The organism is Desulfovibrio piger (assembly GCF_951793255.1).
Taxonomy (GTDB): Bacteria; Desulfobacterota; Desulfovibrionia; order Desulfovibrionales; family Desulfovibrionaceae; genus Desulfovibrio.
The window spans coordinates 575214-690556 of sequence record NZ_OX636706.1; the positions used below are offsets into that span (position 1 = coordinate 575214).

At 64.5% G+C, this 115343-nt stretch carries 89 protein-coding genes and 2 tRNA genes (2 of these 91 cut by a window edge); 59 read left to right on the forward strand and 32 right to left on the reverse strand.

All coding sequences use genetic code 11. From position 1 onward, the window contains the following. Positions 1-15 carry the beginning of a phosphatidylglycerophosphatase A family protein gene (locus Q4I12_RS02905; RefSeq protein ID WP_168935851.1) on the reverse strand. It extends 462 nt beyond the left edge of the window, so only the first 15 of its 477 coding nucleotides appear in the window; the start codon lies at positions 13-15; the stop codon falls past the left edge of the window. Positions 16-527: 512 nt separating this feature from the next. On the opposite strand from Q4I12_RS02905, the gene Q4I12_RS02910 reads away from it, so the two are divergent. Continuing rightward, positions 528-613 (forward strand) — tRNA-Leu (locus tag Q4I12_RS02910). A 155-nt stretch (positions 614-768) separates the two neighbouring features. Here Q4I12_RS02910 and Q4I12_RS02915 read toward each other — a convergent pair. Next, positions 769-1242: a hypothetical protein gene (locus Q4I12_RS02915; protein ID WP_297137457.1), complete on the reverse strand. Its 474-nt coding sequence runs from the start codon at positions 1240-1242 to the stop codon at positions 769-771. Between the two features lie 602 nt (positions 1243-1844). Here Q4I12_RS02915 and Q4I12_RS02920 point away from each other — a divergent pair. After that, a complete protein-coding gene (locus Q4I12_RS02920; RefSeq protein WP_302260492.1) occupies positions 1845-2402 on the forward strand; it encodes a nitroreductase family protein in 558 nt (185 codons plus the stop codon). A gap of 248 nt (positions 2403-2650) precedes the next feature. Here the strand turns inward: Q4I12_RS02920 and Q4I12_RS02925 are convergent, their stop codons facing one another. From Q4I12_RS02925 to Q4I12_RS02945, 5 genes are all read right to left on the reverse strand, one after another. Next, positions 2651-4360 carry a carbon starvation CstA family protein gene (locus Q4I12_RS02925; protein ID WP_297137451.1) on the reverse strand — a complete coding sequence of 570 codons (1710 nt, stop codon included), beginning with the start codon at positions 4358-4360 and terminating at the stop codon, positions 2651-2653. Further along, positions 4357-4980 (reverse strand): DUF8052 family protein, encoded by a 624-nt coding sequence (locus Q4I12_RS02930; RefSeq protein ID WP_297160179.1) that lies wholly within the window; start codon positions 4978-4980, stop codon positions 4357-4359. Before Q4I12_RS02930 ends, Q4I12_RS02925 begins: the two co-directional genes overlap by 4 nt. Before the next feature lie 105 nt (positions 4981-5085). Further along, positions 5086-5421: a DUF4911 domain-containing protein gene (locus Q4I12_RS02935; RefSeq protein WP_300645316.1), complete on the reverse strand. Its 336-nt coding sequence runs from the start codon at positions 5419-5421 to the stop codon at positions 5086-5088. Then, the gene (locus Q4I12_RS02940; protein ID WP_006008850.1) at positions 5421-5762 is read right to left on the reverse strand and encodes an AzlD domain-containing protein; all 342 of its coding nucleotides are present in this window, start codon (positions 5760-5762) and stop codon (positions 5421-5423) included. The genes Q4I12_RS02935 and Q4I12_RS02940 overlap by 1 nt, the downstream gene beginning before the upstream one ends. Then, complete coding sequence (locus Q4I12_RS02945; protein WP_302260497.1) at positions 5759-6475, reverse strand: AzlC family ABC transporter permease; 717 nt, start codon at positions 6473-6475, stop codon at positions 5759-5761. The genes Q4I12_RS02940 and Q4I12_RS02945 overlap by 4 nt, the downstream gene beginning before the upstream one ends. A gap of 20 nt (positions 6476-6495) precedes the next feature. Here Q4I12_RS02945 and Q4I12_RS02950 point away from each other — a divergent pair, with 20 nt between their 5' ends. From Q4I12_RS02950 to Q4I12_RS02965, 4 genes are all read left to right on the forward strand, one after another. Further along, complete coding sequence (locus Q4I12_RS02950) at positions 6496-6816, forward strand: hypothetical protein (RefSeq protein WP_302260498.1); 321 nt, start codon at positions 6496-6498, stop codon at positions 6814-6816. A gap of 355 nt (positions 6817-7171) precedes the next feature. Next, positions 7172-8449, forward strand: coding sequence for an MFS transporter (locus Q4I12_RS02955; RefSeq protein ID WP_302260500.1), 1278 nt, complete (start codon positions 7172-7174; stop codon positions 8447-8449). Between the two features lie 165 nt (positions 8450-8614). Continuing rightward, complete coding sequence (locus Q4I12_RS02960; RefSeq protein ID WP_302260502.1) at positions 8615-9187, forward strand: flavin reductase family protein; 573 nt, start codon at positions 8615-8617, stop codon at positions 9185-9187. A 66-nt stretch (positions 9188-9253) separates the two neighbouring features. Next, entirely contained in the window at positions 9254-10366 is a 1113-nt protein-coding gene (locus tag Q4I12_RS02965) for a DUF362 domain-containing protein (protein WP_302260503.1), read from the forward strand. Between the two features lie 120 nt (positions 10367-10486). Here Q4I12_RS02965 and Q4I12_RS02970 read toward each other — a convergent pair whose 3' ends face one another. Then, positions 10487-11299 carry a MinD/ParA family protein gene (locus Q4I12_RS02970; protein WP_302260505.1) on the reverse strand — a complete coding sequence of 271 codons (813 nt, stop codon included), beginning with the start codon at positions 11297-11299 and terminating at the stop codon, positions 10487-10489. Positions 11300-11865: 566 nt separating this feature from the next. Between Q4I12_RS02970 and Q4I12_RS02975 the strand changes: the two genes are divergently transcribed. From Q4I12_RS02975 to Q4I12_RS02990, 4 genes are all read left to right on the forward strand, one after another. Continuing rightward, positions 11866-18078: an autotransporter outer membrane beta-barrel domain-containing protein gene (locus tag Q4I12_RS02975; RefSeq protein WP_302260506.1), complete on the forward strand. Its 6213-nt coding sequence runs from the start codon at positions 11866-11868 to the stop codon at positions 18076-18078. A 267-nt stretch (positions 18079-18345) separates the two neighbouring features. Beyond that, positions 18346-18918 carry an OmpH family outer membrane protein gene (locus Q4I12_RS02980; RefSeq protein WP_302260508.1) on the forward strand — a complete coding sequence of 191 codons (573 nt, stop codon included), beginning with the start codon at positions 18346-18348 and terminating at the stop codon, positions 18916-18918. A gap of 64 nt (positions 18919-18982) precedes the next feature. Then, complete coding sequence (locus Q4I12_RS02985) at positions 18983-19324, forward strand: DUF3467 domain-containing protein (RefSeq protein ID WP_302260509.1); 342 nt, start codon at positions 18983-18985, stop codon at positions 19322-19324. 275 nt (positions 19325-19599) lie between these two features. Further along, complete coding sequence (locus Q4I12_RS02990; RefSeq protein WP_302260511.1) at positions 19600-21138, forward strand: Na+/H+ antiporter NhaC family protein; 1539 nt, start codon at positions 19600-19602, stop codon at positions 21136-21138. 95 nt (positions 21139-21233) lie between these two features. On the opposite strand, the gene Q4I12_RS02995 is transcribed toward Q4I12_RS02990, so the two are convergent. The 3 genes from Q4I12_RS02995 to hpsG form a co-directional block, all read right to left on the reverse strand. Then, entirely contained in the window at positions 21234-22646 is a 1413-nt protein-coding gene (locus tag Q4I12_RS02995) for a sigma-54 interaction domain-containing protein (RefSeq protein WP_297137409.1), read from the reverse strand. 83 nt (positions 22647-22729) lie between these two features. After that, positions 22730-23671, reverse strand: coding sequence for a (2S)-3-sulfopropanediol dehydratase activating enzyme (gene hpsH / locus Q4I12_RS03000; protein ID WP_204626005.1), 942 nt, complete (start codon positions 23669-23671; stop codon positions 22730-22732). 136 nt (positions 23672-23807) lie between these two features. Further along, the gene (hpsG, locus tag Q4I12_RS03005) at positions 23808-26303 is read right to left on the reverse strand and encodes a (2S)-3-sulfopropanediol dehydratase (protein WP_302260514.1); all 2496 of its coding nucleotides are present in this window, start codon (positions 26301-26303) and stop codon (positions 23808-23810) included. Between the two features lie 501 nt (positions 26304-26804). Here hpsG and Q4I12_RS03010 point away from each other — a divergent pair. From Q4I12_RS03010 to Q4I12_RS03030, 5 genes are all read left to right on the forward strand, one after another. Next, positions 26805-27803, forward strand: coding sequence for a TRAP transporter substrate-binding protein (locus tag Q4I12_RS03010; RefSeq protein WP_302260516.1), 999 nt, complete (start codon positions 26805-26807; stop codon positions 27801-27803). Positions 27804-27879: 76 nt separating this feature from the next. Next, positions 27880-29736: a TRAP transporter large permease gene (locus Q4I12_RS03015; protein ID WP_302260518.1), complete on the forward strand. Its 1857-nt coding sequence runs from the start codon at positions 27880-27882 to the stop codon at positions 29734-29736. Between the two features lie 66 nt (positions 29737-29802). Then, positions 29803-30636, forward strand: a complete 834-nt coding sequence (locus Q4I12_RS03020; protein ID WP_279135918.1) for an amidohydrolase family protein — start codon at positions 29803-29805, stop codon at positions 30634-30636. Between the two features lie 536 nt (positions 30637-31172). After that, entirely contained in the window at positions 31173-32006 is an 834-nt protein-coding gene (locus Q4I12_RS03025) for an amidohydrolase family protein (RefSeq protein WP_279135918.1), read from the forward strand. A gap of 24 nt (positions 32007-32030) precedes the next feature. Beyond that, positions 32031-33365 (forward strand): MFS transporter, encoded by a 1335-nt coding sequence (locus tag Q4I12_RS03030; RefSeq protein WP_204626392.1) that lies wholly within the window; start codon positions 32031-32033, stop codon positions 33363-33365. A 226-nt stretch (positions 33366-33591) separates the two neighbouring features. On the opposite strand, the gene Q4I12_RS03035 is transcribed toward Q4I12_RS03030, so the two are convergent. From Q4I12_RS03035 to topA, 7 genes are all read right to left on the reverse strand, one after another. After that, the gene (locus tag Q4I12_RS03035) at positions 33592-34197 is read right to left on the reverse strand and encodes a hypothetical protein (RefSeq protein ID WP_302260520.1); all 606 of its coding nucleotides are present in this window, start codon (positions 34195-34197) and stop codon (positions 33592-33594) included. Between the two features lie 265 nt (positions 34198-34462). Continuing rightward, positions 34463-34918: an IS200/IS605 family transposase gene (tnpA, locus tag Q4I12_RS03040; RefSeq protein ID WP_072333439.1), complete on the reverse strand. Its 456-nt coding sequence runs from the start codon at positions 34916-34918 to the stop codon at positions 34463-34465. Positions 34919-35130: 212 nt separating this feature from the next. Beyond that, positions 35131-36666, reverse strand: coding sequence for an efflux transporter outer membrane subunit (locus Q4I12_RS03045; RefSeq protein ID WP_204626394.1), 1536 nt, complete (start codon positions 36664-36666; stop codon positions 35131-35133). After that, positions 36663-39863: an efflux RND transporter permease subunit gene (locus Q4I12_RS03050; RefSeq protein ID WP_302260522.1), complete on the reverse strand. Its 3201-nt coding sequence runs from the start codon at positions 39861-39863 to the stop codon at positions 36663-36665. The genes Q4I12_RS03045 and Q4I12_RS03050 overlap by 4 nt, the downstream gene beginning before the upstream one ends. Positions 39864-39873: 10 nt before the next feature. Further along, entirely contained in the window at positions 39874-40998 is a 1125-nt protein-coding gene (locus tag Q4I12_RS03055; RefSeq protein ID WP_204626396.1) for an efflux RND transporter periplasmic adaptor subunit, read from the reverse strand. A 252-nt stretch (positions 40999-41250) separates the two neighbouring features. After that, positions 41251-42369, reverse strand: a complete 1119-nt coding sequence (locus Q4I12_RS03060) for an XdhC family protein (RefSeq protein ID WP_302260524.1) — start codon at positions 42367-42369, stop codon at positions 41251-41253. Then, the gene (gene topA / locus Q4I12_RS03065) at positions 42353-44605 is read right to left on the reverse strand and encodes a type I DNA topoisomerase (protein WP_302260525.1); all 2253 of its coding nucleotides are present in this window, start codon (positions 44603-44605) and stop codon (positions 42353-42355) included. The genes Q4I12_RS03060 and topA overlap by 17 nt, the downstream gene beginning before the upstream one ends. Before the next feature lie 318 nt (positions 44606-44923). Between topA and Q4I12_RS03070 the strand changes: the two genes are divergently transcribed. From Q4I12_RS03070 to Q4I12_RS03110, 9 genes are all read left to right on the forward strand, one after another. Then, complete coding sequence (locus tag Q4I12_RS03070) at positions 44924-45568, forward strand: hypothetical protein (RefSeq protein ID WP_302260526.1); 645 nt, start codon at positions 44924-44926, stop codon at positions 45566-45568. Between the two features lie 199 nt (positions 45569-45767). Beyond that, positions 45768-46529, forward strand: a complete 762-nt coding sequence (locus Q4I12_RS03075) for a GntR family transcriptional regulator (RefSeq protein ID WP_302260527.1) — start codon at positions 45768-45770, stop codon at positions 46527-46529. 60 nt (positions 46530-46589) lie between these two features. Then, positions 46590-47546, forward strand: coding sequence for a tripartite tricarboxylate transporter substrate binding protein (locus Q4I12_RS03080; protein ID WP_302260528.1), 957 nt, complete (start codon positions 46590-46592; stop codon positions 47544-47546). A gap of 81 nt (positions 47547-47627) precedes the next feature. Beyond that, positions 47628-48077 (forward strand): tripartite tricarboxylate transporter TctB family protein, encoded by a 450-nt coding sequence (locus Q4I12_RS03085; protein WP_302260529.1) that lies wholly within the window; start codon positions 47628-47630, stop codon positions 48075-48077. Positions 48078-48097: 20 nt separating this feature from the next. Beyond that, positions 48098-49612 carry a tripartite tricarboxylate transporter permease gene (locus Q4I12_RS03090; protein ID WP_302260531.1) on the forward strand — a complete coding sequence of 505 codons (1515 nt, stop codon included), beginning with the start codon at positions 48098-48100 and terminating at the stop codon, positions 49610-49612. Positions 49613-49699: 87 nt separating this feature from the next. Beyond that, positions 49700-51364 (forward strand): FAD-binding protein, encoded by a 1665-nt coding sequence (locus Q4I12_RS03095; protein WP_302260532.1) that lies wholly within the window; start codon positions 49700-49702, stop codon positions 51362-51364. Then, entirely contained in the window at positions 51364-52953 is a 1590-nt protein-coding gene (locus Q4I12_RS03100; RefSeq protein ID WP_302260534.1) for an FAD-dependent oxidoreductase, read from the forward strand. The genes Q4I12_RS03095 and Q4I12_RS03100 overlap by 1 nt, the downstream gene beginning before the upstream one ends. 263 nt (positions 52954-53216) lie before the next feature. Continuing rightward, entirely contained in the window at positions 53217-53852 is a 636-nt protein-coding gene (traT, locus tag Q4I12_RS03105) for a complement resistance protein TraT (protein ID WP_297158422.1), read from the forward strand. A 315-nt stretch (positions 53853-54167) separates the two neighbouring features. After that, positions 54168-55778, forward strand: coding sequence for a glycosyltransferase family 9 protein (locus Q4I12_RS03110; RefSeq protein WP_204675020.1), 1611 nt, complete (start codon positions 54168-54170; stop codon positions 55776-55778). Positions 55779-56081: 303 nt separating this feature from the next. On the opposite strand, the gene thiE is transcribed toward Q4I12_RS03110, so the two are convergent. After that, a complete protein-coding gene (thiE, locus tag Q4I12_RS03115; RefSeq protein ID WP_297137354.1) occupies positions 56082-56723 on the reverse strand; it encodes a thiamine phosphate synthase in 642 nt (213 codons plus the stop codon). 37 nt (positions 56724-56760) lie between these two features. After that, positions 56761-57756 carry a DUF362 domain-containing protein gene (locus tag Q4I12_RS03120; protein WP_302260536.1) on the reverse strand — a complete coding sequence of 332 codons (996 nt, stop codon included), beginning with the start codon at positions 57754-57756 and terminating at the stop codon, positions 56761-56763. Positions 57757-57936: 180 nt separating this feature from the next. Between Q4I12_RS03120 and Q4I12_RS03125 the strand changes: the two genes are divergently transcribed. The 3 genes from Q4I12_RS03125 (at position 57937) to Q4I12_RS03135 (ending at position 61758) form a co-directional block, all read left to right on the forward strand. After that, a complete protein-coding gene (locus Q4I12_RS03125) occupies positions 57937-60606 on the forward strand; it encodes a mechanosensitive ion channel family protein (RefSeq protein ID WP_302260538.1) in 2670 nt (889 codons plus the stop codon). A gap of 51 nt (positions 60607-60657) precedes the next feature. Beyond that, positions 60658-61002 carry a cupin domain-containing protein gene (locus Q4I12_RS03130; RefSeq protein WP_168934656.1) on the forward strand — a complete coding sequence of 115 codons (345 nt, stop codon included), beginning with the start codon at positions 60658-60660 and terminating at the stop codon, positions 61000-61002. Positions 61003-61386: 384 nt separating this feature from the next. After that, positions 61387-61758: a WG repeat-containing protein gene (locus Q4I12_RS03135; RefSeq protein WP_297158416.1), complete on the forward strand. Its 372-nt coding sequence runs from the start codon at positions 61387-61389 to the stop codon at positions 61756-61758. 245 nt (positions 61759-62003) lie between these two features. Here Q4I12_RS03135 and Q4I12_RS03140 read toward each other — a convergent pair whose 3' ends face one another. The 3 genes from Q4I12_RS03140 to Q4I12_RS03150 all read right to left on the reverse strand — a co-directional run bounded on the left by Q4I12_RS03140 (position 62004) and on the right by Q4I12_RS03150 (position 65563). Further along, positions 62004-63818, reverse strand: coding sequence for an NFACT RNA binding domain-containing protein (locus tag Q4I12_RS03140; RefSeq protein WP_302260540.1), 1815 nt, complete (start codon positions 63816-63818; stop codon positions 62004-62006). A gap of 127 nt (positions 63819-63945) precedes the next feature. Beyond that, positions 63946-64308: an RNA polymerase-binding protein DksA gene (gene dksA / locus Q4I12_RS03145; protein ID WP_168934659.1), complete on the reverse strand. Its 363-nt coding sequence runs from the start codon at positions 64306-64308 to the stop codon at positions 63946-63948. A gap of 109 nt (positions 64309-64417) precedes the next feature. After that, entirely contained in the window at positions 64418-65563 is a 1146-nt protein-coding gene (locus Q4I12_RS03150) for a tRNA(5-methylaminomethyl-2-thiouridylate) methyltransferase (RefSeq protein WP_239465019.1), read from the reverse strand. Between the two features lie 561 nt (positions 65564-66124). Between Q4I12_RS03150 and recA the strand changes: the two genes are divergently transcribed. From recA to ahbC, 3 genes are all read left to right on the forward strand, one after another. After that, positions 66125-67207 carry a recombinase RecA gene (gene recA / locus Q4I12_RS03155; RefSeq protein WP_006008777.1) on the forward strand — a complete coding sequence of 361 codons (1083 nt, stop codon included), beginning with the start codon at positions 66125-66127 and terminating at the stop codon, positions 67205-67207. 75 nt (positions 67208-67282) lie between these two features. Then, positions 67283-69952 carry an alanine--tRNA ligase gene (gene alaS / locus Q4I12_RS03160; RefSeq protein ID WP_297137332.1) on the forward strand — a complete coding sequence of 890 codons (2670 nt, stop codon included), beginning with the start codon at positions 67283-67285 and terminating at the stop codon, positions 69950-69952. Between the two features lie 255 nt (positions 69953-70207). Beyond that, the gene (ahbC, locus tag Q4I12_RS03165; RefSeq protein ID WP_168934661.1) at positions 70208-71389 is read left to right on the forward strand and encodes a 12,18-didecarboxysiroheme deacetylase; all 1182 of its coding nucleotides are present in this window, start codon (positions 70208-70210) and stop codon (positions 71387-71389) included. A gap of 102 nt (positions 71390-71491) precedes the next feature. Here ahbC and Q4I12_RS03170 read toward each other — a convergent pair whose 3' ends face one another. Further along, a complete protein-coding gene (locus Q4I12_RS03170; protein WP_297158410.1) occupies positions 71492-71878 on the reverse strand; it encodes a diacylglycerol kinase in 387 nt (128 codons plus the stop codon). Between the two features lie 254 nt (positions 71879-72132). On the opposite strand from Q4I12_RS03170, the gene hemB reads away from it, so the two are divergent. From hemB to Q4I12_RS03205, 7 genes are all read left to right on the forward strand, one after another. Further along, a complete protein-coding gene (gene hemB, locus Q4I12_RS03175; RefSeq protein WP_289616388.1) occupies positions 72133-73122 on the forward strand; it encodes a porphobilinogen synthase in 990 nt (329 codons plus the stop codon). Continuing rightward, the gene (gene ahbD / locus Q4I12_RS03180) at positions 73122-74321 is read left to right on the forward strand and encodes a heme b synthase (RefSeq protein ID WP_204625706.1); all 1200 of its coding nucleotides are present in this window, start codon (positions 73122-73124) and stop codon (positions 74319-74321) included. Before hemB ends, ahbD begins: the two co-directional genes overlap by 1 nt. 6 nt (positions 74322-74327) lie before the next feature. Beyond that, positions 74328-74825 carry a siroheme decarboxylase subunit alpha gene (ahbA, locus tag Q4I12_RS03185; protein WP_302260542.1) on the forward strand — a complete coding sequence of 166 codons (498 nt, stop codon included), beginning with the start codon at positions 74328-74330 and terminating at the stop codon, positions 74823-74825. Positions 74826-75160: 335 nt separating this feature from the next. Then, complete coding sequence (ppk1, locus tag Q4I12_RS03190) at positions 75161-77314, forward strand: polyphosphate kinase 1 (protein WP_302260544.1); 2154 nt, start codon at positions 75161-75163, stop codon at positions 77312-77314. A gap of 18 nt (positions 77315-77332) precedes the next feature. Beyond that, positions 77333-78433, forward strand: coding sequence for an HD domain-containing protein (locus Q4I12_RS03195; protein ID WP_297137310.1), 1101 nt, complete (start codon positions 77333-77335; stop codon positions 78431-78433). Then, entirely contained in the window at positions 78418-80031 is a 1614-nt protein-coding gene (locus Q4I12_RS03200) for a Ppx/GppA phosphatase family protein (RefSeq protein ID WP_297158404.1), read from the forward strand. Before Q4I12_RS03195 ends, Q4I12_RS03200 begins: the two co-directional genes overlap by 16 nt. Before the next feature lie 152 nt (positions 80032-80183). Beyond that, positions 80184-80540, forward strand: a complete 357-nt coding sequence (locus Q4I12_RS03205) for a TraR/DksA C4-type zinc finger protein (RefSeq protein WP_302260546.1) — start codon at positions 80184-80186, stop codon at positions 80538-80540. Between the two features lie 316 nt (positions 80541-80856). On the opposite strand, the gene Q4I12_RS03210 is transcribed toward Q4I12_RS03205, so the two are convergent. After that, positions 80857-80932, reverse strand: a tRNA-Phe gene (locus Q4I12_RS03210). 216 nt (positions 80933-81148) lie between these two features. On the opposite strand from Q4I12_RS03210, the gene Q4I12_RS03215 reads away from it, so the two are divergent. From Q4I12_RS03215 to Q4I12_RS03245, 7 genes are all read left to right on the forward strand, one after another. After that, the gene (locus tag Q4I12_RS03215) at positions 81149-82516 is read left to right on the forward strand and encodes a chloride channel protein (protein ID WP_204625700.1); all 1368 of its coding nucleotides are present in this window, start codon (positions 81149-81151) and stop codon (positions 82514-82516) included. Beyond that, on the forward strand, positions 82513-83154 hold the full coding sequence (locus Q4I12_RS03220) for a hypothetical protein (protein ID WP_297160309.1): 642 nt from the start codon (positions 82513-82515) through the stop codon (positions 83152-83154). The genes Q4I12_RS03215 and Q4I12_RS03220 overlap by 4 nt, the downstream gene beginning before the upstream one ends. A gap of 97 nt (positions 83155-83251) precedes the next feature. Further along, complete coding sequence (locus Q4I12_RS03225) at positions 83252-84517, forward strand: phenylacetate--CoA ligase family protein (protein WP_072335280.1); 1266 nt, start codon at positions 83252-83254, stop codon at positions 84515-84517. Positions 84518-84601: 84 nt separating this feature from the next. Continuing rightward, positions 84602-84997: a hypothetical protein gene (locus Q4I12_RS03230; protein WP_302260550.1), complete on the forward strand. Its 396-nt coding sequence runs from the start codon at positions 84602-84604 to the stop codon at positions 84995-84997. A gap of 274 nt (positions 84998-85271) precedes the next feature. Further along, positions 85272-85628: an EF-hand domain-containing protein gene (locus Q4I12_RS03235; protein ID WP_302260551.1), complete on the forward strand. Its 357-nt coding sequence runs from the start codon at positions 85272-85274 to the stop codon at positions 85626-85628. A 452-nt stretch (positions 85629-86080) separates the two neighbouring features. Then, positions 86081-89323 carry a YgiQ family radical SAM protein gene (locus Q4I12_RS13930; protein WP_367891478.1) on the forward strand — a complete coding sequence of 1081 codons (3243 nt, stop codon included), beginning with the start codon at positions 86081-86083 and terminating at the stop codon, positions 89321-89323. 143 nt (positions 89324-89466) lie between these two features. Further along, positions 89467-89700, forward strand: coding sequence for a SlyX family protein (locus tag Q4I12_RS03245; RefSeq protein ID WP_006008730.1), 234 nt, complete (start codon positions 89467-89469; stop codon positions 89698-89700). A gap of 445 nt (positions 89701-90145) precedes the next feature. Here Q4I12_RS03245 and Q4I12_RS03250 read toward each other — a convergent pair whose 3' ends face one another. The 3 genes from Q4I12_RS03250 to Q4I12_RS03260 form a co-directional block, all read right to left on the reverse strand. Then, a complete protein-coding gene (locus Q4I12_RS03250) occupies positions 90146-91363 on the reverse strand; it encodes a hypothetical protein (RefSeq protein ID WP_302260552.1) in 1218 nt (405 codons plus the stop codon). An 11-nt stretch (positions 91364-91374) separates the two neighbouring features. Then, positions 91375-92865 (reverse strand): MBOAT family O-acyltransferase, encoded by a 1491-nt coding sequence (locus Q4I12_RS03255; RefSeq protein WP_297158836.1) that lies wholly within the window; start codon positions 92863-92865, stop codon positions 91375-91377. A 95-nt stretch (positions 92866-92960) separates the two neighbouring features. Beyond that, positions 92961-93248, reverse strand: coding sequence for an integration host factor subunit alpha (locus Q4I12_RS03260; RefSeq protein WP_297158835.1), 288 nt, complete (start codon positions 93246-93248; stop codon positions 92961-92963). Positions 93249-93381: 133 nt separating this feature from the next. On the opposite strand from Q4I12_RS03260, the gene Q4I12_RS03265 reads away from it, so the two are divergent. From Q4I12_RS03265 to Q4I12_RS03280, 4 genes are all read left to right on the forward strand, one after another. Next, positions 93382-94503, forward strand: a complete 1122-nt coding sequence (locus Q4I12_RS03265) for a radical SAM protein (protein WP_297137944.1) — start codon at positions 93382-93384, stop codon at positions 94501-94503. Positions 94504-94556: 53 nt separating this feature from the next. Then, the gene (locus Q4I12_RS03270) at positions 94557-95231 is read left to right on the forward strand and encodes a helix-turn-helix transcriptional regulator (RefSeq protein ID WP_302260556.1); all 675 of its coding nucleotides are present in this window, start codon (positions 94557-94559) and stop codon (positions 95229-95231) included. Positions 95232-95426: 195 nt separating this feature from the next. Beyond that, complete coding sequence (locus Q4I12_RS03275) at positions 95427-96833, forward strand: L-serine ammonia-lyase (protein WP_204625693.1); 1407 nt, start codon at positions 95427-95429, stop codon at positions 96831-96833. Positions 96834-96971: 138 nt separating this feature from the next. Beyond that, a complete protein-coding gene (locus tag Q4I12_RS03280) occupies positions 96972-98231 on the forward strand; it encodes an aromatic amino acid transport family protein (RefSeq protein ID WP_300645231.1) in 1260 nt (419 codons plus the stop codon). Positions 98232-99191: 960 nt separating this feature from the next. On the opposite strand, the gene Q4I12_RS03285 is transcribed toward Q4I12_RS03280, so the two are convergent. Both Q4I12_RS03285 and Q4I12_RS03290 read right to left on the reverse strand, forming a co-directional pair. Beyond that, entirely contained in the window at positions 99192-99767 is a 576-nt protein-coding gene (locus Q4I12_RS03285; RefSeq protein ID WP_302260558.1) for a Spy/CpxP family protein refolding chaperone, read from the reverse strand. A 332-nt stretch (positions 99768-100099) separates the two neighbouring features. Continuing rightward, positions 100100-100576: a periplasmic heavy metal sensor gene (locus Q4I12_RS03290; RefSeq protein ID WP_168934681.1), complete on the reverse strand. Its 477-nt coding sequence runs from the start codon at positions 100574-100576 to the stop codon at positions 100100-100102. A 180-nt stretch (positions 100577-100756) separates the two neighbouring features. On the opposite strand from Q4I12_RS03290, the gene zraS reads away from it, so the two are divergent. The 4 genes from zraS (at position 100757) to Q4I12_RS03310 (ending at position 105487) form a co-directional block, all read left to right on the forward strand. After that, a complete protein-coding gene (gene zraS, locus Q4I12_RS03295; protein WP_297158827.1) occupies positions 100757-102397 on the forward strand; it encodes a two-component system sensor histidine kinase ZraS in 1641 nt (546 codons plus the stop codon). After that, entirely contained in the window at positions 102398-103762 is a 1365-nt protein-coding gene (locus Q4I12_RS03300) for a sigma-54-dependent transcriptional regulator (protein ID WP_204625690.1), read from the forward strand. A gap of 282 nt (positions 103763-104044) precedes the next feature. Further along, positions 104045-104674: an HD domain-containing protein gene (locus Q4I12_RS03305; protein WP_302260560.1), complete on the forward strand. Its 630-nt coding sequence runs from the start codon at positions 104045-104047 to the stop codon at positions 104672-104674. Between the two features lie 216 nt (positions 104675-104890). Next, positions 104891-105487, forward strand: coding sequence for a hypothetical protein (locus Q4I12_RS03310; protein WP_302260562.1), 597 nt, complete (start codon positions 104891-104893; stop codon positions 105485-105487). Between the two features lie 258 nt (positions 105488-105745). On the opposite strand, the gene nth is transcribed toward Q4I12_RS03310, so the two are convergent. Beyond that, positions 105746-106414 (reverse strand): endonuclease III, encoded by a 669-nt coding sequence (gene nth / locus Q4I12_RS03315; RefSeq protein WP_302260564.1) that lies wholly within the window; start codon positions 106412-106414, stop codon positions 105746-105748. Between the two features lie 113 nt (positions 106415-106527). On the opposite strand from nth, the gene cutA reads away from it, so the two are divergent. The 3 genes from cutA (at position 106528) to Q4I12_RS03330 (ending at position 108422) form a co-directional block, all read left to right on the forward strand. Further along, positions 106528-106860, forward strand: coding sequence for a divalent-cation tolerance protein CutA (gene cutA / locus Q4I12_RS03320; RefSeq protein WP_302260566.1), 333 nt, complete (start codon positions 106528-106530; stop codon positions 106858-106860). An 11-nt stretch (positions 106861-106871) separates the two neighbouring features. Beyond that, positions 106872-107819, forward strand: a complete 948-nt coding sequence (locus Q4I12_RS03325; protein ID WP_302260567.1) for a carbohydrate kinase family protein — start codon at positions 106872-106874, stop codon at positions 107817-107819. A 126-nt stretch (positions 107820-107945) separates the two neighbouring features. Then, on the forward strand, positions 107946-108422 hold the full coding sequence (locus Q4I12_RS03330) for a YbaK/EbsC family protein (protein ID WP_302260568.1): 477 nt from the start codon (positions 107946-107948) through the stop codon (positions 108420-108422). A gap of 168 nt (positions 108423-108590) precedes the next feature. Here Q4I12_RS03330 and Q4I12_RS03335 read toward each other — a convergent pair whose 3' ends face one another. After that, a complete protein-coding gene (locus tag Q4I12_RS03335) occupies positions 108591-110399 on the reverse strand; it encodes a carboxyvinyltransferase (RefSeq protein ID WP_168934689.1) in 1809 nt (602 codons plus the stop codon). A gap of 751 nt (positions 110400-111150) precedes the next feature. Between Q4I12_RS03335 and aprB the strand changes: the two genes are divergently transcribed. The 4 genes from aprB to Q4I12_RS03355 all read left to right on the forward strand — a co-directional run. After that, entirely contained in the window at positions 111151-111639 is a 489-nt protein-coding gene (gene aprB / locus Q4I12_RS03340) for an adenylyl-sulfate reductase subunit beta (protein ID WP_006008678.1), read from the forward strand. Between the two features lie 37 nt (positions 111640-111676). Then, positions 111677-113665: an adenylyl-sulfate reductase subunit alpha gene (gene aprA / locus Q4I12_RS03345; RefSeq protein WP_297137962.1), complete on the forward strand. Its 1989-nt coding sequence runs from the start codon at positions 111677-111679 to the stop codon at positions 113663-113665. Positions 113666-113885: 220 nt separating this feature from the next. Then, positions 113886-115121, forward strand: coding sequence for a CoB--CoM heterodisulfide reductase iron-sulfur subunit A family protein (locus Q4I12_RS03350; protein ID WP_006008672.1), 1236 nt, complete (start codon positions 113886-113888; stop codon positions 115119-115121). Between the two features lie 5 nt (positions 115122-115126). Further along, positions 115127-115343, forward strand: partial view of an FAD-dependent oxidoreductase gene (locus Q4I12_RS03355; RefSeq protein WP_302260569.1) — the start only. 2045 nt of this gene lie beyond the right edge of the window; 217 of the gene's 2262 nt are visible here — the first part of the coding sequence; the start codon lies at positions 115127-115129; its stop codon lies off the right edge, out of view.

The window sequence follows — 115343 nt, forward strand, 5'->3', positions numbered from 1 at the left end:
ATTCCAGAATGACATATCTTTCCTCCACGGCTCCGCGATACAGGAGACACAGGGGCACAAAGGCATCCATCCTCAAAGCCGTCCACGGCACGGCGAATGCCTCACAGATGCCGACGTCCACGGCCACGCCCCCGAACACGGGCGGCCACGGCCATGGACGATAGCGGACTGAGCCCAAGCGAACTCCCGAGCGGATGCCTTGCCTCGGCACCGGCACGGCGGTCTGTCGCGAACGGGATACCGCGCGGGCGACGCGCCCCAAGGCATCCTTGCGCGGCTGTTCCTTCGCAGCTGCCTGACAGTCCGTGACGGCCCCGGCACGTGTCCCGATGAGCTTTCCCTGCCTTCCGCCCCGACAGGAGCGGGCGTGCGGCACGACCCGGACAAAGCACTGTCGTACGAAAACGTGCCCCCCTGCCGGGCCTCCCCTGTGACGGCGGAGCCTCGGGCAGTGTAGCGGCTCGGCCCCCGTCTGGCAACGCCCGCCCCTTGACGCCGCGGGAGCTGCCAGCTAAAAAGGAGCCTACGCCCGGATGGTGGAATTGGTAGACACAAGGGACTTAAAATCCCTCGGCCACCGGCTGTGCCGGTTCAAGCCCGGCTCCGGGTACCAGAACAAAAAAAGCCGTCGCAGACCTGTCTGCGGCGGCTTTTCCTTTTTCTCAAGCCCCCATCCACCGGCGGGACAAGCCCGCAGCCGGGAGGGGAAGCCGGGCAGGCCCGGTCGTCTCTTCCGGGAGATCGTCCAGGCCGGAGCGGGGCCCGGCATCAATACGAGATGGCCTCGAAAACGCCCTCCACCCGGCAGGTGCCGCCATGCAGATGCAAGATGCCGGAAAGGCTGTCCTGCATCTCCAGTACGGCCTCGTCCCGCAGGGCCAGCGTGGAGCAACGTGACGCGAAGAGCAGCGTCTCGGAGCCCGCCAAGCTGTAGATGCCCTCCCCTTCACGGGTGACGGTGACCTTATGGGTCCCCCACCGCAGACGCTTGCGGACATAGACCGTGTCCACGCTGCAACGCGTGCCGTCCATGAACACCAGTTCGCCAAAGAGGTCCGAGCGCAGCAGGGCTTTTTCCTGAAACGCCCGGACGGAACAGAACTTCGTCTTGATGAGGATGTCCCGGTCGAACGCGGCGTAGAAATCGTCGGCAGTCCGGGTCACGGTGAGGGGATGCTGCCCGGCCGGGCAGGCAACAGCGGTCAGAAGCAGGAAGATCAGGGCCAAAAAGGTCCGTGTCATATCGTCTCCAGTAAGATGTTCCGGCGCCGCGGCATCTTCCCGCCCTCTTCCGGGACCTTCCCCACGCCGCCGGGGAACGGGGCAACGCCCGCTGTCCACCGGAAAAACGGACACGAAGGAAAAATGCATCAGAAGCATGGCGGGGCCGCCCCACAGGCAGCGCCTTTCCTGCGCTGAGTACGGGAAGCGCGGCGCAATGTCCAGCGCCCGGCGCAGGCCCTGTCCACTGCCTGCCGGAGAGCCCGCCCCATATCCGACCAGGCATCCCGCGCCCCATCCGCATCACTGTCGGACACAGGAAGGGCGGCCGTCGCCATCCGGCTTTCCGCAAGCCCGTCCTCTTGCCGCAGCCTCCTCGCATCCCGGGACGGGGACGCCGCCCCCAGATGCAAAAGCCTGCCGCCCTTCTCTTCCGGCTTTGCTGAAAACATCCTCCTGCGCCGCGCCTCCCGCACCAGAGCGGCCTGCCTCCGGGGATGACCGCCACACACCGCCTGCGGACGCTCCTCCGGCTCGACCTTTGCGAGCCCCCGCGCTATACTGGCAGGGTGTCCGCGCAGTCTGCGGACGTTCCCTTCCTTTTCCGACCCGGGAGGTCTTTCATGGACGCCCTGCAATGCATCCTCACCCGCCGTTCCTGCCGCTCCTATGAGGACCGGCCCATCCCCAAAAAAGAGATCCTGGAGCTGCTGACCGTCGGCACCAAGGCCGCCACCGGCTCCAGCATGCAGCCCTGGGGTTTCGTGACCCTGGAGGGACGGGAAAAGATCGCCGCCCTTTCCGACGAGATCAAAGCCTGGCTCAAAGAGAACTTTGCGGACTTTCCCTGGCTGGCCCAGTACAGGGAATGGCTGGACAACCCCAATTACAACATCTTCTATGACGCCAACAACGTCATCTGCGTCTACGGGGACACGACCTCACACTGGTACATGTATGACGGCACCCTGTGCACGGCCAACATCATGCTGGCCGCCCACGCCAAGGGCATCGGCTCCTGCTGGATCGGCTTTGCCCAGGACTTCATGGACCGTCCGGAGATCAAGGCCCGCTACAAGGTGCCGGAGCAGTGCCGCTTCGTCAGCGCCCTGAGCCTGGGGTACGCCAAGGGGCACCTGCCCGAAGCCCAGCGCAAGGAGCCGGTCATCTTCAACGGCTAGATCCCCGGGACGGGCAGCCGCCGGAGCAGACCGTCCGCAGGATGGCCTCCGCGCCGTGACGGCGGCAACGCCGAAGCATCACCATGCCACGAGTCACCATCCTGCCGGGCGGCCCCGGCACGACCGGCAGACATCAGAACGTGAAAAGGCGGATCCACGGATCCGCCTTTTTTATCGTGTACCGGGGCAGGAGCGCAGCTCTTCAAAGGCAGCTCCGCCCCCGCCAGCCTATTGAGAGAAAGACCGGTCTAGACCTTTTCCGTCGCAGGGCGCCCCTTGCGGCGCAGGGCCTGCCAGCCTTCGTGCACCAGCACCAGCGACAACGCCAGCAGCAGCACGGCGATGACCAGTTGCAGGGCCGCCACGGCCCCGCCCGTCCCGGCCAGCAGGGCACGGCCCTGGGCCACGATGCCCAGCACCAGGGCGGAGAGCGTCACCAGCAGCATGAAGAGCATGGGCAGCAGGAACATGCCGTTGCGGCGGGCAAGGTTCTGGAGCCAGCAGGCCACGGCCAGCAGGGCCAGCGCGGCCAGCAGCTGGTTGGCCGCACCGAACAGGGGCCAGATCTTGGCATAACCGCCAAAGCCCAGGCTCATGCCCAGGCCCACGGTCACCAGCGTGGCCACATATTTGTTGACCAGCACGGCCCGCCAGCCGCGCACGTCCTTCACGCTCTGGCCCGGGGCCAGCCACAGCTCCTGGAACATGTAGCGCCCCAGACGGGTGGCCGTATCCAGCGAGGTGAGGCAGAAGGTGGACACGGCCAGGATGATGAGGCCGTAGGTGACGCCGCGGGCGCTCTCGCTGCCCAGGCCCACACAGGCCAGCATCTGCGACAGGCCGTCGGCCAGCACCTGGGTGGGCGTCTGGCTGGTGAAGGCATGGCCGTTCTGGGTGAAGATATAGCCCACGGCGATGAGCGAGGCGATGCCCAGCGCGCTTTCGATGAGCATGGAGCCAAAGCCCACCAGGCGGGCGTCACGCTCGCTGCTCAGCTGTTTGGACGTGGTGCCCGAGGCCACCAGCGAATGGAAGCCCGAGATGGCCCCGCAGGCCACGGTCACGAACAGGGCCGGGAAGAGATACTGGCCGTTGACCTCGAAGGAGGTGAAGGCGGGCAGCTCGATGACCGGATGCGCGGCCACGATGCCCACCACGGCGGCCAGCATCATGGCGTAGAGCAGGAAGGAGCTGAGGTAGTCGCGGGGCTGGAGCAGGATCCAGACGGGCGTCACCGAGGCCACGAGGATGTACAGGCCCAGCAGCCACATCCAGGTATCGTAGCCCGCGTAGAGGGGGAAGCGCAGGCCCAGGGCGATGACGCCCACGATTCCCGCCACGCCCAGCAGGGTGGCCCTGCCCAGGGGCATCTCGAAACGGTAGACCAGCAGGCCGAAGATCACGGCCAGCACGATGAACAGCAGGGAGATGGTGGCCGTGGAGCCGTTGACGTGGTTGTGGACCAGCGCGCCCGAGGCATCGGTCATGAAGCCGTTGAAGGTGCCCGCCACGATGGAGGCGAAGGCCCCCACCACCAGCACCAGGGTCAGGAAGGAAAAGATGACGAACAGGCGCTTGGCCCGCAGGCCGATGCTGCCGGCGATGACCTCGCCGATGGAGCGGCCCTTGTTGCGCAGGGAGGCGAACAGGGAGCCGAAGTCATGCACGCCGCCGAAGAAGATGCCGCCGACGACCACCCAGATGAAACAGGGCAGCCAGCCGAAGACGGCGGCCTGGATGGGGCCGTTGATGGGCCCGGCCCCGGCGATGGACGAAAAATGATGGCCCAGCACCACCGGAGCCTTGGACGGCATGTAGTCCACGCCGTCGCGGAACTGATGGGCCGGTGTGGGCCGGGAGGGATCGACGCCCCAGACCTTTTCCAGCCAGGCGCCGTAAACGAAATAGCCAAGCCCCAGCAGGGCCAGGCCGCCAAGGAGCAGATACAGGGAATTCATGATGCACGCTCTTGAGGAAAATGGGACGGGAACGCCCTGCGCGCCAGCGGCAGCAGGGTGGCCCGGGCTGCCTTGTTGCAGACGCAGGCGGCATCGGGGGGGACGGTGTCGCGCCACGGCGCGGAAGGCAGGATGAGGGCCAGCGCGCGCAGACGCATCCAGCCGCGCAGGCCCAGCCAGAAACTCTTGCAGACACGGCAGCGCTCCACGGCGGCCGCCGCATCCTGATGCCATGACCGGCAAAGGATGATGACGCTCACATACGAGGCCATATGCTCGTCGTGGGGCCGGATGCGCTCCTGCCCCCAGGCCAGGGCCCCGTCACGGATGCGCTCCCAGGCGGCCATGTCCAGCCGGGGCAGACAGTGGACCTGCACGTATTCGTGCGTCTCCGCCGCCCAGAGCGTGGCCTTGCGGTGCAGCACATAGGCCTCGTCACGACGGTGGAAGGCGCAGGTGGCGCGCAGGCTGCCGGGCCCGTCCTGCCGCTCCGCATCGAAGCTCGCGGCGGCCAGGGTCGCCAGCAGGGCGTCCAGCTGTCCGTCCGGGGCGCTCTCCTCCCCGGCGGGGCGGGACTGGTCCGCGCGGGTCCCCGCATCTGAAGGGGCATCCTTCTCCATGGCAAAAACTCCCGTCTCCCGGCCGTCCGCTGCCTGTGCCGGGCAGACGACGTGCCGGGGACGCCGGGGACGGCCGCCCTGCCGGGCACCTCCCCGTCAACGGTATCAGGCCCTGTCCAGGGGCCAGGGTTCCACTGAAAAATCCAGGCTCTCGGCCATCTCGGCCAGGGCCCGGCGCAGGGCCTCTTCCCGGTGCGGCGAAAAGACCAGCTTGAGCAGGGCCGTGCGCGGCTCCAGCACGGTGAAATAGGCCGTGTTGTCATAGCCTTCCAGCAAAAAGCGGAACAGGGCCGTATCCTCCGCGGCCAGACGCACCAGCAGCCGGGCGCTGCGGGCCGGGGGCGGCAGGGGCGGCGCGGGCTTGCGCGGTTTGCGCAGGGCCGGGGGCAGATGGGCCTCCCGCAGGTGGAAGGGACAGTGCGGCCGGGGCTCGTGTGCCATCAGTACCACCCCAGGTAGCGCATCAGGGCCACGAAGCCCATGGAAAAGGCGATGGTGCCGAAAAAGCTCTTGCTCCACCAGGCCACCAGCAGGGCCGGGATGGCCGTCATCAGGAAGAGGTTGTGATGCGTGGGCATGAACTCCCCCTGATAGATGAAGACGTCCGGGCCCAGCAGGGCCGCCATGACCGCCACGGGCACGAAGGAGAGCCAGTGGCGCAGCAGGTCGGGCAGGCTCTCGGCATGCAGATACATGACCGGCCCCACACGGGGGATGACCGTCACCAGCATGCAACCCACCAGGCAAAAAAGCAGTTCCGCGTGCTGCTGTATCCAGATCATGCCGCGTCCTCCTCTTTCTTTTCCGGCAGGGCGCTCTTGTTGCGGTGCAACAGGATCACGCCCAGCGTGGCGCCCAGCACCGTGGCCACCACCACGTTCCACTGGCCCATGCCGGCCAGCTTCAGGCTCAGGGAAAGGATGGCCGTCACGATGGCCACCAGCACATGCAGGCGGCTGACGCACTGCGGCACCAGCAGGGCCAGGAACATGGCCGTGAGGGCATAGTCCAGGCCCAGGGGCTTCACGTCATGGACGAGGCCGCCGCAGAACACGCCGATGACCGTCCCCAGCACCCACGAGGCGTGGGCTGTGAGGTTGCAGGTGAAGAGCGTGGCCGTGCACAGCTTCCAGCCGCGCTGGAAGGCCGTGATATGCACGCCGAAGGTCTCGTCCGTCATCTCGCAGCCGAACAGAAAGCGCTGCCAGCGCTTGAGCGGCGCCAGCGGCTCGGCCATGGCGGCGGACATGAGCAGATGGCGCAGGTTGACCACGAAGACCGCCAAGATGACGGACATGGCCCCCACACCGGCCCCCCACAACCCCGCGCAGACGAACTGCCCGGAACCGGCGAAATGGAACACCGACATGGCCACCACCAGAGCGGGCGGGATGTTGCTCTTGACGGCCAGCACACCAAAGGCGAACGCCACCGGCACATAGCCCAGCACGATGGGCAGGGCCCGGCGCACGCCATCCATATAGGGAGATGCCACAGCAGCCTCCTCTCCTGAAAATGTTTCAATCCACAGTCGCCCCGTCCGCCGACTGGGCTTTAGCCGTTGCGACGCAGGAAGCTACGGATAAAGACAGCGATGTGGTACACGGCAAGACAGCCCATGAAAGCACTGTCGCTGCTTCAGCCGTTGCGACGAAGGAAGCTACGGATGAAGACAGCGATGTGGTACACGGCAAAACAGCCTGCGAAAACGCTGTCGCCATTCGTAAGGCTCACATGTTCGCCAACGACTGGCGCATCCGTAAGCCCGCTGGTGCGGGCAACGGCTACCGCCTCCGCGACCGACGGATGGGGGTCGCGCGGATCGCCCCTTCCTGAAGGAAGGAATTGCGGAAAAGGCTTCCATCGGCTTCGCCGTCTTGTCAAGCCGCTCTGTTCTCCCTGAAGGAGAAGGTCTCAAACCACAAAGAGATTTTTGATGAAAAGCGTTCTGTTATCCCTTTTCCTCCCCCTTTGGCAAGGGTCCCCGGCATGAAAGAATGCCCCCTCCGGCCGGCGCGCCGGCACACGGACCGGCCGGAGACCCGGACAACGCGTCCCCCGGCCCGTCACCGCCGCTCTCCTTTTTGCGGACGGATCCCGTCATGCCGCCCTGCGTCCCCTGCTCTTGCCAAAGCGGGACTTTTTCGGAACAATTTTTGTTTTCCAACCTTCAGTCTTTTCCCGAGGCCGCATGTCCGCCCTGTCGTTCTTCGCTCCTCGCTCCCTGCCGCCGGATCTGGCGGCCAAGACACGTTCCCTGACCTGTCTTTCCCTGCTCTGCTTCGCCCTGGCCGACGTCCGCGACGGTCTGGGGCCCTTTCTGGGCATCTTCCTGCAAAGCCACGGCTGGACGCCGGACAGCATCGGCTACGTCATGACCATCGGCGGTCTGGCGGGCATGGCCGTCACCGCGCCCCTGGGCGCCCTGGCCGACGCCACCCGCCGCAAGCGCCTGCTGCTGGCCCTGGCCTCGCTGGGCATCGTGGCCGCCCTGGCCCTGATCTTCCTTTGCCAGCATCCCCTGCTGGTGGGCGGTGCCCAGATCGTCCAGGCCGTCTGCGCGGCCGCCATGGCCCCCACCATCAGCGCCCTGACCCTGGGGCTGGCGGGCCAGTCCCACCTGCCCGCCCAGCTGGGACGCAACGAGGCCTGGAACCACGCGGGCAACGGCCTTTCCGCCATGCTGGGCGGGGCCATCGGCTACTGGTACGGAGTGCCCGGCGTCTTCGTGGTCATGAGCGGCATGCTGCTCCTCAGCCTCCATGCCCTGCACGGCATCGCGCCCCGCGACATCGACCATGCCCAGGCGCGGGGGCTCGCCCCTGAAGCGGAACACGCCACGCCCGCACAGCGCGCGGCCCTCCGGCACGGCCCCGCGGCCCTGCCCGTGCTCTGCGTGGGGCTGGTCATGCTCTTTTTCCATCTGGGCAACGCCCACATGCTGCCCCTGCTGGGCCAGTCCGCCGTGGCCCGCTTCGCCATCAACGGCGCGGCCTATACCGCCGCCACCGTGGTCATCGCCCAGGGCACCATGATCCTCGTGGCCCTCTGGGCCGCCCGTCTGGCCCGCAGGCGCGGCTACGGCATCCTGCTCTGGTGCGCGCTGCTGGCCCTGCCCCTGCGCGGCTGCATCGCGGGCTTCTGGAACAGCCCGTGGAGCATCATCCCCGTCCAGATGCTGGACGGCGTGGGCGCGGGCATCCTGGGCGTGGTCACGCCCGGCCTTGCCGCCCGGCTGCTCAACGGCACCGGCCACGTCAACCTGGGCCTGGGCGTCATCATGACCCTGCAGGGCATCGGCGCTTCGTGCAGCGCCTCCTACGGCGGGCTGGTGGCCCATCTACTGGGCTACGGCCCCGCCTTCCTGGCCCTGGCGGCCGCCCCCTGCGTGGCCCTGGGCATCCTGCTGGCGGGCGTGCGCCGGCTGCCGCGCCTGCACCACGCCCTGCAACCCCTGGAGGACAGCTAGCCCCGCGGCCCTCCCGGCGATGCATGTCGAGAGGAAAAGACAATGACACCTTTGCAGCAAACATGTTACTCCCCACATGTTGCTACAGGCCGCAGGCGATGCTATACAGCCATCCTTCACAAGCGGTTGCGCGGAACACATCATGCATGACAAGGAGGTCACACCATGAAAAAAGCTCTTGGTCCCGTCACCCTGGCCTACCCCATGCCGGCCTTTCTGGTGGCCGCCTATGATGAAGAAGGCAAAGCCAATATCATGACCGCGGCCTGGGGCGGCATCTGCTGCTCCAACCCGCCCTGCGTCGCCGTCTCCGTGCGGCCCGAACGCTGGACGCACAAGGCCATCGTGGCGCGCAAGGCGTTCACGGTCTGCGTGCCCTCGGCGGCCCAGGCCGCCATGGTGGACTTTGCGGGCATGGTCTCCGGTGCCGGGGAGGACAAATTCTCCGCCACCGGCCTGACCGCCGTGCGCAGCAAGGTGGTGGATGCCCCCTATGTGGACGAGTGCCCGCTGGTGCTGGAATGCGAACTGCAGGCCACGCTGGAACTGGGCAGCCATACCCAGTTCGTGGGCCGCATCCTCAACGTGGGCATCGAGACCGACTGCCTCAACGAAAGCGGCCAGCCCAACATGTACCGCATCGATCCCCTGCTCTACGACGGCGGTCAGAAACAGTACTGCCGCGTGGGCGAGCCGCTGGGCAAAGCCTTTTCCCTGGGCCGCCGGTACGGCCTGTAACATCCGAACGTCCGCGCCGTCCTCCGGGGCGGCGCTCAACACCTCTACGCTGGAGAACAGACGACAATGAGCGCTTCCAAAGTCTATTTCTCCGACATGCGCTGCCCCGTGGGCACCGGCCTGCTGGACAAGCTGAAAAAACTGATCGAAAAGGCCGGCATCGACAGCATCGACATGGACAGCAAGTTCGTGGCCATCAAGATCCATTTCGGTGAGCCGGGCAACCTGTCCTTCCTGCGTCCCAACTTTGCCAAGATGGTGGCCGACAAGGTGACCTCCCTGGGCGGGCGCCCCTTCCTGACCGACTGCAACACCCTGTATGTGGGCCGCCGCAAGCACGCCCTGGAACACCTGGCCGCCGCGCAGGAAAACGGCTTTTCGCCCCTGAGCACCGGCTGCCAGATGATCATCGCCGACGGCCTCAAGGGCACCGACGAGATGGAAGTGCCCCTGGAAGGCTGTGACCACTTCCAGAGCGCCTTCATCGGCCGCGCCATCATGGACGCCGACATCTTCATCAGCCTGACCCACTTCAAGGGCCACGAGCTGACCGGCTTCGGCGGCGCCATCAAGAACATCGGCATGGGCTGCGGCAGCCGTGCGGGCAAGATGGCCATGCACAGCATCGGCAAGCCCGGCATCGACGCCGAAAAGTGCCGCGGCTGCAAGACCTGTACGCACTACTGCGCCCAGTCGGCCATCAGCATCGGCGAGGACCACAAGGCCCGCATCGACCATGACCTGTGCGCCGGCTGCGGCCGCTGCATCGGCGTGTGCAACTTCGACGCCATCAGCAATGCCTTCGACGCCGAGAGCACCATCCTCAACGAACGCATGGCCGAATACACCAAGGCCGTCATCCAGAACCGCCCGCACTTCCATGTGAGCATCGTCAACCAGGTCTCGCCCTACTGCGACTGCCACGCCGAGAACGACGCCGCCGTGGTGCCCGACATCGGCATGTTCGCCGGCTTCGACCCCGTGGCCCTGGACCACGCCTGTATCGACGCGGTCAACGCCGCGCCCGCCATCAGCACCAGCGTGCTGGGTCAGTGCGCCCACGAGCACAACGACCACTTCACCGACATCCATCCCAAGACCAACTGGCGCAGCCAGATCGAGCATGCCCGGAAGATCGGCATCGGCAACGTGGATTACGAGCTGGTGACCGTGAAGTAAGGACGGCCCCCTGCCCCCGCAGCCCGGGGACAGTTCATGCACGACAAAAAACGGCGTCTTTCGACGCCGTTTTTTTTATGGCCTTCCGTCCGGCCGCCGTCCGTCCCCGCAAGGGACGTCTCAGCGGTAGAGCAGTTTTTTCCAGAAGAATTTGATGTTGCCGTCGGCACTGGGAGCGGGCTCCCAGCGCAGGATGGTGTCCGCCATCTTTTCCAGCCCCCGGCAGACCGGGCTTTCCGGCAGGCAGCGGCAGAAGGGCTGCTGGCGCACCACGGCCTCGTGCACGCCGGGGTCGCGGGGCAGCACACCGGCCAGATCCAGCGAGACCCCGCCCAGGAAGTGGTCGCAGACGTCCGTGAGCCGCACGAACATCTCGCGGGCGCTCTTCATGTCCTGCGCCATGTTCACGCAGACCTGGAAGCGGTCCACGCCGTGCTGCGTCTTCAGCACCTTGATCAGGGCATAGGCGTCCGTCAGGGAGGTGGGTTCCGGGGTCAGGACGAGGAGACGTTCCTGCGCCGCCACATTGAAATAGAGCACGCTGTCGTTGATGCCCGCGCCCGTGTCCACGATGAGGAAATCCAGATCGTCCTCTAGCTCGTCCATGGCATCCAGCAGCTCCAGCTTCTGCCCCGGATTGAGCGCCAGCATCTCGCTGACACCCGACGAGGCGGGCAGGATGGAGAAGCCGTATTCCGTGGGCAGCAGGATGTCCCGCAGGGACGCCCCCTCATGGAACAGGTGGAAGATGTTCTTTTCGGGATGCAGGCCCAGCAGCACGTCCACATTGGCCAGCCCCAGGTCCGCGTCCAGAAGCAGCACGCGCTTGCCGCGCGCCGCCAGGGTCAGGGCCAGATTGACCGAGATATTGGTCTTGCCCACGCCCCCCTTGCCCGAGGTGACGGAAAATACCAGAGGATAACTGCTGTTCATGCGCGCTCCAGATGTCAGGTCTTGCCCTGACAGAGTACGATATCTGCCTGTCCCGTCAAGAGCATGGGGCGGGACCGGTCCGGGAACGGGGAGACCGGCAAAAAACGGGCGTGCCCCCGGCCCGATCGGCATCGGGACGGTTTTTCCCGTCCCTCCCCTCTGCGGGCACACGGGACAAAAGCCCGGCACATAAAATATGTGCCGGGCTTTCTTGAAAAAAATGCAATGTTGAGTGATCCAAAACGGTATGGCGGAAAAGTAGACTTTTTCGCCACGGTTACAGTAACAATAGTTCCACTCAGGTTATAAAGCAAGCTATAATCGTTTCATTTTTGTTTCGTAGAGCAATACCTTAAAATCAAAGACGATATTCTTACTATCGGTTTTTTATTCCATTCCACGGAATTTACCCTGCGGCATGCGCGTTCCCTGTCCTGACGGTATGGCGAAAAAGTCTACTTTATTGGCTGTCTGTCCTTAAGGATGCTATGGCGAAAAAGTCTACTTTTTCGCCACCGTCCCATGCGGACATGCGAACAATAAAACCAAGGATGGAGGATAGTTGCATGCAACTTACCAAGGGAGCCATCGGCAATCTGATCAACCGGTACAAGGCGGTGCTCAAAAAGTGCCACCTGATGAACACTTTCGGCAGCCTGGCTGTGGCCGGCATGCTGGTCATGGGCGGCGCCGGTGTGGCTGTGGCCGCGGATCCTGACAAGGCTCTGGAAGGGAAGAATAACTACGACCAGACCACCGTCAACAACCTCATGGGGGGCTGGCTGGTCAAGAGTGCTGAGACCACAGCTGCCGATGACATCACGCTGGAAGTCAAAGGCGGTACCATCAGCGAGATCATCGGCGGCAGCTACGTGCAGGCCAACTCCGCTTTCGATAACACGCTGACCCACGGCAACATCAGCACCACCATCAGTGGTTCGACCACTTCCTCCCAGTTCGTGGTGGGCGGCAGCAAGATCGCCAACAGCGAGAAGGCCAATCTGAAGACCGGCGATATTTCCCTGACCATCACCGGCGGTACGTTCGGCCAGAAAGATAGCGGTAAGAATACTGACTATGAACTGGTCATGGGCGGCAACTACCTCAAGGCCGACCTGAATGCCGATGATACCAGCAAGGCCGAAGCCGGCAACATCACCGTGAACATCAGCGGCGGCGAGTTCAAGACCTCCGTGACGGGCGGCAGTGTGGCCCATGTGTACGGCACTGGGGCTAACGCTCCCGCCCTCTCCGTCACCGACGCTTCCACTTCTGTGACCATCACCGGCGGCACCTTCGGGCAGTCCTATTCCACCGGCCTGGGGGCCATCAATCTCGATCCCTCCATCATCGGCGGCGGCCTGGCTCTCGTGAAAGGCGAGAAGGGCACGGCCACCAGCACCATCACCGGCAATACGCTGGTGACCATCAACGGCGAAAAAGTTGACATCAACGACAAAGTCCTCGGCGGCAGCCTGGCCCAGGGTAAGGGCGCCACGGTGACCATCGGCAAGGAAGGTGGCACGTCCACTTCCGCTGTTGTCGTGGAGAACGTCAAATCCGTGGGCGACCTGGTCGGTGGCAACATGACGGAAGGCGACGCAACAATGGAGGCTAAGGACGTCACCACTACCCTGCACGGCAACTCCTCTGTGACGGTCAAGGCCGGCAAGGTCGAGGGCGACATTATGGGCGGCAGCTATGCGCGTGGTGCCGGTACGGTGACCACCACCGGTAACACCAGCGTCGTGTTCAATGCTGCCAACTTCCCCACGGTGTCCCAGGCGGAATACATTGTGGGTGGCGACAAGGTACTTGGCAATGGCACGGCCACGGGCGAAATCAAGGGCACCTCTTCCGTCACGATCAATAATGATGCCTCGGTGACTACCGGTGCTGTGGTGGGCGGCAGCTTTAGCCGTGCGACGCCTGGTACGGCTGAAGCCACTGTGGCCAACAGCGTGGTGACCATCAACGGCGGCAAGAGCATCGCCGGTGTGGTGGGCGGCGGCCTGGCCGAGCATCTGACCGGTACTGGTAGCGCTAAGAGTGTTGTTGAAGGCACGTCCTCTGTCGTCATCAAGGACGGGACGGTGACCAACATCGTCTATACCAAGGGTTCCGGCGAAAAGGCGTCCAGCTACGCTGCCGTGGCTGGTGCGGGACTCGCCACTGGCGCCAATGCCACTGCTTCGGTCGAGAATTCCGTTGTGGTCATTGACGGTGCCGAGACCGTCATCAAGGGCAACAAGCCTGATAGTGGCAAAGATGGCTATTTCGATAAGGACAATGCCAAGGTCGTTGCCGGTGGCGTGGCCGTCGATGGCGGCACTGTTAATGTCACGAATACGTCGCTGACCATGAAGAATGGTACGGTGACGGGCGACCTGGTGGGCGGTAACCTTATCGACGGCGCAGGCAAGGCAGGGAATATTACGTCGACCAGTGTTGCTCTGACTGGCGGCACCCTTGACGGCGAAGTCATGGGCGGCAGCTACGTACGCGGCAGCAACACGTCTAACATTGATACGACCAATGTCCTCGTCAGCGGCGGAGAATTGCAGAGCGTTGACCACAAGGCCCAGTACGTTCTGGGTGGCGGCAAGGCCCTTGTTTATGCCGATGGTCAAAAGGCGAGTCTGACCATCGACACGACGAATGTGACCATCAGTGATTCCGTGAAGGTGCTGGGCGGCGGCGTTATCGGTGGCAGCCTCGCCAAAGGAACGGGCACCGGCAAGGCAACGGTGAGCGTGACCGAGGCGAATACGACGATCCTCGGCGGCACCAAAATCGCCGGTGTGGTCGGCGGTGGCGTCGCGGAAAACTATGGCGCTGCCACAGGCGATGTCTCCTCGTCAGTTACGGAAAGTCAGCTGACCATCAGTGGTGGAACCATCGATGCTCTGCGTTACGGGGCCCAAATCTCTGACGATGGAGAAACCGCAAGCAAGGCTGCCGTGGTAGGCGGCGGTGTGGCCAGCGCCAAGGGAGCTGGGACTATCACGTCCAGCGTCACCACCGCCAACACCACCATCAACGGCGGCACCATCAATGGCAATGTCTTTGCCGGTGGCGTGGCTGATGGCACCAGCGCCACGGCGAATGTGACCAATGCCAACCTGACCATCAGCGGCAATGCCGATATCCAGGGCAACATCCATGCCGGCGGTTATGCCCTCAATGACGGTACGGCCAGGGTGACGGATACCGCGACCGTGACCTTTGACGGCAACAGCAGCTTTGCCGGCAAGGTCTTTGGTCAGGGCCATGACGCAACCAGTAGCAACAAGGCGACAGTTAATAACAGCACTCTGGCCTTCACCAACTATACTGGTGAGTTCAATGGCCAGGTGGTCGGCTTCACCAAGCTGGATGTGGCCGAAGGTTCCACTTTGAAGCTGCAGACCCTGTCCACGGGCACTACTGCTGGGAAAGAGGCCGGGGTCTTCAACAACAAGGCTCTGACGCTCGCCGGTGCGGGTAATGTGGAAGCCGAGGCCGTTAACGTGGTGGCTGACAAGGGTCTCAGCGTTAAAAACGGTACCCTGACCGTCACCAACTCCCTGAAGAGTGCCGAGGACGGAAACGGTACGAAGGGCATCAATGTCAGCGACAATGGTGTACTCAGTGCGGCCAATAGGCTGCTCGTGAAGAAAGACGGAGAAAGCATCTCCACCGCTGATGGCCTGAAAAGGCTCTACCTGGGGCAGGGTGGTACGCTTGCTGTGACCGGTCTTAGCAGCATTTCCACGGCTGATATGCAGCAGTATCGTAACGTCTTGGTGGTTAATGACAGCACCGGCCTCATCAAGTACGAAGGTGCTGCCATCGAGATTTCTCGTGATGACAAGACTGACTCCGGTAACCTGAAAGGTTCCGTTGCCGAGGCTACCGGTGCGCTGCTGACGGATACCACTGTGGAATATGGTGGTCCTGGTTACACCGACACCACCACGATCAATGGCAATTACGGCGCCGGGACTGTCCTCATCAGCAATGCTGCTGATGGCAACCACACTGTCGATCTCAAGGGTGATCTGACCCTGCTTGGCGACGGCACAAATCTGATCACCGTGAAGGGCGATGGCACCCCCACGCTGTTCACGGTCAATGTGTCTGACGGCAAGGCCCTCAATCTGGGCTCCGCTGCCGCACCTTCCCTGGGCGGAAATCTGGGCGAGGCCCACATCACACTTGGTAACAACTCCAGCCTGAATGCGGTTGCAGGCAACTACACGGTGGGTGCCGTGACCGGTGGCGGCGTTGTGAGCAGCTCTGCCGGCGGCAACCTGGTCGCGGAAGTCATCGGTGAGGTCGGGAATGTCGGTGCTGTGAAGGCCAGCCAGGGCAGCATCCATTCCAATGGTCATATCCACACCGACACGCTGACCATTGAGGGCGGTGTGGTTTCCTCTGGCAGCGACATCTATGTCGACCAGCCCGTAAATGATATGAATGGCACCCTGACTGCCACGGGTAACATCAGCCTGCACGCGGGTGCTACCAGTGCCCGGGGGCAGATCGTGACCGATGGTGACCTTATCCTTGGGGAGGATATCACCAAGGCTGCCGACGGTCAGCTGACGCTGCGCGCCCAGCAGGGTACCATCGAAGCTGCTAACATCACCGCCACCAACGTGGCTGCCAAAAAGCTGGCGGCTTCCGGTGCCGTGGCTGTTGACGGTGGTGTTCTGAATCTGACGGGTACGGGTACGGATGCCAGCACGGTCAAAAGCCTGACGCTGACCAACGGTACCCAGGCCACAGTTGCTGACCTGAAGCTGACCGGGACGACCGGGACGACCGGGACGACCGGCACCATCACCGTCGGCTCCGAGTCTGACACGGTTGGTGGCACCACCCTGTCCGCCCAGCACATCGACCTCAACGGTGGCATGCTGCTGGTCGACCCGGCCTGGGGCCTGGCTTCCAGCAACGTGGCTGTGGAAAACCTGAGCGCTGGCGGCGCTACCGATGTGGTCGTCAACGGCCGCGTAGGCGTGGGCCAGAACTCTTACCTGGCTCTGGGCACCGCTGATACCGGCTGGCTGCCCGGCGTGGTAGGCAACTACACCAAGGGCGTGGGCCTGTCTAAAACGGGCATCACCGCCGCTCTGGGTGTCTTCAAGGGCATCGAGATCGCTGACGGTAAGGCCCTGGTCGTGAACGGTGGGCTGATGGATACGGCAACGAGTGCTGACCTGACGAATGCTGTCACCAATGCCACTGACGACTCCGCCACCTTCGCTGCCAACAGCCTGCTGGTGGTCAACGGTGCGAACATCTACGGCGACAAGGCTGCCATCAGCTTTAAAACCACGGGCACTCTCTCCGTGGCCGAAGGTGCCAAGCTGCTGGTCACCGATGCCGTGGCCGGTCAGGACTACACCATCGTGGGCAATGTTACGACGGTGCAGGACGGTACGAGTACTACTATCACAGACGGTGGGACTGTCTGGAAGACCGAAGGCCTGTCCACCACCACGGACATGATCTCGCTGGGCGATGCCAAGTTTGACAATACGGGCAAGAAGGTCACCACCTCCGCCGTGCGCAATGACGCCCATACCGTGTTCCCCAACCTGAGCGACGGCATGGCCAACGCGGTGAACGACCTGTATACCGGTCATGCCGGTGCCGCTGACCAGCCCAACTGGGACTACGCCGACGTCGATTCCGACCAGATGGGCGTGCGCTTCCTGAGCCGCGCCACGGACAACCGCTTCCTGGGCATGGACAAGAACGCCGCCGCTGAAAGCATCGAAAGTGCCGCCCGCATCGCCTTCGCTGGTGCCGCGCCGCAGATGACCAAGATGGCTTCCGATGCGGGCACCAATGCCGTGGTCAACCGTCTGGGCTTCGCCAATCCCGCTGACGGCGCCCAGGCCATGGACGCCGAAGGCAAGATCGTGGATCGCAACACCACCGGCTTCGCCCTCTGGATCGCGCCCCTGTGGCAGAGCCAGCACGGCTGGGGCCTGGATGCCGACAACATGGACTACGGCTTCAACGGCAATCTGGGCGGCGTTTCCCTGGGTGCCGACTACACCTTCGAGAACGCCATCCGCGCCGGTATCACCTTCAACATCGGTGGCGGTTACGCCGAATCCTCCGGCGGCGACCTCAGCAGCACCGAGAACCGCATGAACTTCTGGGGCCTCGGCGCGTACGCCGGCTGGAATTACGAAAACTTCGGCGTCATGGCCGACGTGTCGTACACCAGCACCTGGAACCAGCTCAAGCAGGATCTCGACAGCCGTCTGGGCATGGGCAACAAGCTCGAAGCCGACGTGCAGGCCAGCGCCATCAGTGCCGGTCTGCGGGCCGAGTATCTGCTGCAGACCAGCGCGATGGACATCATCCCGCACATCGGCGTGCGCTACATGAGCCTCAACACCTGGGGCTATGACGTGGAAGCCAATGGCGGCAACGTGCTGGAAGGCGACAGCCTCCACCAGGACATCTGGACCTTCCCCATCGGCGTGACCTTCAGCAAGGACTTCGCCCTGGACAGCGGCTGGAGCTTCAAGCCCAGCCTGGACTTCACCGTGATCCCGGCCGCCGGCGACATCAAGGCCAAGCACGATGTGCACTTCACCGGCCTGCCCGGCACCTATGAAGTGGAGACCCAGATGATGGATTACCTCACCTGGCAGGGCGGCGTCGGTCTGGAACTGGCCAACGACAACATGAGCATCGGCGTGAACTACACGCTGCAGACCGGTCAGCACACCACCGGTCACGGCGTGTTCGGCAGCTTCCGCTACGAGTTCTAGGCCCTGATGCTTTAACCCATCAAACCGGGCGGTGGCCGGAAAGAGAGTCCCGGCCACCGCACCTTTTGACGCCGCCCTGTATCCAGCCTTCCCGGGGCGGCGTTTTTATTGGCCGTGCCGGGCCCCGAAACGGGAAGGAGCATTTTGCAAAAAACGGCTATCCCGTAAAAATTTCGACGCACCATCCAACGCTCACATGCCGGCCGCCCATACGCGGCGCGCCACGTCCGGCCCCGGCCGGATCGCATACCATCACAAGGAGACATCATGCCCCGTTTTCCCCGTTTTCTTTCCGGTCTCGCCCTTATGCTGGCCCTGCCCCTGTCCGGTTGCCTGGATACCGGCCCGGACGTGGTCTGCGTGGATGTGGACCGTGTCCTCAGCCAGTCCAGGGCCGCGCAGCAGGCCAACGAACACCTGGCCAAAGTCCAGGCCATCCTGCAGAACGGTCTGGATGTCTATCAGGAAGAACTGAAGAAAAGCCCTGAAGAAAAACGCGAGCAGGAACTGCGTCAGGGCCTGGCCGTGCTGCAGCGCCAGCTGGCGCTGGAACAGGCCGCCGCCCGTGACGTGGTCAGCAAGCACATGCTGGCCAGGATCGAAGCCTGGCGCGCCGACAAGGGCGACGTGGCCGTCATCGCCCGCCAGAACGTCCTTTCCGCTCCTGCGTCCATGGACATCACCGCCGAGATCATCAGCCGTATGGACGCCGGCAGTGTGCAGTTCGCCGAGCTGCCCAAGGTCAGCATCCGTACCCATGCCGACGGCCCCGACGAAAAGGCCGGCAAGGAAGAAAAGACCGGCAAGAACGACAAGGGCGCCAAAAACGAAAAGAAGTAGAAGAGAAGCAACAAAGAAACAGAAGAATTTCTTGCCCGTCACAACCAGACAGGAGGATATCCCCATGCCCGCTCTGAAAAAGACCCCCGCCAACAGCCATGCCCCTGAACAGCAGCCCGAACAGCAGCCCGAACAGCGTACCGAACAGCAGCTGCGCGTGACCATGCTGCCGGCCCCCGCTCTGGAAACCATTTACGCCAATGCCTTCCAGACAAACTACTCCCACGGCGAGATCCTGCTCACGGCCTGCGTGAGCCGCAACGAACAGGACCAGCAGGGCCCGGTGCTGGCCGTGCAGCCGCAAAAGGCCATCGGCATGAGCCCCGAAAGCGCCAAACGCCTGGCCGCCGCGCTGGTGCAGACCATCCAGCAGTATGAGGCCCAGTACGGCGAGATCAGCCTGTAGCCCGCGCCTTCCGCATCTTTTCTGATACGCCGGATAACAACGCCTGTGGACAGTCCACAGGCGTTTTTTCGTGACAGGCTCCGCGACGGCCCGCCCCGAGGCCCATCCGTTCCGTTTTTTCCGGCCGTTTTGTATTGCCGCTCCAAAGCGCGCATGATATGCTTCCACGAACGCAGTCCAGCGCGACCGAGAAGATCACGCGCCGGCGGGGGATGCATGCCGGTAAGCCGTATGCGGCGCTGCGCCTTCCAGACCTTCAAGACAGGAGCATGTTCATGGATCCGTTTGACGCGGGTTGGCTCTCTCTGCTGCCGCCCATCATCGCCATCACCCTGGCCCTGATCACCAAGGAAGTCATTTCCTCCCTCTTCCTCGGTATTCTCAGCGGCACCGTCATCTATTGCCTGGGCATGGGCACGGGCGACCTGATCATCAAGCCCGTGGAGATCGCCTTCACCACCATGGTGAACAAGGTCGATTTCAACATCATCATCTTCTGTACCCTGCTGGGCGCGCTGGTGTTCACCATCTCGCGTGCCGGCGGTACCCGTGCCTACGGCAACTGGGCCACCAGGCGCATCAAGAGCAAGCGCGTGGCCATGCTCTCCACCGGCGGCCTGGGCGCCTTCATCTTCATCGACGATTATTTCAACTGCCTCACCGTGGGCACGGTCATGCGCCCGGTGACGGACCGTTACAAGATCTCCCGCGCCAAGCTGGCCTACATCATCGACGCCACCGCCGCCCCCATCTGCATCATCGCGCCCATCTCCAGCTGGGCCGCCGCCGTGGGCAGCAACCTGAAAGCCACCGGCGCCTTTGAAAGCGACTTTGCCGCCTTCGTGGCCACCATCCCCTACAACTTCTACGCCCTGTTCTCCATCATCATGGTGGTCATGGTCTGCCTGGGCAACTTCGACTTCGGCCCCATGCGCAAGGCCGAACTGCGCGCCCAGCAGGGCGAACTGGGCAACGTGGACGCCGAACAGGCCGAGATGGGCGCCAGCGCCAAGGGCCACCTGATGGACATGCTCGTGCCCATCGGCAGCCTGATCGTCTTCGCCGTGCTGGCCCTGCTCTACAGCGGCGGCTACTGGGGCAGCGATCCCGCCTACCACACCCTGGCGGCGGCCTTCGGTAACAGCAGCGCCTCCAAGGCCCTGGTCTGGGCCTCCTTCGGTGCCATCACCGTGGCCTTCTTCATGTTCGTGCCCAGAGGGCTCATGAGCCTCAAGTCCTTCATGGACTGCGCCGGCGAAGGCATGAAGGCCATGATGCCCGCCAACACCATCCTGGTGCTGGCCTGGGCCATCAGCGGCGTGTGCCGTGACCTGCTGCAGACCCCGCTCTTCGTCAAGACCATGGTGGCCGACGGCGGCATCTCCGGCGGCCTGCTGCCCGCCATCATCTTCGTGGTGGCCGGTTTCCTGAGCTTCTCCACCGGTACCGCCTGGGGTACCTTCGGCATCCTGATCCCCATCGTGGTGCCCGTTGCCCAGGCCGTGGATCCCAACCTGGTGCTGGTCTGCCTGTCCGCCACCCTGGCCGGCAGCGTCTTCGGCGACCACTGCTCGCCCATCTCCGACACCACCATCCTGTCCAGTGCCGGCGCCGGTTGCGCCCATCTGGAACACGTCTCCACACAAATGCTCTATGCCTGTGTGGTGGCGGCCAGCAGCACGGTGGGCTATGTGGTCTCCGGCCTCACCCACGGCAGCCTGCTGCCCGGCTTCGCGTCCGGCCTGATCTTCATGGTGGTGACCATGCTGGTGCTGCGCCGGCGCAACAAGCAAAAGGACGCTGCCCAGGCCTAGCCGGGCTTTCCGCGATACCGACGAAAAAGGCGCTTCCCCTCGGGGAAGCGCCTTTTTTGCGTCATGCGAACGATCAAGCCGGGAGGAAGACGGCATCAGGAAGCCGAACCGGCATCCTCGTCCTTGTCGTGTCCCTTGCTGCCCTGCAGCTTGCGGAAGATGGTGCTGCGGTTGACCTGGAACAGCTCCGAGACCCGGCGGACGGAACCGTGCACCTCGATGGCCCGGCGCAAAAAGTCCCGCTCCATGTCGGCGATGATCTCGCGCAGGGGCCGGGCCTGCATGAGCACGGCATCCAGATGGCCGCCGCTCTCGTCGTGCAGGCCGCTGATGTTGGACGGCAGGTCGCGGGGCGAGATGCGGGGCCCCTGGCGGGTGATGACCAGGCTGTGGACCAGGTTCTGCAATTCGCGCACGTTGCCCGGCCAGCGGTACTGGGCCAGCATGTCCAGCGTGATGTCCATGAAGGCCAGCTTTTTGCGGTATTTGGTGGTGTACTGGCGCAGGAAGAGCTCCGCCAGCACGCGCACGTCCTCGGGCCGCTCGCGCAGGGGCGGGATGCGGACCGTGCCCACGTTGAGACGGTAGAACAGGTCACGGCGGAAGGTGCCCGCCTCCACGCATTCCTCAAGGTTGCGGTTGGTGGCGGCGATGATGCGCACATCCACCTTGCGGGGCTGGGAGCTGCCCACGCGCACGATCTCGTTGTCCTGCAGCACGCGCAACAGGCGCGTCTGCATGGAAAGGGGCAGCTCGCCCACTTCATCGAGGAAGATGGTGCTGCCGTCGGCGATCTCGAAATAGCCGGGCTTGCCCTTGCTGGACGCACCGGTGAAGGCACCGGGCACATAACCGAAGATTTCCGATTCCGTCAGGGTCTCGGAGATGCCGCCGCAGTCCACCTTGAGCAGGATCTTGTCCTTGCGGCGGCTCCAGCGGTGGGTCAGGCGGGCGAACACGTCCTTGCCCACGCCGGTCTCGCCCATGATGAGCACGGTGGCGTCCGTGCTGGCGTAGCGCTTGAGCTCCATGGCCACCGACTGCATGGCGCTGCTGGAGAAGACCGGTTCCAGGTCGCGCCCCTGGGATTGGGCCACGAAGGCCAGCTTGTCGTTGATCTCCTTGATGAGCTTGCGCTGCTCGCCGGTCTGCTCGTTGAGCTCGGCCAGGCGGGTCTCGTCGCGCACGAAGGTGACCACCAGACAGACGCGCCCCTTGTCGTCAAAAACGGGCGACCCGGAGATGACCACGTTCTTGCCGTCCTTGAGCTTCTGCATATAGGTGGCGGGCTTGCCCGTGCGCACCACTTCGGGGTTCAGGGCCAGGTCGAAAAAGCCTTCGCTGACCAGGTCGCGCACGTTCTTGCCCCGCAGGTCCCGGGCAGGCACCCCCACCAGATCGGCATACATCTGGTTCACATACAGGGTGGTGCCCATGGCGTCGGAAATGAAAACACCGTCGGAAATGGTATCGAGGATGGAAGTGAAGAATTTGTGCCAGTTGACCATATCCGCTCCTTGAGAAGGCAGAGGAGGCAAAAAAAGGGCCCGTCCCCGAAAGACGGACCCTTTACGGTTGCGGAAAGCCCGGCCTAACGGGGGATGACGACGCGGTCCCCCAGCGTGGCGACGGCGATCTTCTGCAGGGCGGCAAACTTTTTGTCGTCCAGCGTCACGTCGCCCATGGGGGGCACACGGTCCAGGAAGGTGTACTTCTGCGTGCCCAGACGGTGATAGGGCAGCATCTCGTACTTCACATGCTCGAAAGGCTTGAGGAAGTCGCAGATGGCCTTGATGTCCGGGCCATGATCGTTGAACCCGGGAATGACGGGCGTACGGGCCGTGATGGGCAGGTCCGGGAACTCCGTCACCAGGGTCTGGAAATTCTTCAGGATGAGGTCGTTGGGCATGCCGGTGTGCTTTTTGTGCACTTCGGGATCCATGTGCTTGATGTCGAACAGCACATAGTTGAGGTACTGGGCCGCCTCACGCACCACATCGGTGGGGACGAGACCACAGGTCTCGATGCAGGTCTTCACACGGCGCTCACGGGCCAGGCGCAGCAGGTTGAGGGCAAATTCGCTCTGCAACAGGGGCTCGCCGCCGGAGATGGTCATGCCGCCACCGGAGCGAGCATAAAACATGGCATCTTCCTGCGCAACCTTGAGGGCCTCGGCCACGGTGTAGGGCTTGCCGTAGACGATGATCCCCTGGGCCGGACAGGCTTCGGCACAGGGCATGTCCTTGCAGCCCACGCATTTGCTGCGGTCGATGGCCACGAAGCCGTCCTCGCGACGGGACAGGGCGCCGTTGGGACAGGCCTTGAAGCAGCGGGTGCACTTGTCCGTCCCCAGGCAGCGGCCCTGGTTGTAGGCCAGCTCCGGTTCCCTGTGCTGGGATTCCGGGTTGCTGCACCAGCGGCAGCGCAGACCGCAGCCCTTGGTGAAGACGATGGTACGGATGCCGGGACCATCATGCACGGAATATTTCTGGATATTGAAAACGAGGCCGCGCGCGTTGTTGTTTTCGATCACGGGGTCACCGCCGGAGATGTTGAAGGTTGACGAAGGGAGAGCTGAAAAAACGCCAAGGCCTCCGGCCTCCCCGCAGGGCAGCCGGAGGCGGTGCAGGCCGGCGGCGGCACGAGGCCGCCGCCGTTGGTAACCGGAACTAGATGGTGTCGTGTTCGGTACGGGCGATGAGGTCGTTCTGCAGGTCGGGGGACAGGTCCACGAAGTAGGCGCTGTAACCGGCGATACGCACGATCAGGTTGCGGTACTTCTGGGGATCCTTCTGGGCGGCCAGCAGGGTGCTCTTGTTCACCACGTTGAACTGCACGTGCCACAGCTTCAGGTCGCAGAAGGTGCGGATGAAGGACACGAGCTTTTCGGTGCCCTGTTCGCCTTCCACGCACTTGGGCGTGAACTTGATGTTCAGCATGCGGGCGAAGCGGTCGCGCATGCCCATGTTCTTGGTGTTGTAGTTGGACAGCAGGACGGCGGTGGGACCGTTGACGTCGGCGCCGTGGGAAGCGGAGGAACCGTCAGACAGCGGGAACCAGTCCACGCGGCCGTTGGGGGTAGCGGACACCACCTTGCCGAAGGGCACGTGAGAGGTGAAGGGCACGTAGCGCACGTTGTAGTGCATGCCCAGGTCCTTCTGGCTGTACTTGGCAGCGAATTCCACGGACAGGCGGTCGATCTCGTGACCGATGCTGTCGGCGTAGGGATCGTTGTTGCCGTAGCAGGGAGCGGACTTCAGCAGGGCCTTCACGTCTTCGTAGCCTTCGAAGTTGGCGTCGATGGCCTTGATGACTTCGTCCATGGTCAGCTTCTTGTCTTCAAACACCAGCTTCTTGATGGCGGACAGGGAGTCCACCACGGTGCCCAGGCCCATGTATTCGAAGTAACCGAAGTCGACGCCTTCGGGGATGTGGGTCTGGTGCAGGTCGATGCAGTGCTTCATGCACAGGTCGTGCATGGCGGAGCCCATGGGCTGGGCGAAGTGCTGGGCACGCAGGTTGTTGACGATGTACTGCTGGGTGAAGGCGGTACGCAGGAACAGCATGTGCTGCTTCACATAGGCGTTCCAGAATTCGTCCCAGGTCTTGAAGTTGCGGGGATCGCCGGTTTCTTCGCCCAGCACGATGTCGCCGTACTTCTTCATGCGGCCGTTACGCAGCACCATTTCCACAGCAGCGGCGAAGTTGATGTAGGCACCGCCGGAGGTGAAGGTGTCGCGGTTGGGCATACGGGCTTCGGTGCAGCCGGACACGGCGTAGTCCAGGGCTTCTTCGAAGGTGGCACCCTTGGCCACGTACAGGGGCACGACTTCTTCGTCGTTGATCAGTTTGGGGAAGCCGGAGCCGTCCTTGATGGTCTCGGCCACGTCCCACAGGTAGCTTTCAGGCGAGCGGCTGTGGATACGGGCGGCCAGGTCGGGGTAGTGCAGCGGGAACTCGCGCTTGGACTTCAGGATCAGGTGGGTCAGTTCGTTGGTGGCGTCGCGGCCGTCGGGGGTCTGGCCACCCACGGTCACGGCTTCCCAGTGAGCGTAACCTTCGTTGAAGGCGCCGCCGCAGGGAGAGATGTACATGTCGATGAATTCGGCCATGCCCACCCACATGCATTCCAGCAGTTCGATGGCCTTCTTGTTGTCCAGGCTGCCGTTTTCGATGTCCTGCTGGTAGTAGGGATACAGGTACTGGTCCATACGACCGTTGGAGATGGTGGTACCGGTCTTCTGTTCGATACGGGAGAACATCTGCACGAACCACTGGCTCTGGCAGGCTTCCCAGAAGTCGCGGGCGGGTTCGCCGGGCACGCGTTCGGCGTTGGCGGCCATGCGCAGCAGTTCGGCCTTGCGGACGGGATCGTCGGTCTTTTCGGCCACCTTGCGGGCTTCGTCAGCGTGGCGCTTGGCCCACAGCACGATGGCGTCGCACACGATCACGACGGCATCCAGGAAGGGCTTCTTTTCGCACATGTCCTTGGCGCTGGCGGGATCGAGGGCGGCCAGCTTTTCCTGGGCCTCGCGCTTGATGCCGTTGAAGCCGCGGGTCAGGATCTTGCCGTAGTCATGCACCCACTGGATGGAGGAACGGAAAGAAGAGGTTTCGTTGACGATGAAGCGGGAGATCAGGCCCTGGGGATCGTCGTAGGTCAGCTTGTGGATTTCCGGAGGCAGAGCGGCGGCCAGAGCTTCGTGGTAGGTCTTGCCCTTCCAGTAAGGAGCGATCTCTTCGATCACGCGCTTGGCGTCTTCAGCGGTGATGGTGGCGGGAGAGGTGGCGCGGGTGGGCAGGTCTTTCACGGCCATGTCCAGGAAGTCGCCGTCCAGTTCGGGGTACAGGATGCCGTAACGGCCGTCGCAGCCGGCGCGGCCCAGCAGCAGCTGGTCGTCCTGCACGTACACGGTGATGTTCTGGGCGATGTGCATCAGAGCCTTGGCCCAGCGCAGCACCAGGGGCTGGCCTTCGGTTTCCTGCATGGACTGGGTGAAGTACAGGGCGCGTTCGATGTCGATGCGGGGCTTCATGCCGTCGAAGCGTTCCAGCATGCGGAACACGCGCTCGTGGGTGGCGCGGAAACGGTCGACCTTGCCTTCGATCTTGTCGAGCAGGCGCTGTTCCTGGGGGGATCTGCATTCGCAAACGGTCTGAGACATATCTGTTCTCCTCTTGAAAAGGTGTTTGACATATTTCGCGACGAATCGCTTGCGAAATAAATAGCAATGCCTGTGCCATTTTGGTAACATATTGATTTTTTAATATATTTTTTTTATCCCCCCAGCGAATATATCAAAATGATGCAATTTTGCGTCTAAAATTTTTTTTCACAGCCTCTCCAGAGGACGATGATGCCAAAATGCACCATTTCTACGCCTATGAAAGTCGCGCCAAATGCGGTGTTTCGGCTGTGAAGGCTTGATCGTCCGTTATATCGAAAAAAATTTCTTCCCGAATTTCTCCCCGCCAAAAATGATGCATTTTTGCACCAAAAATGTAATAACAGTTATCATAATATCTCCATAACCCCCTAAAATGACTGGCGCTTGTTGAAAAAAAAATTTTGCTCGCTTAGATTCGAGGTGAAGAAACGTTCCCGGATTTGAGAAATTACGCACAAGGCATCCGTCTTGTGCCCCATAAACCATGTGAGGTGTGGCATGCGTAAACTTACTGTTCTGGCTCTGGCCCTGGCCATGGTTCTCGGCTTCAGCGTCGCCGCCAATGCGGAACGTCCGCTGGTCCTGCGTCTTGGTCATCCCATGGCTCCCGGCAACAACGTCACCGTGGGCTATGAAAAGTTCAAGCAGCTGGTGGAAGAAAAAAGCCATCGCAAGATCCGTATCCAGCTGTTCCCCAACTGCCAGCTGGGCAGTGACCGTGTAACCACCGAAGCCGCCCAGGCCGGTACGCTGGACCTTTCCTCCAGCTCCACCCCCAACCTGGCCAGCTTCTCCAAGGCTTACATGGCCATCGACCTGCCCTATGTGACCTCTCCCGTCCACCAGCAGGCCCTGTACAAGGCCCTGGATGAAGGCAAGCTGGGCGAAGCCCTGCGTGAAGCCTCCCGCAAGATCGGCCTTGAGACCCTGATGTTCTCCGAGTTCGGCTACCGCAACTTCGTGGCCGCCAGCAAGCCGCTGACCGATGCCAAGTCCCTGATGAACCTCAAGGTGCGTACCACCGACTCCCCCGTGGAAGTGGCCGTGGCCACCGAACTGGGCATGAACCCCGCCCCCATCGCCTGGGGTGAGACCTACACCGCCCTGCAGCAGGGCACCGTGGACGCCGAAGGCAACACCTTCTCCCTGCTCAACGACGCCAAGCACACCGAAGTGCTGAAGTACGCCGTCAACTCCGAGCACAACTACTCCATGCATGTGCTGCTGATGAACAAGAAGAAGTGGGACAGCCTGACCCCCGAACAGCGGAAGATCCTGCGTGAAGCCGCCAAGGAAGCCAACGACTGGCAGCGCAAGGAAAGCGTGGTGCTGGAAGAAAAGGCCTGGCAGGCCTTCCGTGACCGCGGCATCAAGATCCACATGCTGACCGACGCCGAACGCGCCGAACTCAAGGCCAAGACCCGTCCCGCCTACGAAAAGTTCGCCAAGGAAGTGCCGGCCGACATCCTGCAGCTTCTGGAAGAAACCCAGAAGTAACCCTTCCTGACCTATCCCTCCCGCGCGCGGCCGGGCCGCGCGCGGGACTCCTTTTGCGCTTACACCGAGGTTTGTCATGAGTGAAAATGTGCAAGGCAAAAGCGGGCCCTTTTCCTGGCTCAACGAAAATTTTGAAAAAATTTTCATGGTGACGGGCCTGCTCGCCATCATCCTGTTCATCACGTGGCAGGTCATTTACCGCTATATCATCACACAGTTCATCGAGCGCGCCGGCGCCGCCGTCTGGACCGAAGAGCTTTCCCGCTATATCTTTATCTGGATCTCCTATCTGGCCCTTTCCGTCGCCATCAAAAAGCGGTCTTCCATCCGCGTCGACATCATTTATGACAAACTGCCGGAGCGCCTGCAAAACATCAGCTGGATCATCGTCGAGTCCCTCTTCCTCGTCCTGACCGGCGTCATCACCTATTTCGGCTGGGGCCAGATCGAGCGCCTGCTGACCTTCCCCCAGCACACCACGGCCCTGCGCATCCCCTTCCTGGTGCCGTACCTGATCCTGCCCCTGGGCTTCGGCCTCATGTGCCTGCGCCTGCTGCAGCGCATCTGGGGCCAGATGCGCGTCTGCGGTGCACTGGACTCCCTGCTGGGCTTCGCCCTTGCCCTGGGCATCCTCAGTCCCTGGTACCTGGTGGATTACATCGATCCCCTGCCGGTGCTGTTCGGCTATTTCGCCCTGCTCTGCGTCATCGGGGTGCCCATCGCCATCAGCCTGGGTCTGTCCACCCTGGCCACCATCATCTGTTCCCAGACCCTGCCCATCGAATACATGGCCCAGGTCTGCTTCACGTCCATCGACAGCTTCCCCATCATGGCCATCCCCTTCTTCATCGCGGCCGGGGAATACATGGGCGCCGGCGGCCTGAGCAAACGCCTGCTGAACCTGGCTGACGAGATCGTGGGCGGCCTTTACGGCGGTATCGGCCTGACCGCCGTCGTGACCTGCATGTTCTTCGGTGCCATCTCCGGTTCCGGCCCCGCCACCGTGGCCGCCATCGGTGCCCTGACCATCCCGGCCATGATCGAGCGCGGCTACGACAAGTTCTTCTCCGCCGCTCTCGTGGCCGCCGCCGGCTGCGTGGGCGTCATGATCCCGCCCAGCAACCCCTTCGTGGTCTACGGCGTCTCCTCGCAGGTATCCATCGGCGACCTGTTCATGGGCGGTATCGTCCCCGGCATCCTGACCGGTATCGTGCTCATGCTCTACTGCTACTTCTACTCCAAAAAGCGCGGCTGGCGCGGTGAGCAGAAGGAACGCAACTGGCGCACCCTGGGCGAGGCCTTCTGGGAAGCCAAGTGGGCCCTGGTCGTGCCGGTCATCGTGCTGGGCGGCATCTACGGCGGCATCATGACTCCCACCGAAGCCGCGGCCGTGGCCGCTTTCTACGGCCTCATCGTGGGCGTGTTCCTGTACCGCGAGATGGACTTCAAGACCGTCTGCTCGTCTTGCGTAGCCTCGTGCGAGACCTCGTCCATCATCATCGTGCTCATGGCCATGGCCACCCTGTTCGGCAACATCATGACCATCGAAGACGTGCCCGGCACCATCGCCCGCTGGATGCTCAGCATCACCGAGAGCAAGATCATCATCCTGCTGCTCATCAACGTGCTGCTGCTCATCGTGGGCGTGTTCATGGAAGCCCTGGCGGCCATCGTCATCCTGACCCCCATCCTGCTGCCCGTGGTCACCAGCGTGGGCGTCTCGCCCCTGCACTTCGGCATCATCATGGTGGTCAACCTGGCCATCGGCTTCCTGACCCCGCCGGTGGGCGTCAACCTCTTCGTGGCGTCGGGCGTGGCCCAGGCCAAGATCGAAAAGATCGCCGTGGCCGTGCTGCCCATGATCGCCCTGATGCTCATCGTCCTGGCCATCATCACCTACTGCCCGTCCGTGCCGCTGATGCTGGTGCATTAACGGTACCCGCGAGATATACCGCCCGCGGCAGCCTTCTGCCGCGGGCCCCATCCAAGGAGTTCTCTCATGAAAGTCATCGACTTCCGCTTCCGGCCCAACACGCCGGAGATCATCAACGGCATCAAGAACAGCACCATGTTCAAGGCTGCCTGTGAAGTCATCGGCTTCGACCAGCGCAAGCCCCAGCCCCTGGACGAGATCGTGGCCGACCTCGACGCCATGGGCGTGGAACTGGGCGTGATCACCGGCCGCGACGCCGAGACCACCTACGGCTTCCCGGCCAACAACAACAGCGTGCTCGAATTCTGCCGCGCCTATCCCAACAAGTTCGTGGGCCTCTGGGGCATCGACCCTCACAAGAAGATGGCCGCCGTGCGCGAGATCGAGAAGGTCGTCAAGGAATACGGCATGAAGGGTATCGCCATCGACCCCTATCTGGCCCACATGCCCGCCAGTGACGCCCGCTTCTACCCCCTGTACACCAAGTGCTGCGAGCTGGATGTGCCCGTCTTCATCACCATGGCTCCTCCGCCGTGCGTGCCCGGCGCCATCCTGGAATACGCCGACCCCCGCGACGTGGACAAGGTCGCCCGCGACTTCCCCGAACTGACCCTGATTATGAGCCACGGCGGCTATCCCTTCGTGGATGCGGCCATCTACACCTGCCAGCGCAACGCCAATGTCTACATGGACATCTCCGAATACGAGCGCTCTCCCCAGGTCGAGACCTATGTGAAGGCCATGTGCACCACCATCAGCGACAAGGTGCTCTTTGCCAGCGCCCACCCCTTCATCGAGCTGCGTGACGCTCTGGACGCCTATGCCGCCTTCCCCTTCACCGACGAAGTGCGCAACAAGATCATGTACGAAAACGCCCGCAAGGTCCTGAAACTGGCCTAAATGGCATGTGTCCGCCTCGTGCGGGCACGCTTCACAACTGCGGAGGAACCCCGTGTTCCTCCGCTTTTTTTTGGCCTTTTGAGCTTGTGATTTTTCTCCCTGCAGCCCGCACTCTCCAAATGATGCATATTTGCATCATTTAAAATATCCTTTTATGCCAAATAGTTAAAAAGCGTCGTATTTTTGCATCTCAACTAACGATTCTGGTTAGCATTTTGTGATGACTTTTGGCATTTTTTCTATATATCAATTTGATTTATTTGATAAAAATATGAAAATTTCATTTTCTTGCATTTTTGCGACCCCAACGGGGGGATGCAAAAATGCATCTCTTTTTTTGCAAATTGTTACAACTTCCTCATAAAATCCACGACGGATTCTCATAATTCACTGAATAATCAAGGAATTATTTTGGCACGCCTCCTGCAAGGGAAAGAAATCACATGGGGCTGCGCTCCACAGCATGGCTGATGCTGGCAGTCCTCCAAGTTCGTATCAAAAACCCCTTCTTCCCGAAGGATCGCATGGAGACAGATATGAAAGTTATCGACTTCCGCTTCCGGCCCAACACGCCGGAGATCATCAACGGCATCAAGAACAGCACCATGTTCAAGGCTGCCTGTGAAGTCATCGGCTTCGACCAGCGCAAGCCCCAGCCCCTGGACGAGATCGTGGCCGACCTCGACGCCATGGGCGTGGAACTGGGCGTGATCACCGGCCGCGACGCCGAGACCACCTACGGCTTCCCGGCCAACAACAACAGCGTGCTCGAATTCTGCCGCGCCTATCCCAACAAGTTCGTGGGCCTCTGGGGCATCGACCCTCACAAGAAGATGGCCGCCGTGCGCGAGATCGAGAAGGTCGTCAAGGAATACGGCATGAAGGGTATCGCCATCGACCCCTATCTGGCCCACATGCCCGCCAGTGACGCCCGCTTCTACCCCCTGTACACCAAGTGCTGCGAGCTGGATGTGCCCGTCTTCATCACCATGGCTCCTCCGCCGTGCGTGCCCGGCGCCATCCTGGAATACGCCGACCCCCGCGACGTGGACAAGGTCGCCCGTGACTTCCCCGAACTGACCCTGATCATGAGCCACGGCGGCTATCCCTTCGTGGATGCGGCCATCTACACCTGCCAGCGCAACGCCAATGTCTACATGGACATCTCCGAATACGAGCGCTCTCCCCAGGTCGAGACCTATGTGAAGGCCATGTGCACCACCATCAGCGACAAGGTGCTCTTTGCCAGCGCCCACCCCTTCATCGAGCTGCGTGACGCTCTGGACGCCTATGCCGCCTTCCCCTTCACCGACGAAGTGCGCAACAAGATCATGTACGAAAACGCCCGCAAGGTCCTGAAACTGGCCTAGCAGCACCCCCAAGGAGCAACGAGAATGAGCGATACTCCCAACAACGGACACTGCCAGCAGAACCTGCGCCGCGTGGTCATTTCCTCCCTCATCGGCGCGGTCATCGAATGGTATGACTTTTTCCTGTACGGTGTCGTGGCCGGCATCGTCTTCAACAAGATCTACTTCCCTGACTTCGACCCGACGGTGGGTACGGTCCTGGCCTTTGCCACCTTTGCCGTGGGTTTCGTGGCCCGTCCGCTTGGGGGTATCGTCTTCGGCCACTTCGGTGACAAGCTGGGCCGCAAGAAGATGCTGGTCCTGACCCTGGAGATCATGGGCGTGGCCACGGTGGGCATCGGTCTGGTGCCTTCCTATGAAAGCATCGGCATCCTGGCTCCCATCCTGCTGGTCCTCTGCCGTCTGGCCCAGGGCATCGGCATCGGTGGCGAATGGGGCGGCGCCGTGCTCATGGCCTTCGAATCCGCGCCGCCTCACAAGCGCGCCTTCTACGGCAGCCTGCCCCAGGTGGGCCTGGCCCTCGGCCTGATGCTGGCCTCCGGCGTCATCGGTCTGCTGTCCTTCTTCCTCAGCGACGAAGCCTTCCTGGCCTGGGGCTGGCGTGTGGCCTTCATCCTCAGCGCCATCCTGGTGGGCGTGGGTGCCTACATCCGTATCTCCGTGCAGGAGACCCAGGACTTCTCCTCCGCCAAGAAGAAGACCGAACAGGTCAAGTACCCCATCCTGGCCGCCTTCAAGCACTATCCCCGCACCCTGACGGCCTGCGTGGGCGCCCGCTTCGTGGAAGGCATCGCCTTCAACGTGTTCGGCGTGTTCTCCCTGACCTATCTGACCAACTCCTGCGGCCTGGACAAGACCGTGAGCCTGTTCGTCATCGTGGGCGCCGCTGCGGTCATGGCCGTGGCCATCCCCTTCTGGGGCATGCGTGCCGACACCTGGGGCCGCGCCCGCATCTTCGGCATCGCCGCCATCCTGCTGGGCATCACGGCCTACCCCACCTTCTGGGTGCTGCACAACTTCAGCCATAACGTGCTGCTGGTCTTCCTGGCCATCTCCCTGCCCTTCGGCATCATCTACGGTGCGGCGTACGCCACCATGTCCAGCCTGTTCTCGGGCAGCTTCGAACCCACGGTGCGTTACTCCGCCGTGTCCTTCATCTACCAGTTCTCCGGGATCTTCGCTTCGGGCCTGACCCCCATGATCGCCACCATGCTGGTCAGCAGCAATGACGGCCAGCCCTGGTACCTTTGCGGTTACCTGCTGGTCGCGGCGGTCATCAGCAGCCTGAGCACCATCTGGATCACCCGACTCCAGGGCAAGGAAGAATTGCCGCACGAGCCGGAAACCTCCGCCCGGTAGTCCGTCTGCCTTCCTGCCTCCCTCGCTTCTTCATCAGGGGGCAGACGGAGACAGCGCCCGGACCACACCCCGGGCATCGGACACCTAAAGGGGGGACAGCCTGACAGGCTGTCCCCCCTTTTCTTTTGCAGCACGTGCCGCATCCGACCGAAAACGTCCCCTCCGCACCCGCGCACCCTGCCCGGACACAGGCGTGCCGGCAGCGGGACATCCCGCCCGGACGGCATCAAAAATCAAGACTGAACTGCATACCGAGCCCCACGGAAGGATCGTTCTCCTCGGGCCGGGACTTCTTGCCCCCTTCGTTGTGCTCGTCCTTGAGCATCAGCTCCGGACCGATGGTCAGCGAGGCATCATCGCTGTCCATGAAGTCGGCATAGGCCCGGACCACATGCCGCCGCTCCAGAGGCCGCAGCTCGTCAGGGCGGGCCTCGCTCGACGGCAGCTCGGCACGCCAGACGGAGTCATCGCGCCGGATGTTCATGCCGAGACGGCTTTTTTCCTCCGCCTCCCGTTCCGCCTCCTTGGCTTTGCGGGACTCGGCCTTGGCCTGGCGGTCGGCCTCGCGCAGAGCATGTTCGATGCTGGAGGAATTGCCCCTGTCCCGGCCCAGGGCCCGCTTGCGCAGGGAGTCCGTCTCCACGCCGTCATGCCACAGGGCATTGCTCCTGTCGCGGGAGGTGCCGAAACTCCAGGCCTGCCCGCCCTTGCTGTTGCCCGCAGCGGTCTTGCCCGCCGGGGCCTGCACCGCCTTGCCCTTCTCCACCGCCAACACCGGCAGGGGAGCAAGGGAGACCGTCAGGGCAGACAGGGCCAGACCAGCCAAAAACAAATGTACTCTATGCAGCATGGCCGCAGGATAGCCGTCATCCCGCCGGATTGTAAAGACATCCCCGTCGCAGGACATCCTCTGTGCCCGCATGCTGCCCCGTAATGCGGCCTCTCGACCTTTTTGGGGATGGCCTGCATACATGGGACACAATCAGAACCACCCGCAAAGCGGGTGGTTTGCTCTGGCCCTGTAAGGGCCTGTTACCGGCTGCGCCTAAAGACGCTGGCTTTCACGCTGTTCAAGCCCAGTGCCTTTGCCGCCTTGGCTACCCCTTAAAGGGGTCTTGATATTCGCGTGATGTCAGCTTGTCTCTCATAATGTCGTGACGTTCCTGATCCTGGATATATTTTTTGATCGTTGCCTCATTAAGCCCCACCGTACTGACATAATATCCTTCGGCCCAAAATTTTCTGTTGCCAAACTTATATTTAAGGTTTGCGTGCTTATCGAATATCATCAACGAACTTTTCCCTTTCAGGTAGCCCATGAAATTTGCCACACTGATTTTAGGAGGAATGGACACCAGCATGTGGACATGATCCGGCATCAGATGCCCTTCCAGAATCTCAACCCCTTTATATTTGCAGAGGCATTGCAGAATTTCTTTTATACTTTCACGGAGCTGTGCGAAGATTATTTTTCTTCTATATTTTGGAGTAAAGACGATATGATACTTGCACAACCATTTCGTATGCGCTAGGCTATGAGCCTTGGTTCCCATAACAAAAACACCTTTCCGTTAATGTTGCGATGGGCTTGAACAACTTCATCGTAGCGGAAAGGTGTTTTTGTGTGTATAACGTATTGTCTCCACCCGCATAGCGGGTGGTTTTTTGTTTCGCGCCTGTCAGGCGCTCAACAGGCTAAAGCCCATAAAAAAAGGAAGGACGCCCGAAAGCGTCCTTCCTGTGTCTTTTCAGGGGGGGATCGTGCCTACTGCTTGGCGGCAGGCTGTTCCTTCGCAGGAGCGGCCGCAGGCTGGGAGGCCTTCTGGCCGGCAGCGTCATGGGCCTTGACCAGCTCTTCCGCGTCAGCCACCGGGAAGGAAGGCTTGACGTTGGGATCCTGCCAGCCGCCACCTAGGGCCATGCACACGCTGACCACGGCATTGAGGCGGTCACGCAGGGCGTTGGCCAGGCTCAGCTCGGCGCTGAACAACTGGCGTTCGGCATCCAGCACGGTCAGGTAGTCGGTGTAACCGTTGTCGTACTGCAGGCGGGCGATCTCCGCGGCGCGGCGCAGGCTGTCCACCTGGGCCTGGCTGGCCGCCACGATGGCGTCGGCCTCGCGCTGGGAGGTCAGGGAGGTGCGCACGTCCTTGAAGGCGTTCTGCACCGTCTTGCGGTACACGGCGATGGCCGCTTCCTTCTGGGCCTCGGCGTCCTTGACGTTATACCAGGTGCGGCCGAAGTCCAGCAGCGGCATGGAGCCGGTCACGCCGTAGCTCCAGGCGCCCGCAGGACCGCTGAACAGGTTCACCACGCTGGCGCTGAGGGTGCCCAGCATGCCCGTCAGGGAGATGGACGGGAAGAACTCGGCACGGGCCACGCCGATATTGGCGTTGTAAGCCATGATCATGTACTCGGCGGCGCGCACGTCGGGGCGGCGCTCCAGCAGTTCGGAGGGCAGGCCCGCAGGCAGCACGGGCGGGGCCGGCAGCTTGCTGATGTCGCCGCCGCGCGGCATGACGGCGCTCATGATGTCGCGGGGCGAACGGCCCAGCAGCACGGCCAGGCTGGCTTCGGCGCTGTCCACGGCCACCGTGGAGCTGTGCACCTGGGCACGGGCCGTTTCCACTTCGGCGCGGGCACGCTGCCAGTCCAGCTCCGTGATGTCGCCCTGACGGTAGCGGCTGGTATAGATGCCGAACGCATCCTCACGCGTGCGCAGGGTACGCTTGGCCGTGGCCAGCTGCATGTCCAGGGCCAGCAGGGCAAAGTAGCTCTGGGCCGTCTGGCTGGCCACCGAAAGGCGCAGGGCCTCGTGGCTGACCACGGTGTTCAGCAGCACATCCGACAGCATGGTGTAGTTGTTGCGGTACTTGCCCCAGAAGTCCAGTTCCCAGCTGGCCGAGAGCTGGCCCTGGTAGTTCACGTAGGAACGGTCCGCGATGCTGTTGTAGTTGGCGATCTTGGTGGAGTTGCTCTGCGAGGTGGCCGCACCGGCGCCGCTCACCGAGGGGGCGAGCTGGCTGGTGCCCACGCCCAGCTTGGCCGCGGCGGAATCGATCTTGGCCAGGCTTTCCGCCAGATCCTGGTTGTTCTTCAGGGCTTCTTCCACCAGGGCATTGAGCACGGGATCATTGAAGCGGGTCCACCAGTCGGTGTTCAGCGGACTGGGTCCCAGATCCACGGAACGCCACTCCTTGGGGATGTCCTGCTCGGGACGCTTATAGTCGGGAGCCAGGGAGCAGCCCGTGACGGCCAGGCAGAGCACCAGCGTCAGGCCCGCTTTCAGCAGGGGGGTCATATATCCTCCTCCTCATCGAAGCTTTTCTTGCCTTCGTTGGGGTCCTTCTTGCCCTGCAGCTTCAGGGAGATCCGCATGATGGTGCGGAAGAAGTAGGGAACGAAGAGCGTGGCGATGCAGGTTGCGGCCAGCATGCCGCCCACCACGGCGGTGCCGATGGCGTGACGGCTGTTGGCACCGGCGCCGGAGCTGATGGCCAGCGGCACGCAGCCCAGGATGAAGGCCAGCGAGGTCATGACGATGGGACGGAAGCGCAGGCGCGCCGCATGCATGGCGGCCACGTCCAGACTGCGCCCGCCGCGCCAGGCCTCGACGGCGAATTCCACGATCAAGATGGCGTTTTTGGCGGCCAGGCCCACCAGGGTGACCAGAGCCACCTGGAAGTACACGTCATTGGACAGGTCGCGCAGCCAGGTGGCCACCAGGGCGCCGAACACGCCGAAGGGCACGGCCGTGAGCACGGCCAGCGGCAGCGACCAGCTTTCGTACTGGGCGGCCAGGATCAGGAAGACCATGACGAGCGCCAGCACGAAGATGACGGTGGTGTCGGCGCTGGCCAGCTTTTCCTGCAGGGCCGAACCGACCCAGCCCAGGCCGTAATCGCTGGACAGCATCTTTTCCGCCACCTTTTCCATGGCTTCCAGGGCCTGACCGGAAGAATAGCCGGGGGCCGGTTCACCCATGAGGTGGGCGGCGGGGAACACGTTGTAACGTTCCATGGTCTGGGGCGCCGTGCGGCGTTCCAGGGTCATGATGGCATCCAGGGGCACCATGCCGCCCTTGTTGGTCCGCACGAAGATGTCGTGCAGGGACTCGGGCAGCAGGCGGTAATCGGCCTCGGCCTGCATGCGCACCTGGAAGGTACGGCCCAGGTAGTTGAAGTCGTTGACGTAGAGCGCACCGAAGGTGGCGTTCATGGCCGTGAAGACATCGCTGATGCTGATGCCCATGTCCTTGCAGCGCTCACGGTCCAGGTTGGCGTAGAGCTGCGGGGCACCGGTGGAGAACAGGCTGCGCAGGGTACCGATGGCCGGATACTTGGGCTGGCCGTTCTCGTCACGGGACGTGGCTTCCGCCACGAAGGCATTGGCCGTGGCTTCCAGATCCTGGCTGGTGCCGGCGCCGCGCATCTGGATGAAGCCTTCAAAACCGCCCGTGGTGGACATGCCGCTGATGGGCGGCGGCGTGAAGCCGATGGTCACGGCTTCGGGCTGCATCATGGTCACGCCCAGCACCTTGGTACTGATGGCCGAGGCGCTGCTCTCCGGCGTGGTACGTTCGCTCCAGGGCTTGAGCACGGCAAAGAAAGTACCGTAGTTGCTCTTGGACGACATGGAGGTGATGTCCAGGCCGTTCAGGGTCATGACCGTGTCCACGGACGGGTCTTTGCGCAGCACGTCCATGACCACGCGGGTCACGTCACGGGTGCGGTTCTGCACGGCACCGTCGTCCAGGATGGTCATGCCCAGGATGTAGCCCTGGTCTTCGTTGGGCACCAGGCCGCCGGGAACCACCCGGAACAGGAAGACCAGGCTGGCGATCATGCAGCCGAAGAGGGCCATGGAGATCAGGCCGTGGTCCTTGATGAAACGCACCGTACGCACATAGCGGTGCGTGGTCTTGCCGAAGAAGTAGTTGAAGACGACGAAGGGCTTGGCCGGCTGATGGTCATGCGCGTGCGGCTTGAGCAGCAGGGAGCACAGGGCCGGGGTCAGCGTCAGGGCCACGATGCCCGAAAGCACCACGGACACCGAGATGGTGATGGCGAACTGCTTGTACATCTGGCCCGCCAGGCCGCCCATGAAGGACACGGGGATGAACACGGCGCAGAGCACCAGCACGATGGCGATAACGGGGGCCGTCACTTCGCTCATGGCCTTGGCCGTGGCTTCCCTGGGCGGCAGGTGCTCGGTGCTCATGATGCGTTCCACGTTCTCCAGCACCACGATGGCGTCGTCCACCACGATACCGATGGCCAGCACCATACCGAACAGGGTCAGGGTATTGATGGTGTAGCCTAGGGCGAACATGCCCGCGAAGGTACCGATGATGGACACGGGCACGGCGATGCAGGGGATGAGGGTGGCGCGCCAGTTCTGCAGGAAGATGAACACCACCAGGAACACCAGGATCATGGCTTCCACCAGGGTGTGGACCACTTCGTTGATGGACTCCATAACGAAGTCGTTGGTGTCCACGACGATCTTGTAGTCGATGCCCTCGGGGAAGTTCTTGGCCAGCTCCTGCATGCGGGCGGTGACGGCCTCGCCGGTGGCGATGGCGTTGGCGCCGGGCAGCAGGTAGATACCCATGGCACGGGCCACCATGCCGTTGTATTCGCTGCTGACGCTGTAGTCCTTGCCGCCCATCTCGATGCGGGCCACGTCCTTGAGGCGCAGCATGGCGCTGTCCTCACCGGTGCGGATGATGATCTCGCCGAACTCCTGCGGCGTGGCCAGACGCCCCTTGGTATCGATCTGCCAGGAAAGCTGGGCGGTATCGGGCATGGGCGCGTCGCCCAGACGGCCGGGCGAGAACTGCGAGTTCTGCTCCTGGATGGCCGCGGCGATCTCGCTCACGGTGACGCCGTACTTGGCCAGCTTGTCCGGGACGAGCCAGATGCGCATGGCGTAGTCCATGTAGCCGAACACGGTCACGTCGCCCACGCCGGGCACACGCTTGAGTTCGTCGGCCACGTTCACCTGCATGTAGTTGTGCAGGTACACGGCGTCATAACGCCCGTCAGGCGAGAACAGGGCGATGATCTGCAGCATGGCCGGTGAACGTTTGGTCACCTGCACGCCCTGCAGGCGCACGGTCTCGGGCAGTGTGGTCTGGGCCAGGTTGACCTTGTTGTTGACGTTGACCAGGGCCATGTCCGGGTCGGTGCCCAGACTGAAATAGACGTTGATGGAGCCCGAACCGGAACCCGAGGAGGCCGTGGACGTCATGTAGAGCATGTTTTCCACGCCGTTGATGTTCACTTCCAGGGGGGCCAGCACGGTACCGGCGATGGTCTCGGCCGAGGCGCCGGGATAGAAGACCGTCACGTTGACCGTGGGCGGCACCAGTTCAGGATACTGGGCGATGGGCAGGGCCTTCATGGCCAGCGCGCCCACCAGCGTGATCACGATGGAGATGACCGACGAAAGGATCGGTCTGCGCAAAAAGATATTTGGTTTTGCCGAAGCTGCCATAGACCATCACCTACTTCTGAGCGGTCTTCTGGGCGGCCTGTCCCTTCTGGGCCTGTCCGTCACCCATGACGCTGACCTTGGCACCGGGGCGGGCCTTGACCATGCCTTCACAGATGATGCGTTCCCCGCCCTTGAGGCCGGAGTCCACAAGGTACATGTCGCCGATGGTCTCGCTGACCTCCACCTTCTGGGTGCCGACCACGTTGTCCTTGTCCAGGGTCATGACGAAGGAACCCTTCTGGGTGATGAGCACGGCCTTCTGGGGGATGAGCACGGCGTTGACCAGCACGTCGCCGTCCATGAAGATGCGCACATACTGGCCGGGCATGATCTGGCCGTCGCTGTTGGCGAAGGAGGCACGGGCCTGCACCACGCCGGTCTCGGGCTGCACGCGGCTGTCGATGAAGTCCACCTGGCCTTCGCCCTGGTACATGCTGCCGTCCAGCAGACGCAGACGGGCCTTGTAGATGTTGCCTTCGGGGAAGCGCAGGCGGCCTTCGGCGGCCAGCTGCTGACGGCGCATGTGCTGCGGCGCGGCAATGGAGAAATCGATGTACATGGGATCGGTCTGGTCCACGTAGGTCAGCAGGGAGTTGTTGCTGACCAGGTTGCCGGGCGTGAAGCTTTCCTTGGAGCTGTAACCGGACACGGGGGCCACCACCTGGCAGTAGTCCAGATTGATCTTGGCGGCACGCAGGGCAGCCTTGGCGTTGTCATAGGCGGCCTTGGCGTTGTCGCGATCCTTCTGGGAGACGGCGTTCTTGGCAAACAGGGGGCGCACGCGGTTCCACTCGCGCTTGGCGCTGTCGTACTGGGCCTCGGCCTGCTGGACGGCGGCCTCGTACTGGTCGCGCTCGATCTGGAACATGAGCTGACCGGCCTTGACGAACTCGCCTTCACGGTACAGACGCTTCTCGATGATGCCCTGCACACGGGCACGCACTTCGACGGACCGGGAGCCGGAGGCCTGGGCCTGGAATTCGGAAGGCCAGGGCACGTCCTTGGCTTCCACCTGGAAGACGCCCACCGGCGGGGCGGGCATCTGACCTTTTTGAGCACCTTCATCCTTGCATGCCGCAAGGCTGAAACAGAGAAGCAACAGCAGCGTTGCCAGAATGGTCTGTTTTCCGGTCATGATATCTTACTCCTGGGACAGCAGCGAACTGCCGATACGTGGAAAGCCCGCCCGCAAAGCGAGCGGGCTTTGAATCCCCTGCTAAACATTTTTTGCAAAATGCGTCAAGAAATGCAGGCTTATCTTGCTCTTAAAGTTCAATAAAGAAAAATCCTTTTATTCCAATGGGTTAGCGAACCGTACTTTTTTCTTGTAACTACTTGGAATAATTGACTAATTTTTTACGCCACTTTTTTAGGGGCTTTTCTGGCCTCAGCGGGCCGCCCGAAGAGCGCCCAGCGTCCCTGCCCTGGCGGCCATGAGCTCGGCCACCACGGAGACGGCGATCTGTTGCGGCGTGTCCGCGCCGATGCCCAGACCGATGGGGCAGCAGACCTTGTCCAGGGCCGCATCGCTGACGCCCTGCGCACGCAGCGCCTTGTAGACCGAGGCTTTTTTGCTGCTGCTGCCGATCATACCAATATAGAAGGCGTCCGTTTCCAGGGCCTGGGCCAGGACCTCACGGTCGAAGCTGTGGCCGCGGGTCATGATGGCCACATAATGGTGCCGGCCGATGCCGCAGCGGGCCGCCAGATCCTCGAAGGCAGGCAGGGTCAGGCAACGCCGGGCCATGGGGAAACGCCGGGGATCGGCGAACTCCGCGCGGTCGTCCACCACGTCCACCACGAAACCGGCGGCATGGGCCAGACGGGCCGTCTCCAGCGACACATGGCCGCCGCCGCAGAGCAGCAGCACCGGCGGCGCGTCCAGGGCCTCCACATAACGTTCCGCCAGACCGTCCCGCACCAGGCCGGGACGGCCCTTGCGCCCGGCCAGCAGGGGCCGCACGGCTTCCGCGCCCTCGTGCAGGCCCGCCACCAGGGGCTGGCCTTCGGGCAGGGCATCCAGATACAGGTCGCGCACGGGCGCATCGGCCCGGCTCACGTCCAGCAGCCAGATGCCGGTCAGCCCGGCTTTCAGGGCCGCGTCCGCCGCACGGAACAGGGGCGCCTGCGCAGGCGTCAGATATTCACAGAGCAGATCCATGCTGCCGCCGCAGATCATGTCGCTGTCGGGGCCAAGACCGGTGAGGTCGCAGCGCACGCGGGCGGAGCGTCCTTCCTTCAGGCAGACATTGGCCGCCTCCACGGCACGGGCTTCCAGCAGACCGCCGCCCACGGTGCCTTCCAGACCGGCAGCGGTCAGCAGGGCACGGGTACCGGCGGCACGCGGGGCCGAGCCTTCGCGCTCCACCACGGTCAGCAGGACCACGGCCTGCCCTTCGTCCAGCAGCCGGGCCGCGCGGGCCTCCAGGTTCAGCGGTACGCCCAGGCCATCCACCGGGGCGCTCACCAGCACCGGCGAGGCCGGCGCTTTAGGCATCCTGTCCATCGTCGCCTCCTTTCACATAGCCGCAGCCCTTGGTGGGGCACATGATCTTGACGCTGCCGTCGCGGCCGCGCTTCTCCACCAGATAGAAGGAATTACAGCGCGGGCAAGGTCCGGGCACGGGCTTGTCCCACAGGGCGAAATCACATTGCGGGTAGCGGTCGCAGGAATAGAAAAGCTTGCCGCGCTTGGTGCTTTTTTCCACCATGCGGCCTTCGCCGCAGCGCGGGCACATGACGCCCGTGGCCATGGGCGCGGTATAGTTGCAGTCCGGGTAGCCCGTGCAGGCGATGAAGCGGCTGCCCGTACGGGCGTGCTTGATGACCAGATCCTTGCCGCAGCGCGGGCACTCGCCCACCTTTTCCAGTTCGGGCTTCTGCGGGGCCACTATCTCCAGACGGCCGTCCTCGGTGCGCTGGAAATTGCTGGTGAAACGGCAGTCGGGATAGCCGCTGCAGGCCAGGAAGGGCCCGGCCTTGCCGAACTTGATCATCAGGGGCTTGCCGCAGTCGGGGCAGGCCAGATCGGTGGGCAGGCCGCCCTTGACGCTCTGCATGTTCTTGGCGGCAGCCGCCAGCGTGGGGTTGAAATCCGCGGCAAAGGCATGCATCAGGTCCACCCACTGCTGGTCGCCGTCGGCCACCTTGTCCAGCAGGCTCTCCATCTCGGCCGTGAAGCCCACGTCCATGAGATGCGGGAAGTGCTGCACCAGCTGCTCACAGACCACGCGCCCCAGATCGGTGGGGATGAAGTGGCGGTCCTGCAGGCTCACGTATTCGCGGTCCTGCAGGGTGGAGATGATGCTGGCGTAGGTGGAGGGGCGGCCGATGCCCTGCTCTTCCAGTTCGCGCACCAGGCTGGCTTCGCTGTAGCGGGCCGGGGGCTGGGTGAACTTCTGTTCCTTGTCCAGCTTCTCCAGCTTCAGGGTCTGGCCGGCCTCCAGGGGCGGCAGCTCGGCATCGCCTTCGTCCTTGCCGCGGGGCAGCACGGCCAAAAAGCCGGGAAAAAGCAGGCGCTCGCCCTTGGCCTTCCACTGGGTACGGCCGCAGGCCACGGTCACCGTGGTGTCGTGGAAGCGGGCCCCGGCCATCTGCGAGGCCACGAAGCGCGACCAGATCAGGCGGTACAGGTTGTACTGGTCCGGGGGCAGGGCCGCCTTGACCATCTCGGGCGTGATGTTCACATCCACGGGCCGGATGGCTTCGTGGGCGTCCTGCGCGCCGCTCTTGGTCTTGTAGACGCGCTTCTTGGCCGGCAGGTAATCGTTGCCGAACTCGCGCTGGATGAAGTCATGCGCCGCCTGCCGGGCCTCGTCGGCGATGCGGGTGGAGTCGGTACGCATGTAGGTGATGAGGGCCGTGATGCTGCCGTCTTCCATCTCCACGCCTTCGTAGAGGCGCTGGGCGATGTTCATGGTGCGCTTGGCCGTGTAGGAAAGACGCTGGTTGGCGGCCTGCTGCAGGGTGGAGGTGATGAAGGGCGGCTGCGGCGCGCGCTCGCGCTCCTTCTGTTCCACGCTCTCCACCACGAAGGGCTGGCCCTTGAGCTCGGCCTCCAGGGCGTTGGCCTCCTCGGCATTGCGGATCACGGCCTTCTTGCCGCCGATGCGCGCCAGTTCCGCACGCACGGAGGGCGGCACCCCGGCGCCCAGCAGGGCCTTGAACAGCCAGTATTCTTCCGGCTTGAAGGCGGCACGCTCGGCCTCGCGCTCCACGATGAGGCGCAGGGCCACGGACTGCACGCGCCCGGCGGAGATGCCGCGCTTGATGGTCTTCCAGAGCAGGGGCGAGATCTTGTAGCCCACCAGGCGATCCAGCACGCGCCGGGCCTGCTGGGCATCGAAAAGGTGCTGGTTGAGCTCGCGCGGATGGGCCAGGGCCTCCTTGACGGCGCGGGCGGTGATCTCGTTGAACTGGATGCGCTTGATGTCCTTGGCCTTGTCGCGGATCAGCTCCGCCACATGCCAGGCGATGGCCTCCCCTTCGCGGTCCGGGTCGGGGGCCAGATAGACGGTGTCGGCCTTGGCTGCGGCGCTGCGCAGCTCGCTGACCACGTTCTTCTTATTGTCGATGATCTCGTACTGGGGGGCAAAATCGTTGGCTTCGTCCACGCCCAGACTGCTGGACGGCAGGTCGCGCACATGGCCCACGCTGGCCTGCACCATGTACTGCGGTCCCAGAAATTTCTTGATGGTCTTCACCTTGGCCGGCGATTCCACGATGATCAGCTGCTTGCCCATGATGTCCCTTGTCCATCCGACTGCCGGACGGCAGTGGCAGGAGGTGAATGAAAAAAGACGGTCCCGTGGACCGTTCATGCTGCCTTGAGGCTGCCCGGAAGGAAAAAGAAGCAGGAAAAAAGCCGGGCCCGCCAGGTCCGCGGCAAGGGCCCTCAGGCCTGCCGTGTGCGCGGAGGATACGGCAAAATGCAGCCACGTCAAGCCCGCGTCGCCGCCACAGGGGCTCCCGGCGCGCCCTTTCCGCCGTCTGGACAGGCCTACCGGCCTGGGATACAACATATAAATGACCGGGATCATTTTCCCCCTCAAGGAGCCGTCATGCATCCGCACCGCATCCTGAGCCTGTTGTTCCTCCTGCTTCTGTCCCTGGCCCTGGGGGCCTGTGCCTCGCACGATGCCCGCCCGGTGCCGGAGCCCGGCGCGCCCCTGCCTGCCGTCACCCTGGAACGGGGCGACAGGGTCTTCATCAAGATCGAGAACGGCAAGAGCATGACGGAGGACCTGCACTCCATGCTCACGGCCTATCTGCAGAGCGAACGCGGCCTGAACCCGGCCTCGGACGTCAAGGAAGCCGACCTGGTGATCCTGGTGGAGATCCGCGACGTCTGGGCCACCAGCGACGGCAGCCGGGTGAGCGCCGGACGCACGCTGGGCAACGTGGGCACGGGCACCATGCTGGGCGTGCTGCTGGGCGGCCTGGTGGACGGGCGCGGCGGCGCCATCGTAGGCGCGGGCATCGGCGCCACGGTGGGCGTGGGCGCCACCCTGCACGACGCGGGCGACAGCTACACCAGCTGGGCCATGGAAGCCGCCGTGGGCACGGCCGCCCGCCGCATCCCCGACAAGGACAGCCTGCATACCGTTGCCGTGACCAGCCGCGGCGATCCCCGCAGCAAGGAAGAGGCCTTCGCCGGGCTGGAAGACGCCCTGTGCCGGGCCATCCTGGAGTCCATCAGGAGCTGACCGGCAGGCGAAAGCGCAGCACGCCGGGATCATTCATTTATTCCATATGGAAGGGCCGCAGCATCCAGCTGCGGCCCCTTTCTTTTTCCTGCCTTTGACCCGTGAAAAACCGGCGCTGCACTTGACAAAAAAGCGCTCTTCTGAATAGTCATATATATATTTTATAAAATTTATTAAAAAAAAGCAGGTTAGCGTAAACATGGGGTTGAATCGGTCGCTTTTGAGTCCTGCGGATTTCCGCAGCCGGGGACGTACCCCCCTGTATGCACGACTGGAAGAACGCCTGCGTCATCTCATCGAAACAGGCGTCTGGAAAGCCAATGAACGGATACCGACGGAACGTGAACTGGTCGATATGACCGGCATCGGGATCAACACCGTCAAAAAAGCCCTGAAAGACCTTGAACAGGCCGGCTACCTCCAGCGCCGCCAGGGCGCGGGGACCTTCGTCACGCCGCCGGAGACCCTCTTCGGCCTGCACAGGTATTACGGGATGATGCGCGATTTCGGCGATAACCTGGGACGGCATCACAAGGAATTCCTTTCCCTGCAGCTGGAAGACGCCTCCGATGACATCCGGCGCTACCTGGCCCTGGCGCCCGGTGTGCAGGTGTTCCGTCTGGAGCGTCTTCTCCATGTGGGCGGCCGGAAAAGCATCCATACCTTTTCCTGGCTGCCGGCCGATCTTTTTGCCGGTCTGGACGCCGTCCCCGTGGATGAGTTCACGACCTTCCCCCTGTATGAGCTGCTGGCCACACGGTTCAACGTCATTTCCCGCCGCAGCCGGGAGCTGCTGGCGGCCTGCACGGCCTCGGCATATGTCGCCTCCCTGCTGGAGATCCCGGAAGGGACCCCCATGCTCGCCACGGCCATCATCTCATTCGATTCCAGGAGCCGTCCTTTCGAATTTCGCAGAAGCTGTGTCCTTACGGATGTCATGAGATTGTACCGGGAATTCTGATACGCCCGTCAACCCTAGCCCGGGCCGCGGAGATCTTTCCCGGCCCTGGAGGTACTTGCCATGCACCTGCTGAAAAAGGTTTCCCTGTTCTGTACCTGTGCTGTCCTGCTCCTGGCCTGTCCGGCCATGGCCGACACCAGCTGGCCCACGAAGCCGGTGACCCTCATGGTCTCCAACAGTGTGGGCGGCATGGTCGACGTGACCAGCCGCATCCTGGCGGACGGGATGCTCAAGATCCTGGGCCAGCCCCTCGTCATCCAGAACAAGCCCGGTGCGGGCGGCCAGATCTGCCTGCGCTATGTCGCCCGTTCCCAGCCGGACGGCTATACGGTCTTCAGCGGCAACATCACCACGCCCCTGGCGGCCACCGAACTTGCCGGCAAGAACCTCCTCAACCTCGACGACTATGAGTTCGTCGGCGGTTTCCTGCCCAACGAACGGGCCCTGTACATCCATGCCGACGCCCCGTTCAAGACCTGGGAAGAATTCGTGGCTTACGCCAAGGCCCATCCCGATACGCTGAGCATCGGCTTTGGCGGCAACCAGTGGTCCTATGAACTGATGAAGTATGTCACGGCCAAGGCCGGCATCCAGTGCAAGCTCATCAACTACAAGAGCGGCGGCGACGCCTCGGCCGACTTCTTCGGCCGCCATATCGACATCGTCGAGCTGGGGGTGGGCACGCCCGTCTACCAGGCCGCCCTGGAAGGCAAGGCCCGGATGCTCATCGTGACTTCCGGCAACCAGATCCCCCACTTCGATGCCCCCCGTCTGCTGGACAAGGGCTATCCCTATCCCATCCTGAGCGAATTCGGCCTGCTGATGCCCAAGGGGACCCCGCAGGAGATCATCAGCAAGATGGAAGCGGCCCTGGAGACCGTGCTGAAGGATCCCGAGACCCTGAAGAAGATGCACACGCTCGGTGCGCAGGCGCGCTTCATCTCCGGCAAGGATCTGAAAGCCCGCTGCCTCGAGGTACGCAAGGGCATCCGGGAAATGAAGGCCGACCAGAAGTAACAACGCTTGAACCGGGCGCATGACGCGCCGCTTCTCCGGGATCAGGAAGGAAAGGCCCGGGGGAAGGAGAGGGGGGATCACATGCATCAGGATCGACTGCTCGGACTGGGACTGCTCCTGCTCTGTGCATTGGGATGGTTTTGGCTCATACCGGTCTATGTGGAAGGGGACATACAGCAGGTCTACCCCAGGGCCGTCATCATTCTCATCTCCCTGGCTTCCCTCGGGCTCTGCCTGCGCTCCGAGCCCAGGGTCAAGGCAAAGCCGATCCCGCCGGAAGATCGTCCCGCCCGCCTCATGGCCGCCCTGAAGCTGGTGGGGCTCATGGCTGCCTACCTGGCCTACCTGCTGCTGATCCCCCGGCTGGGCTTTTTCTCCTGCAGCCTCGTTGCCGCGGTGTTTTTCCTCTGGTTCCTGGGGGTACGCAAGCTGCGCTCCCTGCTGCTCGTCCCCTGCATCATCCTGATATGCGTGCATCTGCTCATTGAACGCGGCCTGCGCTTCGACCTGCCTGACGGCCTGCTGTTTTAACCCGTACTGCTGAGGCTACTATGGACCAGATTCTTGAAGGGATCTCCCTTGTGCTCCAATGGGAAAACCTGCTCCTCGCCATGTTCGGGGTCGCAGCGGGCATGGTGCTGGGGTGCATCCCCGGCCTGAACGCCAATGTAGGCATCGTCCTTCTGCTGCCGTTCACCTTTTATCTCGGCCCCGTCCCCGGTATCGCCATGCTCATGGGCATGTCCAAGGGGGACGGTTTCGGCGGTTCCATACCGTCCATCCTGTTCAATATCCCGGGCACGGCCCACGCCGTCGTGACCACACTGGACGGCTACCCGCTGACAAAGAAGGGACAGGGCGGCAAGGCCCTGGAGACCGCCCTTGCGGCCTCCTGTACGGCCGACTTCACCTCCGACCTCATCCTGATCTTCCTGGCAGCGCCCGTTGCCGCCATGGCCCTGCATGTGGGCCCGCCGGAATACACCATGATCGTGCTGTTTTCCGTGGTCCTGATCGCGCTGGCCGCCAGTGACGACCCCCTGCGCGGGCTCGTCAGCACCGGCCTCGGCCTGCTGCTGGCCGCCGTGGGCATGGACCCAGACGAGGGCACCGAGCGCCTCACCTTCGGCATCCTGGACCTGTGCGACGGCATCCCCCTGATGCCGCTGGCGCTGGGCCTGATGGCCGTTTCCGAACTGTTCCGCCAGTCGGAGACCAGCTTTTTCCGCTACTTTCGCGGGCTGGGGCTGCAGGAGCATGTGGCCTTCTCCACCGGCCGCCCGGAAGATGAGCACCTGAGCTGGAAGGAATACAAAAGCCTGCTGCCCACCATCTTCCGCTCCACCGGCATCGGTTCCCTCATCGGCATCCTGCCCGGCATCGGCACCTCCGTCGCCTCCTACCTGAGCTACGTCGTCGCCAAGCGGCGCTCGAAGCATCCCGAAAAGTTCGGGACAGGCGTGCTGGAAGGGGTGGCCTCGTGCGAAGCCGGCAACAACGCCGTGAACGGCCCCAACCTCATCCCCCTGGTCACCCTGGGCATCCCCGGCAACCTGGCCGCGGCCCTGATCCTCGGCGGCCTGATGGTCAAGGGCCTGACCCCCGGCCCCACCTTCATGGAGAACCAGGCGCCCATGCTCTACGCCCTGTTCACCGTGATGCTGTTCTCCAACATCTTCACCTTCCTGTTCGGCAAGCTGGCCATCCGCTATGCCCACAAGATGACCAGCATCTCCCCCAGCGCGCTCCACGGCAACATCCTGATCCTGTGCGCCATGGGCTGCTATGTTTCCCAGAACAGCGCCTTTGCCCTGCTGATCATGTTCACCTTTGCCGTCGTGGGCTACATCTTCCTGCGCCTCAAGCTCAGCCTGCCAGTCTTCCTGGTGGCCTACATCCTCGGGAGCATGCTGGAACACAAGCTGCGCCAGAGCCTGGCCCTGTCGGACGGGGACTTCACCATCTTCCTCACCCGGCCCATCTCCGCGACGTTCCTGGCCCTGACGGTGATCTGCACCCTGTATTTCCTGTTCAGGAAGAAGAGCGCGTCCGGGAAGGCGTCCTAGCCGTCCACCATCTGGAACTAACGCACCTCCCGGTCCTGCGCCGGTGTGCATGCTTGCAACGCAGTTAACCTGCATAAGGAGACCACCATGCAATATGAACGTATCGACGCCGATTTCCTGATCATCGGCGGCGGAAGCGCCGGATGTATGGCTGCCATTCGGGCGCTGGAAAGCAATCCGAAGCTCAAGGTCGTCATCTTTGAAAAAAGCGACCTCAAGTACGGGGGCTCCATCGCCCGCGGCATGGATGCCCTGAACATCGTGGCCATCCCCGGCAAGGCGACGCCGGAGATGTACGTGGACGCCATCACCGAAAGCTCGCTGGGCGTCTGTGACTACGGCCCGAGCTACGTCATGGCGGCACGTTCCTTCGAACTGCTCAAAAAGCTGGAATCGTGGGGCGTCTACTTCCCCAAGGATGAAAAAGGCCAGTTCAAGACGCTCAAATACCACGTCAAGGGCGAATTCCAGGCCTGCATGGAAGAACCCAACCTGAAAGTGATGATCGCCCAGAGGGCCACGGAACTCGGGGCCAAGACCTACAACCGCACCATGGTCACCCGCCTCCTCAAGGACGGGGACCGCATCGCCGGGGCCATCGGCTTCAACACCCGTTCCGGCCGTGTCGTCGTCTGTCGCTCCAAGACCGTCCTGCTCTCCAACGGCGGGACGGCCCGCTACTCCCTGCCCGCTTCCGACTACCATTACGGCCTGTTCGACTTCCCCGGCAACACCGGGGACGGCTACATCGCCGGTTTCGATGCCGGCGCCGGTCTGACGGGCATGGAATACACCCGCTCTTCCATGCTGATCAAAGATGCCAGCATGCCCCTGCTGGCCGTCACGGTCACCCGCGGCGGCCGGGTGCTGGACATCTTCGACAACATCCTCATGGAGAACGAAGTGGGCCGCCGCAGCAGCATGCAGGACGTGTTCGCCAAGGGGAACTATCCCCTGCGCATCCGCCTGAGCCATCTGAAGGAAGAGACCATCAAGGAGATCGAGAACGTCCTGTTCTCCACCGAGCGCCCGGTGCAGGAGCGCTTCTTCAAGGGACGCCGGGTCGACTTCCGCAAGCAGGACATCGAGCTGTGGCCCACGGAATGCCAGCTGTGCGGCGGTCACGGCCTCAGCGGCTTCCGCATCAATGAAAAGGCCGAGACCTGCGTGCCCGGCCTGTACGCGGCCGGTGACGTGGCCTCCGTGCCCCAGCAGCACCTGAGCGGCGCCTTCGTCTTTGGCGAGATCGCCGGGGAGCAGGCCGTGGAATTCGCGGCGGCCCAGGATCAGCCCGCGTTCGATGCCGACGCCGTGGAGAGCTTCCTGGCCGAACACGAGCGCCGCAGCAAGATGGACGGCGAGATCGCCCTGCCCGAGCTGGAGCACAAGGCCCGCCGCCTGATCACCGACTACACGATCTCTCCCAAGAACCACCTCAAGCTCACGCGCTGGCTCGAATGGTCCGAGATCCTCAAGGACGAACTGCGCGGGAACGTCATGGTCCGCAACGGCCATGACCTTGCCCTGATGTACGAAGTGGAAAACATCATCCGTTCCGCCGACCTCTCCGCCACGGCCGCCAGGTTCCGTGAAGAAAGCCGCTGGGGCAGCGCCCACAAGCGCTTCGACTTCCCCGAGCGCGACGACGTCAACTGGAAGTGCCATGTCGTCCTCAAGAAGGGCGCCGACGATGCCATCGTACCGAGCAAGGTACGCGTTCAGAACACTATGCAAGAGGAAGTGGTGCTGTAATGATTTCCGATCTGAACATCAAGGTCGATCCCGAACGCTGTCTGGCCTGCGGCAACTGTGTTGACCGCTGCATCATGGACAACCTGCGTCTGGCCATCGGCCCGTGCCGCCAGGCCTGCCCTCTCCAGATCAACTGCCAGGGCTACCTGCGCCTGCTGGCCAAGGGCCGGGAAGAAGATGCCGCCGCCCATCTGCGTCAGGACACCCCCTTTGGCGAAGTGCTGGGCTATATCTGCAACCACCCCTGCGAAAGCGCCTGTCAGCGCCACACGGGCTGCCATGACGGCGCCGTGCACATCCGGGCCATCAAACGTTACCTTTCCGAGCGCTTCCCGGCCGTCGTCGCCGCCCCCGCCCAGAAAGCCCCCGCTACCGGCAAACGGGCCGCCGTGGTCGGTGCGGGCCCTGCCGGTCTGATGGCCGCTTACGAACTGGCTGCGGCCGGGCACGACGTGACCCTGTTCGACGCCGGGGACAAGCCCGGCGGCCTGCTGCGCACCGGCATCCCGGCCTTCCGCCTTCCCGATGCCGTGACGGACCGCGCCGTGGCGCAGGTGACCGCGCTGGGCGTGCGCATCGAAAGCGGAAAGCGCCTGGGCGCCGATCTTTCGCTCGATGCCCTCGAACAGGAATACGATGCCGTCCTGCTGGCCCTGGGCCTTGGCCGCTCCCTGTCTCCCCGCATCCCCGGAGCGGATCTTCCCGCCGTCCATGGTGCGCTGGAGGTCCTGCACAAGGCCAGGAAGGGCGAACGCTTCGATGCCGCATCGGCCATCGTCATCGGCGGTGGCTCCACGGCCATGGACGTGGCCCTGAGCCTCAAAAAAATGGGCCTCGACGTCACCATGCTGGTCATGGAAGGTCCTTACGACATGCCCATCCCGGAAGGCGAGCGTGACGAGGCCCTGGAAGAAGGCGTGCGCATCGAGAACCGCTGGGGCGTCACGGCCATCCGTGCCGGTCAGGACGGACTGACCTGTACCATGCAGCGCTGCCTGGCTGTCTTTGACCATAACGGCGCGTTCGCTCCGGAACTCGATCCCCTGTGCACGGCCGAACGGAGCGCGGACATGGTCGTGCTGGCCATCGGTCAGGGCCTCGACCCTGTGGACGGCCTGCCGCAGACCGCACGGCACCTGCTCGATGCCGATCCGCAGACCGGCCGGCTGGCCGGCAGGGACAAGGTGTTCGCCGCAGGCGACTGCACGACCGGCGCCTCGTCCGTGGTGGCGGCCATGGCCTCCGGCCGCAGCGTCGCCCGCTGTGTCTCCCGCTTCCTGTGCGAAGAATATCCGCTGGCTCTGGATGAAATGGCGGAAAAGGGCTGGTGCAATGATTTCGAGCCCCATCTCGAACGCTCCAACGGGGTGCCCCGGGGCAGCCTGACCCGGCTGCCTGTTGCGGAAAGGAGCCTGACCGCCGTGACGGAACAGGTCCTCACGCCTGAAGAGGCCCAAAAGGAAGCCGCCCGCTGCATGGCCTGCGGCCGGGCCTTCGAGGCCAACCGCACCTGCTGGTTCTGCCTGCCGTGCGAGATCGACTGCCCTGAAGAGGCGCTGACGGTACGCATGCCCTACCTGGTGCGTTAAGACCCGCTTTCCCGGGGGCCCCGTCCGGCAAAGGACGGGGCCCCTTTGCGTACCGGCCTGTGCCCGGATGCCGGCAACCGCCTTTTTACCGCGGCAGGCCGCCTGCTGGACATGCCTGTGATTTCTGCGGTATAGGGCTGACCTCGGAGACAGTACCGCGTCCGCTCTGGACGCGCCGGTCCTCCTGCCATCGTGCCCGCTGCCGCGTGGCGTGGGCAGCTCCCCCGCAGGGGCCGCAAGCCCTGTCGCCGTCCCGGAGACGCATGAAAAAAACGCTCTTTCTCCTCCTCGCGCTGCTGTTGCTGCTGCTTCCGGGCTGCAAGCACCGGCAGCCCGCCCCCACCGACATCCAGGTCCTGCGCCAGGGTTCTCTGGCCCCGGCCGACGATGACACCACGCCTGTGGTCTACGTCAGCGTCCGCGACCAGAGCCGCCATGTCTTCGGCCTGCGCGCCGAAGTGGAGCGCCTGCTGCGCGCCGAAAAGTACGACATCACCGACAACCCCAGCCAGGCCGGGTTCATCATCCAGGCCAGCGTGCTGGAAGCCGGCATCACCGACGCAGCCTCGGCCCATCGCATGGTCGAGGGCGGCTACGGGGCACCGTCGGAACTTTCCGGCAAGGGCGCGACCCTCGTCCTTTCGGACATCCTGCTGGTCCAGCGCCGTGTCCCCAGCGACAAGCGCCCCAAGCGCTTCATGCTCCAGAACGTGGGCAGCCGTAATGCCCGCGGCAGCAGCCAGATGCGCACAGGCCTGCTGGCCCACCGCGAGTTCAGCGTGGATTCCGGGATCCCGGCCCTCTTCGTGACCCTGCTGGCCAAGGAGATCACCTCGCCCTTCAGCACGGCCCCCCAGGAACAGGCCCCGGCACAGCCGCAGGACGAACGGCGTCCCTGACAGGCACCTGCATCCGGCGCCGGCGCTGGCCCGCAGCGCTGACCTTGGTCCGCCCCGGTACCTTCCGGAGAGGCGGGGCCATCTTTTGCGTCCGTCCGGCACCGGACGATCCGTGCGTGCCTGACGGCCGCCGGGTATGGACGGCGTGTCGTGATACGGCGGCCTCCCCGGTCCCCTGCCGCGCTGCCGCTTTTCCCGCCGAGCCCTTTCCGATCCCCGCCCCGTCTGGACGTCCGCGCCCAGTTCTGCTAGAAAGCTCCCCCCGTCAGCGTGCCCAGCACCACGGGAATCTTCACCCTCCGCAAGGAAACTGTCATGCGTCTGGATGCTCTTGTCATCAATCTGAACCGCTTCGGGGATCTGCTGCTCAGCCAGCCCCTGCTGCACGACCTGCACAAGGCCGGGCGCAGCACCACGCTGCTTTGTCTGGAAAAATACGCGGACACCGAGGGCCTGCTGCAATTCGCCAGCCCCCTGCTCACCGTGCCCGATCACCTGGTCAGCCCCGAACAGGCCGACGCCACCCGCCACGAACTGCAGGCGTGGGCCGAAAACCTGCGCGCCACCGTGCAGGCCGACCACATCATCAACCTGACGCCCAGCATGCCCGCCCGTCTGCTGGCCACCGCCCTGGCCCCCGCGCCCGAGGCCGTGCTGGGCTTCGGACTGGACCACAAAGGGCGTCCGCGCGTGGACGGCCTCTGGCCCGCCTTTCTCCATGCCGCCGAGCTGCGCCAAAGCAACGCGCCCTTCAACCTGGCCGACATGTTCCGCATGACCGGCGCTCCCCTACTGGGCGGCCTTTCCGGCCGGCTGCTCTCCCAGCCCGGCTCCGGCCTGCTCAGCGAACTGGGCACCGAGGCCCGCGAGACGGCCCGCCGCCTGCTGGCCCACGCACCGGTGATCCGGCACGGCTTCATCGGCATGCAGCTGGGCGCCAGCGAAAAACGCCGCCAGTGGCCGGTGAGCCACTTTGTGGAGCTGGGCAAGCGCATCTGGCAGGAAGAGGGCATCTGCCCCGTCCTGCTGGGCGAGGCCTCGGAACGCCCCCTGGCCGACGAATACGCCCGCCTGACCAGCACCCCCTTCGTGGACGTGGTGGGACAGACCAATATCTTCGAGCTGGGCGCCGTCCTGCGCGAGATGGCCATGCTGGTCACCAACAATACCGGCACCATGCATCTGGCGGCCGGTCTGGGCCTGCCCCTGCTCTCCATCTTCCTGGCCACGGCCCAGCCCTGCGATACCGGCCCCTACCTGCCCGGCAGCTGCTGCCTGGAGCCCACCCTGCCCTGCCATCCCTGCCCGCATGACCACGACTGCGTCCTGGGCGAGAAGTGCCGCCACCACATCAGCGCCTCCATCGTGGCCGACCTGGTGCTGGCCAAGCTCACCAGCGGCCAGTGGAGCGAAGGCATCACCACCTCGGCCTGCCGTGAGGCCCGCATCTGGCAGACGGCCACCGACTCGCGCGGTTTCATCACCACCACCTGCCTGTCCGACCACAAGGCCGATGACCGCACCCTCTGGCTCTGCCAGCAGCGCGTCTACTGGCGGCGCATCCTGGATGACCTGACCTCCGGGGCCACGGAGCCCACGCCCCTGACCAATGTGCCCCTGAGCATGGCCTGCCCCAACTACTCCAGCCAGTTCGCGGCCCGCGTGGGCAAAGCCCTGAGCCATTGCGCCCACCTGCTCCAGACCCTGCTGCAGGAATGCGCCCCCCTGCCGGAGAGCTTCGATCCCACGGGCCACCCCCTGTGCATGACCATCCTCCAGCACATGCAGTCCTGCCCGGAACTGGCCAGCATGGCCTTTTTCTGGCACCAGCTCTGCCAGCACTACCAGGGCCGCGGCCCCCGCTTCCTCCAGGCCGTGCGCCTGCTGCACGCCCATATCCTGCGCTGGGCCAAGAGCTTCGATTAAGGCCTGTCATCGGACTTTGCCGGGGAAGGGGCCCCTTCCCCAACCGCGCTTTATTCCATTACCTAGCTGAAAAGAAAGAGGCGACCGTCACATGACGGTCGCCTCTTTCTTTTCGATCACACAGCATCGGCCTGCATGACGAAAGGCTGTGCCTCTGGAAGAAAAAATACGGATCATCCACACATCTCCTCGCTCAGGAAAGACGGGATAAAGCGCGCTGGGGAGGGGGTGGGGAGTTTGAGGGGCGGGGGAGCACCTCTCGCGCCAGGCGAGGGGGTCCCCCGCCCCTCAAGAAATCATATCCTACATCCCCCGCTGCATGGCGGCGCGTACGGCCTGCACCTTGGCGGCGATGTCGGGGGCGCCCACCAGTTCGGAGACCAGGGCGCAGCAGCGGGCCCCGTGACGGGCCACATCCGTGATGTTGTGTTCCTTGATGCCGCCGATGGCCACGAAGGGGATGCTGATGTTGGCGGCCACCCAGTCCAGATAATCGAAGCCCACCGGGGCCACCACGTCCTCCTTGGTCTTGGTGGCGAAGATGGGCCCCACGCCGATGTAGTCGGCGCCCACGGCCACGGCGGCCCTGGCCTGTTCCGGGCTGTGGGTGGACAGGCCGATGCACATCTTGGGGCCCACCAGCTGGCGCACCGCAGGCAGGGGGAAGTCCTCCTGTCCGATATGCACGCCGTCGGCTTCGGCCAGGATGGCAAGGTCCACATGGTCGTCCACGATGAAGCAGGCCCCGGCCTCGCGGGTCAGGCGGCGCATCAGGCGGCATTCTTCCAGCATCTCACCGGATTTCATGTGCTTTTCACGGTACTGGATGATCTTGACCCCGGCCCCCAGCAGGGCGGAGACCACGGTCTCCAGCGTGCGGCCGCAGGAAAGGCGGGCATCGGTCAGGGCATAGATGTCGGTCTGGCCCGGCAGGAACACAGGCATGGTCAACTCCTCGCTCCCCGTGGGGGAGCAGCTTTCGTTATTTCCGGCGCGCCAGCCACAGGCGGCGCAGGCAACTCTTGAACAGGCGCCAGGGCCGGAACGAGGTGTGCATCAGCTCGTCCGGCAGGATGAAGCCCGTCCTGTCGAAATCTTCGGGCCGGGCCAGCACATAGTCGGGCTGCCAGCCCGCACGGCGGCATCCCGGCGCTTCCCGGCGTTCCAGGGCCGCGCCCAGGGGCGTGCCGGCCAGGGGCAGGCCCAGCACCGCGCACAGGGCCTCGTCCAGGGCCATGGCCGAAGGGCTGGCCCCCAGCAGGCCCAGGGGGAAGGGCTGCCCCTTGCTGGGGCCCGTCACATGCATGGCGGTCAGGCCGTCGGCCACGGCGGCCACCGGCGGCAGACCGGCCCAGAGGGCGGCGATGCAGTCGGCGAAAAAGTCGGGATCCTGTCCCTGCCGCGTATGGATGAGGGCCTTGCGCAGGCCGCAGACGCAGCCGAACAGATTCTTGACCGCCAGGGTCAGACGCATCTGGGAATGGGCCTTGACCCGGGGCAGGGAAAAGATGACGTCGCTTTCCAGCGCCACCCGGGCCACCCCGAAGGAAACGGGCCCGCCCCGGCGCAGGGGCAGCTCCAGCGGACGGGGATCGGCCAGGGACTCCACCCGCAGGCCCAGCGGCCGCAGGGCCTCTTCCACGCCTGTCTGCCGGGCCACGGCCGTGGCCGTACCGAAACCGGGCGAATCCCCCACCCGCACGCGAGCCCCCTGGTCCAGCAGCCAGCGGCAGACGGCGGCCACCACCACGGGGCTGGTGCAGGCCAGGGGCGTGGCCGTCAGCAGATTGGGTTTGACCAGCACATGGGCCGAACACAGGGAAAAGGACGAGGCCAGGCCCGCGCGGTCGAGAAGAGGGGGCAGGGCCTGTGCCACGGCCCCGCTGTCGGCGGGGGAAAAGCGTTGCAGGGCAACAGCCGCCCTGGGAGCAGAGGCCGGGACATCCTGACGGAGGAAAGAAGAGAGGCTCTGGGACATGAGCTCACTATGCCGGGCACGGAAGGGCTTGTAAAGCCGGGCCATCCGCCTGCTCCCGGGGGTAGCCGCATGTTTACAGGAAGACCTCTTTTCAATCAGCACATCTTGCGCTATTGCTGGCTTTTCAATGTCATGATGCCCCTGTCCCTTTCCGGCAGGGGTCTTTCCCTGAGGTGAACCATGTATCGCTGCCTGTTCCGTTCCCTGCCCGTTCTCATGCTGCTGACCGTCCTCAGCCTCGTGCCGGCCCTTTCCGGAGACGCCTGCCGGGAGATGACCTCCCTCGTCGGCCCGACTTGTGCCCTGGCCGACGAAGCGCCCCAGAAAAACGACGACAAGGCCGACGCCAAAAAGGACGACAAGGCCCAGGACAAAAAAGCCGCTTCCAGCGCCCCTGCCGAAGCCGATGCGGCTCCCACGGTGGACCCGCTGGAGGACATCTGGGCCGGCCAGAAGGACATGCTGGACGACATCAACAGCAGTACGCGCGGCCTGGTGCGTGACATCAACAAGCAGGCGGAGACCATGTCCAAGCAGGCGCGGCCCATCGTCGAGGAAGCCCGCCGCCTGCTCCTGCTCATCAACACGTTCAAAAACTGGCCCAACCCGCTGGAGGCCCTGGACCGCCGCATCTCCTTCACCGTGCAGCAGATGCAGCAGGTCATCGACCCCGTGCTGCTGGCCCGCAACAGCGTCAACTCCCTGCTGGAGCGCGTCAACCATCTGGCCGAGAGCCTGCCCGAAACCAAGGATCTGCCGTCCAACGCCGAGATCCGCGACTACTCGCGCCAGGTCACCAAGGCCCAGAAAAGCCTGACCGACGTCATCAAGCGCTATGATTCCGTGCTGTCGCCCACCCAGGACATGATGGCCGACCTGAAGAAGGCACAGAAAGACATCGCCACCATGCTGCCCCAGCTGTGGCGGGACTACTATCTGCAAGGCCCGGTGCCCTATCTCAGCCTCGAGACCTGGGAGACCGTGCCCAAACGCCTGCAATATGTCTGGCAGGGCATCCAGCTGCGCCTGCCCGTGGAGATCCCCGTCAGCGCCGACGACTGGCATACGGCCGGCCTGCGCTTCGCCCTTTGCCTTTTGCTGGTGCTGTTCACCGGCATGGTGCTCTACCGTCGCTGGCGCCATTCCGGGACCCACGGCGAGGTGGGCCGCCACATGTTCCATGTGAGCCTGCCCTGGATCGGCCTGGGCCTGTCCCTGCTGGCTTCGTCGCTGTCCGCCCACGGGGATGTGTTCCGCTGCTTCCTGGCCCTGGGCAACCTGAGCATCATCATCGGCGAGGTTTTCCTGGCCTGGGACCTGCGCCGCTTGCAGCACCCGGACAAGGCCGCCGTCAACAACCCCCTGTGGCAGCTCATCCCTCTGACGCTCTTTTCCTACATCCTGATCTACCTGCCCCTGCCGCCGGTGGTGACCCTCATCGCCTGGGTGGTGCTCATGCTCCTGCACCGTCTGTGGCGCGCCAGGAGCCACACCCTGGAGGCCAGCACCCAGCTCGAGTCCACCATCCTGTCGGGCAGCGCCTTCATCTTCTGGGTGACCCTGGTGCTGGCCGTCATGGGCCTGCACATCTTCAGCATGGGCCTGTACCTGTTCTACGTCTCCTGCTCGCTGGCCCTGCAGATCAGCGTGGCCAGCATGTCGGCCATCAACCGCTACAATGACCAGCTGCCCGACGAGGGCGGCTCGGCGGCCGTCTCCAGCCTCATGCTGGCCCTGGCCGCGCCTGTCATCCTGCTGCTGGTCATCGGCGGCATGTCCCTGTGGGTCTGCACCCTGCCCGGCGGCCTTTCCCTGCTGCAGGACTTCGTACTCCAGGGCGTCAACGTGGGCGAGACGCGCTTCAACATGGTGCAGGTGCTGCTCATCATCAGCGTCTTCTTCCTGACCCGCACCGCCGTGCGCATGGGCACGCTCTTCCTTTCGCGCATGCCCAGCCGCGGTCTGCGTATCGACCCCACGCTCATCCAGCCCCTGCAGACGGCCTTCACCTACGCCCTGTGGGCGTTCTTCGGCCTGTTCACCCTGCGCTCGCTGGGCATGGAACTGAGCAACCTGGCCATGGTCGCCGGTGGTCTGTCCGTCGGTATCGGTTTCGGCATGCAGACCATCATCAACAACTTCCTCTCCGGCCTGATCCTCATCTTCAGCCGCACCATGCAGGTAGGCGACGTGGTCGAAGTGGGCACAACCACGGGCCGCGTGCGCAAGATCAGCGTGCGCGCCACCATCGTGGAGACCTACGACAACGCCGTCATCTACGTGCCCAACTCCGAGTTCGTGTCCACGCGCCTCATCAACTGGACGCGCAACAGCCGTACGGTGCGCCGTGACGTGGTGGTGGGCGTGGCCTACGGCAGCGACACCACCCTGGTCATGAAGCTGCTGGCCTCCGTGGCCAACGGCCACAGCGACATCCTCAAGTACCCCGCGCCGGTGGTGCTGTTCTCCAACTTCGGCGCCAGCACCCTGGACTTCACCCTGCGCTTCTGGGTGCGGGACTACGATGTCAGCGTCAAGACGGCCTCGGAGCTGCTGTTCGAGATCGACCAGCTGTTCCGCAAGAACAATATCGAGATCGCTTTCCCGCAGATGGACGTGCACATCAAGGACATGCCGCCCCGTGCCCGGAGCCCGCGTGACATGGCCACGCGCCCCACGGCGGCCCTGCCCGACTCTCCCGCCGACCGTCGCGCCCCGCACGGCAGCGCCCGGCCCCAGCGTCCCCTGCGCAACCGCAAGCCCCGTCCCGGCGGCAAGCTGGCGTCGCGGCCCCGGCCTGCGGTCGATGACGACACGCCCACCGACGAGGACCGTCAGCTGACGGCCTGACCCGTGCGCCCATGACGGGCCCGAACCCCGTCCAACCCCCAGGAGGAAACCATGATCCGCCGCAAGGAAGACCACATCCGCTTCGACAAACAGATCGCCGGAGGCCCGGGCCTGGCCCACGCCACCCAGCTCCTCAACGAAGGCGAGTTCTACGACAAGGGGCGCCTGTTCAACATCGTGCGCCTGGGGCCCGGCGACGCCGTGGGCCGTCACCAGCATGTGGGCGACATGGAGGTCTACCACATCCTCAAGGGCCAGTGCCGCTATGACGACAACGGCACCGAGGTCATGCTCCATGCCGGGGACACGGCCGTCTGTCCCGACGGCGAATGGCATGCCGTCTACAACGACGGCCCCGACGACATGGAGATGGTCTGCCTGATCCTGTTCAAGTAGGACAGCGGGAAAGCCCCTGTCCGCTCCCAGACAAAAAAAGCCACCCGCAAGGGTGGCTTTTCCATACCGTTTACCTGAAAGATGCCGCCGCTGTCTGCCCGGTGGCCATCCCGGACGCACGCTGTCCCATCGTCATGATGGCGGGGCCGGAGCCCGGGACCATCCCCGTCTGTCAGTGCTCACCGGTACATATCAAGGAGCCCCATGTTTCAATCCACAGTCGCCCCGTCCGCCGACTGACTCCGCAGCCGACGGATAGGGGTCGTGCGGATTGCCCCTCCCTAAAGGGAGAGGTTACGGAAAAGGATTTCATCGGCTCCGCCGTCTTGTCAACCACTCTTTTCCCCCTGAAGGGGGAGGTTTCAAACCACAAAGGAATTTTTGATGAAAAATACAGGCTGTTCCCTGCTGCTGGCCCTGCTCCTGTGCGGCTGCGCCGCGTCACCAGCTGTCGTCCCCTTCCATTATGACAACGGCCCCGACTATGTCCGCGAAGGCCTGTACCGCATCGTGGATGACCGGGGCCGCATGGGTTATGCGGACGAGAGCGGCCGGGTGGTGATAGCGCCCCGTTTCGCCTTTGCCCTCCCCTTCGAAGGCGGCAAGGCGAAAGTCACGGACACGGGACAACGCAAGGAGGTCCCGGGCTCCGGCGGCGAGCACTGGTACTGGGAAAGCGATGCTTGGTACTTCATCGACACAATGGGCCGAAAGACGGACGATCCCCAGGCGCGCGACGCCACCCCACTGCCGTAAAGGCAGACACTACCGCTCTTTGCCGCCAGCGGGCCCTTTTACCGGCAGGCCCGTCTCTGCGCGCATCACCGGACCTGCCTGTGCCCGTCGCTCAGTCGGGACAGTGCCCCTGTCCCTGCCGGCAGACGCGGGCCAGATCATGCCGCGCCCGCTCACGACAGCAGGACAACGGCCGCACGCACGGGCCCGTCAGCCGAAAAGGACAAAGGGCACGCCCATGGGGCGCAAAAGCCGTACGGCGGAGCTCAGTCCCTGCCCGTCCCGTCCGTCTTCCCCGCAGGGCTTTCCGGCAGCAGACGGGTCTCCAGACTGGCATCCACCGGCACCTCGCGGCTGTAGAGGATCTTGTCCATGCGCACGGTGCCTGTGCCCGCGCCGCGCATGCTGCGGATGTGGCGCACCTCGGCGTAGAGGATGCGCGCCCGGGCCGCGTCCTTCTGCCAGCTCTTGCAGGCCGCCAGCGCCCCGGCCTGGTCCAGGGTGCGCTCCGGCACTTCCTGTCCGGCATGGGCCCGGCGGATGATGACGTGCGAGCCGGGGCCGCCGTCGGTATGCAGCCAGATGTCGTGGGCCGCGGCCAGCTTGCGGGCCGCGATGTTGCCCTTGGCGTCACGGCCGCGCAGCAGGGCAAAGCCGTCGTCACTGACGAAGAGCTGCACGTTGCGCGGCAGGGCCGCACCGCGCAGGGCCCCCAGCGCCACCGTGTTCCTGTCGGGCTTCCCGGCCTCTCCGGCGGCGTGCCCGATACCGCCCAGCAGGGCTTCCTGCCGGGCCGCCTGCACGGTGGCCAGTTCGGCCCGCAGCACCGCACGCCGTTCCGCCAGATGTTCAAGGCCACGCTGCCCGCGCCGGGCCGTATGGAACAGGCGTTCCATATTGTCCCGCACGCTGCGCCGCATATCCAGCTTCACGGTCTTGCGCGGCGTGTCCCCGTCGCCTTCCTCCGGCGGCGGCAGCACCAGCTCCGGTGCGCGGAAATCCGCAGGCCAGCGCCACAGCCAGGCCTGCAACAGCAGGCCGTCCTCACGGGCGGTGCACATGCCCAGCAGGCGCTGCTCTTCCTCATCCAGCTTGGCCAGCAGCTGTTCCAGCTTGCGCAGACGGCGCGACAGGGGCAGGGCAGCGGCACCGGCGGCGTCGCGTGCGGCCTTTTCCAGCACCAGCTTCTGCCCGGCCTTCTCCACCAGGCCGAGGATGTCTTCCCCCTGCTCCTCATGCCAGCCCTGGGCCAGGGCATCCGGCAGGGGCCAAGCCGCGATGCGGCAGGAGGGCCGCTCGTTCCCGGCCTTCTCCTCCGCCTCTCCATCCGGCGGCGTATAGTAGAACACGTCCCCGCCGCCCAGGCGCAGGTCTTCCAGCAGGGCCTGCCGGTCCAGCTCGTCATACAGGGGCAGGGCACGGCGCAGGGCCGGGGTCAGTACCGGCCAGTCCCGCCAGTGCGCCAGGGCCTCTTCCAGCTCTCCGGGCTCCGGCCAGCGCAGGGACTCTTCCTGCGGGCTGCGGCTCACGGGCAAGAAGCGTACCGAGGCCCCTTCGCGCAAGTCCAGCAGCAGCCAGGTGGCCAGGGGCTCCCGCTCCGCGGCCTCGCCGCTCTCCGGCGTCATGTCCGCCATGTCCGGCTGCGCCCCGCTCTCAGGGGAAAGGCCGTCCTCCTCGCCTTCCGCCGGGCTCCAGAGCACCATCTGGCGGCGCAGGGCCTCTTCGGCCGCGGCCTCCCCGCCCACCAGCAGCCAGAGCTGGCGGCGGCTGAAGCAGCAGACCGTGGCCAGGATACGGTGCCCGGCCAGATATTTGCGCAGGCGCATGACCGGGGCCGAGGGGGCCCGCCCGGCGGCCAGACGGCTGCGGGAAAGGAAGAGGAAGGGTTCCTTGCGTGCGGCGCGCAGGCACAGCTGGCACTTGCGGCTGCCGCCTGCCTGGCCGTAGCTCTGGCCGCGCGCGGCCAGATTGATGTTGAAGGCCAGCAGGCCGGGGGCCGGTTCCTGCACCTTTTCCAGCCAGCCGCCGATGATGCGCGGGGCGAGCTCCTCGCAAAAACGGGAAAAAAGATGGGCGTCCATAGATATTGCCGGGGATGTCCTTACCGGCGCGAAGCCGGAGCAAAAAACAGAAAAACGGGCCGGAGCCCGTTTTTTGTGAAAAGGTCAAAGGATGCCGCGCTCCGGCGGCACAGGTCAGGGATGCGCGCTAGTCGCCGCGCAGATGTTCGTCCTCTTCCTGCTTGGCCTTGCAGTTGATGCACAGACGGGTGACAGGACGGGCCTTGAGACGGGGGATGGCGATCTCTTCGCCGCATTCGTCGCAAATACCGTAGGTGCCGTCGTCGATGCGCTGCAACGCGGACTGGATCTTGCGGATCAGGCGGCGTTCGCGGTCACGGATGCGCAGGGTGAAGGCGCGGTCGGATTCAGCGGTAGCCCGGTCAGCAGGGTCGGCAAAGACTTCATTGCTGTCCGTGAGCTCTTCGATGGTGGAGTCGCCCTTCTGCTTGGCTTCCTCCAGCATGCTGGTGAGGAGCTTGCGGAAATACTCTATATCCTTCTGGTCCATATAAGCCTCCCAAAACTGGCCCTGTAGGCACGATTTTGGCATTGTTGCCCCATAATGAGGAATCGCTCCTCATTACCCGGAAAACGTCATCTTGTAAAGCGGTACGCGCCTATTCCCCCGCCTCCTCCTGCGGCGGGATGCCGTGCAGGCGTGCTTTCTGCTCGGCACGCAGTTCCTCACGGGCCGGCACCCAGGCCGGCTCCTGCCAGATGCCCTCACGCGAGGGCAGCACCTCGCCCTGCCAGCCGCCGCCCAGCCAGCTGGCCCGCACGCCCACGGGGGCCCCCAGGCGCACGGCCTTGCCGGAGTAGGAGGCCATCAGGGCCGCCGCCGCACGCAGCACCTCTTCCGGCCATGTACGGCCCCCGCAGGCCACGGCCAGCGGACCGGGGATGTCGGCCAGGTGGATCTTGGCATCGTCCTTGCCCAGTACCGTGTGCAGGGCCTGGTTGTCGGCACTGGTGCGGCCGATGGCCAGCCAGTAGTCCCGGCCGTCCTGCTGCGCCCAGAACTGCCGCCCCAGATTGGAGAGTTTGAAGGCCCGCGTGTCGGGCTCGGGCCAGCGGGAGAGCACGGGCCAGTAGCGGCGGGCGTTCTCCTTGTCCGCCAGACGGCAGCCGCCGCCGGGCGTGGGGATCTCGGGCAGCTGGTACTTTTTGGCCAGTTCCAGCTGGTCCTTGCGGCCGCGCCCGCTGATGCCCAGCAGACGGGAACGGTCCACGAAGCCCTCCTCCTCGGCGGGTGTGGGCGCCAGATGCAGGGCGCTCAGGGGACGCAGCAGGATGTCCTGCACCCCGGCATCGCGGCGGATGGCGTTGAGCACGTCCCGGCGCTGCGACATGGGACGCTGCCCCATGACCTCGCCCGTGGCCAGCAGGCGCGCGCCGATGCTCTCCATGTAAAGGCGGGCATGGCGCAGGAGCAGGATCTTGCAGTCCACGCAGGGGTTCATGACCTTGCCGAAGCCGTGGGCCGGACGGGCACGCAGCATGGCGCAAAAATCGTCGCTCACGTCCAGGGTGCGGATGTCCAGCCCGTAGAGGTTGCTCCAGCGCTCCACGGCGCCGGGATCACCGAAGAAGGGGGAATGGCAGTGCAGGCAGCAGACCCGCAGGCCCTGTTCCTCCAGGACCTTGGCCGCCAGGATGCTGTCCAGGCCGCCGGAAAAAAGCACGACCACATCCACCGGCCGCTGGTCAGCATTGACCATGCCGGGCGCGGCGGGGGTCTGGAAATCGGAGGGAGTGTTCATCATGGCCCGCCTTCTACGCGAAAGCGGGGGCAGGAGGCAAGAGCCCGGCCCGGATTTTCACAGCTTTTGGATAGGTTTTTTCGTTCTGCCGCCTCTGCGGGCCCCGTGCAGGGATGGGGAAGCTCTTGAGGAGCCGCACGCGTGCCGCATCCCCTGCCGCGGCACCCCTTTCCCGGCGAATGGGCCTGCCGTTTGACGGCGCGGACCGAAGGCCCGTCCGTCCGCTCCGGCGCGCCTGCACGGCATCGGGACCTGGAGCGGGATACGGTACAGGGAGCAGGAGCAGCGCGCCCCACTCCTGCCGCCGCACAGCCGGCCCTTCTCCCCTTGACAATTATTGAGATTTATTCCTGAATAACGCAGTTTTTGTGCGCGCCCGCACAGCCGTCCCCCTGCCCGGGGCGTATCCTGTGATGCCCGGCATGCGCAGGGGCCCGTGCCGTGACGAAGGCGGCATCCCCGCAGCCCGCAAGGGCCCGTCCCGGGAGGCCCGCCGCCTTCCTTGCCTTGCCGTGCGCGCTTTGCTATACTGCGTTGCTTAAATTTCCTACAGGGAGCGTCTCTATGGCCAAAAAACCGGCCCTTTCTCCTGAAGAAGCCCGCGCCGAAGCCCTGGGCACCGCACTTGCCACCATCGAACGCAAGTACGGCAAAGGCGCGGTCATGAAGCTTTCCGACGAAGCCCATGTCAATATCCCCGTCATCCCCACGGGTTCCATCGGTCTCGACCTGGCCCTGGGCGTGGGCGGTATCCCGCGCGGCCGTATCACGGAGATCTTCGGCCCCGAATCTTCGGGCAAGACCACCCTTACCCTGCACATCATCGCCGAATGCCAGAAAATGGGCGGCACCTGTGCCTTCGTGGACGCCGAACACGCCCTGGACGTGAACTACGCCCGGCGCCTGGGCGTCAACACCGACGAGCTGCTCATCTCCCAGCCCGACTACGGTGAGCAGGCCCTGGACATCGCCGACATGCTGGTGCGTTCCGGCGCCGTGGACCTGGTGGTGGTGGACTCCGTGGCCGCCCTCATCCCGCAGGCCGAACTGGAAGGCGACATGGGCGAGAGCCAGGTGGGCGGTCATGCCCGCCTCATGTCCCACGCCATGCGCCGCCTTACCGGCACCATCCACAAGTCGCGCACGTCCGTGATCTTCATCAACCAGATCCGCATGAAGATCGGCGTCACCGGCTACGGCAGCCCCGAGACCACCACCGGCGGTAACGCCCTCAAGTTCTACTCCTCGGTGCGCATGGACATCCGCCGCATCCAGACCCTCAAGGACAAGGAAGAGTCCTTCGGTTCCCGCACCCGCGTGAAGGTGGTCAAGAACAAGGTGGCCCCGCCGTTCCGCAGCGCCACCTTCGACATCCTCTACGGTCAGGGCATCTCCCGCTCGGGCGAGCTCATCGACCTGGGCCTGGAAGCCAAGATCATCGAGCAGAGCGGCTCGTGGTTCGCTTTCGGCTCCGAAAAGCTGGGCCAGGGCCGCGAAAAGGTCCGTGCCCTGCTGGACGAGGACCCGGAACTGCGCCGCCAGATCGAAGCCAAGGTCACGGAATTCCTGGGCATGCATCCGCAGGAGTTCATCCCCAGCGAAGAGGATCTGGACGACGGCAGCGCCGCCATGTCCGATCTGGACTAGTTTTTTGTGTGCAACGCGGCCCTGCGGGGCCGCCCGTTTTTTTATCGCCCTTCCGGGCAGCAACATGGAGCCCCTATGCTCACCGCCAAAGAGATTCGTCGCCGTTATCTGGAATTCTTCGCCCGCAACGGGCATGACATCCTGCCCTCCGGGCCCCTGATCCCGCCCAACGACCCCACCCTGCTCTTCACCAACGCGGGCATGGTGCAGTTCAAGAAGTTCTTCCTGGGCGAAGAAGTGCGCGACGTGCCGCGCGTGACCACCTCGCAGAAGTGCCTGCGCGTGTCCGGCAAGCACAACGACCTCGAAAACGTGGGCCGCACCGCGCGCCATCACACCTTCTTCGAGATGCTGGGCAACTTCTCCTTTGGCGATTACTTCAAGCGCGAGGCCATCACCTGGGCCTGGAAGTTCGTGACCGAAGAACTGGAACTGCCCAAGGAGCGCCTGTGGGTGACCGTCTTCCGCGAGGACGACGAAGCCGCCGCCATCTGGCAGGAAGTGGCCGGTCTGCCCGCCGAGCGCATCGTGCGCATGGGCGAGAAGGACAACTTCTGGACCATGGGCGATACCGGCCCCTGCGGCCCCTGTTCCGAGATCTACATCGACCAGGGCGAAGACATGGCCTGCGGCCCGGATTGCGGCATCGGCAAGTGCGACTGCGACCGCTTCCTGGAGATCTGGAACCTGGTCTTCACCCAGTTCGACCAGCACGCCGACGGCACCCGTGACCGTCTGGCCCGTCCCAACATCGATACCGGCATGGGCCTGGAACGCATCGCCGCCGTCTGCCAGGGCAAGCGCTCCAACTTCGACTGCGACCTGTTCCAGGACATCATCCAGTACGCCGCCGAGCTGGCCGGCGTGAAGTACAGCTTCAGCGCGCCCGACACCAATGACGTGGACACGGCCCTGCGCGTCATCGCCGACCACGCCCGCGCCGCCGCCTTCCTCATCGCCGACGGCACCCTGCCCTCCAACGAGAGCCGCGGCTACGTGCTGCGCCGCCTCATCCGCCGCGCCCTGCGCTTCGCCACGCTCATGGGCGTGCACGAGCCCTTCCTGTACAAGGTGGCCCGCAAGGTCACCGAGATCATGGGCGAGGACTACCCCGAACTGACCGAACACGCCGATTTCATCGCCCGCGCCGTGCATGAGGAAGAACAGCGCTTCTCCCTCACCCTGGGCAAGGGCCTGGCCCTGCTGGAAGACCAGCTGGCCGAACTGGAAAAGGCCGGCGACAAGGTCATCCCCGGCGAGTTCTGCTTCAAGCTGTCCGACACCTACGGCTTCCCGCTGGACATCATCACCGACGTGTCCGAAAAGCGCGGCTTCAGCGTGGACGTGGCCGGCTTCGAGGCCCACATGGCCGAACAGCGCCGCCGCGCCCGCGAGAGCCAGAAGAAGTCCGGCCTGCTGGGCCAGGACGGCAGCGGCTCCTCGCTGTTCCAGCAGCTGGCCGACGACGGCCTGCAGAGCGTCTTCACCGGCTACAGCGGCCTGAACGGCCAGGGCCGCATCGTGGCCCTGCTGGACGAGAGCGGCCTGAGCGTGGAAGAACTGCCCGCCGGCCAGAAGGGCTATGTGGTCACCAACCAGACCCCCTTCTACGGCGAGTCCGGCGGCCAGGCCGGTGATACCGGCCGCATGGAAGGCCCCGACGGCGCCGCCCGCGTGCTGGATACCCAGAAGCCCGCGCCCACCCTCATCGTCCACAACATCGAAGTGGAACAGGGCCTGCTGCGCATCGACCAGGAAGTGGCCCTGAGCGTGGAAGAAGACGCCCGCATGGCCACGGCCCGCAACCACAGCTGCACCCACCTGCTGCACGCCGCCCTGCGCTCCGTGCTGGGCACCCATGTGAAGCAGGCCGGTTCGCTGGTCAACAGCCAGCGCCTGCGCTTCGACTTCTCCCACATCGCGGCCCTGACCCCCGAGGAGCTGGCCGCCGTGGAACGCCAGGTCAACCGCGCCATCATGGCCGACTACCCTGTCTGCACCAAGGAAATGAAGCATGACGAGGCCGTGGCCAGCGGCGCCATGGCCCTGTTCAACGAAAAATACGGCGACACCGTGCGCGTGGTCAGCATGGGCGACGACGCCCATACCGAATCCGTGGAACTGTGCGGCGGCACCCACCTGAGCCACACCGGCCAGGCGGGCAGCTTCCTCATCGTGTCCGAGAGCGGCGTGGCCGCCGGCGTGCGCCGCATCGAGGCCGTCACCGGCTGGAACGCCTATGACCTGGCCGTGGCCCAGCGTGCCGAACTGCACGACCTTTCGGCCCTGCTCAAGGCCAAGCCCGGCCAGCTGGCCGAACGCGTGCAGGCCCTGCACAGCGATGTGAAGAAACTGCGCAAGGCCTCCGAAAAGGCGGCCGCCAGCCCGGCCACCGGCGCCGACCTGGTGCAGAAGGCCACCGAGGTCAACGGCGTGAAGCTGCTCACCGCCAAGCTGGACGGCGTGCCGGTCAAGGCCCTGCGCGACATCATGGACGACGTGCGCTCCCGCATCCCCTCCGGCGTGGCCTGCCTGGCCACGGTGGAAGGCGAGAAGGTGGGCCTGCTGCTCTACGTCTCCAAGGACCTGCACGGCCGCTTCACCGCGCCCGCCCTCATCAAGGACGTGGCCGCGCCTTGCGGCGGCTCCGGCGGCGGTCGTCCCGACCTGGCCCAGGCCGGCGGCACCAAGGCCGACGGCGTGGAAGCCGCGTTCGACGTGCTGCGCGCCAAGATCGCCGGCTAACTTCGTGACTGCCGGGGAGGGGCCGCCGCATCGGCGCCCTCCCCGTTCCGGCCCCGCAGCCACCGTTTTTCCCTCTGCTTCCGGCAGGCCCCGCGGCCTTCCGGGCAGACATGCACCATGACGGCGGGATGATCCTGTCCCGTCCCCAGACACTCAGGCCGGGCGTTCCTCCGGGCTTCCCCGCGCCATACCCCCCGCCCCGTGTCCGCTATCCCGGCGGGGCACAAACGGCGACTCGCTGTAAAGGATCGTACGATGATCGGTATTTCCAAACTGTATTGCGGTCAGGTGGAGCCCTCCGACGCCCTGCGTTACGGCCGTGAATCCGGCAACCTGCCCTCGCACCTGCTCCAGTTCTCCAAGGACAAGAAGCCCGTGGTGGTCTGGAACATGACCAAGCGCTGCAACCTGAAATGCGTGCACTGCTACGCCCAGGCCGTGCCCGTGGACGGCGCCGACGACATCAGCACCGAACAGGCCAAGACCATGATCGACGACCTGGCCGCCTACGGCGCGCCGGTCATGCTCTTCTCGGGCGGCGAGCCCCTGGTGCGCAAGGACCTGGTGGAACTGGCCAGCCATGCCACCTCCAAGGGCATGCGCGCCGTCATCTCCACCAACGGCACCCTCATCACCAAGGAAAAGGCCCGTGAACTCAAGGGCGTGGGCCTCTCCTACGTGGGCATCTCCCTGGACGGCATGGAAGAAGTGCACGACCGTTTCCGCGGCGTGCCCGGTGCCTTCCGCAAGGCCCTGGAAGGCGTGGCCAACTGCCAGGCCGAAGGCCTGAAGGTGGGCCTGCGCTTCACCATCAACAAGCGTAACGTGGGCGAGATCCCCGGCATCTTCCGCCTGCTGGCCGACCTGGAAGTGCCCCGCGCCTGTTTCTACCACCTGGTGTACTCGGGCCGCGGCTCCGAGCTCATCAAGGAAGACCTGGATCACGCCGAGACCCGTCAGGTGCTGGACCTCATCATGGACGAGACCCGCGCCCTGTTCGACGCCGGCAAGCCCAAAGAGATCCTCACCGTGGACAACCACGCCGACGGCCCCTATGTGTGGATGCGCATGAAGCGTGAAGACCCCAAGCGCGCCGAAGAGATCTTCGAGCTCCTGCAGTACAACGAGGGCAACAACTCCGGCCGCGGCATCGGCTGCATCTCCTGGGACGGCAAGGTGCATGCCGACCAGTTCTGGCGCAACCACACCTTCGGCAACGTGCTGGAGCGCCCCTTCTCCGAGATCTGGGACGACCCCAACATCGAGCTGCTGCACAAGCTCAAGGACAAGAAGGCCCATGTGGGCGGCCGCTGTGCCAAGTGCCGCTTCCTGAACATCTGCGGCGGCAACTTCCGCGCCCGCGCCGAAGCCTACTACGGCGACGAATGGGCCCAGGACCCCGCCTGCTACCTCACTGACGAAGAGATCGGCCTGTAGGCCGTCTGGCAACAAAAGAAAAGATCCCGGGATATTGCAATCCCGGGATCTTTTCTTTTCGGTACATGGATGCCTCGTCAGCTGTCCTGCATCTGGAGCTCATCAAGCCCACAGACGACCTAACAAATAGCCCCCCCAGACGGCGGCCAGAAAAAGCTGGGCCGTGAATTGGGCGGCGCTCCCCATATCCTTGGCCTTCTTGGCCAGCGGATGCCATTCCAGCGAAATACGGTCCACCACGTTCTCGATGGCGCTGTTGAGCAGTTCCACCAGCAGGCAAAGCACCAGCGGCACGGCCAGCAGGACGGATTCCGTCCAGTCCCGCCCCAGCCAGCAGGCCAGCGGCAGGCCGATCACGGCCAGCAGGCATATCTGCCGGAAAGCCTCCTCGTCCTGCCAGGCGGCTTTGTAGCCGGCCAGGGAATACCGCGTGGCATTCAGCAGGCGGACCAGTCCCCTCTTTCCCTTCAATTCGTTGCGAGCATCCATACACACCCCCGTTCACAGCTTTGCCGACCCGCCTTGCATGCCTGCAATCACAGTGGTGCCCGGCGGCTTTTCCCTTGTGGCGTTTTGCGCTATGGTGGCCTTCTCATCGGAAGGCCCCGTGCCCTGCCGCCCGACGGCATCAGGACGCAGGCTTTTCCGGGCGCCGGTCTTTCCCGCGATCCCGCCGGGCCGGGGACGAACCGTCGCCGTCCTCCCCAAACACAACCGCGGCATTGCCGCATCGAGGTAGAACCATGTCCCAATCCTTCCATCGCGGCAGACGTTTGCGCTGGACCCCCGAAATCCGCAGCATGGTGCGCGAGACCCCGCCCCTGCTGGCCGAAGACCTCATCATGCCCTACTTTGTGGTGGAGACCGAAGACCAGTCCTTCCGCAAGGAGATCGGCGCCATGCCCGGCCAGTACCAGCTGTCGCTGACCGAGCTGGAAAAGCAGGTGGAAAAGGCCGTGGATGACGGCCTGAAGTCCGTGATCCTCTTCGGCATCCCGGCCGTGAAGGACGAAAAGGCCAGCGGCGCCTATGCCGAAGACGGCATCGTACAGGAAGCCGTGCGTCGCCTCAAGCATCGCTGGCCCTCGCTCTACGTCATCACCGACGTGTGCCTGTGCGAATACATGAGCCACGGCCACTGCGGCATCCTGACCCCCGGCGGTGCGGTGCTCAATGACCCCACCCTGGAACTGCTGGCCAAGACCGCCGTGAGCCATGCCGCCGCCGGTGCCGACATGGTGGCCCCCTCCGACATGATGGACGGCCGCGTGGCCGCCATCCGTCACGCCCTGGACGAATCCGGCCTGGTCATGGTGCCCATCATGTCCTATGCCGTGAAATACGCCTCGGCCTTCTACGGCCCCTTCCGTGAGGCCGCCGAATCCGCCCCGGCCTGCGGCGACCGCAAGAGCTACCAGATGGATCCCGGCAACGCCCGTGAAGCCATCATCGAAGCCCTGGCCGACCTGGACGAAGGCGCCGACTGCCTCATCGTCAAGCCCGCCGGTCCCTACATGGACATCATCCGCCAGGTGCGCGACGCCGTGGACGTGCCCCTGTGCGCCTATCAGGTGAGCGGTGAATACAGCATGATCCGCGCCGCCGGCCTCAACGGCTGGATCAACGAAGAAGCCGTGATGATGGAAAGCCTGCTGGGCATGAAGCGCGCCGGCGCCAAGATGCTCATCACCTACTTCACCGAGACCCTGCTCAAGCAAAGGCTGGTGCGCTGATGCATGACGAGAAGCACATGCCGGGCCATCCCGGCGGCATGGGGGGACACCCCGGCGGCCATCCCGGTGCCGCGGGTGCCCATCCCGGCGGTCATCCCGGGGGCGCGCCCGGCCACAAGATGGTGCGCACCCTTGAGGACGGCACGCCCGCCTGCAAGCTCATCGCCTGGGAAGTGACCCGCTCCTGTAACCTGGCCTGCAAGCACTGCCGCGCCGAGGCCCACCCGGAACCCTATCCGGGCGAGTTCTCCACCGAAGAGGCCAAGGCCCTCATCGACACCTTCCCCCAGGTGGGCAACCCCATCATCATCTTCACCGGCGGCGATCCCATGATGCGCCCCGATGTCTATGAACTGGTGGCCTATGCCCACAACAAGGGGCTGACCTGCGCCTTCTCGCCCAACGGCACCCTGATCACGCCCGAACTGGCCCGCAAGATCAAGGAAGCCGGCGTCAACCGCTGCTCCATCTCCATCGATGGCGCCGACGCCGCCAGCCACGACGAGTTCCGCGGCGTGCCCGGGGCCTTCGAAGCCTCCATGCGCGGCATCGAATACCTCAAGCAGGCCGGAGTGCCCTTCCAGATCAACACCACGGTCACGCGCAACAACCTGCACAGCTTCAAGGACATCTTCAATCTGTGCGAGCGCATCGGCGCGGCCGCCTGGCACATCTTCCTGCTGGTGCCCATGGGCCGGGCCTCCGGCCTGGCCGACCAGGTCATCAGCGCCGAGGAATACGAGGACGTGCTGCACTGGCTCTACGACTTCCGCAAGACCACCAGCATGCACCTCAAGGCCACCTGCGCGCCGCACTACTACCGCATCATGCGCCAGCGCGCCCATGAGGAAGGCGTGGCCGTCACGCCCGAGACCTTCGGCATGGACGCCATGACCCGCGGCTGTCTGGGCGGCACGGGCTTCTGCTTCATCAGCCATACCGGCCAGGTGCAGCCCTGCGGCTATCTGGAACTGAACTGCGGCAATGTGCGCGAGACGCCCTTCCCCGAGATCTGGCGCAACAGCAAGTACTTCCGCCAGTTCCGCGACCAGAAGTGCTACGAAGGCAAGTGCGGCGTGTGCGAGTTCCACAAGGTCTGTGGCGGCTGTCGCGCCCGCGCCTGGAGCATGAACGGCAACCATATGGCCGAAGAGCCCCTGTGCACCTATCAGCCCAAGCGCGCCACGGGCGCAAAGTGAGCGAGCATGACGGACGCCCCTGAATACTGCGGTCCCCACACCACGCAGGAAGCCCTGGACGAGACCGACCGCCGCCTGCTGGACATCATCCAGACGGCCTTTCCCCTGACGCCCCGCCCCTATGCCGACCTGGGCACGCTGCTGGGCATCCCGGAGGAGGAGGCCCTGGAGCGCGTGCGCAGCCTGCGCGAGCGGCGCGTCATCCGCCGCCTGGGTGCCAACTTCCAGTCCGGCAAGCTGGGATTCGTCTCCACCCTCTGCGCGGCCAAGGTGCCCGATGACAAGATGGACGACTTCGTACACGAAGTGAACGCCCGTCCCGGCATCACGCACAACTACCTGCGCGAGCACAACTACAACATCTGGTTCACGCTCATCAGTCCCTCGCGGGAAGACGAGCGCGCCACGCTGGATGACATCACGGCCCGTACGGGCATCCCCATCCTCAACCTGCCCGCCACGCGTTTGTTCAAGATCCGCGTGGACTTCCGCATGCAGGACTGAGACCCGTTCCCGATACTGAGGGGAGGCCGCAAGGCCTCCCCTTTTTTGTCTGATCCTGCCGCCGCTGCCTGCGGCCCTCCGCCGCCCCTCCCTAGGGGCCCCTTGCCCCCTCTTGAGCTCCGCCAAGGCCTGTGCTAACACCTCAGACAAGTTGTTGAAAATTCGTTTCACCTTACGGGCATGCGGATTTCCTGCCGTGCACCTCCCCGGCGCTACCTGAAGGTCCGCCTGCTTTTCTTCTCTTTTTCTTTCGCGATCCTGTCCTAAAATGTCACAGGATCATCACAACCATGCGGCAGTATCCCGGGAACAGCCTCGCGCACAAGGAGAGCGGCATGACCTCCCAGATAGTCCTCAAGTATCCTGAGCAACCCTGCTCGCCCGAAGACATGCAGGACCTTTCCTGCCCCAACCTTTTCCTCAACCGGGAAATCAACTGGCTGGACTTCAACGCCAAGGTTCTGGACGAGGCCCTCTCGCCCCGGCAGCCCCTGCTGGAACAGCTCAAATTCCTTGCCATCTTCTATAACAACCTCGACGAATTCTTCATGGTCCGCGTGGCCAACATCCTGCGCCAGTACCGCAACGGCGCCCCCAACGGCTCGGCCGACCGCATCACGCCGGCCAAGCAGCTGGCCGAGATACGCCGCCGCACCCTGCTGCTGACCTCACGCGCGCAGAGCCACTGGCTCAAGAGCCTGGCCCCGCAATTGCTGGAAAGGGGCGTGCGCATCGTGCGCTACACCGATCTTTCGGAAAAGCAGCGCCGCTTCCTGGACGGCTATTTCCGCAACGAGATCTATCCCGTGCTCACGCCCCAGGCCATCGACCCGGGGCACCCCTTCCCCACCATCTCCACCACCTGCCTCAACTTCATCATCCAGCTGCGCAACCGCGACAACGAATCGCGCTTCGTGCGCCTGAAGTGCCCCAACAACCTCTCGCGCTTCATCTTCATCCCGCGCAACAAGGAGGCCAAGACCTACGCCTCCCTGGGCTTCGACCCCAACGTGCGCGGTGACGACATCGTGCTGCTGGAAGACCTCATGGCCCAGTATCTGGGCCTGCTCTTCCCCGGCCATACGGTGGTCAGCTCCGCCCTGTTCCGCATCACCCGCAACACCGATCTTGAGATCGAAGAGGACGAGGCCGACGACCTGCTGGAAGCCGTGCGCGACCTGGTGGAACAGCGCCGCTTCGGCGACGTGGTGCGGCTGGAGATCGCCCACAAGGCCTCGCGCGAGCTGGTGGACTTTCTGGCCCGGCGCCTGCGCCTGCAACCCTTCCAGATCTACCGCATCAAGGGGCCCATGGGCTTTTCCGAATTCATGACCCTCTATAATGTGGACCGGCCCCAGCTCAAGACGCCCGGCATCCAGGGGCACATCTCGCGCCTGTTCCAGGAAGGCGACATGTTCGGCCACCTGCGCAAGCGGGACGTGGTGCTCTTCCATCCCTACGACAGCTTCAAGGCCGTGCTGGACTTCATCCGCCGCGCCTGCGAGGACCCCAACGTTCTGGCCATCAAGCAGACCCTGTACCGTGCGGGCAACGATTCGCCCATCGTGCGCGCCCTCATCGAGGCCCGGCGCCGCGGCAAACAGGTGGTGGCCGTGGTGGAGCTCAAGGCCCGCTTCGACGAGGAGCGCAACATTACCTGGGCCGAAGAGCTGGAAAAGGAAGGCGTCAACGTGGTCTACGGCTTCATCGGCCTGAAGGTGCACGCCAAGCTCTGCCTGGTGGTGCGCCGCGAAGCCGGGCACATCACGCGCTATGTCCACATCGGCACGGGCAACTACAATGCCTCCACGGCCAAGATCTACACGGACATGGGCCTCATCACCTCCAATGAGGACATCTGCGCCGACGTCACCGACCTGTTCAACGTCATGACCGGCTATGCGGACCGCGACCTGTACCGCAAGCTGCTGGTCTCGCCCCAGGCCATGCGCGGCCCGCTCATGGAGATGATCCGCCGCGAGATCGAGCTGCACAAGCGCTACGGCAACGGCGAGATCATCTTCAAGTGCAACCAGCTGGTGGATGCGGGCATCATCCGCGCCCTGTACCGGGCCTCCATGGCCGGTGTGCGCGTGCGTTTGCAGGTGCGCGGCATCTGCTGTCTGCGCCCCGGCCTGCCGGGCATCAGCGAGAACATCACGGTCACCAGCATCGTGGGCCGCTTCCTGGAGCACTCGCGCATCTACTGGTTCCATGCCAACGGCGAAGACATCATGTACATCGGCAGCGCGGACCTCATGCCGCGCAACCTCGACCACCGCATCGAGGTCCTGACCCCCATCCTCGATCCCGAACTGCGCCGCAAGATCCGCGAGGACATCCTCGAAGTCCACCTGGCGGACAACGTCCAGACCTGGCAGCTGCAGGCCGATGCCACCTATACGCGGCTCAAGCCCTCCAGCAAGGAGGCTGCCGTCAACGCGCAGGAACGCATGATCGCCCAACATATCAGCAGGGACGATATCTGATCCCAAGGAGCTTTCATCATGGCTACCAAAAAACGCCCCGCCGGCAAGACCGGCAGCAGCACCAGCCGCAGCCGGCAGCAGCGCCAGGGGCAGAGCTCTACCACCACCGCCGCTCCCCGCAACGACAGCGCCGAACTTCTCCAGGCTTCCCTGCCCGGCACGGACACGCCGCAGCCCGCTCCCGAAGCCGCCGAAGCGCCTGCCGTGACGCCGGTCGTCGCGGAAGAGGCTGCCCCGGAGCAGCCGAAGGAGTGCGCGGCCGCTGCCCCCGAAGTGCAGGCAGGCTGCCCTGAAGAAACGATGAAGGAGGAAGCGGTCCCCGCCGAAGAGCCCGAACGGGCTCCGGCCGAAGCGCCCGTGACGGCGCAGGAAGCTCCGGCGCCGGACGCCGGAGCGGAGCAGGAAGCCGCCGCTCCCCAAAAGAAAGCCAGGAAAAAGGACAAGGAAGAAAAGAAGGCCAAGACGGGCAAGAAGCGCGTCAAGGTCGCCGGTCCCGAAACGGCCGATGCCGCCCACGACTGGACGCCCCTGCCCTGCGAGGCCCTGCTGGAGCACCTGCTGCCGGGCAGCCCCGAGCTGGAAGCCACCCGCCGTCACGGCCAGCATGTGGCCCATCTGGCGGAACAGCTCTTCGACCAGCTCCAGCCCCTGCACGGTCTGGACGGCCGCTGGCTCTACCGCCTGCGCATCGCCTGCTGCCTGCATGACATCGGCTTCGCTTCCGGGCGCAAGGGCCACCACAAAAAGGGCATGCGCATCGTGGAGCAGGACACCAGCCTGGCCCTGCTGCCCGAAGACCGCTCCCTGGTGGCCCAGCTCGTCCGTTATCACCGCAAGGCCTGGCCCGCCATGCGCCACCGCCGTTTCGCCGCCCTGGGCAAGAAGGACCGCGAGGCCCTGAACAAGGCCGCGGCCCTCATCCGCATGGCCGACGCCCTGGATTACCGCCACATGGAAGCCGTGCGCGACGTGGCCATCGACCTGCAGCCCGGCAAGGTGGTGCTGACCCTGAGCGGCGCCCAGGACTGCGCCCCCGAGCAGGACCGCCTGCTGGTCAAGGGCGATCTGTTCATGCACATCTTTGGCGTGGAGCTGGAGTGCGTATGTCCCATCCTGTAGTCTCGGATCAGGCGGGGCCTGACGGGGAACGCGTCATCGGCATCATCGACCTGGGCAGCAACTCGCTGCGCCTGATGCTGGTGCGCATCCTGCCCGACGGCTCGCACACGGTCCTCAACCAGGTCAAGAACATGGTGCGCCTGGGCGAAGGCGCCTTCGAGACGGGACATCTGCGTGAAGAGAGCATGGCCCGGACCATCAACGTCCTGCGCGGCATGGCCGAGATGTGCGGCGTCTACGGCGCTTCGGAGGTCATCGCCATCGCCACGGCCGCCGTGCGCGACGCGGCCAACGGCCCGGACTTCATGCGCCGGGTCAAGGAAAAGACCGGCATCGACTTCCGCGTGGTCTCCGGCCGCGAAGAGGCCCGCCTCATCTATCTGGGCGTCTCCAGCGGTCTGGCCCATACCGAGAGCCTGCGCCTGTTCATCGACATCGGCGGCGGCAGTACCGAGCTGGTGGTGGGCAATTCCGAGGAATACCGCAACCTCGATTCCCTCAAGATGGGCTGCGTGCGCCTGTCCAACCTCTTCTTCGACAAGGACTCCGGCACCATCTCCGCCAAGCGCTACGCCGCGCTGCAGAACTACATCCGCAACAATGCCCTGCGCTCGTTCCAGCGCATCGCGGACTTCGTCATCGAAGAGGCCGTGGCCAGCTCCGGTACGGCCCAGAACCTGGCCGAGATCGCCGCGGCCCTGGATGCCGAGGATGCCGCGCGCACGGGCCGGGCCCCGCAGGAGTCCCGCGACGTGCTCAGCTACGGCGGCCTGCGCCGGGCCGTCAAGGAGCTCTGCGGCCGCACCCTCAAGGAACGCCGCAGCGTGCCCGGCATCAATCCCAACCGTGCCGACGTCATCGTGGCCGGTGCGGCCATCCTCCAGACCATCATGGAGGACCAGGGCTTCGACAGCGTGCGCATCAGCAACCGCAACCTGCAGAACGGCATCCTGGTGGATTACCTGTCCACCCGCATGCCCCATGCCGACGGCAGCTTCCATCCCGTACGCAAGGAGAGCGTGCTGCATCTGGCGCGGCGCTGCCGCTTCGAGGAACGCCACTCCCGCCATGTGTCGCGCCTGGCCCTGGACCTGTTCGACAGCGCCAAGGCCATGGGCCTGCACGACTCCGGCGACCTGGCCCGCGAGCTGCTGCACTATGCGGCCCTGCTGCACGACATCGGCATCTTCATCTCCTTCTCGCGCCACAATGCCCACAGCCACTACCTGATCCGCAACACCGAGCTGCTGGGCTTCACCCGCCGTGAAGTGGACATCATGGCCGCCCTGACCTACTTCCACCGCAAGCGTCCCTCCAAGAAGGTGCCGCTGTTCATGGAGTTCGATCAGGAGACCCGCGAGGAGATCCGCCTGCTCTCCCTCTTCCTGCTGCTGGCCGAGCGCATGGACAAGAGCCATCGCCAGATCGTGCGCACCGTCCGCTTCGAGGCCCGCAAGGAAGGCGGCCTGCAGCTCTCGCTGCGCGCTCCCGAGGAATGCCCCATCGAGCGGGATCTGGTGCGCGGCAGCGCCAAGCTGGTGCGCAAGGTCTTCCGGCAGGAGATCCCCGTGGAGGTGGTCAGCAGCTTCCGCCGCTGATCCCGCGCATCCCGTCACACGCCATGTCAGGGGCCCCGCACGACGCGGGGCCTTTTTTCACAGGAGCGAACGCCAACCGTCATGGCTTTGCCATGCCCCGGGGCGCGGGCCGGTGTATCCTGCCGGGAAATCATCCCCCGGAGGTCTTGCCCATGGACGACGCCCAGCATTCCCTGCAACGCAAACTGGAACAGGAACGGCGGCACCTGGCCTGCCTGTGCGCCGGATTCGCCCTGCCCCACGGCCACGGTGACGAGGCGGACAACGCCCGCGACGAGATGGCGGAGCTGCTGGCCTGGAGCCACGCCAATCTGTGCGCGGCGCGCATCCGTGCCCTGGAGGGCCTGCTGGGCGACCTGCGGTGCAGCGGCCGCCGCCTGTGCATGGACTGCGGCGAAGAGATCCCCCTGTCCCGGCTGCTGGCCGTGCCATGCCCCAAAGACCTGCCACAGGGAGCGGGAAGGAGCGGAGGTTTCCTTCCCGCTTTTTCCCTTGCGAGAAGGCCGTGACAGAGGACACGCGGCAACGGTGCAAGGGAGCGGGGCATGATTATCCGGATATGCGGCACGCGGCGTGCTGCTCCGGGGCGCAGCCCGTACGGATGAAGGCCCGTATGGGTATCAGGAAGCCACCGGTAACGCCGGGGACAGTCCCGCGAACGGGACAAAGACAGGACGAAGGAAAAGGCGGGGAAAGAAGGAGGAGGAAGAGCGGGAAGGCCCGCCCGATGGAAGGTGCCCCCGGGCGGCTGCCGCAAATGCGCGTCCGGCAAAAGCCCATAACGAAAAAAGGCTTGCAACTTTCGCTGCAAGCCTTTGGATTCCCTGGTGCCGAGGGACAGAATTGAACTGCCGACACGGGGATTTTCAGTCCCCTGCTCTACCAACTGAGCTACCTCGGCGTGAGGTGGTGTTGTTCGTCACAACAAAAATGCTTGTACAGATTTCCCTCCGACTTGGCAAGCATTTTTTTTCGTTTTTTGCCAAAAACTTGAAATTTTTTTGTCCAGCCTCCATACTGTTCCTGTCAGGACAGGCATTCTCCCTATATTTTCAGGCTGTTGCAGGCACATTTTTTTGTGCGCCCTGTCCGCGCCCCTCATCCCCACAGGATACCCATGGCCTTCCGCCCTTCTCTGCCTCCCTTCATCCTGGAATCCGCGGCCCTGCGCAGTCAGAGCGCCTGGACGCTCATGGCCCAGGCCCTGCTCACGGGCCTTGTCTCCGGCGGGGTCATCGGCCTGTTCCGCTGGCTCTATACCATCATCAATGGTGCCGTCCGGGCCCATATGGCCGGGCAGGATCCCTTCGCACCGGCCACGCTGGCCCTGATGGCCGCCGGGCTGCTGCTCATGGCCCTGACGGCCGGGCTGCTCCTGCGCTACGAGCCCCTCATCGGCGGCAGCGGCATCCCGCAGGTGGAACTCATCGCGGCTGGAAAGCTGCCGCCCATGCGCTGGGCGCGGGTGCTCTGGTGCAAGTTCGTGGCCACCCTGGCCGCGCTCAGCGCCGGTCTTTCCGTGGGACGCGAGGGCCCCTGCATCATGATGGGCGCCACCGTGGGCGCGGGCGTGGGCTATATGTGGCACGACCGCTGCCGCGCCAACCGGCCCCGCTATCTGGTGGGCGGCGGCGTGGCGGGCATGACCGCCGCCTTCGGCGCGCCTGTGGCCGGCATGTTCTTCGCCTTCGAAGAGATGAAGACCCCGCTCACCCTGCCCATGCTGCTCTTCACCAGCCTTTCGGCCCTGTCGGCCTGGTTCATGGTGGACGTGGTGCTGGACTTCGGCCTGGTCTTCCCCTTCGCCCGGCTGCCCGGCCTGCACTGGAGCCAGTACTGGCTGCCCCTGCTGGCCGGCATGTCCTGCGGCCTGCTGGGGGCCGTGTACAATGCGGGCATGATCCGCCTGTTGCTCTGGCAGGACAGGGCCCGCTGGCTGCCCGGGCCCGTGCGCATCGTCTTCCCCTTTGTCTGCTGCGGCGTGCTGCTGCTCGTCTGGCCGGAGATCACGGGCAACATGGGCCTGACCACCCTGCAGCTGGAGCACCTGCGCCTGCCCGCCCTCGCCCTGGCACTGCTGCTAGCGGGCAAGATCGCCTTTTCCTGCGTGAGCTTCGCCTCGGGGGTTTCCGGCGGCATCCTCATGCCCATCCTGCTGGCGGGCAGCATGGCCGGCGCCCTGCTGGCCGCGCCCCTGCGCGACGCCGGGCTGGTGGCCCCGGAACAGACGGCCACCCTGCTGGTGCTGGGCATGGCGGGCCTGTTCTCCGCCTCGGTGCGCACGCCCCTCACCGGGGCCGCCCTGGTCATGGAGATGTGCGGCGGGTTCCATCTGGCCCCGGCCGTGCTGCTGGCCGCCTTCGCCGCGGCCTTCACGGCCAACGCCTTGCATTCGACGCCTGTTTACGACAGTCTCAAGGAACGTATCCTGGACCAGCGTCGCCGGCGCCGGGCCGCCGCTTCCCCCACCGAGGAGAGATCATGACCCGCCTGTTCCCCTGCCTCGTCCTGCTGCTGTGCTGCCTTGCGGCCTGCACGTCCCGCAACGTCCCCGACAAAGCCGGATATACGCCCGTGGCCGCGCCCTGGACATGCGCCACCTATCTGGACAGCGGCGAGAACGCCCTCACGCCCGTGCTGATGCTGGACGGCTGGGCCGCCGCCCGCACACAGCAGGTGCGCCTCGGCACGGCGGGGACCGACGCCCTGCTGGATCACCTGGAAGCCTGGTGCCCCACCCATCGCGAGGAGAAACTGGCCGACGTCATCCTGGCCTGGCGCCGCCGGCACGCCGACAGGGGCAGGATGCTGCCCGCCGTGAGCTGTGCGGGCTGGTACGCCCCGGCCACGCGGCCCATCACGGGCAACGAGCAGCAGCTGGCCCTTTCCCTCTGGCTGGCGGGCCATGCCCTGGGGCGGGCCGGTCTGGAGGTCCCTTTGCAGGACCAGCAGCGCCTCGACCGCATCTTCGCCCTGTTCGACAGCGGCGAGAGCCCCCTGCACCAGTACTGCCGCCGCGATCCCGATGCCCTCGTGCTCCACGGGCTCACGGCCGTGGGCCTGGAAGAGGCGGCGCGCCCCGCTGGTGCGGCAAAGGCGGACGCGCCTAAAAACTACAAGTAACATTTTGATATAATTGTAAAAATAAAATAGTGCTTGCAAATATGGTTCAGGTTGCGTAAACAACTGTCCCAAATAAAATTCTACAAGGCGAGGCCGTATGACTCGTAAAGACCGTACCGAAGGCATCTACAGCCGCCGTGAAGTGCTCGACGAAAGCGAACGCCGTCAATATTGCCTGATCCAGCTCAAGGACCTGCTCTCCTACGCCTACCGCTACTCCGAAGACGTCAAAAAACGCTTCGACCGCGCGCAGTTCAACGTGGAGAAGTTCAAGACCCTGTCCGATATCAAGCACATCCCCATCCTCAAGAAAAAGGAACTCATCTTCCTGCAGTCCATGGGCCCGCGTCTGGGCGGTCTGCTGACCAAGGACATCGGGGATCTGAAGCGCATCTTCCTCTCCCCCGGACCCATCTTCGACCCCGAAGACCGTGGCGAAGACTACTGGGGCTACACCGAAGCCTTCTATTCCGTGGGCTTCCGTCCCGGTGATGCCGTGCAGAACACCTTCAACTATCAGCTGACCCCGGCCGGCCTGATGTTCGAAGAGCCCCTGCGCAACCTGGGCTGTGCGGTCATCCCCGCCGGTCCCACCGATGCCTCCACCCAGCTGGACATCATGCAAAAGCTGCGCGTCTCCGGCTATGTGGGCACGCCCAGCTTCCTCATGCACCTGGCCCAGAAGGCCGAGGAAAAGGGCCTGAACCTGCGCAAGGACCTCTTCCTCGAAGTGGCCTTCGTCACCGGTGAGCGCCTGTCCGAAAAGATGCGCTCCCAGATGGAAAAGAAGTACGACCTCATCATGCGCCAGGGCTACGGCACCGCCGACGTGGGCTGCATCGGCTACGAATGCTTCCACAAGACCGGCCTGCACATCGCCAACCGCTGCTATGTGGAGATCTGCCATCCCGACACCGGCATCCCGCTGAAGGACGGCGAAGTGGGCGAGATCGTGGTCACGGCCTTCAACAAGACCTATCCGCTCATCCGTCTGGCCACGGGCGACCTGTCGTACATCGACCGCAGCCCCTGCGCCTGCGGCCGTACCAGCCCGCGCCTGGGCAACATCGTGGGCCGCGTGGACACCACCGCCCGCATCATGGGCATGTTCGTCTACCCGCATCAGGTGGAACAGGTCATGAGCCGCTTCGAAGAAGTGAAGCGTTGGCAGATCGAAGTCACCAACCCCGGCGGCATCGACGAGATGACCCTGTTCATCGAGACCAGCGGCTTCAAGCGCGAGGAAGAACTGCTCCACCAGTTCCGCGAAAAGATCAAGCTGCGTCCCGAACTCAAGATCCTGGCGCCGGGCAGCCTGCCCCCGCAGATCCGTCCCATCGAGGACAAGCGTCACTGGGATTAACCCCGTCATGGAGGCCCGGCCCCTGCGCCGGGCCTTTTTGCCCTGTGCCGGTCGCTGCCCGGCTGTCCCGCAAGGAGGCTCGTCATGGAAATGTCGCCGCAACTGGCCCGTCTTGTGGCCTGGCTGGAAGAGATGCACGCCCGCGTCATGCAGGCCGAACAGGCGGCCCTGGCCGTCATGGGCGATATGCCCGCCTATACGGCCCGCCTGCAGGAAAAAGCCCGCCTGCTGGCCTCGCTGGAGGAAGAAGGCGAGGCCTATCTCGAAGAGCTGCCCGAGCAGCTCCAGGACCAGGCCGGGCACCGTCTGCACCGTTTTTCGGCCAGCGCCCGCAACGCGCTGCGCATCGGCTCCATCTTCTATATGTCCGCCCTGCTCTATCCCGAAGACCACAAGCCCGGCCAGCCCGACGACCTGCAGGTCTTCATCCGGCGCCTGCGCGACGAGGGCGAGCACTACACCCTGCACCCGCAGGACTAGCGGACGATTTTTTCCGGGGGCAGGAGGGCTTTGGGGCTCGCGCACAAGGCCCTTTCCCCGTCCCATCCTTCCCCCAGCGCGTTTGGCCCGGAAGGACATGACCCCGGCGGCGCTCCGGCCTTTCCCTGATGCCGGTCTCCCGGTGCTGCCCCGGAGGTCTCCCCACGGAAGATTTCGGGAGGGGCGCGGCAAGGCCGCCTCCTTCCCTCTGGTGAAGGCCTCCCGGCCCAGACGGCCGGAATAGCCACACCCTGAACCGACGTAAGGAGTTACCATGAACAAACGTATCCTGGGCGGCCTGCTCTGCGCCGCCATGCTCTGCGCCGCTCCCGCCCTGGCCATGCCCGGCATGGGCGAAGGCAAGGCCCCTGTGGACAAGTTCCCCATGATGGACGCCAACAAGGACGGCAGCGTCAGCAAGGAAGAATTCAAGAAGTTCTTCCCCCAGATGCAGGACGGCGCCTTTGCCGCCATCGACAAGAACAAGGACGGCTCCATCAGCCATGAGGAATGGCAGGGCTTCAGCAAGAGCCACGCCATGGGCCGCGCCGGTCATCCCGACGCCCAGATGCCTCCCGCCAATGAGGCCGCGCCCAAGACCATGCCGCTGGTCACGCCGCCTTCCAAGTAACCGTCGGGGGAGCGTCCCCGCCTTCCTGCCGGGCGCTCCCCCTTCCACGGCACTGCGGTGCCGCCCTTTCGACCTTTCACCCCATCCGTGTGGCGCCCCAAGGCCGCCAAAGGAAAACCATGCCCTTCTTCCCCAAGCCCCGGCGCCGACCCGCGCCCGCCGATACCGACATCAGCACCACCGACGCCGCGCCCCGTCCTTTCCGCCCGCGTCCGGCCACCGGCACGCAACCTGCCGACCGTCCCCGCTTCCAGCGCGAGGAACATAACGAATTTTTTTCCCGGGACGACCGTCCCCGCCGTGAAGACCGTCCCCGTGACGGGCGCCGTCCTGCCGGGGCCTTCCCGCGCGCCGGACGCCCCGCGGACCGCCGCGATGCCCGCCCCGGCTCCCGGTCCCGCAACGAGGCGTTCCAGGACCCGTGGGTGGACGGCCAGCCCCGCTTCCTGCCCATGAGCCGCGCCGAGATGCAGGCCCTGGGCTGGAAGGAACTGGACGTGCTGCTGGTCAACGGCGACGCCTATGTGGACCACCCGGCCTTCGGGCCCGTGCTGCTGGGCCGCTGGCTGGTGGCCCACGGCTTCCGCGTGGGCATCGTGGCCCAGCCCCGCTGGCAGTCGCCCGACGACCTGCTGGTCATGGGCCGTCCCCGGCTTTTCGTGGGCGTCAGCGCGGGCGCGCTGGACTCCATGCTGGCCCACTACACGGCCTTCCGCAAAAAGCGCCACGATGATGCCTACACCCCCGGCGGCAAGGCCGGTGCGCGTCCCAACCGCGCCTGTCTGGTCTATGCCAACCTGGCCCGTCAGGCCTTCCCCGGCCTGCCGGTGATCCTGGGCGGCATCGAGGCCTCGCTGCGCCGCACCACACATTACGATTTCTGGACAGACAGCCTGCGCCGCTCCATCCTGCTGGATGCCAAGGCCGACCTGCTCATCTACGGCATGGGCGAACTGGCCATGCTGGAATGCGCCCGCCGTCTGGCCGAAGGCAAGAGCCTGCACGGTATCGACGGCACGGCCTGGCTGGCCAAGGTGGACGAGAACAACGTCCCCGTGGATCTGCCCGAAGAATGGCTCGATTTGCCGCGCATGCAGCTGCCCTCCCACGAGGCCGTGCAGGCCGAGGCCACGGAACTGCTGCGCCTGACCCAGATGCTGGAACAGCAGGTGCACCGCCAGAACGCCTGGGCCCAGCAGATGGTGGGCGACCGCGCCCTGGTGCTGGCGCCCCCGGCCCGGCCCCTGACCACGGAAGAGATGGACAAAATCTACGCCCTGCCCTACGCCCGCGCGGCCCATCCCCGCTACCGCGAGCCCATCCCGGCCGACGAGATGCTGCGCACCAGCATCACTAGCCATCGCGGCTGTGGCGGCGGCTGTTCCTTCTGCTCGCTGGCCCTGCATCAGGGGCGCCGCATCAGCTCCCGCAGCCAGGAATCCATCCTGGCCGAGGCCCGCAAGCTGGTGGCCCAGTCCCGTCGCGGCCAGGTGGCCATCTCCGACGTGGGCGGCCCCACGGCCAACATGTGGCAGGCCCATTGCGCCCTGGATGACGCCACGTCCGCCAAGGCGGAGCCCGGTGCGCGGCCTTCGTCCCGCTGCCGCCGCAGCAGCTGCTGTTATCCCACGGTCTGCAAATCCTTCATCACCCCGCAGATGCAGCATGTGGGCCTGCTGCGCGAGGTGGCGGCCCTGCCCGGCGTGCGGCAGGTGCGCGTGGCCAGCGGCGTGCGTGCCGACCTGGCCCTCAACGATCCCGAGGCCCTGGCGGCCTATACCGGCGAATTCACCGGCGGCCAGCTCAAGGTGGCCCCGGAACACTGCGCCGCCCGCGTGCTGGACCTGATGCGCAAGCCGGGCATGGAAGTCTTCGAGGCCTTCCTCCAAAGCTTCGTGGAGCAGAGCCGTCTGGCCGGACGCGAGCAGTATGTGGTGCCCTACATGATGAGCGCCTTCCCCGGCTGTACGGACGAGGACATGCACGAGCTGGCCCGCTGGCTGCAGGAGCGTCACTGGAGCCCGCAGCAGACCCAGTGCTTCATCCCCACGCCGGGCAGCATCGCCACGGCCATGTATTACTGCGGCCGCAACGAGGATGGGGAAGAGATCTATGTGGCCCGCAGCGATGCCGACCGCCTGCGCCAGCACCGCATCCTGATGCCCGATTTCGGCCGCATGCCCGAACGCGGCGGCCATGCCGATGCCGAGGATGCGGGCGAAGGCCACCACCGCGAGCCCCGCCGGGAAAACACCACCGAGCGCTGGCGCGACGAACGCCGCAGCGCTGACGGTCTGGCCCCCCGGCACGAGGGCCGCCGCGACTTCCGGGAAGACCGCAAGCCGCCCTTCCCCCGCTTCGATGACGAGCGGGAGAGTGCGCCCCGCCGCGATTTCCGCCATCCCGACCGCGACGGTTTCCGCAAGCCCGGCTTCCGGCAGGATGTGGACAAGCCCTTCCGCCCGCGCCCCTTCCCCGATGCCGCCCGTGACGGCGACGAGGCCCCGCAGGCCCGCCCGTCCTTCCGCAGGGATGGTCAGGACGAACGCCCCTTCCGTCCCCGTGGCGACCGTTTCGTGGATCGCGAGGGAGAAGAAGGCCGGCGTCCCTTCCGTCCGCGTCGAGACGATGACGGCCGGCCTTTCCGCAAGGACGGCTTCCGGCCCCGGCGCTTCAACGACCGTGACGGCAGCGAAGGACAGGACGCCTGGAAGCGCCCCCGTCCCTTTGCCCGCTTCGATGACGAGCAGGAGGGTGCGCCCCGCCGTGATTTCCGCCGTCCCGACCGAGACGGTTTCCGCAAGCCCGGCTTCCCGCAGGACGCGGACAAGCCCTTCCGCCCGCGCCCCTTCCCCGATGCCGCCCGTGACGGCGACGAAGCCCCGCAGGCCCGCCCGTCCTTCCGCAGGGATGGTCAGGACGAACGCCCCTTCCGTCCCCGTGGCGACCGTTTCGTGGATCGCGATGGCGAAGAAGCCCGGCGTCCCTTCCGGCCGCGCCGTGACGATGACGGCCAGCCTTTCCGCAAGGACGGCTTCCGTCCCCGGCGCTTCAACGACCGCGACGGCAACGAAGGGCAGGATGCCTGGAAGCGTCCCCGTCCCTTTGCCCGCTTCGATGACGAGCAGGACGAGGCGCCCCGCCGCGACTTCCGCCGTCCCGACCGCGACGGTTTCCGCAAGCCCGGCTTCCGGCAGGACGCGGACAAGCCCTTCCGCCCGCGCCCCTTCCCCGATGCCGCCCGTGACGGCGACGAAGCCCCGCAGGCCCGCCCGTCCTTCCGCAGGGATGGTCAGGACGAACGTCCCTTCCGTCCCCGTGGCGACCGTTTCGTGAACCGCGATGGCGAAGAAGCCCGGCGTCCCTTCCGTCCGCGTCGTGACGATGACGACGGCCGGCCTTTCCGTAAGGACGGCTTCCGTCCCCGGCGCTTCAACGACCGCGACGGCAACGAAGGGCAGGACGGCCAAAAACGCCGTGCGCCCTTCCCCCGCTTCGATGACGAGCGGGAGGGTGCGCCCCGCCGCGACTTCCGCCGTCCCGAGCGTGACGGCTTCCGCAAGCCCGGCTTCCGGCAGGACGCCGACAAGCCCTTCCGCAAGAACTCGTTCCGCAGGGACGGCAAGCCCGCCTTCGGCTCCCGCCGCCGGGACAGGGGCTTTGACGGCCCGGCGCTGAACGACGACGAAGAATAAAAAAACGGGCGGTACCCGCGAGGGTATCGCCCGAAAACGTAAAGATGGACGCACGCCGCGCCCACGGCCCCTGCCGCTGCAGGCACATATGCCGCAAGCAGGGGATTCGGCCCGGCGCAGGCGCAGGACGCCGAGGAGAGCTCATGGATCAGGAAGAACGCATCATCCGGCTGGAAGAGCTGGCCTATTTTCAGGAAGAACGTCTGCGCGAACTCAACGAGGCCCTGACGGCCCAGCAACAGCAGATCGACACGCTGGAGCACCGTCTGGCCGAGACCATGGAGCTGGCCCGCAACCTGCGCGATCAGCTGGGGCAGACCGGTAACGGGGCCCCGGTCAACGATCTGCCGCCCCACTACATGCCCGAGCGTTACTGATCGGGCCGGGCGACAGGCAGGTAAGCAGATATATGCGAGGGGGAGAGGGAAACCGTTTTGTAAAACGGTTCTCCCTCTCCCCCTCACACTCCCCCGCTCCCTTCCCAAAACCTTTATAAGGGTCCATGGCGGGGATAGTATCCCCCCGGCCTGCCCCGGCTCCCCGTCCCCCGGCGGCATGGAAAAAGGCCGGCACACGGGTGTGCGACATGACAATGCAGGAACGGATGAAGTTCCCGGCAGTATCCGGCTACGACCCAGCAAAAAAGCCGCGCCATGACAGCGCGGCTTTTTCTGTTGCAAGAAAACTGCGGAAAAGAACAGCCAGACTACGCCAAACGGCTACTGCCAGCCTCTCTCAGGCCTTGCGTCCAGTGACGGGGCGGCAGTACGGCGCGGCCCTTGGTCCCTTCCCTATCGCTCTCCAGTCTGTGCGCCTTCGCGCCTAAAACCGGGGCGTGGCCTCGCCGCGACGCTTCTTGGCGCAATGCAGGCCCAGAAAATCCGCTTCGGGCAGGGCGGTCAGGCGCTCGTCAGGCACGGCCGCCAGACCGCGCCGCTCGCGCAGCACATGGCTCAGGTATTCTCGGTGCAGCATGTCCCGCAGCCAGGGCTGCCGGTCGCCCATGTCGCGCACCAGGCTGGCCCCGATGACGTCCCCGCCGTGCAGGCCGTCCATCATCTCGCAATCGCCGGAGCCGTAGACGCGGGGATCCGAAAAATCCATGCTCTCCACGCCGCAGTCCAGCAGGCCCTGCCGCAGGGCGGACAACCAGCCGGCATCACCGCCGTTCCTGTCGGCAAGGGCGCCCAGTACGGGCGTGGCCAGGGGCGGCAGGAAGACGATGGTGCGGATGCCGCGCGAACGCAGGCGGCAGCAGATCTCGGCAAAGGCTTCCAGACGTTCCCTGTCCGGCGCAAGGCTCCCGGCCCAGACGCCGCTGCCGCTTTCCAGCTCGCGCAGCGTGCGGGCAAAGGCATGGTCCGGCGCAGGCCGGCGGCCATCCAGCACCGCGCCTTCATAGAGCGAGCCGTCCGGTCCGTAGCCCGTATCGCGGAGCTGGGCCTCCAGCCCGTAGCGGTCGGCACGCAGACGATGCTGCAGGGGAGCCAACATGTCCGCCGGGGCGATGCGTCCCTGTACCAGCCAGCGCCAGGGAGCCCGCAGGGTGGACGCATCCAGCAAAGAAGGCTGCACGATCCGCTCAGGGCGCCCGGCCGGAGCGCCTGCCGTCAGCCACCAGAAGTCCAGGCCCAGCAGCACGACCCTGGGCCTGTGGACGGCCAGCATCCTGTCCACCAGAAGGCGCAGACTCTCCAGATCCATAGCGGCCCCGGCCATGTTCACGAAGGGGCGCTCGAAAAAGGCCGCACGCACGTTCCCCGCCCGCGACGAGCCCAGCACCACCACTTCCGGCTTCACGGCCGCATACAGGGCCAGCTTGTAGGCCATGATGTCCTGCGCCAGCCCCGGTCCGAACAGGACGAATTCCCCCTGTGCCTGCCGTGCCACGACTTCTTCCTGATCCAGTTCGCCGCTGGCCGTCAGCCAGCAGACGGCCCAGGGGACCAGCAGCAGCCCCGCCAGCAGGGCCAGGATCACCAGAGAAAGGAAAAAACGTTTCAGCCAGCCGTCAGGGGCCGGATGCGCTATCTCGGACATGAGGGCCTCCGTCAAAAGCGGAAAGAAAGGAAGGCATGGCCCTGCATCAGCAGCAGGGAGGCCAGCGCAGGCAGGGCCAGAGCCACGGCCCAGAGCAGGTTCGGCTGCCAGTGCAGCCAGGGACGGCTGCCGTCGGCGCGGCCCAGCATCACATGCTGGCTGCAGGGCAGGGCCCAGACGATGACGGCGCAGACGGCCAGCAGCGGCAGCAACAGCCGGGGCTCCAAGAGGCCGCCGGGCAGCAGGGCCTCCAGCCCCTGTTGCAGGGGCAGGGGATGGCCGTCGCTCCAGAGGAACATGCTCTGCCAGACATGCAGGGCCGTGCCCGTATCCCCGGCGCGGAACAGCACCCAGGCCACGGTCAGGCACAAAAAGGTCACCAGCACGCACAGGGCCCGCAGGGGCGGCAGGGCCAGCACGCGCTCGGCCAGGCTGCCGCGCAGCAGATGCCGGAAGGCGTGGTTGACCAGCAGGAGCAGGCCGTGCAGGGCCCCCCAGAGGAGGAAGGTCAGCCCGGCCCCGTGCCAGACACCGCAGACCAGCATGGTCAGCAGCAAATTGGCGTACTGCCGCACCCGGCCGTGACGGCTGCCGCCCAGGGGCTGGTACAGGCAGTCATGCAGCCAGCGGCCCAGGGTCATGTGCCAGCGGCGCCAGAAGTCCACGATGCCCGTGGCCTTGTAGGGCGCGGCAAAATTCTCCGGCAGGCGCAGGCCCAGCATGAGGGCGGCCCCCACGGCCATGTCCGTATAGCCGGAAAAGTCGAAATAGATCTGGAAGGTGTAGCTCAGGGCCCCCAGCCAGGCCTCGGCCGTGCTCAGGGGCAGGCCCTGGGCGGCGGCGTGGAACACGGTATCCGCCGCCGGCGCCAGACTGTCGGCCAGCAGCACCTTCTTGGCCAGGCCCAGCACCATCAGCCCCAGGCCCCGCGCCAGATCTTCGGCCTGCGGCACCTCCAGGGCGTCCAGCTGCGGGCCCATCTCCTCATAACGGACCAGCGGGCCGGACAGGGCATAGGGGAAGCAGGTGGTGAACAGGGCCTGCCGCACGATACCTTCGGGCCGGATGCGGCGCTGGTAGACGCCCAGCAGCCAGGCCAGCTGGATGAGCACGGCAAAGGAGAAGCCCGCGGGCATGGCCGCGGGCGCCAAAACGGGCAGGATGTCCTGCCATTGCGCCAGCCAGGCCGACAGGGCCGGCAGATGGCGGAAACGGCACCAGACCAGCACGTTGAGCAGCACGGCCAGAAGCAGCAGGCCCCGACGGCCCAGCCGACGGCGGCGGTGCCCCTCATCGGCCAGCAGCAGGCCGAACAGATAGTTGACCACGGTCAGGCCCAGCAGGAGCAGCAGGGCCTCCAGCCCCTGGCAGGCCCCAAAGAGCAGCGAGGCCCCCAGCAGGAGCACGGACAGTCGGGCCTTGTCTTCTCCGGAAGTCAGTTTCCAGAGCCAGACGAGGATGGGAAGAAAAAGGAACAGGAAGGGGAAGAAAGCGAAAAGCATAAAAAGAATCTCCCGGCGCGGCACATCTCAAGACGGCCACCCCGGGAGAAAACGAGGAGACTGATACATGGGATCGTCCCGAATGCCGCGCGATCTCAGGAATTGAGCTCGGCTCTGAATTTGCGGGACAGGCGGAAGACGACGACCTTGCGCGGAGGCAGCGTGATGGCCTCATCCGTTTGCGGATTGCGGCCTTTGCGCGGCGCTTTGTCGTAAGCCTCAAACTTGCCGAACCCACTGATCAGAAGAGCATTGTCTTTTTTGATGGCATTCTTCATGATCTCCAGCAGTTTTTCGACCACATTCTTCACGTCAACCCGATTTTTGTCTGTACTCTCGTAGATCCGCTCGACGATGTCAGCTTTGGTCAATGTTTTCTTCATGTCCAATCCTTATGCCACAGGCACGCTTCACATATGCACAACTTTTTTGTAGGATATACTCAACTTGCATTTCCGGCAAGATTTTTGTCTCCGCGCGAAGCCTGCCAAGCCTTGCTACTCCTCGCTTTCTGCCATGTCTCGTGTTTCGCTTACTTTTTTATGGGAGACTCCTGCAAGGGCAATCCCGGTCTTCAGCGTTTTCATCCCGTTTTTCGGCTGTCCCCGCCGCTGTGTTTTTTGTTCCCAGCATGACCAGACAGGCCAGCAGGCCAGTCCTCTGGACGAGATACTGGCCCGTGCGGCCGCCGATCTGCACGCCCGGCGGGCACAGGGCAGGCCGCCGGTAGAGCTGGCCTTTTACGGCGGCACCTTCACGGCCCTGGCGTCCCGCGACCTGGACGCCTGTCTGGACATGGCCGACAGCCTCCGGCGTGACGGCTGCATCACCCGCTTCCGCTGCTCCACCCGCCCCGACCATCTGGATGCGGCCCTGCTGGCGCGCCTGCGCCGCCACGGCTGCCGCACGGTGGAGCTGGGCATCCAGAGCTTTTCCGATACGGCCCTGCAGGCCAGTGAACGCCATTACAGCGGCCGGCAGGCCACCGAAGCCTGCCGTCTGGTGCGGGACGCAGGCCTTGCCCTGGGCGTGCAGCTGCTGCCCGGCATGCCGGGCCACCAGCCGGAAGACTTTTTGGCCGATGTGCGCCGGGCCCTGGATCTGGGGGCCGACATGCTGCGCTTTTATCCCTGCCTGGTGCTGGCGGGCACGGAACTGGCCCGCCGCTGGCAGCAGGGCCTCTACGCGCCCTGGCCCCTGCCGCGGACCCTGTCCCTGCTGGCGCGCGGCTGGCTGTACGCCCGTCGCGCCGGGGTGCCCGTCATCCGTATGGGCCTTGCCCCCGAACCCGGCATGGAAGCGGCCCTGCTGGCCGGTCCCGCCGACAGGAACCTGGGCGGGCGCGTGCTGGGACGGGCCCTGTGGCTGCATGTCTGCGCCTGCCTGCTGCGGACGCGGGGGGATGATGCCGCCCGCAGCGAGGTACGGGCCGCGGCCCTGCTGGACGCCCTGCTGGCGGGCGGGGAAGCCCCCGCCGGACTGCCCCGGGCACAGGCGCTGTATCTGCCGCGCTCCTGCCAGGGCTTCTTCCGCGGGCCGGGCGACGAGCTGGGCACGGCCTGGGCGGCCCTGGGCATCACGCGCCGCAACCTTGTCTGGACAGCGGGACAGGCCGCCAGCCTGCATCTTGATGCCTGATCCGATCTTTCCTCCAACCTGCGGCACAGCCCGCATCCGACCATGAGGTGACCATGTCCGCCGCCCCTTCCGGGTCCCTGCCGCCGCTCAGTGAAGAAGAACGCGCCATCTTTGCCAATGCCATCCGGCAGGCCCGCATGCTGCAGCGGACCCTGGGGCCGCTGTGCGAGGTCGCCATCCATGATTTCCGCGATCTCGAGCACTCCCTCATCCATCTGGAAGGCAGCCTTACCGGCCGCAAGCTGGGCGCGCCCATCACCAACATCGTGGTCAAGGCCTGGCGCCAGCAGGGCGACGATGTGGCGGACATCGTGGGCTATCCCTCGTCCACGCCGGGCGGCAAATCCCTCAAGTCCTCCACCTCGTTCCTGCGCAGGGCCGACGGCCGGGTCATCGGCGCCTTCTGCATGAACATCGACCTTTCCGACCTGCTGCACTTCCAGGCCGTGCTGCACCCCCTGCTGCACGTGGATCCGCTGGAACGCGACGTGAGCGAGACCTTTGCCGCCTGCACCGGCGATACCAGCCTTGCCATCCTCGAGGCGGCCATCCGGCGCGCAGGCAAACACCCCTCCCTCATGAACCGCGAGGAAAAAAAAGACTTCATCCGCATTCTCGACGAGGAAGGCGCCTTCCTCATCAAGGGCGTGGTCCAGCATGTGGCCAAGGAGATGCAGGTCTCCATCTACACGGTGTACAATTATATGCGACAAATCAAGAAAAAATAATGACTAGTCTTACTATTTAAAATATTTTTTAAATTAAAAAATATTGACACATCCCCGTACTCAAGGCAAAAGGGGATGTGCTGCAATGGGGCGCAGCTCCTGTTTCCTTCCTCTCCCTCCCCGGCGCGCTCCGCGCCCGCCCCGCGTCAGGCCTGCGCCTGCGGCCAGCACAGTCATCCCACACAAGGAGACACCATGACTCCCACGCACAAGCCCCTGACGGCCCTGCATGTCCGTCCGGCCATCGAGACCTCGCTCTTCGACTTTTTCAAGATCGGCCCCGGCCCTTCCAGCTCCCATACCATCGGCCCCATGCGCGCCGGTCATGACTTCGTCCAGCGCTGCGATGCCCTCGACCCCGATCTGGTACGCCGCGCCGCCCGCATCCATGTGGTGCTGCTGGGCTCGCTGAGCGCCACGGGCATGGGCCACGGCACCAATACCGCCGTGCTGGCCGGTCTGCTGCGCACCAGCCCCGAGACCTGTCCCGCGGGCCTGCTGGACAGGCTGGGCCGCGAAGCCGACGCCCGGCACGAGCTGCGCATCCACGACGTCCTTTTGCAGGTGGGCCTTGCCGACATCGAACACGGCCCCATCATCCACGACGCCCCCTACAGCAACACCCTGCTCGTCAGCCTTGAGGATGCCGACGGCCAGGCCCTGTTCAGCATGGAATACTATTCCGTGGGCGGCGGATTCATCCAGTGGAAGGGCTGGACCCCGCCCGAACGCGGCAAGCCCGTGCACCCCTACGGCACCATGCGCCAGCTGCGCGAACAGCTGGCCAAGACCGGCCTGACCCTGCACGAGCTGATCCTGGACAACGAGAGCGCCATCACCGGCATGTCCCGCCCGGACATCTTCCAGAACCTGGAACAGATCATGGAATCCATGTACGCCAGCGTGCGCCGCGGCCTTGAGGCCGAAGGGCAGCTGCCCGGCACCCTGGGCGTGTGGCGCAAGGGCCATACCCTGCTGGAACGCGCCCGCGAGATGCCCCTGGCCGTGGACCGCTTCCTGGGCCAGGTCAACGCCTATGCCTTTGCCGTGGCCGAAGAGAACGCCTCGGGCGGCGTCATCGTCACCGCGCCCACCTGCGGGGCCGCGGGCGTCATGCCCGCCCTGCTCTACGCCATGCGCTACAACATGAACATCGGTGACCGGGCCCTGCGCGAAGGCGTGCTGGCCTCGGCGGCCGTGGGCTTCCTGGCCAAGCACAACGCCGGTATCGCCGGTGCCGAAGTGGGCTGTCAGGGCGAAGTGGGCGTGGCCTCCAGCATGGCCGCCGCCATGCTGGCCCATGCGCGCGGTTATGCCGTGGATGTGGTGGAGAACGCCGCCGAAGTGGCCCTGGAACACCATCTGGGCCTGACCTGCGACCCCGTGGGCGGCTATGTGCAGATCCCCTGCATCGAGCGCAACGCCGTGGGCGCCATCAAGGCCTACAATGCCTGCCTGCTGGCCACCTGCGAGAAGTCCTCGCAGCACATGGTCAGCCTGGACGCCGTCATCATGGCCATGAACGAGACCGGCCGCGAGATGAACGCCAAATTCAAGGAAACCAGCGAAGGCGGCCTGGCCGTCAGCCTGGTGGAATGCTGATCGGGAGCCGTGCGCTCCCGCGGGGCCGTCTTCGTCCATCCGGCGAAGGCGGCCCCTTCCGTCCCCGGACAGGGCCCTGCCACGGGCCCGGGACCTGTTCCCCTGCCTTTCCAACCCTTTCACCTTCAAGGAACCTTCATGGCACAGACCCCTGAAACCGGCCATGCCGCCTCCGGCCGCTGGACGAAATTCGACGTCGTCTGGATGCTCAACCTCTTCGGCACCGCGGTGGGCGCGGGCATCCTCTTCCTGCCCATCAATGCGGGCATGTCCGGCATCTGGCCCCTGGTCGTCATCACCCTGCTGGTGGGCCCCATGACCTATTTCGCCCACCGGGGCCTGGCCCGCTTCGTGCTGTCCTCCTCCCGCGCCGACAGCGACATCACCGCCGTGGTGGAGGAACACTTCGGTCTTTCCGCAGGCAAGCTCATCACCCTGCTCTATTTCTTCGCCATCTATCCCATCCTGCTCATCTATGCCGTGGGCATCACCAACACGGTGGAATCCTTCATCATCAACCAGCTGCAGATGGCCGCGCCGCCGCGCCTGCTGCTTTCCGGCGTGCTGGTGGCGGCCCTGATGGCCGTCATCCTGGTGGGCGAGAACTTCATGCTCAAATTCAACGAGTGGCTGGTCTACCCCCTGTGCGGCATCCTCTTCTGCCTGTCGCTCTACCTCATCCCGCACTGGAACACCTCCTCGCTGGGCCAGATGCCTGATGCCGGCAGCTTCCTGGGCACCCTCTGGCTCACCCTGCCGGTGCTGGTCTTCGCCTTCAACCATTCGCCCGCCATCTCGTCCTTTGCCCTGGCCCAGCGCCGCCATTACGGCGACATGGCCGAACAGAAGGCCTCCCAGACCCTGCGCGGCACGGCCTGTATCCTGGTGCTCTTCGTCATGGCCTTCGTCTTCAGCTGCGTGCTCAGCCTCAGCCCCGCCCAGCTGGTGGAGGCCAAGGCCCAGAACATCCCCGTGCTCTCCTATCTGGCCAACCAGTTCGACAATCCCTTCATCTCCTGGTTCGGCCCGCTCATCGCCTTCCTGGCCATCGGCAGCTCCTTCTTCGGCCACTATCTGGGCGCCCGCGAAGGCCTGCACGGCATCCTGATCCAGATGTCCTCCAACCCCGAAGCCACGGCCACCTCGCGCAGCGTACGCACCGGCATCGCCCTGTTCTTCTTCGTGACCCTCTGGCTGGCCGGCTGGCTCAATCCCGGCATCCTGGACATCATCGAATCCCTCAGCGGCCCGGTCATCGCCATGATCCTGTTCATCATGCCCATGTACGCCGTGCACAAGATCCCGGCCATGAGCCGCTACCGTGGCCAGTGGAGCAATGCCTTCGTGCTGGCCGCCGGTTGCGTGGCCATCTCTTCCCTGCTCTACAAGCTGTTCTGATCCCGCGCGCCGCATCCGTAAAACGACTCCAGACGTCCGCCGGTCTCCATGCCGGTGGGCGTCTTTTTTTGTGCCGCCGGATTGCCGCGGGCGATGCGGCCCGTGTGAGCCTTGCCGCTCCCCTGCCGCACAGCAGACGGACAGCGCACGGCGCCTCCATGATAGGAAAGAAGGATGAGGAAGAGAGGAACGGCGAATTTCCGCGAGCAGACGTGCGCCGTGCCGTCTGTGATGGCCGGGCTGCACGAGCATCCTGGCCAAGAGCGGTGAGCGTACGGACGGAGCGAGGCGGCAACAGCGGGCCTGCCAAAGCCTGCCGGACAGCGGGCGCATCGCAGAGCGCCGCACACGAAGGCCATGCTTCCCTGATGGCCGGGGTTCCGTGACCGGACAGGCCGAAGGGCTGCCGCGCCCTCGAAGACCGGGACTCGGAAGGGGAAAATACCTCTCCCCTGTCCCGTGTCCGGCAGAGCGGGACGCATGGACCACGGTACGGGGCTGTCCCGCCCCTCCCCACCCTGGACAGACCATGCCGCCGGGCAGAAGGAAAGCAGACCGGCCGGACGCCGGACAGCGGACAAAAAAAGACGACCGGCTGCCCAGGGGGAGGAGCAGCCGGCCAAAGAGGGAGGATGTTCTGATGGTTAGAGGTTATGGTGAAGGAGGAGGATGCTCTCGTGAGCCCCGGCAGGACCAAGGGGGATTGCCCTGCCGGATATGTTGTCCGCCTAAGGCGGGGAGGGACGATCTCAGGAGTAAAATCCGTCGTTCTCAGGAAGGCCCGGCCGGGGCCAGGGGAATCCCCGGCCGGGGTAGAAGTTCCAGAGGACTGCATTTTGTAGAGCGGGAGCTCCGGTTAAAGGTGCCTGTCAAAGGAGGTTGCTGTTTTCGGGAGCCTGGCCGGAAGGAGGAGGAGCTTCCGGCCAGATATTTCTTTCTGCCGTTGGCAGGGATCAGCTCTTAGTAGTGGCCGCGATGGGGACCGTCGTCGTAGCTGGCGTCACCGCGGGGGCCGTCGCCACGGGGGCAATCCATGGCGGGGCCGCGATCGCCACGGGGACCACGAGGACCGCGGGGGGCATCCTTGAAGCCTTCCGGCACGCCCACTTCGGCAGCCAGCTTGTCGCCCAGGGCGTCATGCAGGTCGGCCATCTCGTTGCGCAGGCGGGCCATTTCGGTAGCGGCCTCACGCACGGCCTTCACATCGGGGTTGGTGGCGTTTTCCAAAGCCCGCAGTTCCTGGCGCTTGACGTAGATGCTGTCGCGCAGCTGCTCCATGCGGGGAGCGAATTCTTCCATGATCTTGTCGAACTTGGCACGCTGCGCGTCCGACATGGCCCGGTAACCCCAGCCACGGGCGTGGCCGTGATGTCCCCAGCCGCCTTCCCAGCAGCCGCCGTCGCCGTAACCGTAGCAGGGACCATAACCGTTGCCCTGGCCGCGATGATGGGGGCCGGCGAAAGCGTCAGAGGTCATGGTTCCGCCGATGAGGGCTGCAGCCAGCAGGGCAGGGATCATAACGCGGGAAGTATTCATATATATGCTCCTTTATCTCTTCTCAGAGTGGGTTATCTTTGGGCTTTGGGTCTTGCCCTTTGTGCTCTGTATATAGCAACCCGCGTGCCAAACATTATTTTTCAATATAAATCAATATATTATATTTTTATCCCGGCAAACAGCCTTTCTCCGGCTGTCCTGTGTTCCCCCCGGATGTCCAGTTTTTATGCAGCGGGCCGGCGGACCTGGTCAAAAATTATACAGCAGACAAATTTTCATACACCCCTGACGCCCGGCCCCCAAAGCCGGAGCCGGATACAAAAAAAGCCCCGCCTGAGCGGGGCCTGGATGTTTCATGCGGGCTGCAGAAGTTACGGGCAGGGTTCGAGGGTCTCCTGCAGGGAATACGTATGGATCACGTCCTGCCGGATCATGCTGTTGCAACCCCGGCTCTTGCCGGCACGGCGGAAACTCACGCCCACCTCGTCCAGCAGGCGGCCTTCCAGCTGCGCCAGCTGCAGGCGCAGACGGTCGCGCAGGTCCTGCAGCTCCCAGCCAAGACGGGAGAGCGTTTCGGCGGACGAGTCCTCCGCGTAGTCGAAATGGGCCAGTTCTTCCCGCTTCTGGCGAATGCGCCAGCGGGTGTCTTCGATGGCAGGACGGGCTTCTTCAAGGATGGCGCGGGCCTTGACCTGCTGTTCTTCGGGCAGGCTCTGGAGCCACTGGTCGACATTGCGGTAGCCGCGCGGCCCGTGACCGCCGCCGTGATGCCCCCCGGCAGCCGCCATGAGCGGCAGCAGCAGGAGCGATGTCATGACCAGACCACTGACAACTATATTCTTCCACATAGGCAAACCTTGTTCTGTTGGGCCATGCTTCTGGCATATCAAGCCTGTGTCCGCGGCGCAAGGAAAGGCCGCCGGCAGGCCGTGGCATTTTTTCGTCTTTCCTCGTTCTTGCAAAAAACATGCAAGCCAAATATCCGACGGCAAGGTGACAGGTGCCCCAACCATGCTTATAGTGCAGGCATGAACTTTATCCGACGCTGCCTTTCCGCTGCTGCCGCCCTGCTGGACCCCCGCCGCCACCGGCTGGCCCGCGCCGCCAACCGGCCCTGCCAGACACCGGGGTCTGCCGCGTCCGGCCGGAACACCGGCGGCATGGTGGCCAATGACCAGGCCGCGCGCGAGAACGACTGTTCCCAGGCCCGTTCACAGCTGGCGCAGCAGCAGAACACCCCGCTGGGCCTGCTGCTGGGAGGGACGGCCTTCGTCCTCATCCTGCTGGTCACCCTGCTGGCCCTGGCCTCCATCGAGCGCAACGAACGCGCCATGTCACGCCTGCTGGCCGAAAAAGGCAGCTCCCTGATCATGGCCTTCGAGAGCATGCTGCGCACCAGCATGCGCGGCGAGGCGCGCGTGCGCCTGCAGATCCTGCTCAAGGAGATGGCCAGCACCTCGGACGTGCAGTTCATCGCCGTCACCATGCCCGACGGCACCATCCTGGCCCACAGCAACGGCAACCGCCTGGGCGAGATCCTGCGCATCAACGGCGAAGAGGCCGACGAAAAGACCATGAAGCTCCTGGCCCCCGGCAGCCAGACACGTTCCGCCATCCTCAATATGGAAGGCCAGCGCGTGTTCGTGGTCTACCGCTATTTCATGCAGCCCCCGCCGGGGCAGGGGCTGCCGCCGGGCCTGCCGCAGCCCATCATCTTCCTGGGCCTCGACCTCTCACCGTTCGAGATCACCCGCGGCCAGGACAGGGACCACGTCTTCATGCTGGCCGGGGTGGCCATGCTGGTGGGCCTGGCCTGTCTGCTGGCCCTGTACTACGCGCAGCGCGCCCGCGAATCCCGCCGCCGCCAGCGCCGGGCCGAAGGCGAGATCCGCCGCCTGGAAGAAGAGATCCGCCGCAAGGAAAAGCTGGCCGCCGTGGGCACGCTGGCCGCCGGGGTGGCCCACGAGATCCGCAACCCGCTCAGTTCCATCAAGGGCTACGCCACCTATTTCGGCATGCGCTTCCCCGAAGGCAGCGAAGACCGCAAGGCCGCGGGCGTCATGGTGCGCGAGGTGGAACGCCTCAACCGCGTCATCAGCGAGCTCATCGGGCTCTCGCGTCCCAGTGACGTGCGTCCCGTGGCCGCCCCGCTGGAAGACAGCGTGGCCCATGTGCTGCGCCTCATCGCCCAGGATGCCGAAAAACGCGGCGTCCGGCTGGTGAACAGCCTTCCGGCCGCCCTGCCCCCGGCCCGCATGGATCCCGACAGGCTGGGGCAGGCCCTGCTCAACATCTGCCTCAACGCCCTGGACGCCATGCCCGACGGCGGCACCCTGACCCTGGGCTGTACGGTGGAGAAGCAGCATCTTGTCCTCTCGGTCACGGACACCGGGCAGGGCATCGCGCCCGAGAACCTCAACCACATCTTCGACCCCTATTTCACCACCAAGGGGCACGGCACGGGCCTGGGACTGGCCACCGTCCACAAGATCGTGGAGGCGCTCGAAGGCGAAGTCTATGTGCAATCCCGTCAGGCCACGGCGGACACGCCCGGCCGGACCACGTTTTTCATACGCCTGCCGCAGGCCGGCAAGGCAGCGGGCCATCCGGCGGACGGCCCGGACAGGCAGGCGGGGGAGCCTGCCGACAGGCAGAAGGGGGAGGATTAGGTGAATACCAGCATTCTCGTGGTTGACGACGACGATGCCCACCGCGGCATGTTGCGCATGATGCTCCAGGCCTGGGGCTACAGCGTGGACGAGGCGGCCGACGGCGATCTGGCCGTGGAGGCCGTGCGCGCCAAGCCCTACGACGTGGTGCTGACCGACGTGCGCATGGGACGCATGGACGGCATCCACGCCCTGCGGGGCATCCTGGACTACAATCCGGCCCTGCCCGTGGTGCTGATGACGGCCTACTCCTCCGTGGAGACCGCCGTGGATGCCCTGCGCCTGGGCGCCTACGATTATCTGACCAAGCCGCTGGACTTCGACGCCCTGCGCGAGACCCTGCAACGGGCCGTGGACCACTCCCGCATGAGCGTGGAGAACCGCGAGCTGCGCCGCCAGCTCAGCGAGGCCGCCGCCGGGCCCGAGATCCTGGGCCGCAGCCCTGCCGTCAGCGCCATGCGCGAGATCATCGCCACCGTGGCGCCCACCGAGGCCACGGTGCTCATCACCGGGGAATCCGGCACCGGCAAGGAACTGGTGGCCCGCGCCGTCCACGGTGCCAGCGCCCGTGCCAACAAGCCCCTGGTCACGGTCAACTGCGCCGCCCTGGCCGAGAACCTGTTGGAATCCGAACTGTTCGGCCATGAGCGCGGGGCCTTCACCGGCGCCGACCGCCGCCGCGAGGGCCGCTTCCTGCAGGCCGACGGCGGCACCCTCTTCCTGGACGAGATCGGCGAGATGCCCCTTTCGCTGCAGGCCAAGCTGCTGCGCGCCCTGCAGCAGGGCGAGGTGCAGCGCGTGGGCTCGGACTCGCCCATCACCGTGGACGTGCGCGTCATCGCCGCCACCAATCGCAACCTGCGCGAAGAGGTGGAACAGAAGCGCTTCCGCGAGGACCTGTTCTTCCGCCTCAACGTCATCAGCATCGAAGTGCCCGCCCTGCGTGAACGCAGCGAGGACATCCCCCTGCTGGCGGCCCATTTCCTGGAAAAATTCGCGGCCCGCAACCGCAAGAACGTCAAGGGCTTCGCCCCGCAGGCCCTGGACATGCTGCGCCGCTACTCCTGGCCCGGCAACGTGCGCGAACTCCAGAACGCCGTGGAGCGCGCCGTGATCCTCTGCACCGGCGACCTCATCACCGGCCCGGAACTGCCCGCCAGCGTCACCGGCGCCGCCGAGCAGGCCGCCCCGGTACCGGAGACCGCCGAGGCCTCCCTGGCCGGTCTGTCTCTGGAAGCTCTGGAGCGCCGCGCCATCGAGGACACCCTGCGCCAGACCGAGGACAACAAGAGCGAGGCTGCCCGCCGCCTGGGCATCACCCGCGCCACCCTGCACAACAAATTGCGCAAGTACGGGCTGGAATAAGAACGGGCAGGGATTTTCCGGGGGGAAGGGGACCCCCTTGGCCCGCGCGCAAGGGGGTCCCCTTCCCCCCGGCCCCCCATCCCTCCCCCAACGCGCTTTGTTCAGAAGGATGACGAGGCTCGGAAAAGCCACGGCCTTGCCTGGGTGACCGTCTCCCGAACAAACACCGCCTGCGGCGGTTGGACAAAGACGGAAAAAGGGCGGTCGATGGCGTGCGCCGGACAATTTTCGCACAAATCAGCAACGGAGGGGGCACCGCGCTCCCTCCATGAGGAAACACACATGGCACAGGACAGCCCAAACAAAAGCACGCCCGCAGCGGGCCTGCCTGATGAACAGCAGATGGAACGCATCACGGACTTTTTCCACGAGGCGGGACATCTGCGCCACACGCCGCGCAGCGGCTATGCCTTCCTGGGCTCCGGCAGCGAGAACGTGGCCGAGCATTCCTACCGTACCAGCGTCATCGGCTACACCCTGGCCAAACTGGCGGGGGCCGATGCCGCCCGCGTGACCTTCCTCTGCCTTTTCCACGATCTGCATGAAGCACGTACCGGCGATTTCAATTATGTGAACCACCGCTACGACACCTGCCGCGACCGCGATGCCCTGCAGGACGCCGTGGACGGCACCGGACTGGAGCAGGACATCTTCGACGGCTGGGACGAACTGCAGGAACGCCAGAGTCTGGAGGCCCGCCTGGCCCACGATGCCGACCAGCTGGACCTGATCTGCAACCTCAAGGCCGAGCTGGACAAGGGCAACAAATTTGCCGCCGACTGGCTGGAAAGCGCGGTCAAACGCCTGCGCAGCCCGCAGGCCCAGGCCCTGTGCGAGGTCATCCTGCGCACGGACCATAACCGCTGGTGGTACGGCCGCGTGGACAAAAAATGGTGGGTGGACCGCAAGTGAGCCTGTCCCGGCTCTCTCCGGGAACAGCCCTTTCCCGATAACGACAACAGCCCGGTCTCCATGGAGGCCGGGCTGTTTTGTCATTGATATTAATAAAATAGAAGGAATAATGCCTGCAAGACAACTCGTGCCATCCTATGGCTGCACTTGCCTGTATAGACAACATGTTCCATAGTTATTTCAATTAGAGGATACCTGTCTCCAGGAGGGGAGTTTATGAGAAAGCTGCTGTGCTTGATAATCCTATTTATGGTTACAGGATGTGCAAGTACTGACCTTACGGGCTATGTCGACCCTGCCTATCAGCACCATAACCTTGGAAAAACAATTATCTGCATCAAGGGCGCTGATATGGGAGAAGTTTTTGAGGCAGAAGAAAAAATTTCCCTGATGCTTGCCGACTACAATATCCAATCACTCAAATATTCTGAAATTATATTGCCCACAAGAGAAAACCGGGCAACAGAAGGTGCCCTGCTGCGTTCTTCTGGGGCGGATAGCCTACTTTTGGTTGCCGTAGCAAAAGGGTCTGTCGAAGACTATGTTCCCCCAACGTATACATATGAAAAATATGGAACGACCGTTTCTGGTGGCTACTACACGACAGATTTAATCATGGCTACAAATGTAACTGTCTTCGATCTTCACACAGGAAATCAAATTTATACTGCTGATGGAAAGAGTGATGGAGGATTATCCTATATATCATTACTCCTAAATGCCGCAAAAACATCTCTCAAAGATATGGAAAAAAAAGGATTGATACACAAGTTACCTGTCCCACGTGAGAACTCATCAGACGAGATTTTATAGCATCACACAAAAAACATAATATAAATAGCTATATTGAAGATTACCCTTTACTTTACAAATGACACGGTATAGTCACCCTACTACTGCGACTGTCAATCATTTTCGCAAGTGACCTTGTATGGTGTCTATTGCCCGCATACCAACTTGTCAGCGACCTGAATAAAGCGCGTTTGAAGAAGGATGGGGGTGTGGGGGAAGGGGGGAACTTTGTGCGCTAGCCAAAGTTCCCCCCTTCCCCCACGTTCTTTTCCCCAACAGCTATTTTCCCTTGGGCGGTTCGCGGCGGGGGCAGAAGTCGGCCATCTCGCATTCCGCGCAGCGGGGGCTGCGGGCGTGGCAGACATCGCGGCCGAACCAGACCATGCGGTGATTGACGTCGCCCCATTCGGCACGGGGGAAGAGGCGCATCAGATCCTGTTCGATGTCCACGGGATCGGTGTGGGCGGTGAGGCCCAGACGATAGCTGATGCGCTTGACGTGGGTATCCACAGCCAGGCCCTCGTTGATGCCGAAGGCGCCGAACAGCACCACATTGGCCGTCTTGCGGGCCACGCCGGGCAGGGTGATGAGCTCGTCCAGACGGGGCGGCACCTCGCCGCCATAGACGGAGACCACGCGCTGCGCCGCGCCCAGCAGGTTGCGGGCCTTGCTGTGATAGAAGCCCGTGGAACGGATGACGCTTTCCAGCTCTTCCTGCGTGGCCAGGGCCAGCTCGGCCGGGCCGGGCCAGCGCCGGAACAGCTCCGGGGTCACGGTGTTGACGCGGGCGTCGGTACACTGGGCGGCCAGCACCGTGGCCACCAGCAGTTCCCAGGCGTTGTCGGCTTCAAGATGGGTCGCGGGACGGGGATAGCGGGCCTGAAGGGCCGCCAAGACTTTTTCAGCGCGGGCCAGGGCAGCGCGCGGCAGGGATTTTTTTGCGCTCATGGGCCTGCTATGCCACAGGAAGACAGGGGGAGCAAGGCGGGGCACGCTTGGTTTTTACGGCCCGCTGGTGTATCTTCTGTCCGCTTTTCCCACTTCCCGAACAGGAGGACGCCATGAGCCTGCTTGCCTGTGTCACTGTGCCCGACGGAGCGACTGCCCGAACCCTGGCCCATCTGGTGGTGGAACGACGGCTGGCCGCCGGGGTGAACATCCTGCCCGGAGCCCTTTCCATCTATCGCTGGGAAGGCAAGGTCAGCGAAAGCCGCGAATGCCTGCTGCTGGCCCAGGTCAGCCGGGCAGCGTGGGAAGATTTTCGTGCCGCCGTGGAGGCGGCCCATCCCTATGAAGTGCCCTGTATCGTGGGCATGCCGCTGGAGAAGGGCAACGCGCCCTTCCTGGACTGGATCGCCCAAAACAGCCTGCCCGCAGGGCAGCTCAACGAATAAAAGGAACGAAGATGGCCATTTATGTTTCCGGTTCCCTGGCTTTTGACCGCATCATGACCTTTGGCGGCAACCTGCAGGACCATGTGCTCATGGACAAGCTGCACATGCTGAGCGTCAGCTTCATGGTGGACAGCATGGACGAACGCCGCGGCGGCTGCGCGGGCAACATCGCCTACACGCTGGCCCTGCTGGGCGAAAAATCCATCGTCGTCTCCGCCGCCGGCCGTGACTTCACCGGTTACGCGGCGGCCTGGGAAAAGCTGGGCCTGTCGCTGGAAGGCATCCGGCGCGATTCCGACGTGTTCACGGCCCTGTGCTACATCACCACGGACCAGAACAACAACCAGATCACGGGCTTCTACCCCGGCGCCATGAGCCAGCCCGCCACCTACACCTTCCCCGACCTCGATCCCGCCAAGGACTGGGCCATCGTCTCCCCCGGCAGCGAGGACGACATGCGCCGCCTGCCCGGCTTCTTCCGTGAAAAGGGCGTGCGCTACATCTTCGACCCCGGCCAGCAGCTGCCCGTGCTTTCGGGCGACGACCTCTGCGACGCCATCCGCGGTTCCTATGCCTGCGTGACCAACGATTACGAGCTGGGCATGGTCTGCAAGAAGACGGGCAAGAGCGAGGAAGAACTGGTGGCCATGACCGGCTGGCTGGTGACCACGCTGGGCGGCGACGGCCAGCGCATCCGCAATGCCCGGGGCGTGGACGTGCATGTGCCCGCCATCCCCTGCGACGGCGTCAAGGATCCCACCGGCGCGGGCGACTCCCACCGCGCGGGCCTGCTCAAGGGCCTGGTCTGCGGCCTGGAGATGCCCGAAGCCGCCAAGCTGGGCGCGGTGAGCGCCTGCTACGCCATCGAGCAGCTGGGCACGCAGGAACACCACTTCAGCAAGGACGAGTTCCGCAAGCGCTACGAGGCCAGCTTCGGCCCCCTGCCCATCACCCTGTAACCATACCGGAGGGGCCTGCCCGACAGGCCCCTTTTTTCATCCCCGCCCGGACGGGGAGATCCCGCCTCCGGCATGCTGCCATCACCGGCAACAACGGAGCATGTTTCAGCCAAGGAGCATCCAGCCATGCGCACCGAAGCCGTCAGGGCCCAACTGGCCGCCCACGGTCTGGGCGACCGCTACCGCGAGTTCACCGTCTCCAGCGCCACCGTGGCGCTGGCGGCCGAAGCCCTGCACTGCGAGGCGGGCCGTATCGCCAAGACGCTGTCCATCCTCACCTCCACCGGTCCCGTGCTGGTGGTGGCCATGGGACTGGCCCGTCTGGACAACCGCAAGTTCAAGGATCTGTTCCACGAAAAGGCCCGCTTCATCCCCGTGGAGGACGTGGAGCGCCTCACCGGCCATCCCCAGGGCGGGGTCTGCCCCTTTGCCCTGCCGGAAGGGGGACGCGTGTTCCTGGACGAGAGCCTCAAGCGCTATGACGTGGTCTACCCTGCCGCCGGTGCGCCCAACAACGCCGTGCAGCTGACCCCGGACGAGCTGGCCGCCGTCACCGGCGGGCAATGGGTCGACCTTTGCAAGCACCCTGAAGAGCTGGCCTGACGGGCCTATCCTGCAGGCAGGGACAAGCGGCAGACGCTCCGACCGCCGCTTCCCGCAAATGAAAAGGGCGTCCATCCGCAAAGGATGGGCGCCCTTTTCGTCTTCGATACCGGGAGCCGCCACGGCCCGGCCCTCACGGCCAAGCCGGACGGCGGGAGCTGCCCGGTCCTAGTAATCTTCGTCTTCCAGCGGAGGCGGCACGGCCACGGCGCTGGTGATGACGCGGCGGCGGCTCTTCACCGGCTCGGCGGGCACTTCCTTGTTCTCACGCGTCATGTGCGGTTCGGGCAGGTTGTTGTACAGCACCCAGAAAGGCGGATAGAGCTCGGTCAGCACGCCGGGGTTGCCCAGCTTGAAGCCTTCCTGCTTGCCGCGGGCACAGGCCGCCAGGGCCAGGGCCACGGCCCAGGGAGCGTCGGGGGCGTTCCAGCCGCGGGCCTGCAGGGCGGGACGGGGCTTGCGCACGGGGCGGCCTTCCTCGTCCTGTTCTTCGGCTTCTTCCATGTCGTCACCGGGCTTCCAGGCCACCAGGCAGCCTTCGGCATCCAGAGCCAGACCGGCAGCGTGCAGGTAGCTTTCCACAACGTTCTCTTCGGCTTCCAGACCGGCAGGCAGCACGGCACGACCGCCGCGCAGGGCCGTCATGGTGCTCAGGGCCACGGCCAGCGGACGCCAGGAGGCGGGCAGGCCTTCGGGCAGGGCAAAGGCGGCGGGCAGTTCGGCCAGCGGCTTCAGGCTGCGGGCCAGGATCTCGGTGGCCGAGCATTCGACCTTGGCACCGGTCTGGCGCAGCAGGTCCAGACCGGCTTCGGTGCCGGGCCAGGTGGGCCACTGGCCTTCCAGGCGCACTTCACCGCCCAGAGCCGGGGCGAGGCCCATCAGGAACACGGCCAGTTCCGGTTCCACGGGCAGGGTGGGCTCGGAGGGGATGCTCAGGGCGCAGGGCTGGAAGTGGAGCACGTCGCCTTCGCGGCGCACGTCGGCACCGGCAGCGTTCAGCACGGGCAGGATGCGGGCAAAGGCCAGCGCACGCTCGGGCATGGCGGAAAGGTCCAGGGTGATGGCGCGCTCATAGGAAGGCGCGGCCAGCATGATGCCTTCGGCCAGTTCCACCGGGGCATCGGCGGGGAAGACCACCTTGCCGGGCAGCACGCCGGAGCATTCGATACGCACCGGGAAGCCGTCGGACTTGGGCACCACATGCACCAGACGCGCGCCCATGAGGGGCAGGAAGCGGCGGGTGGCGCTGAGGTCGGCCAGCTTGAGGGCCGCGCCGCCGGTGAACTTGGTACGCGAAGGACGGCCCAGGTAATGGCCCAGGGCCAGATAGAAGTTCCAGGAGCTGTCGCCCACATGCAGCACCTTGTCCGGGGTGCCCAGGGGCGTGCCGGCGGCCACATGCACGGCGCCGTCGTCACGGTTGGCATGGGCGCCCAGCTGGTTGAGCAGCTTGACGCAATCCACGACGGGATCGTTCATCAGGGCGGGGGCAATGCGCACGGCCTGGCCGGTGCAGGCGGCCAGCGTGGCCCAGGCCCGGGTCAGGCGACAGGAGCGCGGGGCGGGCATGGACAGGCGCACGGGCATGTCGGCGGGGGCAAGATTGAAGGCGGGGCGCTGGGCTTCGCCGTCTTCACCGGGACGGGGCAGGAATTCCACTTCCTGCATCAGGGTGAAGAAACGGCCGCTCAGGCGCGGGTCGCGGCTGACGCGGGAAACGGCGGCTTCCCAGGACTCGCGGATGCTCTTTTCTTCCGCGGGCTCCAGGAAACCCTTGGCATTGTACATGCGCTTGATGAGATTGTGGCGGCGCATGAGCATGCGCAGGATATCGCGGTCGATGTCACAGACGGTCTCGCGCAGGCTGCGGCGCGGACGCTCGGGCTTGCCGTCGGTTCTGGCCTCGAAACGTCCTTCGGGGCGGTCGCTGCGTTTGTCCGGCCTCTGGGCAGGTCGGAATTCGTGGTGCTCGTTCATGCTGGATGCTCCTCTCGACCGCCGGACGGCGCGTCGCTCTATGAATTTGTGGGGGATGCTGTATCCCGAAACGTCCTCACTGGCAAGCCCCCGGAAGAGACTTTTCCGGCCCCATGTGAAAGAGGGTGCAAGCTCCGGCGAGCACTGGAGGGAGCCTCAAAGAGCGTACCGGATGCCTTACGACGTATTTTCGATAAAAAAATCAACTATTCCCAATAGATATAATCAACCATTTGATTTTATTGGCTAATTGTTTCAACTTTTGCTTCTTTTTCCCATCAGGATCAGGGCGACAGCGGAACGTCATAAAAAAGCCGCCTGTCCGGCATGGAAAGTATCGACACGTTAACTATTTGAAATTAAATGATTTTACTAAAGCATTCCATGAACGGGAACAGGGAGATGTTCAAGATAACCGGCTGATAAACATGCCTTTTCCTGGCCCAACACAGATCTTGGACATGGAAGCCGTTCAAAACGCGGAGCATCTTTACACGGCATAAAAATTATGCTAGGGGGAATATGCAAAGATTATAGTGGGTTGTGCCGTTTTCCACCGAGAGTTTCCACGAATTTTTCAAAAGGGGGCTTGACGTGAAGAGGTGTAGCTTGTTACTAAAAACACAAGCGCACGACCTGAGCGCTGTTGCCCAGGGCCGTGACCCCAATCAAGACGGCACCCGGGCGGCCCGAGTGGCTGCCCATACGGTCAAAATTGACCTGAAACACTTTAAGAGTTGGAGGATACGTTATGCCTACGTTTGTCGATCCGTCCAAATGCGACGGCTGCAAGGGTGGCGAAAAGACGGCCTGCATGTACATCTGCCCGAACGACCTGATGATCCTCGATCCTCAGGAAATGAAGGCGTACAACCAGGAACCCGACGCCTGCTGGGAATGCTATTCCTGCGTGAAGATCTGCCCCCAGGGCGCCATCACCGCTCGTCCCTACGCCGACTTTGCTCCCATGGGCGGCACCTGTATCCCCATGCGCTCTGCCGACTCCATCATGTGGACCGTGCAGTTCCGCAACGGCAGCGTGAAACGTTTCAAGTTCCCCATCCGTACCACTCCTGAAGGCTCCATCAAGCCCTTCGAAGGCAAACCGGAAGGCGCCAACCTCGACGACGAACTGCTGTTCACCGAAGAAAAGCTGGCCACCCCCATCGAAGTCCTGGGCAAGAAGTTCGAAGTGACTGAAGCCGACAAGGTCTTCACCGCCATGGAACAGGGCCGCTAGAGAGCAGTAACCGCGTAGAGCTTAAGGAGAAACCACTATGCCTATGATTCCCGTCAAGGAAGCGATGAAAGGCGTTGCCATTGCTGAACCTGAAGTGAAGGAACATGACGTCGACCTGCTGATCGTGGGCGGCGGTATGGGTGCCTGCGGTACGGCTTTCGAAGCCGTGCGCTGGGGCGACAAACACGGTCTGAAAATGATGCTGTGCGACAAGGCCGCCCTCGAGCGCTCCGGCGCCGTGGCCCAGGGCCTGTCCGCCATCAACACCTACCTCGGCAAAAACACCGCCGACGATTACGTCCGCATGGTCCGCACCGACCTTATGGGTCTGGTCCGCGAAGACCTGATCTTCGACGTGGGCCGCCACGTTGACGACTCCGTGCATCTGTTCGAAGAGTGGGGCCTGCCCTGCTGGATCAAGGACGAAAACGGCCACAACATGAACGGCGCCGCCGCCAAGGCCGCCGGCAAGAGCCTGCGCAACGGCGACGATCCCGTCCGCTCCGGCCGCTGGCAGATCATGATCAACGGCGAATCCTACAAGTGCATCGTGGCCGAAGCCGCCAAGAATGCCCTGGGTGAAGACCGTATCATGGAGCGTATCTTCATCGTGAAGCTGCTGCTCGACAAGAACACCCCCAACCGCGTCGCCGGTGCCGTGGGCTTCAACCTGCGCGCCAACGAAGTGCACATCTTCAAAGCCAACGCCATCATGGTGGCCGCCGGCGGTGCCGTTAACGTGTACCGTCCCCGTTCCACCGGTGAAGGCATGGGCCGCGCCTGGTACCCCGTGTGGAACGCCGGTTCCACCTACACCATGTGCGCTCAGGTCGGCGCCGAAATGACCATGATGGAAAACCGCTTCGTGCCCGCCCGCTTCAAGGACGGTTACGGCCCTGTGGGCGCCTGGTTCCTGCTGTTCAAGGCCAAAGCCACCAACTGCAAGGGCGAAGACTACTGCGCCACCAACCGCGCCATGCTGAAGCCTTACGAAGATCGCGGCTACGCCAAGGGCAACGTGATCCCCACCTGCCTGCGTAACCACATGATGCTTCGTGAAATGCGCGAAGGCCGCGGCCCCATCTACATGGACACCAAGACCGCCCTGCTGACCACCTTCGCCACCCTGACCGAAGAACAGCAGAAAGACCTCGAGTCCGAAGCCTGGGAAGACTTCCTGGATATGTGCGTTGGTCAGGCCAACCTGTGGGCCGCCACCAACACCGCTCCTGAAGAACGCGGTTCCGAAATCATGCCCACCGAACCTTACCTGCTCGGCTCCCACTCCGGCTGCTGCGGCATCTGGGTTTCCGGTCCCGACGAAGCTTGGGTGCCCGAAGACTACAAGGTTCGCGCTGCCAACGGCAAGGTCTACAACCGCATGACCACCGTGGAAGGCCTGTTCACCTGCGCCGACGGCGTGGGCGCTTCCGGCCACAAGTTCTCCTCCGGTTCCCACGCTGAAGGCCGTATCGCCGGCAAGCAGATGGTGCGCTGGTGCCTGGACCACAAGGACTTCAAGCCTGAGTTCAAGGAAACCGCCGAAGAACTGAAGCAGCTGATCTACCGTCCTTACTACAACTACCTGGCCGGCAAGGACGCCTCCACCGACCCCGTGGTGAACCCCAACTACATCACGCCCAAGAACTTCATGATGCGCCTCGTGAAGTGCACCGACGAATACGGCGGCGGCGTGGGTACCTACTACACCACCTCCAAGGCTCTGCTGGACACCGGCTTCTATCTGCTGGGCATGATGGAAGAAGACTCCGCCAAGCTGGCCGCCCGCGACCTGCACGAACTGCTGCGTTGCTGGGAAAACTACCATCGCCTGTGGACCGTGCGCCTGCACATGCAGCACATCGCCTTCCGTGAAGAGTCCCGTTACCCCGGCTTCTACTACCGCGCCGACTTCCTGGGTATCGACGACAGCAAGTGGAAGTGCTTCGTGAACTCCAAGTACGATCCCGCCACCGGCGAAACCAAGATCTTCAAGAAGCCCTACTACCAGATCATCCCTGACTAGTAGGCGGAAGAACATCCCTGGGGTGGCCGCCTAGGCCACCCCTTTTTTTCGGCGCGGCGGGTGTGCGACATGCAAGCTCCCCGCCGCGCCTTGGAATATGCGCCGCGCGGCAGGGCCCTTGGCTCTCAATTGCGCCGCCCGGCAATCCCATACAACCGGGCAGGCGTGCGCGCCGCCCCGCAGAGGGGCCACGGCGCTGCAACGCAGGAGGATATCCAGGATGTCCAACTCCATTCTCGTCGTGGGCGGTGGCTTTGCAGGCCTTACTGCCGCCATCGAAGCGGCGGAACTGGGCCACGATGTGTATATCGTGGAAAAGTCGCCCTACCTGGGCGGCCGTGTGGCCCAGCTCAACAAATATTTCCCCAAACTTTGTCCCCCCTCCTGCGGTCTGGAAATCCAGTTCCAGCGCATCAGGAAGAACCCCCGCATCAAATTCTTCACCATGGCCGAAGTGACCAAGCTGGTCGGCTGTAAGGGTGACTACACCGCCACCGTGAGCATCAAGCCCCGCAAGGTGGCCGCCCACAACGTGGACTTCACCCTCCTCGCTTCCAGCCTGGAAGGCACCGTGCCCAACGAATTCGACTTCGGGCTGTCCCAGCGCAAGGCTCTGTACAAATCCATGCCTTTCGCGTTCCCCAACCGCTTCGTGCTGGACACCGACGCCCTGAGCAAGGCTGACGCCGCCCGCGTCGCCGGCCAGAAGTTCCTGGACCAGAACGAACCCGCCCGCGAGATCGAACTCAATGTGGGCGCCATCGTGGTGGCCACCGGCTGGAAGCCCTACGACGTCACCAACCTGGCCAACCTGGGCGCCGGCAAGGTCAAGAACTGCGTGACCAACATGCAGCTCGAACGCCTGGCCTCCCCCTTCGGCCCCACCGGCGGCAAGATCGTCCGTCCTACCGACGGCCGTCGTCCCAAACGCATCGCTTTCGTGCAGTGCGCCGGTTCCCGTGACCAGAACCACCTGAACTACTGCTCCTACATCTGCTGTATGGCCACTCTCAAGCAGTGCCAGTACATCTGCGAGCAGTACCCCGAGACCCAGATCTCGGTGTTCTACATCGACCTGCGCGCTCCGGGCCGCTACGTGAAGGTTCTGGACAAGGTGAAGGCCGCCCCCAATGTGCGCTTCATCAAGGGCAAGGTGGCCGATGTGGCCCAGGCCGCTGACGACAACGTCACCGTGACCGTTGAAGACGCCATCCGCGGCGAAAAGCTGCATCTGGATTATGACATGGTGGTGCTGGCCACGGGCATGCAGCCCAGCCTGGCCACCGACAGCCTGCCCCTGCCCCTGCCCCTGGACGAAGACGGTTTCGTCATGGGCGGTGAAGAGGCTGGCATTTTTGCCGCCGGTTGCGCCCGCATGCCGCTGGACGTGATGCGTACCGCGCAGTCCGGCACGGCCGCCGCTCTCAAGGCGGTGCAAACGGTGAAAGGGAGGTAGGCGGCATGGCCAGCAAGATCGGCGTCTATTTTGACGTACAGAACATCGGCGGCGGCCTGGATGTGGAAGCCCTGGCCGAACAGGTCCGCAGCAAATGGAGCGACCTCACCCCTGTGGTGAAAGTGCTGCCCATGCTGAGCGTGGCCGAAGACGAAGTGCGTGCCGACATCGAAGCCAACGGCCTTGACGGCGTGCTCTTCTGCGGTGCCAGCCCCCGCGACG

Bases quoted from the DNA above. Each gene is read 5' to 3' on its own strand.
- Q4I12_RS03245 (WP_006008730.1), top strand. From the start codon at position 89,467: ATGGATCAGGAAGAACGCATCATCCGGCTGGAAGAGCTGGCCTATTTT.
- ahbA (WP_302260542.1), top strand. From the start codon at position 74,328: ATGACGGACGCCCCTGAATACTGCGGTCCCCACACCACGCAGGAAGCC.
- Q4I12_RS03170 (WP_297158410.1), bottom strand. From the start codon at position 71,878: ATGGATGCTCGCAACGAATTGAAGGGAAAGAGGGGACTGGTCCGCCTG.
- Q4I12_RS03280 (WP_300645231.1), top strand. From the start codon at position 96,972: ATGGCACAGACCCCTGAAACCGGCCATGCCGCCTCCGGCCGCTGGACG.
- dksA (WP_168934659.1), bottom strand. From the start codon at position 64,308: ATGGACCAGAAGGATATAGAGTATTTCCGCAAGCTCCTCACCAGCATG.
- Q4I12_RS02980 (WP_302260508.1), top strand. From the start codon at position 18,346: ATGCCCCGTTTTCCCCGTTTTCTTTCCGGTCTCGCCCTTATGCTGGCC.
- Q4I12_RS03195 (WP_297137310.1), top strand. From the start codon at position 77,333: ATGGCTACCAAAAAACGCCCCGCCGGCAAGACCGGCAGCAGCACCAGC.
- Q4I12_RS02990 (WP_302260511.1), top strand. From the start codon at position 19,600: ATGGATCCGTTTGACGCGGGTTGGCTCTCTCTGCTGCCGCCCATCATC.
- ppk1 (WP_302260544.1), top strand. From the start codon at position 75,161: ATGACCTCCCAGATAGTCCTCAAGTATCCTGAGCAACCCTGCTCGCCC.
- Q4I12_RS03265 (WP_297137944.1), top strand. From the start codon at position 93,382: ATGTCTCGTGTTTCGCTTACTTTTTTATGGGAGACTCCTGCAAGGGCA.
- Q4I12_RS03030 (WP_204626392.1), top strand. From the start codon at position 32,031: ATGAGCGATACTCCCAACAACGGACACTGCCAGCAGAACCTGCGCCGC.
- Q4I12_RS03325 (WP_302260567.1), top strand. From the start codon at position 106,872: ATGGCCATTTATGTTTCCGGTTCCCTGGCTTTTGACCGCATCATGACC.
- recA (WP_006008777.1), top strand. From the start codon at position 66,125: ATGGCCAAAAAACCGGCCCTTTCTCCTGAAGAAGCCCGCGCCGAAGCC.
- Q4I12_RS03025 (WP_279135918.1), top strand. From the start codon at position 31,173: ATGAAAGTTATCGACTTCCGCTTCCGGCCCAACACGCCGGAGATCATC.
- Q4I12_RS03220 (WP_297160309.1), top strand. From the start codon at position 82,513: ATGACCCGCCTGTTCCCCTGCCTCGTCCTGCTGCTGTGCTGCCTTGCG.
- Q4I12_RS03085 (WP_302260529.1), top strand. From the start codon at position 47,628: ATGCATCAGGATCGACTGCTCGGACTGGGACTGCTCCTGCTCTGTGCA.
- Q4I12_RS03095 (WP_302260532.1), top strand. From the start codon at position 49,700: ATGCAATATGAACGTATCGACGCCGATTTCCTGATCATCGGCGGCGGA.
- Q4I12_RS02930 (WP_297160179.1), bottom strand. From the start codon at position 4,980: ATGGAGAAGGATGCCCCTTCAGATGCGGGGACCCGCGCGGACCAGTCC.
- nth (WP_302260564.1), bottom strand. From the start codon at position 106,414: ATGAGCGCAAAAAAATCCCTGCCGCGCGCTGCCCTGGCCCGCGCTGAA.
- Q4I12_RS03130 (WP_168934656.1), top strand. From the start codon at position 60,658: ATGATCCGCCGCAAGGAAGACCACATCCGCTTCGACAAACAGATCGCC.
- Q4I12_RS03270 (WP_302260556.1), top strand. From the start codon at position 94,557: ATGTCCGCCGCCCCTTCCGGGTCCCTGCCGCCGCTCAGTGAAGAAGAA.
- Q4I12_RS03200 (WP_297158404.1), top strand. From the start codon at position 78,418: ATGTCCCATCCTGTAGTCTCGGATCAGGCGGGGCCTGACGGGGAACGC.
- Q4I12_RS13930 (WP_367891478.1), top strand. From the start codon at position 86,081: ATGAGCCGCGCCGAGATGCAGGCCCTGGGCTGGAAGGAACTGGACGTG.
- cutA (WP_302260566.1), top strand. From the start codon at position 106,528: ATGAGCCTGCTTGCCTGTGTCACTGTGCCCGACGGAGCGACTGCCCGA.
- Q4I12_RS03205 (WP_302260546.1), top strand. From the start codon at position 80,184: ATGGACGACGCCCAGCATTCCCTGCAACGCAAACTGGAACAGGAACGG.
- Q4I12_RS02985 (WP_302260509.1), top strand. From the start codon at position 18,983: ATGCCCGCTCTGAAAAAGACCCCCGCCAACAGCCATGCCCCTGAACAG.
- Q4I12_RS03015 (WP_302260518.1), top strand. From the start codon at position 27,880: ATGAGTGAAAATGTGCAAGGCAAAAGCGGGCCCTTTTCCTGGCTCAAC.
- zraS (WP_297158827.1), top strand. From the start codon at position 100,757: ATGAACTTTATCCGACGCTGCCTTTCCGCTGCTGCCGCCCTGCTGGAC.
- Q4I12_RS02925 (WP_297137451.1), bottom strand. From the start codon at position 4,360: ATGAATTCCCTGTATCTGCTCCTTGGCGGCCTGGCCCTGCTGGGGCTT.
- Q4I12_RS03330 (WP_302260568.1), top strand. From the start codon at position 107,946: ATGCGCACCGAAGCCGTCAGGGCCCAACTGGCCGCCCACGGTCTGGGC.
- Q4I12_RS03110 (WP_204675020.1), top strand. From the start codon at position 54,168: ATGCGTCTGGATGCTCTTGTCATCAATCTGAACCGCTTCGGGGATCTG.
- Q4I12_RS02935 (WP_300645316.1), bottom strand. From the start codon at position 5,421: ATGGCACACGAGCCCCGGCCGCACTGTCCCTTCCACCTGCGGGAGGCC.
- ahbC (WP_168934661.1), top strand. From the start codon at position 70,208: ATGATCGGTATTTCCAAACTGTATTGCGGTCAGGTGGAGCCCTCCGAC.
- Q4I12_RS02955 (WP_302260500.1), top strand. From the start codon at position 7,172: ATGTCCGCCCTGTCGTTCTTCGCTCCTCGCTCCCTGCCGCCGGATCTG.
- Q4I12_RS03140 (WP_302260540.1), bottom strand. From the start codon at position 63,818: ATGGACGCCCATCTTTTTTCCCGTTTTTGCGAGGAGCTCGCCCCGCGC.
- Q4I12_RS03305 (WP_302260560.1), top strand. From the start codon at position 104,045: ATGGCACAGGACAGCCCAAACAAAAGCACGCCCGCAGCGGGCCTGCCT.
- Q4I12_RS03020 (WP_279135918.1), top strand. From the start codon at position 29,803: ATGAAAGTCATCGACTTCCGCTTCCGGCCCAACACGCCGGAGATCATC.
- Q4I12_RS03230 (WP_302260550.1), top strand. From the start codon at position 84,602: ATGGAAATGTCGCCGCAACTGGCCCGTCTTGTGGCCTGGCTGGAAGAG.
- Q4I12_RS03090 (WP_302260531.1), top strand. From the start codon at position 48,098: ATGGACCAGATTCTTGAAGGGATCTCCCTTGTGCTCCAATGGGAAAAC.
- Q4I12_RS03275 (WP_204625693.1), top strand. From the start codon at position 95,427: ATGACTCCCACGCACAAGCCCCTGACGGCCCTGCATGTCCGTCCGGCC.
- Q4I12_RS02915 (WP_297137457.1), bottom strand. From the start codon at position 1,242: ATGACACGGACCTTTTTGGCCCTGATCTTCCTGCTTCTGACCGCTGTT.
- tnpA (WP_072333439.1), bottom strand. From the start codon at position 34,918: ATGGGAACCAAGGCTCATAGCCTAGCGCATACGAAATGGTTGTGCAAG.
- thiE (WP_297137354.1), bottom strand. From the start codon at position 56,723: ATGCCTGTGTTCCTGCCGGGCCAGACCGACATCTATGCCCTGACCGAT.
- hemB (WP_289616388.1), top strand. From the start codon at position 72,133: ATGTCCCAATCCTTCCATCGCGGCAGACGTTTGCGCTGGACCCCCGAA.
- Q4I12_RS03250 (WP_302260552.1), bottom strand. From the start codon at position 91,363: ATGTCCGAGATAGCGCATCCGGCCCCTGACGGCTGGCTGAAACGTTTT.
- Q4I12_RS03055 (WP_204626396.1), bottom strand. From the start codon at position 40,998: ATGACCGGAAAACAGACCATTCTGGCAACGCTGCTGTTGCTTCTCTGT.
- aprA (WP_297137962.1), top strand. From the start codon at position 111,677: ATGCCTATGATTCCCGTCAAGGAAGCGATGAAAGGCGTTGCCATTGCT.
- traT (WP_297158422.1), top strand. From the start codon at position 53,217: ATGAAAAAAACGCTCTTTCTCCTCCTCGCGCTGCTGTTGCTGCTGCTT.
- Q4I12_RS03135 (WP_297158416.1), top strand. From the start codon at position 61,387: ATGAAAAATACAGGCTGTTCCCTGCTGCTGGCCCTGCTCCTGTGCGGC.
- topA (WP_302260525.1), bottom strand. From the start codon at position 44,605: ATGGGCAAGCAGCTGATCATCGTGGAATCGCCGGCCAAGGTGAAGACC.
- Q4I12_RS03060 (WP_302260524.1), bottom strand. From the start codon at position 42,369: ATGGACAGGATGCCTAAAGCGCCGGCCTCGCCGGTGCTGGTGAGCGCC.
- Q4I12_RS03075 (WP_302260527.1), top strand. From the start codon at position 45,768: ATGGGGTTGAATCGGTCGCTTTTGAGTCCTGCGGATTTCCGCAGCCGG.
- Q4I12_RS02995 (WP_297137409.1), bottom strand. From the start codon at position 22,646: ATGGTCAACTGGCACAAATTCTTCACTTCCATCCTCGATACCATTTCC.
- Q4I12_RS02950 (WP_302260498.1), top strand. From the start codon at position 6,496: ATGTTTCAATCCACAGTCGCCCCGTCCGCCGACTGGGCTTTAGCCGTT.
- Q4I12_RS02920 (WP_302260492.1), top strand. From the start codon at position 1,845: ATGGACGCCCTGCAATGCATCCTCACCCGCCGTTCCTGCCGCTCCTAT.
- Q4I12_RS03045 (WP_204626394.1), bottom strand. From the start codon at position 36,666: ATGACCCCCCTGCTGAAAGCGGGCCTGACGCTGGTGCTCTGCCTGGCC.
- Q4I12_RS03290 (WP_168934681.1), bottom strand. From the start codon at position 100,576: ATGTGGAAGAATATAGTTGTCAGTGGTCTGGTCATGACATCGCTCCTG.
- Q4I12_RS03215 (WP_204625700.1), top strand. From the start codon at position 81,149: ATGGCCTTCCGCCCTTCTCTGCCTCCCTTCATCCTGGAATCCGCGGCC.
- alaS (WP_297137332.1), top strand. From the start codon at position 67,283: ATGCTCACCGCCAAAGAGATTCGTCGCCGTTATCTGGAATTCTTCGCC.
- Q4I12_RS03260 (WP_297158835.1), bottom strand. From the start codon at position 93,248: ATGAAGAAAACATTGACCAAAGCTGACATCGTCGAGCGGATCTACGAG.
- Q4I12_RS03010 (WP_302260516.1), top strand. From the start codon at position 26,805: ATGCGTAAACTTACTGTTCTGGCTCTGGCCCTGGCCATGGTTCTCGGC.
- Q4I12_RS03335 (WP_168934689.1), bottom strand. From the start codon at position 110,399: ATGAACGAGCACCACGAATTCCGACCTGCCCAGAGGCCGGACAAACGC.
- Q4I12_RS03080 (WP_302260528.1), top strand. From the start codon at position 46,590: ATGCACCTGCTGAAAAAGGTTTCCCTGTTCTGTACCTGTGCTGTCCTG.
- Q4I12_RS02960 (WP_302260502.1), top strand. From the start codon at position 8,615: ATGAAAAAAGCTCTTGGTCCCGTCACCCTGGCCTACCCCATGCCGGCC.
- Q4I12_RS03125 (WP_302260538.1), top strand. From the start codon at position 57,937: ATGTATCGCTGCCTGTTCCGTTCCCTGCCCGTTCTCATGCTGCTGACC.
- aprB (WP_006008678.1), top strand. From the start codon at position 111,151: ATGCCTACGTTTGTCGATCCGTCCAAATGCGACGGCTGCAAGGGTGGC.
- Q4I12_RS03310 (WP_302260562.1), top strand. From the start codon at position 104,891: ATGAGAAAGCTGCTGTGCTTGATAATCCTATTTATGGTTACAGGATGT.
- Q4I12_RS03050 (WP_302260522.1), bottom strand. From the start codon at position 39,863: ATGGCAGCTTCGGCAAAACCAAATATCTTTTTGCGCAGACCGATCCTT.
- Q4I12_RS03350 (WP_006008672.1), top strand. From the start codon at position 113,886: ATGTCCAACTCCATTCTCGTCGTGGGCGGTGGCTTTGCAGGCCTTACT.
- Q4I12_RS03120 (WP_302260536.1), bottom strand. From the start codon at position 57,756: ATGTCCCAGAGCCTCTCTTCTTTCCTCCGTCAGGATGTCCCGGCCTCT.
- Q4I12_RS02940 (WP_006008850.1), bottom strand. From the start codon at position 5,762: ATGATCTGGATACAGCAGCACGCGGAACTGCTTTTTTGCCTGGTGGGT.
- Q4I12_RS03255 (WP_297158836.1), bottom strand. From the start codon at position 92,865: ATGCTTTTCGCTTTCTTCCCCTTCCTGTTCCTTTTTCTTCCCATCCTC.
- ahbD (WP_204625706.1), top strand. From the start codon at position 73,122: ATGCATGACGAGAAGCACATGCCGGGCCATCCCGGCGGCATGGGGGGA.
- Q4I12_RS03235 (WP_302260551.1), top strand. From the start codon at position 85,272: ATGAACAAACGTATCCTGGGCGGCCTGCTCTGCGCCGCCATGCTCTGC.
- Q4I12_RS03100 (WP_302260534.1), top strand. From the start codon at position 51,364: ATGATTTCCGATCTGAACATCAAGGTCGATCCCGAACGCTGTCTGGCC.
- Q4I12_RS02965 (WP_302260503.1), top strand. From the start codon at position 9,254: ATGAGCGCTTCCAAAGTCTATTTCTCCGACATGCGCTGCCCCGTGGGC.
- Q4I12_RS02970 (WP_302260505.1), bottom strand. From the start codon at position 11,299: ATGAACAGCAGTTATCCTCTGGTATTTTCCGTCACCTCGGGCAAGGGG.
- Q4I12_RS02975 (WP_302260506.1), top strand. From the start codon at position 11,866: ATGCAACTTACCAAGGGAGCCATCGGCAATCTGATCAACCGGTACAAG.
- Q4I12_RS03150 (WP_239465019.1), bottom strand. From the start codon at position 65,563: ATGATGAACACTCCCTCCGATTTCCAGACCCCCGCCGCGCCCGGCATG.
- Q4I12_RS03070 (WP_302260526.1), top strand. From the start codon at position 44,924: ATGCATCCGCACCGCATCCTGAGCCTGTTGTTCCTCCTGCTTCTGTCC.
- hpsG (WP_302260514.1), bottom strand. From the start codon at position 26,303: ATGTCTCAGACCGTTTGCGAATGCAGATCCCCCCAGGAACAGCGCCTG.
- Q4I12_RS03285 (WP_302260558.1), bottom strand. From the start codon at position 99,767: ATGAATACTTCCCGCGTTATGATCCCTGCCCTGCTGGCTGCAGCCCTC.
- Q4I12_RS03225 (WP_072335280.1), top strand. From the start codon at position 83,252: ATGACTCGTAAAGACCGTACCGAAGGCATCTACAGCCGCCGTGAAGTG.